This window comes from Bacillus sp. FSL P4-0290 (assembly GCF_037975435.1).
Classification (GTDB): Bacteria; Bacillota; Bacilli; order Bacillales; family Bacillaceae; genus Bacillus; species Bacillus subtilis.
In genome coordinates, this window is record NZ_CP150253.1 from 165,001 (window position 1) to 280,343 (window position 115,343).

98 protein-coding genes, 11 tRNA genes, 7 rRNA genes, 3 pseudogenes and 1 other annotated feature (1 of these 120 running past the window's edge) are annotated in these 115,343 nt (G+C 44.6%); of the genes and pseudogenes, 86 read left to right on the forward strand and 33 right to left on the reverse strand.

Features of this window, described 5'->3' with window-relative positions; genetic code table 11:
- Window positions 1-50: 50 nt before the first annotated feature.
- The 15 genes from rrf (MKY10_RS00950) to MKY10_RS01020 all read left to right on the forward strand — a co-directional run bounded on the left by rrf (MKY10_RS00950) (window position 51) and on the right by MKY10_RS01020 (window position 14,057).
- Window positions 51-166, forward strand: a 5S ribosomal RNA gene (gene rrf, locus MKY10_RS00950).
- A gap of 45 nt (window positions 167-211) precedes the next feature.
- Window positions 212-286: transfer RNA gene (locus MKY10_RS00955), tRNA-Asn, on the forward strand.
- 2 nt (window positions 287-288) lie between these two features.
- A tRNA-Thr gene (locus MKY10_RS00960) sits at window positions 289-361 on the forward strand.
- Between the two features lie 60 nt (window positions 362-421).
- Window positions 422-496: transfer RNA gene (locus MKY10_RS00965), tRNA-Gly, on the forward strand.
- Between the two features lie 31 nt (window positions 497-527).
- Window positions 528-604, forward strand: a tRNA-Arg gene (locus MKY10_RS00970).
- Between the two features lie 27 nt (window positions 605-631).
- Window positions 632-708, forward strand: a tRNA-Pro gene (locus MKY10_RS00975).
- A gap of 8 nt (window positions 709-716) precedes the next feature.
- Window positions 717-792 (forward strand) — tRNA-Ala (locus MKY10_RS00980).
- A gap of 171 nt (window positions 793-963) precedes the next feature.
- A 16S ribosomal RNA gene (locus tag MKY10_RS00985) occupies window positions 964-2,513 on the forward strand.
- A 170-nt stretch (window positions 2,514-2,683) separates the two neighbouring features.
- Window positions 2,684-5,611 (forward strand): 23S ribosomal RNA (locus tag MKY10_RS00990).
- A gap of 54 nt (window positions 5,612-5,665) precedes the next feature.
- Window positions 5,666-5,780, forward strand: a 5S ribosomal RNA gene (gene rrf / locus MKY10_RS00995).
- Between the two features lie 187 nt (window positions 5,781-5,967).
- Window positions 5,968-7,517 (forward strand): 16S ribosomal RNA (locus MKY10_RS01000).
- Window positions 7,518-7,687: 170 nt separating this feature from the next.
- Window positions 7,688-10,615, forward strand: a 23S ribosomal RNA gene (locus MKY10_RS01005).
- Window positions 10,616-10,669: 54 nt separating this feature from the next.
- Window positions 10,670-10,785, forward strand: a 5S ribosomal RNA gene (gene rrf / locus MKY10_RS01010).
- The 16S, 23S and 5S rRNA genes sit together here with 6 tRNA genes alongside, the layout of an rRNA operon.
- A gap of 769 nt (window positions 10,786-11,554) precedes the next feature.
- Window positions 11,555-12,991, forward strand: coding sequence for a SulP family inorganic anion transporter (locus MKY10_RS01015; protein WP_014478635.1), 1,437 nt, complete (start codon window positions 11,555-11,557; stop codon window positions 12,989-12,991).
- A gap of 145 nt (window positions 12,992-13,136) precedes the next feature.
- On the forward strand, window positions 13,137-14,057 hold the full coding sequence (locus MKY10_RS01020) for a bile acid:sodium symporter family protein (RefSeq protein ID WP_014478637.1): 921 nt from the start codon (window positions 13,137-13,139) through the stop codon (window positions 14,055-14,057).
- Window positions 14,058-14,066: 9 nt separating this feature from the next.
- Here MKY10_RS01020 and MKY10_RS01025 read toward each other — a convergent pair whose 3' ends face one another.
- From MKY10_RS01025 to MKY10_RS01085, 13 genes are all read right to left on the reverse strand, one after another.
- Window positions 14,067-14,819, reverse strand: a complete 753-nt coding sequence (locus MKY10_RS01025) for an alpha/beta hydrolase (RefSeq protein ID WP_087614210.1) — start codon at window positions 14,817-14,819, stop codon at window positions 14,067-14,069.
- Window positions 14,816-15,826, reverse strand: coding sequence for an iron ABC transporter permease FeuC (gene feuC, locus MKY10_RS01030; RefSeq protein ID WP_048654968.1), 1,011 nt, complete (start codon window positions 15,824-15,826; stop codon window positions 14,816-14,818). Before feuC ends, MKY10_RS01025 begins: the two co-directional genes overlap by 4 nt.
- Window positions 15,819-16,823, reverse strand: a complete 1,005-nt coding sequence (locus tag MKY10_RS01035) for an iron ABC transporter permease (protein ID WP_014478640.1) — start codon at window positions 16,821-16,823, stop codon at window positions 15,819-15,821. Before MKY10_RS01035 ends, feuC begins: the two co-directional genes overlap by 8 nt.
- An 18-nt stretch (window positions 16,824-16,841) precedes the next feature.
- Window positions 16,842-17,795 (reverse strand): iron ABC transporter substrate-binding protein FeuA, encoded by a 954-nt coding sequence (gene feuA / locus MKY10_RS01040; RefSeq protein ID WP_038827958.1) that lies wholly within the window; start codon window positions 17,793-17,795, stop codon window positions 16,842-16,844.
- A 90-nt stretch (window positions 17,796-17,885) separates the two neighbouring features.
- Window positions 17,886-19,475, reverse strand: coding sequence for a bacillibactin transport transcriptional regulator Btr (gene btr, locus MKY10_RS01045; protein ID WP_029726922.1), 1,590 nt, complete (start codon window positions 19,473-19,475; stop codon window positions 17,886-17,888).
- 190 nt (window positions 19,476-19,665) lie between these two features.
- Window positions 19,666-20,910 carry an exo-beta-N-acetylmuramidase NamZ domain-containing protein gene (locus MKY10_RS01050; protein WP_015252972.1) on the reverse strand — a complete coding sequence of 415 codons (1,245 nt, stop codon included), beginning with the start codon at window positions 20,908-20,910 and terminating at the stop codon, window positions 19,666-19,668.
- A 13-nt stretch (window positions 20,911-20,923) separates the two neighbouring features.
- On the reverse strand, window positions 20,924-22,852 hold the full coding sequence (nagZ, locus tag MKY10_RS01055; protein WP_015252971.1) for a beta-N-acetylhexosaminidase: 1,929 nt from the start codon (window positions 22,850-22,852) through the stop codon (window positions 20,924-20,926).
- A 27-nt stretch (window positions 22,853-22,879) separates the two neighbouring features.
- Complete coding sequence (gene amiE, locus MKY10_RS01060) at window positions 22,880-24,205, reverse strand: N-acetylmuramoyl-L-alanine amidase (RefSeq protein ID WP_048654969.1); 1,326 nt, start codon at window positions 24,203-24,205, stop codon at window positions 22,880-22,882.
- Between the two features lie 56 nt (window positions 24,206-24,261).
- Complete coding sequence (locus MKY10_RS01065) at window positions 24,262-25,629, reverse strand: PTS transporter subunit EIIC (RefSeq protein WP_015252969.1); 1,368 nt, start codon at window positions 25,627-25,629, stop codon at window positions 24,262-24,264.
- Between the two features lie 25 nt (window positions 25,630-25,654).
- A complete protein-coding gene (locus MKY10_RS01070) occupies window positions 25,655-26,506 on the reverse strand; it encodes a MurR/RpiR family transcriptional regulator (RefSeq protein WP_015252968.1) in 852 nt (283 codons plus the stop codon).
- A gap of 16 nt (window positions 26,507-26,522) precedes the next feature.
- The gene (gene murQ, locus MKY10_RS01075) at window positions 26,523-27,437 is read right to left on the reverse strand and encodes an N-acetylmuramic acid 6-phosphate etherase (RefSeq protein ID WP_015252967.1); all 915 of its coding nucleotides are present in this window, start codon (window positions 27,435-27,437) and stop codon (window positions 26,523-26,525) included.
- Window positions 27,438-27,546: 109 nt separating this feature from the next.
- The gene (locus MKY10_RS01080; RefSeq protein ID WP_048654971.1) at window positions 27,547-28,029 is read right to left on the reverse strand and encodes a GNAT family protein; all 483 of its coding nucleotides are present in this window, start codon (window positions 28,027-28,029) and stop codon (window positions 27,547-27,549) included.
- Window positions 28,030-28,041: 12 nt separating this feature from the next.
- On the reverse strand, window positions 28,042-28,497 hold the full coding sequence (locus MKY10_RS01085) for a DUF523 domain-containing protein (protein WP_021481932.1): 456 nt from the start codon (window positions 28,495-28,497) through the stop codon (window positions 28,042-28,044).
- Window positions 28,498-28,676: 179 nt separating this feature from the next.
- On the opposite strand from MKY10_RS01085, the gene MKY10_RS01090 reads away from it, so the two are divergent.
- The 12 genes from MKY10_RS01090 to MKY10_RS01145 all read left to right on the forward strand — a co-directional run bounded on the left by MKY10_RS01090 (window position 28,677) and on the right by MKY10_RS01145 (window position 36,741).
- Window positions 28,677-28,751 (forward strand) — tRNA-Glu (locus tag MKY10_RS01090).
- A 3-nt stretch (window positions 28,752-28,754) separates the two neighbouring features.
- Window positions 28,755-28,830: transfer RNA gene (locus tag MKY10_RS01095), tRNA-Val, on the forward strand.
- Window positions 28,831-28,834: 4 nt separating this feature from the next.
- A tRNA-Thr gene (locus MKY10_RS01100) sits at window positions 28,835-28,907 on the forward strand.
- Between the two features lie 22 nt (window positions 28,908-28,929).
- Window positions 28,930-29,014, forward strand: a tRNA-Tyr gene (locus MKY10_RS01105).
- 4 nt (window positions 29,015-29,018) lie between these two features.
- A tRNA-Gln gene (locus MKY10_RS01110) sits at window positions 29,019-29,090 on the forward strand.
- Window positions 29,091-29,320: 230 nt separating this feature from the next.
- Window positions 29,321-29,884: an RNA polymerase sigma factor SigW gene (gene sigW / locus MKY10_RS01115; protein ID WP_003223646.1), complete on the forward strand. Its 564-nt coding sequence runs from the start codon at window positions 29,321-29,323 to the stop codon at window positions 29,882-29,884.
- A 13-nt stretch (window positions 29,885-29,897) separates the two neighbouring features.
- Window positions 29,898-30,524 carry an anti-sigma-W factor RsiW gene (gene rsiW, locus MKY10_RS01120; protein WP_015252964.1) on the forward strand — a complete coding sequence of 209 codons (627 nt, stop codon included), beginning with the start codon at window positions 29,898-29,900 and terminating at the stop codon, window positions 30,522-30,524.
- Window positions 30,525-30,684: 160 nt separating this feature from the next.
- Entirely contained in the window at window positions 30,685-31,506 is an 822-nt protein-coding gene (gene cdaA, locus MKY10_RS01125; protein ID WP_003223651.1) for a diadenylate cyclase CdaA, read from the forward strand.
- On the forward strand, window positions 31,499-32,953 hold the full coding sequence (gene cdaR, locus MKY10_RS01130; RefSeq protein WP_015252963.1) for a CdaA regulatory protein CdaR: 1,455 nt from the start codon (window positions 31,499-31,501) through the stop codon (window positions 32,951-32,953). Before cdaA ends, cdaR begins: the two co-directional genes overlap by 8 nt.
- A gap of 18 nt (window positions 32,954-32,971) precedes the next feature.
- Entirely contained in the window at window positions 32,972-34,318 is a 1,347-nt protein-coding gene (gene glmM, locus MKY10_RS01135; protein WP_003234946.1) for a phosphoglucosamine mutase, read from the forward strand.
- A gap of 433 nt (window positions 34,319-34,751) precedes the next feature.
- Window positions 34,752-36,554, forward strand: a complete 1,803-nt coding sequence (glmS, locus tag MKY10_RS01140) for a glutamine--fructose-6-phosphate transaminase (isomerizing) (protein WP_015252962.1) — start codon at window positions 34,752-34,754, stop codon at window positions 36,552-36,554.
- Window positions 36,555-36,600: 46 nt separating this feature from the next.
- Window positions 36,601-36,741 (forward strand): hypothetical protein, encoded by a 141-nt coding sequence (locus tag MKY10_RS01145; RefSeq protein ID WP_015252961.1) that lies wholly within the window; start codon window positions 36,601-36,603, stop codon window positions 36,739-36,741.
- Window positions 36,742-37,021: 280 nt separating this feature from the next.
- Here MKY10_RS01145 and alkA read toward each other — a convergent pair whose 3' ends face one another.
- Window positions 37,022-37,933, reverse strand: coding sequence for a DNA-3-methyladenine glycosidase II (gene alkA, locus MKY10_RS01150; protein WP_015252960.1), 912 nt, complete (start codon window positions 37,931-37,933; stop codon window positions 37,022-37,024).
- Window positions 37,934-38,205: 272 nt separating this feature from the next.
- Between alkA and adaA the strand changes: the two genes are divergently transcribed.
- The 21 genes and pseudogenes from adaA to MKY10_RS01255 all read left to right on the forward strand — a co-directional run bounded on the left by adaA (window position 38,206) and on the right by MKY10_RS01255 (window position 57,732).
- Window positions 38,206-38,841: a bifunctional transcriptional activator/DNA repair enzyme AdaA gene (gene adaA, locus MKY10_RS01155; RefSeq protein ID WP_014478655.1), complete on the forward strand. Its 636-nt coding sequence runs from the start codon at window positions 38,206-38,208 to the stop codon at window positions 38,839-38,841.
- A complete protein-coding gene (gene adaB, locus MKY10_RS01160; protein WP_015252959.1) occupies window positions 38,828-39,367 on the forward strand; it encodes a methylated-DNA--[protein]-cysteine S-methyltransferase in 540 nt (179 codons plus the stop codon). The genes adaA and adaB overlap by 14 nt, the downstream gene beginning before the upstream one ends.
- A gap of 518 nt (window positions 39,368-39,885) precedes the next feature.
- The gene (locus tag MKY10_RS01165) at window positions 39,886-41,403 is read left to right on the forward strand and encodes an NADH dehydrogenase subunit 5 (RefSeq protein ID WP_015252958.1); all 1,518 of its coding nucleotides are present in this window, start codon (window positions 39,886-39,888) and stop codon (window positions 41,401-41,403) included.
- Window positions 41,404-41,417: 14 nt separating this feature from the next.
- The gene (locus MKY10_RS01170; protein WP_339226054.1) at window positions 41,418-44,030 is read left to right on the forward strand and encodes a YbcC family protein; all 2,613 of its coding nucleotides are present in this window, start codon (window positions 41,418-41,420) and stop codon (window positions 44,028-44,030) included.
- Window positions 44,031-44,106: 76 nt separating this feature from the next.
- A complete protein-coding gene (locus tag MKY10_RS01175; protein WP_015252955.1) occupies window positions 44,107-44,637 on the forward strand; it encodes a hypothetical protein in 531 nt (176 codons plus the stop codon).
- 60 nt (window positions 44,638-44,697) lie between these two features.
- Window positions 44,698-44,988, forward strand: coding sequence for a DUF6407 family protein (locus MKY10_RS01180; RefSeq protein ID WP_015252954.1), 291 nt, complete (start codon window positions 44,698-44,700; stop codon window positions 44,986-44,988).
- Between the two features lie 57 nt (window positions 44,989-45,045).
- On the forward strand, window positions 45,046-45,420 hold the full coding sequence (locus tag MKY10_RS01185) for a DUF2294 domain-containing protein (RefSeq protein ID WP_003246482.1): 375 nt from the start codon (window positions 45,046-45,048) through the stop codon (window positions 45,418-45,420).
- Between the two features lie 496 nt (window positions 45,421-45,916).
- Window positions 45,917-46,219, forward strand: coding sequence for a metalloregulator ArsR/SmtB family transcription factor (locus MKY10_RS01190; RefSeq protein WP_003234907.1), 303 nt, complete (start codon window positions 45,917-45,919; stop codon window positions 46,217-46,219).
- Between the two features lie 126 nt (window positions 46,220-46,345).
- Entirely contained in the window at window positions 46,346-47,518 is a 1,173-nt protein-coding gene (locus MKY10_RS01195) for an MFS transporter (protein ID WP_042977364.1), read from the forward strand.
- A gap of 100 nt (window positions 47,519-47,618) precedes the next feature.
- Window positions 47,619-47,969 (forward strand): annotated as a pseudogene (locus MKY10_RS01200) (glutamine--fructose-6-phosphate aminotransferase); the annotation flags it as partial.
- A 471-nt stretch (window positions 47,970-48,440) separates the two neighbouring features.
- On the forward strand, window positions 48,441-48,608 hold the full coding sequence (gene skfA / locus MKY10_RS01205) for a sporulation killing factor (protein ID WP_009966416.1): 168 nt from the start codon (window positions 48,441-48,443) through the stop codon (window positions 48,606-48,608).
- A gap of 66 nt (window positions 48,609-48,674) precedes the next feature.
- Window positions 48,675-49,907: a sporulation killing factor system radical SAM maturase gene (gene skfB, locus MKY10_RS01210; RefSeq protein WP_003234902.1), complete on the forward strand. Its 1,233-nt coding sequence runs from the start codon at window positions 48,675-48,677 to the stop codon at window positions 49,905-49,907.
- Window positions 49,904-51,394 carry a sporulation killing factor biosynthesis protein SkfC gene (gene skfC, locus MKY10_RS01215; RefSeq protein WP_003246417.1) on the forward strand — a complete coding sequence of 497 codons (1,491 nt, stop codon included), beginning with the start codon at window positions 49,904-49,906 and terminating at the stop codon, window positions 51,392-51,394. The genes skfB and skfC overlap by 4 nt, the downstream gene beginning before the upstream one ends.
- A gap of 18 nt (window positions 51,395-51,412) precedes the next feature.
- Window positions 51,413-52,132, forward strand: coding sequence for a sporulation killing factor ABC transporter ATP-binding protein SkfE (skfE, locus tag MKY10_RS01220; protein ID WP_003234899.1), 720 nt, complete (start codon window positions 51,413-51,415; stop codon window positions 52,130-52,132).
- On the forward strand, window positions 52,125-53,540 hold the full coding sequence (gene skfF, locus MKY10_RS01225) for a sporulation killing factor system integral membrane protein (protein ID WP_003234898.1): 1,416 nt from the start codon (window positions 52,125-52,127) through the stop codon (window positions 53,538-53,540). The genes skfE and skfF overlap by 8 nt, the downstream gene beginning before the upstream one ends.
- A 46-nt stretch (window positions 53,541-53,586) precedes the next feature.
- Window positions 53,587-54,102 (forward strand): sporulation killing factor biosynthesis/export protein SkfG, encoded by a 516-nt coding sequence (gene skfG, locus MKY10_RS01230; RefSeq protein ID WP_003234897.1) that lies wholly within the window; start codon window positions 53,587-53,589, stop codon window positions 54,100-54,102.
- Window positions 54,103-54,106: 4 nt separating this feature from the next.
- On the forward strand, window positions 54,107-54,532 hold the full coding sequence (gene skfH, locus MKY10_RS01235) for a sporulation killing factor biosynthesis/export protein SkfH (protein ID WP_048654975.1): 426 nt from the start codon (window positions 54,107-54,109) through the stop codon (window positions 54,530-54,532).
- Window positions 54,533-54,780: 248 nt separating this feature from the next.
- Entirely contained in the window at window positions 54,781-55,758 is a 978-nt protein-coding gene (locus tag MKY10_RS01240; RefSeq protein WP_015715154.1) for an alpha/beta hydrolase, read from the forward strand.
- A gap of 1 nt (window position 55,759) precedes the next feature.
- A complete protein-coding gene (ybdJ, locus tag MKY10_RS01245) occupies window positions 55,760-56,431 on the forward strand; it encodes a two-component system response regulator YbdJ (protein ID WP_015252948.1) in 672 nt (223 codons plus the stop codon).
- Entirely contained in the window at window positions 56,428-57,414 is a 987-nt protein-coding gene (gene ybdK, locus MKY10_RS01250) for a two-component system sensor histidine kinase YbdK (protein ID WP_017694961.1), read from the forward strand. Before ybdJ ends, ybdK begins: the two co-directional genes overlap by 4 nt.
- A 58-nt stretch (window positions 57,415-57,472) precedes the next feature.
- Window positions 57,473-57,732, forward strand: a pseudogene (locus tag MKY10_RS01255) (hypothetical protein).
- Here the strand turns inward: MKY10_RS01255 and MKY10_RS01260 are convergent.
- Together MKY10_RS01260 and MKY10_RS01265 are read right to left on the reverse strand one after the other, a co-directional pair.
- Window positions 57,717-58,487 (reverse strand): protein kinase, encoded by a 771-nt coding sequence (locus tag MKY10_RS01260; protein WP_017694962.1) that lies wholly within the window; start codon window positions 58,485-58,487, stop codon window positions 57,717-57,719. The pseudogene MKY10_RS01255 and the gene MKY10_RS01260 overlap by 16 nt on opposite strands.
- 85 nt (window positions 58,488-58,572) lie before the next feature.
- The gene (locus MKY10_RS01265) at window positions 58,573-59,430 is read right to left on the reverse strand and encodes a hypothetical protein (RefSeq protein ID WP_014478664.1); all 858 of its coding nucleotides are present in this window, start codon (window positions 59,428-59,430) and stop codon (window positions 58,573-58,575) included.
- 131 nt (window positions 59,431-59,561) lie between these two features.
- Here MKY10_RS01265 and MKY10_RS01270 point away from each other — a divergent pair, with 131 nt between their 5' ends.
- The 4 genes from MKY10_RS01270 to MKY10_RS01285 all read left to right on the forward strand — a co-directional run bounded on the left by MKY10_RS01270 (window position 59,562) and on the right by MKY10_RS01285 (window position 63,020).
- Window positions 59,562-60,746 (forward strand): DUF4885 domain-containing protein, encoded by a 1,185-nt coding sequence (locus MKY10_RS01270; RefSeq protein ID WP_014478665.1) that lies wholly within the window; start codon window positions 59,562-59,564, stop codon window positions 60,744-60,746.
- A gap of 317 nt (window positions 60,747-61,063) precedes the next feature.
- A complete protein-coding gene (locus tag MKY10_RS01275; RefSeq protein WP_048654978.1) occupies window positions 61,064-62,452 on the forward strand; it encodes an amino acid permease in 1,389 nt (462 codons plus the stop codon).
- A 111-nt stretch (window positions 62,453-62,563) separates the two neighbouring features.
- Window positions 62,564-62,812 carry a sigma-G-dependent sporulation-specific acid-soluble spore protein CsgA gene (gene csgA, locus MKY10_RS01280; protein ID WP_003234887.1) on the forward strand — a complete coding sequence of 83 codons (249 nt, stop codon included), beginning with the start codon at window positions 62,564-62,566 and terminating at the stop codon, window positions 62,810-62,812.
- 16 nt (window positions 62,813-62,828) lie between these two features.
- Window positions 62,829-63,020 carry a DUF5370 family protein gene (locus tag MKY10_RS01285; RefSeq protein WP_003234886.1) on the forward strand — a complete coding sequence of 64 codons (192 nt, stop codon included), beginning with the start codon at window positions 62,829-62,831 and terminating at the stop codon, window positions 63,018-63,020.
- Window positions 63,021-63,046: 26 nt separating this feature from the next.
- On the opposite strand, the gene blaOXA is transcribed toward MKY10_RS01285, so the two are convergent.
- Entirely contained in the window at window positions 63,047-63,850 is an 804-nt protein-coding gene (gene blaOXA, locus MKY10_RS01290; protein ID WP_048654979.1) for a class D beta-lactamase, read from the reverse strand.
- Between the two features lie 163 nt (window positions 63,851-64,013).
- Here blaOXA and cypC point away from each other — a divergent pair, with 163 nt between their 5' ends.
- Complete coding sequence (gene cypC, locus MKY10_RS01295) at window positions 64,014-65,267, forward strand: fatty-acid peroxygenase (protein WP_015252940.1); 1,254 nt, start codon at window positions 64,014-64,016, stop codon at window positions 65,265-65,267.
- A 40-nt stretch (window positions 65,268-65,307) separates the two neighbouring features.
- On the opposite strand, the gene MKY10_RS01300 is transcribed toward cypC, so the two are convergent.
- The gene (locus MKY10_RS01300) at window positions 65,308-65,568 is read right to left on the reverse strand and encodes a hypothetical protein (RefSeq protein WP_003234883.1); all 261 of its coding nucleotides are present in this window, start codon (window positions 65,566-65,568) and stop codon (window positions 65,308-65,310) included.
- A 267-nt stretch (window positions 65,569-65,835) separates the two neighbouring features.
- Between MKY10_RS01300 and MKY10_RS01305 the strand changes: the two genes are divergently transcribed.
- Window positions 65,836-67,455: an APC family permease gene (locus MKY10_RS01305; RefSeq protein ID WP_003246447.1), complete on the forward strand. Its 1,620-nt coding sequence runs from the start codon at window positions 65,836-65,838 to the stop codon at window positions 67,453-67,455.
- A 48-nt stretch (window positions 67,456-67,503) separates the two neighbouring features.
- Here the strand turns inward: MKY10_RS01305 and MKY10_RS01310 are convergent, their stop codons facing one another.
- A complete protein-coding gene (locus MKY10_RS01310) occupies window positions 67,504-68,385 on the reverse strand; it encodes a glycerophosphodiester phosphodiesterase (protein ID WP_015252939.1) in 882 nt (293 codons plus the stop codon).
- 98 nt (window positions 68,386-68,483) lie between these two features.
- Window positions 68,484-69,818, reverse strand: coding sequence for a glycerol-3-phosphate transporter (glpT, locus tag MKY10_RS01315; RefSeq protein WP_003246460.1), 1,335 nt, complete (start codon window positions 69,816-69,818; stop codon window positions 68,484-68,486).
- A 296-nt stretch (window positions 69,819-70,114) separates the two neighbouring features.
- Between glpT and MKY10_RS01320 the strand changes: the two genes are divergently transcribed.
- The 3 genes from MKY10_RS01320 (at window position 70,115) to MKY10_RS01330 (ending at window position 72,619) form a co-directional block, all read left to right on the forward strand.
- Window positions 70,115-70,363 carry a YbeF family protein gene (locus MKY10_RS01320; RefSeq protein WP_003234879.1) on the forward strand — a complete coding sequence of 83 codons (249 nt, stop codon included), beginning with the start codon at window positions 70,115-70,117 and terminating at the stop codon, window positions 70,361-70,363.
- 91 nt (window positions 70,364-70,454) lie between these two features.
- Window positions 70,455-71,372 carry a helix-turn-helix domain-containing GNAT family N-acetyltransferase gene (locus tag MKY10_RS01325; RefSeq protein WP_015252938.1) on the forward strand — a complete coding sequence of 306 codons (918 nt, stop codon included), beginning with the start codon at window positions 70,455-70,457 and terminating at the stop codon, window positions 71,370-71,372.
- A complete protein-coding gene (locus MKY10_RS01330) occupies window positions 71,369-72,619 on the forward strand; it encodes an MFS transporter (RefSeq protein WP_029726948.1) in 1,251 nt (416 codons plus the stop codon). The genes MKY10_RS01325 and MKY10_RS01330 overlap by 4 nt, the downstream gene beginning before the upstream one ends.
- Window positions 72,620-72,653: 34 nt before the next feature.
- Here MKY10_RS01330 and MKY10_RS01335 read toward each other — a convergent pair whose 3' ends face one another.
- The 4 genes from MKY10_RS01335 to MKY10_RS01350 form a co-directional block, all read right to left on the reverse strand.
- Entirely contained in the window at window positions 72,654-73,082 is a 429-nt protein-coding gene (locus MKY10_RS01335; protein WP_029726949.1) for a hypothetical protein, read from the reverse strand.
- 64 nt (window positions 73,083-73,146) lie between these two features.
- Complete coding sequence (locus MKY10_RS01340) at window positions 73,147-75,327, reverse strand: glycoside hydrolase domain-containing protein (protein WP_015252935.1); 2,181 nt, start codon at window positions 75,325-75,327, stop codon at window positions 73,147-73,149.
- 74 nt (window positions 75,328-75,401) lie between these two features.
- Window positions 75,402-76,322 (reverse strand): DMT family transporter, encoded by a 921-nt coding sequence (locus MKY10_RS01345; RefSeq protein ID WP_003234873.1) that lies wholly within the window; start codon window positions 76,320-76,322, stop codon window positions 75,402-75,404.
- Window positions 76,319-77,146 carry an AraC family transcriptional regulator gene (locus MKY10_RS01350; protein ID WP_048654980.1) on the reverse strand — a complete coding sequence of 276 codons (828 nt, stop codon included), beginning with the start codon at window positions 77,144-77,146 and terminating at the stop codon, window positions 76,319-76,321. Before MKY10_RS01350 ends, MKY10_RS01345 begins: the two co-directional genes overlap by 4 nt.
- 215 nt (window positions 77,147-77,361) lie before the next feature.
- On the opposite strand from MKY10_RS01350, the gene purT reads away from it, so the two are divergent.
- From purT to MKY10_RS01400, 10 genes are all read left to right on the forward strand, one after another.
- On the forward strand, window positions 77,362-78,531 hold the full coding sequence (gene purT, locus MKY10_RS01355) for a phosphoribosylglycinamide formyltransferase 2 (RefSeq protein WP_256683523.1): 1,170 nt from the start codon (window positions 77,362-77,364) through the stop codon (window positions 78,529-78,531).
- Between the two features lie 143 nt (window positions 78,532-78,674).
- The gene (gene mpr, locus MKY10_RS01360; protein ID WP_003246370.1) at window positions 78,675-79,616 is read left to right on the forward strand and encodes an extracellular metalloprotease Mpr; all 942 of its coding nucleotides are present in this window, start codon (window positions 78,675-78,677) and stop codon (window positions 79,614-79,616) included.
- Complete coding sequence (locus MKY10_RS01365; protein ID WP_015252929.1) at window positions 79,579-79,977, forward strand: YbfJ family protein; 399 nt, start codon at window positions 79,579-79,581, stop codon at window positions 79,975-79,977. The genes mpr and MKY10_RS01365 overlap by 38 nt, the downstream gene beginning before the upstream one ends.
- 165 nt (window positions 79,978-80,142) lie before the next feature.
- A complete protein-coding gene (gene cesB / locus MKY10_RS01370) occupies window positions 80,143-81,033 on the forward strand; it encodes an enantioselective carboxylesterase CesB (RefSeq protein WP_015252928.1) in 891 nt (296 codons plus the stop codon).
- A gap of 195 nt (window positions 81,034-81,228) precedes the next feature.
- On the forward strand, window positions 81,229-81,762 hold the full coding sequence (pssA, locus tag MKY10_RS01375; RefSeq protein WP_014475661.1) for a CDP-diacylglycerol--serine O-phosphatidyltransferase: 534 nt from the start codon (window positions 81,229-81,231) through the stop codon (window positions 81,760-81,762).
- Window positions 81,753-82,241: a DedA family protein gene (locus tag MKY10_RS01380; protein ID WP_003234861.1), complete on the forward strand. Its 489-nt coding sequence runs from the start codon at window positions 81,753-81,755 to the stop codon at window positions 82,239-82,241. The genes pssA and MKY10_RS01380 overlap by 10 nt, the downstream gene beginning before the upstream one ends.
- On the forward strand, window positions 82,234-83,025 hold the full coding sequence (locus MKY10_RS01385) for a phosphatidylserine decarboxylase (protein WP_003234858.1): 792 nt from the start codon (window positions 82,234-82,236) through the stop codon (window positions 83,023-83,025). The genes MKY10_RS01380 and MKY10_RS01385 overlap by 8 nt, the downstream gene beginning before the upstream one ends.
- A 54-nt stretch (window positions 83,026-83,079) precedes the next feature.
- On the forward strand, window positions 83,080-83,358 hold the full coding sequence (locus MKY10_RS01390) for a hypothetical protein (RefSeq protein WP_021481898.1): 279 nt from the start codon (window positions 83,080-83,082) through the stop codon (window positions 83,356-83,358).
- Between the two features lie 104 nt (window positions 83,359-83,462).
- Complete coding sequence (locus MKY10_RS01395) at window positions 83,463-84,803, forward strand: erythromycin esterase family protein (protein ID WP_015252926.1); 1,341 nt, start codon at window positions 83,463-83,465, stop codon at window positions 84,801-84,803.
- A gap of 249 nt (window positions 84,804-85,052) precedes the next feature.
- Window positions 85,053-86,021 (forward strand): rhodanese-related sulfurtransferase, encoded by a 969-nt coding sequence (locus MKY10_RS01400; protein ID WP_003246287.1) that lies wholly within the window; start codon window positions 85,053-85,055, stop codon window positions 86,019-86,021.
- Between the two features lie 35 nt (window positions 86,022-86,056).
- Here the strand turns inward: MKY10_RS01400 and gltP are convergent, their stop codons facing one another.
- From gltP to nagB, 3 genes are all read right to left on the reverse strand, one after another.
- Window positions 86,057-87,301, reverse strand: coding sequence for a glutamate-aspartate/proton symporter GltP (gene gltP, locus MKY10_RS01405; RefSeq protein ID WP_048654982.1), 1,245 nt, complete (start codon window positions 87,299-87,301; stop codon window positions 86,057-86,059).
- A 143-nt stretch (window positions 87,302-87,444) separates the two neighbouring features.
- Window positions 87,445-89,343, reverse strand: a complete 1,899-nt coding sequence (gene ptsG, locus MKY10_RS01410; RefSeq protein WP_033883167.1) for a glucose-specific PTS transporter subunit IIBC — start codon at window positions 89,341-89,343, stop codon at window positions 87,445-87,447.
- A gap of 20 nt (window positions 89,344-89,363) precedes the next feature.
- The gene (gene nagB, locus MKY10_RS01415; protein ID WP_044052651.1) at window positions 89,364-90,113 is read right to left on the reverse strand and encodes a glucosamine-6-phosphate deaminase; all 750 of its coding nucleotides are present in this window, start codon (window positions 90,111-90,113) and stop codon (window positions 89,364-89,366) included.
- Window positions 90,114-90,331: 218 nt separating this feature from the next.
- Here nagB and gamR point away from each other — a divergent pair, with 218 nt between their 5' ends.
- The 3 genes from gamR (at window position 90,332) to MKY10_RS01430 (ending at window position 92,627) form a co-directional block, all read left to right on the forward strand.
- On the forward strand, window positions 90,332-91,039 hold the full coding sequence (gene gamR, locus MKY10_RS01420; RefSeq protein WP_003234841.1) for a transcriptional regulator GamR: 708 nt from the start codon (window positions 90,332-90,334) through the stop codon (window positions 91,037-91,039).
- 33 nt (window positions 91,040-91,072) lie between these two features.
- Window positions 91,073-91,348, forward strand: a complete 276-nt coding sequence (locus MKY10_RS01425; RefSeq protein ID WP_015252923.1) for a DUF1648 domain-containing protein — start codon at window positions 91,073-91,075, stop codon at window positions 91,346-91,348.
- A 208-nt stretch (window positions 91,349-91,556) separates the two neighbouring features.
- Window positions 91,557-92,627 (forward strand): branched-chain amino acid aminotransferase, encoded by a 1,071-nt coding sequence (locus tag MKY10_RS01430; RefSeq protein ID WP_339226068.1) that lies wholly within the window; start codon window positions 91,557-91,559, stop codon window positions 92,625-92,627.
- Between the two features lie 36 nt (window positions 92,628-92,663).
- On the opposite strand, the gene mmuP is transcribed toward MKY10_RS01430, so the two are convergent.
- From mmuP to MKY10_RS01450, 4 genes are all read right to left on the reverse strand, one after another.
- Window positions 92,664-94,076, reverse strand: coding sequence for an S-methylmethionine permease (mmuP, locus tag MKY10_RS01435; protein ID WP_015252921.1), 1,413 nt, complete (start codon window positions 94,074-94,076; stop codon window positions 92,664-92,666).
- A gap of 119 nt (window positions 94,077-94,195) precedes the next feature.
- Window positions 94,196-95,143: a homocysteine S-methyltransferase gene (gene mmuM / locus MKY10_RS01440; protein WP_015252920.1), complete on the reverse strand. Its 948-nt coding sequence runs from the start codon at window positions 95,141-95,143 to the stop codon at window positions 94,196-94,198.
- A gap of 128 nt (window positions 95,144-95,271) precedes the next feature.
- Window positions 95,272-96,708 carry an alanine/glycine:cation symporter family protein gene (locus tag MKY10_RS01445; RefSeq protein ID WP_015252919.1) on the reverse strand — a complete coding sequence of 479 codons (1,437 nt, stop codon included), beginning with the start codon at window positions 96,706-96,708 and terminating at the stop codon, window positions 95,272-95,274.
- Window positions 96,709-96,730: 22 nt separating this feature from the next.
- Window positions 96,731-97,714: a glutaminase gene (locus tag MKY10_RS01450; protein WP_014475676.1), complete on the reverse strand. Its 984-nt coding sequence runs from the start codon at window positions 97,712-97,714 to the stop codon at window positions 96,731-96,733.
- Window positions 97,715-98,015: 301 nt separating this feature from the next.
- Between MKY10_RS01450 and glnK the strand changes: the two genes are divergently transcribed.
- The 15 genes and pseudogenes from glnK (at window position 98,016) to MKY10_RS01525 (ending at window position 114,258) form a co-directional block, all read left to right on the forward strand.
- On the forward strand, window positions 98,016-99,248 hold the full coding sequence (gene glnK, locus MKY10_RS01455; RefSeq protein ID WP_114523716.1) for a two-component system sensor histidine kinase GlnK: 1,233 nt from the start codon (window positions 98,016-98,018) through the stop codon (window positions 99,246-99,248).
- A gap of 10 nt (window positions 99,249-99,258) precedes the next feature.
- Window positions 99,259-100,203 (forward strand): glutamine utilization two-component system response regulator GlnL, encoded by a 945-nt coding sequence (gene glnL, locus MKY10_RS01460; protein WP_029317240.1) that lies wholly within the window; start codon window positions 99,259-99,261, stop codon window positions 100,201-100,203.
- Window positions 100,204-100,429: 226 nt separating this feature from the next.
- Window positions 100,430-101,356 carry a 5-dehydro-4-deoxyglucarate dehydratase gene (gene kdgD / locus MKY10_RS01465; protein WP_003246372.1) on the forward strand — a complete coding sequence of 309 codons (927 nt, stop codon included), beginning with the start codon at window positions 100,430-100,432 and terminating at the stop codon, window positions 101,354-101,356.
- A 29-nt stretch (window positions 101,357-101,385) separates the two neighbouring features.
- The gene (gucD, locus tag MKY10_RS01470) at window positions 101,386-102,852 is read left to right on the forward strand and encodes an alpha-ketoglutaric semialdehyde dehydrogenase GucD (RefSeq protein WP_048654985.1); all 1,467 of its coding nucleotides are present in this window, start codon (window positions 101,386-101,388) and stop codon (window positions 102,850-102,852) included.
- An 84-nt stretch (window positions 102,853-102,936) separates the two neighbouring features.
- Window positions 102,937-104,304: a glucarate transporter GudP gene (gene gudP / locus MKY10_RS01475; RefSeq protein WP_014475680.1), complete on the forward strand. Its 1,368-nt coding sequence runs from the start codon at window positions 102,937-102,939 to the stop codon at window positions 104,302-104,304.
- Window positions 104,305-104,340: 36 nt separating this feature from the next.
- Window positions 104,341-105,708: a glucarate dehydratase gene (gene gudD / locus MKY10_RS01480; RefSeq protein ID WP_048654986.1), complete on the forward strand. Its 1,368-nt coding sequence runs from the start codon at window positions 104,341-104,343 to the stop codon at window positions 105,706-105,708.
- Between the two features lie 69 nt (window positions 105,709-105,777).
- A complete protein-coding gene (locus MKY10_RS01485) occupies window positions 105,778-106,479 on the forward strand; it encodes a FadR/GntR family transcriptional regulator (protein ID WP_003234813.1) in 702 nt (233 codons plus the stop codon).
- A 91-nt stretch (window positions 106,480-106,570) separates the two neighbouring features.
- Window positions 106,571-108,103 (forward strand): galactarate dehydratase, encoded by a 1,533-nt coding sequence (garD, locus tag MKY10_RS01490; RefSeq protein WP_029726963.1) that lies wholly within the window; start codon window positions 106,571-106,573, stop codon window positions 108,101-108,103.
- 276 nt (window positions 108,104-108,379) lie between these two features.
- The gene (mphK, locus tag MKY10_RS01495) at window positions 108,380-109,300 is read left to right on the forward strand and encodes a macrolide 2'-phosphotransferase MphK (protein WP_048654987.1); all 921 of its coding nucleotides are present in this window, start codon (window positions 108,380-108,382) and stop codon (window positions 109,298-109,300) included.
- Between the two features lie 57 nt (window positions 109,301-109,357).
- Window positions 109,358-109,605 (forward strand) — a binding site (T-box leader).
- 97 nt (window positions 109,606-109,702) lie between these two features.
- Window positions 109,703-109,864 (forward strand): anti-TRAP regulator, encoded by a 162-nt coding sequence (gene rtpA / locus MKY10_RS01500; protein ID WP_003234807.1) that lies wholly within the window; start codon window positions 109,703-109,705, stop codon window positions 109,862-109,864.
- Between the two features lie 20 nt (window positions 109,865-109,884).
- Window positions 109,885-110,824, forward strand: a pseudogene (locus tag MKY10_RS01505) (DMT family transporter).
- A 96-nt stretch (window positions 110,825-110,920) separates the two neighbouring features.
- Window positions 110,921-111,601, forward strand: coding sequence for a two-component system response regulator YcbL (gene ycbL / locus MKY10_RS01510; protein ID WP_080348099.1), 681 nt, complete (start codon window positions 110,921-110,923; stop codon window positions 111,599-111,601).
- Window position 111,602: 1 nt separating this feature from the next.
- Window positions 111,603-112,538, forward strand: a complete 936-nt coding sequence (gene ycbM / locus MKY10_RS01515) for a two-component system sensor histidine kinase YcbM (protein ID WP_015252907.1) — start codon at window positions 111,603-111,605, stop codon at window positions 112,536-112,538.
- A 91-nt stretch (window positions 112,539-112,629) separates the two neighbouring features.
- On the forward strand, window positions 112,630-113,553 hold the full coding sequence (locus tag MKY10_RS01520; RefSeq protein ID WP_029726967.1) for an ABC transporter ATP-binding protein: 924 nt from the start codon (window positions 112,630-112,632) through the stop codon (window positions 113,551-113,553).
- A gap of 18 nt (window positions 113,554-113,571) precedes the next feature.
- On the forward strand, window positions 113,572-114,258 hold the full coding sequence (locus MKY10_RS01525; protein ID WP_080348100.1) for an ABC transporter permease: 687 nt from the start codon (window positions 113,572-113,574) through the stop codon (window positions 114,256-114,258).
- Here MKY10_RS01525 and MKY10_RS01530 read toward each other — a convergent pair.
- Window positions 114,219-114,353, reverse strand: coding sequence for a hypothetical protein (locus MKY10_RS01530; protein WP_119122840.1), 135 nt, complete (start codon window positions 114,351-114,353; stop codon window positions 114,219-114,221). The genes MKY10_RS01525 and MKY10_RS01530 overlap by 40 nt on opposite strands.
- Window positions 114,313-114,699, reverse strand: a complete 387-nt coding sequence (locus MKY10_RS01535) for a YndM family protein (protein ID WP_014478718.1) — start codon at window positions 114,697-114,699, stop codon at window positions 114,313-114,315. Before MKY10_RS01535 ends, MKY10_RS01530 begins: the two co-directional genes overlap by 41 nt.
- Before the next feature lie 313 nt (window positions 114,700-115,012).
- On the opposite strand from MKY10_RS01535, the gene cwlJ reads away from it, so the two are divergent.
- Window positions 115,013-115,343: the 5' portion of a cell wall hydrolase CwlJ gene (gene cwlJ, locus MKY10_RS01540; protein WP_003246500.1), read on the forward strand. Its footprint extends 98 nt past the window's final position; the window shows 331 of its 429 coding nt (coding positions 1-331); the start codon lies at window positions 115,013-115,015; the stop codon falls past the right edge of the window.

Genomic DNA, 115,343 nt, shown 5'->3' on the forward strand with positions numbered 1-115,343 from the left:
TGAATGATGTCACACCTGTTATCTAGTTTTGAGAGAACACTCTCAATTTGTTTGGTGGCGATAGCGAAGAGGTCACACCCGTTCCCATACCGAACACGGAAGTTAAGCTCTTCAGCGCCGATGGTAGTCGGGGGGTTCCCCCTGTGAGAGTAGGACGCCGCCAAGCAGATTTATTAATTCTACCATGTTTGTTTATGAAGCTTTATATTATTCCGCAGTAGCTCAGTGGTAGAGCTATCGGCTGTTAACCGATCGGTCGTAGGTTCGAATCCTACCTGCGGAGCCATTGCTTCCATAGCTCAGCAGGTAGAGCACTTCCATGGTAAGGAAGAGGTCAGCGGTTCGAGCCCGCTTGGAAGCTTTATTAAATGTATTATTACCAAGGTTTCTCATAAGGAGAAAGCTTTTTTTATTGCGATATGCGGAAGTAGTTCAGTGGTAGAACACCACCTTGCCAAGGTGGGGGTCGCGGGTTCGAATCCCGTCTTCCGCTCCATTTATCCCAACGGGATATTGTAAATTGAATTGCGCCCGTAGCTCAATTGGATAGAGCGTTTGACTACGGATCAAAAGGTTAGGGGTTCGACTCCTCTCGGGCGCGCCATATCTTTTAATAGAATAGATAGGGAATCGGGAAGTAGCTCAGCTTGGTAGAGCACATGGTTTGGGACCATGGGGTCGCAGGTTCGAATCCTGTCTTCCCGACCATTTTTTATGGGGCCTTAGCTCAGCTGGGAGAGCGCCTGCTTTGCACGCAGGAGGTCAGCGGTTCGAGCCCGCTAGGCTCCACCAAAAGTTTTTAAAAAGTTGTTGACTTTGAAGAATTGACGTTGTATACTAATAAAGTTGCTTTAACAAAGCAAACAAACAAAATGATCTTTGAAAACTAAACAAGACAAAACGTACCTGTTAATTCAGTTTTTAAAAAATCGCACAGCGATGTGCGTAGTCAGTCAAACTACTTTATCGGAGAGTTTGATCCTGGCTCAGGACGAACGCTGGCGGCGTGCCTAATACATGCAAGTCGAGCGGACAGATGGGAGCTTGCTCCCTGATGTTAGCGGCGGACGGGTGAGTAACACGTGGGTAACCTGCCTGTAAGACTGGGATAACTCCGGGAAACCGGGGCTAATACCGGATGGTTGTTTGAACCGCATGGTTCAAACATAAAAGGTGGCTTCGGCTACCACTTACAGATGGACCCGCGGCGCATTAGCTAGTTGGTGAGGTAACGGCTCACCAAGGCGACGATGCGTAGCCGACCTGAGAGGGTGATCGGCCACACTGGGACTGAGACACGGCCCAGACTCCTACGGGAGGCAGCAGTAGGGAATCTTCCGCAATGGACGAAAGTCTGACGGAGCAACGCCGCGTGAGTGATGAAGGTTTTCGGATCGTAAAGCTCTGTTGTTAGGGAAGAACAAGTACCGTTCGAATAGGGCGGTACCTTGACGGTACCTAACCAGAAAGCCACGGCTAACTACGTGCCAGCAGCCGCGGTAATACGTAGGTGGCAAGCGTTGTCCGGAATTATTGGGCGTAAAGGGCTCGCAGGCGGTTTCTTAAGTCTGATGTGAAAGCCCCCGGCTCAACCGGGGAGGGTCATTGGAAACTGGGGAACTTGAGTGCAGAAGAGGAGAGTGGAATTCCACGTGTAGCGGTGAAATGCGTAGAGATGTGGAGGAACACCAGTGGCGAAGGCGACTCTCTGGTCTGTAACTGACGCTGAGGAGCGAAAGCGTGGGGAGCGAACAGGATTAGATACCCTGGTAGTCCACGCCGTAAACGATGAGTGCTAAGTGTTAGGGGGTTTCCGCCCCTTAGTGCTGCAGCTAACGCATTAAGCACTCCGCCTGGGGAGTACGGTCGCAAGACTGAAACTCAAAGGAATTGACGGGGGCCCGCACAAGCGGTGGAGCATGTGGTTTAATTCGAAGCAACGCGAAGAACCTTACCAGGTCTTGACATCCTCTGACAATCCTAGAGATAGGACGTCCCCTTCGGGGGCAGAGTGACAGGTGGTGCATGGTTGTCGTCAGCTCGTGTCGTGAGATGTTGGGTTAAGTCCCGCAACGAGCGCAACCCTTGATCTTAGTTGCCAGCATTCAGTTGGGCACTCTAAGGTGACTGCCGGTGACAAACCGGAGGAAGGTGGGGATGACGTCAAATCATCATGCCCCTTATGACCTGGGCTACACACGTGCTACAATGGACAGAACAAAGGGCAGCGAAACCGCGAGGTTAAGCCAATCCCACAAATCTGTTCTCAGTTCGGATCGCAGTCTGCAACTCGACTGCGTGAAGCTGGAATCGCTAGTAATCGCGGATCAGCATGCCGCGGTGAATACGTTCCCGGGCCTTGTACACACCGCCCGTCACACCACGAGAGTTTGTAACACCCGAAGTCGGTGAGGTAACCTTTTAGGAGCCAGCCGCCGAAGGTGGGACAGATGATTGGGGTGAAGTCGTAACAAGGTAGCCGTATCGGAAGGTGCGGCTGGATCACCTCCTTTCTAAGGATATTATACGGAATATAAGACCTTGGGTCTTATAAACAGAACGTTCCCTGTCTTGTTTAGTTTTGAAGGATCATTCCTTCGAAACGTGTTCTTTGAAAACTAGATAACAGTAGACATCACATTCAATTAGTAACACAAGATATCACATAGTGATTCTTTTTAACGGTTAAGTTAGAAAGGGCGCACGGTGGATGCCTTGGCACTAGGAGCCGATGAAGGACGGGACGAACACCGATATGCTTCGGGGAGCTGTAAGCAAGCTTTGATCCGGAGATTTCCGAATGGGGAAACCCACCACTCGTAATGGAGTGGTATCCATATCTGAATTCATAGGATATGAGAAGGCAGACCCGGGGAACTGAAACATCTAAGTACCCGGAGGAAGAGAAAGCAAATGCGATTCCCTGAGTAGCGGCGAGCGAAACGGGATCAGCCCAAACCAAGAGGCTTGCCTCTTGGGGTTGTAGGACACTCTGTACGGAGTTACAAAAGAACGAGGTAGATGAAGAGGTCTGGAAAGGCCCGCCATAGGAGGTAACAGCCCTGTAGTCAAAACTTCGTTCTCTCCTGAGTGGATCCTGAGTACGGCGGAACACGTGAAATTCCGTCGGAATCCGGGAGGACCATCTCCCAAGGCTAAATACTCCCTAGTGACCGATAGTGAACCAGTACCGTGAGGGAAAGGTGAAAAGCACCCCGGAAGGGGAGTGAAAGAGATCCTGAAACCGTGTGCCTACAAGTAGTCAGAGCCCGTTAACGGGTGATGGCGTGCCTTTTGTAGAATGAACCGGCGAGTTACGATCCCGTGCAAGGTTAAGCAGAAGATGCGGAGCCGCAGCGAAAGCGAGTCTGAATAGGGCGCATGAGTACGTGGTCGTAGACCCGAAACCAGGTGATCTACCCATGTCCAGGGTGAAGTTCAGGTAACACTGAATGGAGGCCCGAACCCACGCACGTTGAAAAGTGCGGGGATGAGGTGTGGGTAGGGGTGAAATGCCAATCGAACCTGGAGATAGCTGGTTCTCTCCGAAATAGCTTTAGGGCTAGCCTCAAGGTAAGAGTCTTGGAGGTAGAGCACTGATTGGACTAGGGGCCCCTACCGGGTTACCGAATTCAGTCAAACTCCGAATGCCAATGACTTATCCTTGGGAGTCAGACTGCGAGTGATAAGATCCGTAGTCGAAAGGGAAACAGCCCAGACCGCCAGCTAAGGTCCCAAAGTATACGTTAAGTGGAAAAGGATGTGGAGTTGCTTAGACAACCAGGATGTTGGCTTAGAAGCAGCCACCATTTAAAGAGTGCGTAATAGCTCACTGGTCGAGTGACTCTGCGCCGAAAATGTACCGGGGCTAAACGTATCACCGAAGCTGCGGACTGTTCTTCGAACAGTGGTAGGAGAGCGTTCTAAGGGCTGTGAAGCCAGACCGGAAGGACTGGTGGAGCGCTTAGAAGTGAGAATGCCGGTATGAGTAGCGAAAGAGGGGTGAGAATCCCCTCCACCGAATGCCTAAGGTTTCCTGAGGAAGGCTCGTCCGCTCAGGGTTAGTCGGGACCTAAGCCGAGGCCGAAAGGCGTAGGCGATGGACAACAGGTTGATATTCCTGTACCACCTCCTCACCATTTGAGCAATGGGGGGACGCAGGAGGATAGGGTAAGCGCGGTATTGGATATCCGCGTCCAAGCAGTTAGGCTGGGAAATAGGCAAATCCGTTTCCCATAAGGCTGAGCTGTGATGGCGAGCGAAATATAGTAGCGAAGTTCCTGATTCCACACTGCCAAGAAAAGCCTCTAGCGAGGTGAGAGGTGCCCGTACCGCAAACCGACACAGGTAGGCGAGGAGAGAATCCTAAGGTGATCGAGAGAACTCTCGTTAAGGAACTCGGCAAAATGACCCCGTAACTTCGGGAGAAGGGGTGCTCTGTTAGGGTGCAAGCCCGAGAGAGCCGCAGTGAATAGGCCCAGGCGACTGTTTAGCAAAAACACAGGTCTCTGCGAAGCCGTAAGGCGAAGTATAGGGGCTGACGCCTGCCCGGTGCTGGAAGGTTAAGAGGAGCGCTTAGCGTAAGCGAAGGTGCGAATTGAAGCCCCAGTAAACGGCGGCCGTAACTATAACGGTCCTAAGGTAGCGAAATTCCTTGTCGGGTAAGTTCCGACCCGCACGAAAGGCGCAACGATCTGGGCACTGTCTCAACGAGAGACTCGGTGAAATTATAGTACCTGTGAAGATGCAGGTTACCCGCGACAGGACGGAAAGACCCCGTGGAGCTTTACTGCAGCCTGATATTGAATGTTGGTACAGCTTGTACAGGATAGGTAGGAGCCTTGGAAACCGGAGCGCCAGCTTCGGTGGAGGCATCGGTGGGATACTACCCTGGCTGTATTGACCTTCTAACCCGCCGCCCTTATCGGGCGGGGAGACAGTGTCAGGTGGGCAGTTTGACTGGGGCGGTCGCCTCCTAAAAGGTAACGGAGGCGCCCAAAGGTTCCCTCAGAATGGTTGGAAATCATTCGCAGAGTGTAAAGGCACAAGGGAGCTTGACTGCGAGACCTACAAGTCGAGCAGGGACGAAAGTCGGGCTTAGTGATCCGGTGGTTCCGCATGGAAGGGCCATCGCTCAACGGATAAAAGCTACCCCGGGGATAACAGGCTTATCTCCCCCAAGAGTCCACATCGACGGGGAGGTTTGGCACCTCGATGTCGGCTCATCGCATCCTGGGGCTGTAGTCGGTCCCAAGGGTTGGGCTGTTCGCCCATTAAAGCGGTACGCGAGCTGGGTTCAGAACGTCGTGAGACAGTTCGGTCCCTATCCGTCGCGGGCGCAGGAAATTTGAGAGGAGCTGTCCTTAGTACGAGAGGACCGGGATGGACGCACCGCTGGTGTACCAGTTGTTCTGCCAAGGGCATCGCTGGGTAGCTATGTGCGGACGGGATAAGTGCTGAAAGCATCTAAGCATGAAGCCCCCCTCAAGATGAGATTTCCCATTCCGCAAGGAAGTAAGATCCCTGAAAGATGATCAGGTTGATAGGTCTGAGGTGGAAGTGTGGCGACACATGGAGCTGACAGATACTAATCGATCGAGGACTTAACCACATTTTGAATGATGTCACACCTGTTATCTAGTTTTGAGAGAACACTCTCAATTTGTTTGGTGGCGATAGCGAAGAGGTCACACCCGTTCCCATACCGAACACGGAAGTTAAGCTCTTCAGCGCCGATGGTAGTCGGGGGTTCCCCCTGTGAGAGTAGGACGCCGCCAAGCAATTGCACGTTAGTGTAATTTTTTAAAAAAGTTGTTGACTTTGAAGAATTGACGTTGTATACTAATAAAGTTGCTTTAACAAAGCAAACAAACAAAATGATCTTTGAAAACTAAACAAGACAAAACGTACCTGTTAATTCAGTTTTTAAAAAATCGCACAGCGATGTGCGTAGTCAGTCAAACTACTTTATCGGAGAGTTTGATCCTGGCTCAGGACGAACGCTGGCGGCGTGCCTAATACATGCAAGTCGAGCGGACAGATGGGAGCTTGCTCCCTGATGTTAGCGGCGGACGGGTGAGTAACACGTGGGTAACCTGCCTGTAAGACTGGGATAACTCCGGGAAACCGGGGCTAATACCGGATGGTTGTTTGAACCGCATGGTTCAAACATAAAAGGTGGCTTCGGCTACCACTTACAGATGGACCCGCGGCGCATTAGCTAGTTGGTGAGGTAACGGCTCACCAAGGCGACGATGCGTAGCCGACCTGAGAGGGTGATCGGCCACACTGGGACTGAGACACGGCCCAGACTCCTACGGGAGGCAGCAGTAGGGAATCTTCCGCAATGGACGAAAGTCTGACGGAGCAACGCCGCGTGAGTGATGAAGGTTTTCGGATCGTAAAGCTCTGTTGTTAGGGAAGAACAAGTACCGTTCGAATAGGGCGGTACCTTGACGGTACCTAACCAGAAAGCCACGGCTAACTACGTGCCAGCAGCCGCGGTAATACGTAGGTGGCAAGCGTTGTCCGGAATTATTGGGCGTAAAGGGCTCGCAGGCGGTTTCTTAAGTCTGATGTGAAAGCCCCCGGCTCAACCGGGGAGGGTCATTGGAAACTGGGGAACTTGAGTGCAGAAGAGGAGAGTGGAATTCCACGTGTAGCGGTGAAATGCGTAGAGATGTGGAGGAACACCAGTGGCGAAGGCGACTCTCTGGTCTGTAACTGACGCTGAGGAGCGAAAGCGTGGGGAGCGAACAGGATTAGATACCCTGGTAGTCCACGCCGTAAACGATGAGTGCTAAGTGTTAGGGGGTTTCCGCCCCTTAGTGCTGCAGCTAACGCATTAAGCACTCCGCCTGGGGAGTACGGTCGCAAGACTGAAACTCAAAGGAATTGACGGGGGCCCGCACAAGCGGTGGAGCATGTGGTTTAATTCGAAGCAACGCGAAGAACCTTACCAGGTCTTGACATCCTCTGACAATCCTAGAGATAGGACGTCCCCTTCGGGGGCAGAGTGACAGGTGGTGCATGGTTGTCGTCAGCTCGTGTCGTGAGATGTTGGGTTAAGTCCCGCAACGAGCGCAACCCTTGATCTTAGTTGCCAGCATTCAGTTGGGCACTCTAAGGTGACTGCCGGTGACAAACCGGAGGAAGGTGGGGATGACGTCAAATCATCATGCCCCTTATGACCTGGGCTACACACGTGCTACAATGGACAGAACAAAGGGCAGCGAAACCGCGAGGTTAAGCCAATCCCACAAATCTGTTCTCAGTTCGGATCGCAGTCTGCAACTCGACTGCGTGAAGCTGGAATCGCTAGTAATCGCGGATCAGCATGCCGCGGTGAATACGTTCCCGGGCCTTGTACACACCGCCCGTCACACCACGAGAGTTTGTAACACCCGAAGTCGGTGAGGTAACCTTTTAGGAGCCAGCCGCCGAAGGTGGGACAGATGATTGGGGTGAAGTCGTAACAAGGTAGCCGTATCGGAAGGTGCGGCTGGATCACCTCCTTTCTAAGGATATTATACGGAATATAAGACCTTGGGTCTTATAAACAGAACGTTCCCTGTCTTGTTTAGTTTTGAAGGATCATTCCTTCGAAACGTGTTCTTTGAAAACTAGATAACAGTAGACATCACATTCAATTAGTAACACAAGATATCACATAGTGATTCTTTTTAACGGTTAAGTTAGAAAGGGCGCACGGTGGATGCCTTGGCACTAGGAGCCGATGAAGGACGGGACGAACACCGATATGCTTCGGGGAGCTGTAAGCAAGCTTTGATCCGGAGATTTCCGAATGGGGAAACCCACCACTCGTAATGGAGTGGTATCCATATCTGAATTCATAGGATATGAGAAGGCAGACCCGGGGAACTGAAACATCTAAGTACCCGGAGGAAGAGAAAGCAAATGCGATTCCCTGAGTAGCGGCGAGCGAAACGGGATCAGCCCAAACCAAGAGGCTTGCCTCTTGGGGTTGTAGGACACTCTGTACGGAGTTACAAAAGAACGAGGTAGATGAAGAGGTCTGGAAAGGCCCGCCATAGGAGGTAACAGCCCTGTAGTCAAAACTTCGTTCTCTCCTGAGTGGATCCTGAGTACGGCGGAACACGTGAAATTCCGTCGGAATCCGGGAGGACCATCTCCCAAGGCTAAATACTCCCTAGTGACCGATAGTGAACCAGTACCGTGAGGGAAAGGTGAAAAGCACCCCGGAAGGGGAGTGAAAGAGATCCTGAAACCGTGTGCCTACAAGTAGTCAGAGCCCGTTAACGGGTGATGGCGTGCCTTTTGTAGAATGAACCGGCGAGTTACGATCCCGTGCAAGGTTAAGCAGAAGATGCGGAGCCGCAGCGAAAGCGAGTCTGAATAGGGCGCATGAGTACGTGGTCGTAGACCCGAAACCAGGTGATCTACCCATGTCCAGGGTGAAGTTCAGGTAACACTGAATGGAGGCCCGAACCCACGCACGTTGAAAAGTGCGGGGATGAGGTGTGGGTAGGGGTGAAATGCCAATCGAACCTGGAGATAGCTGGTTCTCTCCGAAATAGCTTTAGGGCTAGCCTCAAGGTAAGAGTCTTGGAGGTAGAGCACTGATTGGACTAGGGGCCCCTACCGGGTTACCGAATTCAGTCAAACTCCGAATGCCAATGACTTATCCTTGGGAGTCAGACTGCGAGTGATAAGATCCGTAGTCGAAAGGGAAACAGCCCAGACCGCCAGCTAAGGTCCCAAAGTATACGTTAAGTGGAAAAGGATGTGGAGTTGCTTAGACAACCAGGATGTTGGCTTAGAAGCAGCCACCATTTAAAGAGTGCGTAATAGCTCACTGGTCGAGTGACTCTGCGCCGAAAATGTACCGGGGCTAAACGTATCACCGAAGCTGCGGACTGTTCTTCGAACAGTGGTAGGAGAGCGTTCTAAGGGCTGTGAAGCCAGACCGGAAGGACTGGTGGAGCGCTTAGAAGTGAGAATGCCGGTATGAGTAGCGAAAGAGGGGTGAGAATCCCCTCCACCGAATGCCTAAGGTTTCCTGAGGAAGGCTCGTCCGCTCAGGGTTAGTCGGGACCTAAGCCGAGGCCGAAAGGCGTAGGCGATGGACAACAGGTTGATATTCCTGTACCACCTCCTCACCATTTGAGCAATGGGGGGACGCAGGAGGATAGGGTAAGCGCGGTATTGGATATCCGCGTCCAAGCAGTTAGGCTGGGAAATAGGCAAATCCGTTTCCCATAAGGCTGAGCTGTGATGGCGAGCGAAATATAGTAGCGAAGTTCCTGATTCCACACTGCCAAGAAAAGCCTCTAGCGAGGTGAGAGGTGCCCGTACCGCAAACCGACACAGGTAGGCGAGGAGAGAATCCTAAGGTGATCGAGAGAACTCTCGTTAAGGAACTCGGCAAAATGACCCCGTAACTTCGGGAGAAGGGGTGCTCTGTTAGGGTGCAAGCCCGAGAGAGCCGCAGTGAATAGGCCCAGGCGACTGTTTAGCAAAAACACAGGTCTCTGCGAAGCCGTAAGGCGAAGTATAGGGGCTGACGCCTGCCCGGTGCTGGAAGGTTAAGAGGAGCGCTTAGCGTAAGCGAAGGTGCGAATTGAAGCCCCAGTAAACGGCGGCCGTAACTATAACGGTCCTAAGGTAGCGAAATTCCTTGTCGGGTAAGTTCCGACCCGCACGAAAGGCGCAACGATCTGGGCACTGTCTCAACGAGAGACTCGGTGAAATTATAGTACCTGTGAAGATGCAGGTTACCCGCGACAGGACGGAAAGACCCCGTGGAGCTTTACTGCAGCCTGATATTGAATGTTGGTACAGCTTGTACAGGATAGGTAGGAGCCTTGGAAACCGGAGCGCCAGCTTCGGTGGAGGCATCGGTGGGATACTACCCTGGCTGTATTGACCTTCTAACCCGCCGCCCTTATCGGGCGGGGAGACAGTGTCAGGTGGGCAGTTTGACTGGGGCGGTCGCCTCCTAAAAGGTAACGGAGGCGCCCAAAGGTTCCCTCAGAATGGTTGGAAATCATTCGCAGAGTGTAAAGGCACAAGGGAGCTTGACTGCGAGACCTACAAGTCGAGCAGGGACGAAAGTCGGGCTTAGTGATCCGGTGGTTCCGCATGGAAGGGCCATCGCTCAACGGATAAAAGCTACCCCGGGGATAACAGGCTTATCTCCCCCAAGAGTCCACATCGACGGGGAGGTTTGGCACCTCGATGTCGGCTCATCGCATCCTGGGGCTGTAGTCGGTCCCAAGGGTTGGGCTGTTCGCCCATTAAAGCGGTACGCGAGCTGGGTTCAGAACGTCGTGAGACAGTTCGGTCCCTATCCGTCGCGGGCGCAGGAAATTTGAGAGGAGCTGTCCTTAGTACGAGAGGACCGGGATGGACGCACCGCTGGTGTACCAGTTGTTCTGCCAAGGGCATCGCTGGGTAGCTATGTGCGGACGGGATAAGTGCTGAAAGCATCTAAGCATGAAGCCCCCCTCAAGATGAGATTTCCCATTCCGCAAGGAAGTAAGATCCCTGAAAGATGATCAGGTTGATAGGTCTGAGGTGGAAGTGTGGCGACACATGGAGCTGACAGATACTAATCGATCGAGGACTTAACCACATTTTGAATGATGTCACACCTGTTATCTAGTTTTGAGAGAACACTCTCAATTTGTTTGGTGGCGATAGCGAAGAGGTCACACCCGTTCCCATACCGAACACGGAAGTTAAGCTCTTCAGCGCCGATGGTAGTCGGGGGGTTCCCCCTGTGAGAGTAGGACGCCGCCAAGCAAGCTTAAACCCAGTTCATTGAGCTGGGTTTTTTATTTTATATCTGTGCCGATTTGCTTTCGTCAGTATCCATTTTATCAAGCTTCTGCTTTTTAAAGTTTTCTAATACTTTTGAATTCCAATACAATCCCTAGCATGATCAACATGAGAGTCATAAATAATCAAAATGCAGTTTGTACGGGAGACTCATCCAGACTCCATCCGACTGCGATTGGCAGGATAGAGCCGCCAATCCATTGGCAGCGAACAGCATGCTTGTCGTTTGTTCTGTTTTTCCATGATAAAATTGATTGGTGACAATAAAATAATGGCGAACATGCCGGCCATAAATAAGTCCTAAGAAAAAACTAAGAATAATCCCTGCAAAAGCTGTTTTATTGATTGCCAAAATACAGAGTTAAATGAGGCCGCTCATATTTATCAGCCTGAGATAATGATGATAGGTTATTTTTTCGGAAACCGGCTCGGATTGCCAAATGAGAGAAAAGATATTACTGTCATTAAAACGATTCTTGGTTTCATCCGGATATGATAAAATGTCTCAGACTATATTTGAGCCATTTTTTTCTTCAGCATTCATCTTGCGTAATTGATAAAAATTTATTATGATACTCTTTGTATGACAACTCCTTGCCTCAATACAATATACTCAACGTTTCCCCGTTTTCTCCGGTCGTTTTTCTTTTCATTTTCTCCCGTAAAATAAAAAAAGCTCCCAATACAATAGATATGGTGCGGATAAATTTTTACTAAAAAGGAGTCGTTATATTTGAATGATAGTTTTACATTAAAACAGCAATGGTTCGGCAATATCCGAAAAGACATTCTTGCTGGCATTTTAGTTGCGTTAGCATTAATTCCTGAAGCGATTGGCTTTTCTATTATAGCCGGTGTGGATCCGATGGTCGGTCTTTATGCGTCATTTTGTATAGCCATTATTATTTCTATTTTTGGCGGCAGACCTGGCATGATTTCAGCTGCGACAGGCTCAATGGCAGTCGTTATGGTGTCGCTGGTTGCTGATCATGGGCTTCAGTATTTATTTGCGGCTACGATTTTGACAGGTATTATTCAGGTGATTTTAGGTATCAGTAAAATTGCAAGATTAATGAAATTCATCCCGCGTTCTGTGATGATCGGGTTTGTGAATGCGCTGGCGATCCTTATCTTCTCAGCGCAGCTTCCCCAGTTTGAAGGTGCTTCTTGGAGCATGTATGCGATGCTTGCCGGGTCGTTGGTTATTATTTATGTGCTGCCGAGATTTACGACTGCTGTTCCGTCTCCGCTTGTGGCGATTATTGTGATGACAATAATTGCGGTCACTTTCCATGTGGATGTGCGGACGGTTGGTGATATGGGCAATATTTCTAGTTCATTGCCTCATTTCTTAATCCCTGATGTTCCGTTTACCTTTGAAACACTGCAAATTATTTTTCCTTATTCAATTGCTTTAGCGTTTGTCGGGTTGCTTGAATCTTTGCTGACAGCACAGATTATTGATGAGATGACGGATACGGACAGTGATAAAAATAAAGAGAGCCGCGGACAGGGAATTGCGAATATCGTGACTGGATTCTTTGGCGGAATGGCAGGCTGCGCTATGATCGGACAATCTGTCATTAATACAAAAGCGGGCGGTCGCGGACGTTTGTCAGCATTTGTTGCCGGTGCTTTTCTGATGTTTTTAATTGCGGTGTTAAGTCATGTCGTGGTGAAAATCCCAATGGCGGCGTTAGTAGCTGTAATGGTTATGGTGTCTGTCGGCACTTTTGATTGGTCTTCCTTAAAAGGTCTCAAAAAAGCGCCGCTCACGGACTCGATTGTCATGGTTGTGACTGTGGTTACGGTTGTTGTGACGGATGACTTATCTAAGGGTGTATTTGTCGGTGTTCTTTTAAGTGCCGTGTTCTTTGTGGCAAAAATCTCGAAGCTGAAAATCGTTTCTCATGCAGAGGATCAAAAGCTTAGAACGTATCAAGTGAAGGGGCAAATCTTTTTTGCGTCAGTGACTGATCTTACGAATGCGTTTATATATCAAGAGGATATTGAGCGGGTTGTGATTGACTTAACTGAAGCTCACGTATGGGACGATTCTGGTGCGGCCGCACTTGATAAGATTGTTGCGAAGTTCAAGGAACAAGGCATTGAAGCTGAGTTAAAAGGTTTGAATAAAGCGAGTAAATCTCTAATGAAACAGATGGCATAAAATAGAGAAGCCCAGATGAATGAGATCTGGGCTTTTTTATATAACATACACTTAAGCAGCATTGATATAATAGAGAGAAGAGAAATTTTAAATAGGGGACTTGCATATGATGCTTCAGAAGCTGAACCGTGTATTGGGGAGAGTGATGCCGCTGTTGACGCCGACTAGTGTGGTGCTGGGCGTGCTGCTGTCTCAGTTTTTAAATGGGTATGAATGGGCTGTGCCTTGGATCTTTGCTTTTATTACGTTTGCAGGCAGTTTGAGCGCGAACTTTCAATCTTTGAGACATGCATTGTCTCATCCTCTCCCTATGATTCTTGCACTATTCGTTCTTCATATTTTCATGCCGCTTTTTGCTTGGGGCAGCGGCCATCTTATATTTAAAGGTGATCCTTTGACGATTACCGGTTTAACATTGGCTGTTGTGATTCCTACGGGGATTACAAGCTTGATTTGGGCAGCGATGTACAAAGGGAATGTCGGTTTGACACTTTCGATTATTTTAATTGATACTGTGCTGTCACCGCTAATCGTACCGCTGAGTCTTTCATTGCTGGCCGGCGCTCAGGTTCACATGGATGTGTGGGGAATGATGAAAGGTCTGATTGTAATGGTCGTGATTCCTTCTTTTTTGGGCATGCTGTTTAATCAGATGTCATCTCCAGAAAGAACTGCGTCTGTGAGCAGTGCGCTGTCGCCTTTTTCAAAGCTTTGCTTGATGGCAGTGATTGCGATTAACAGTTCAGCGATTGCTCCTTATTTCAAATCCATTGATTTGAGATTTGCAGGAATAGCTGTAACGGTATTCTTTATCGCGTTAACAGGCTATGCCGCTGCTTGGCTGATCGGAAAAATGATGAAAAGGCGGCAAGAGGAAATAGTCTCTCTTATATTTACGGGAGGCATGAGGAATATTAGTGCCGGCGCAGTTCTTGCCGTTACGTTCTTCCCGTCTCAGGTTGCCGTTCCTGTTGTGATCGGCATGCTGTTTCAGCAGATATTGGCTGCTTTGTTTGGCTATATGCTGAATCGTTTTGAATTAAAACCAATGTTGCAGAAAGCATAAAAAAACCGCTCATAGGGTTGAGCGGTTTTTTCCGTATAGCCATTCGAGCGCGTTGATGAACTGTTTGCAGAAATACTTGCGGTGGTGCACCGCTCCTTTTTCAATTGAAAGATACAACTGGTCTTCAGTGAAGCCTTTTTCTTTTAGACTTTGATGAACTTGCTTTGTTTTTTTCAGCATATGTCGCTGAATGGATTGTTTTTCACAGCCTTCTTCACTCCCGATAGACATGAAAACACGTGCAGTGCCAGGCTTTAAAGAAGATATATGAATGGTTTCCGCTGCGTTCTCGTACCAGTATGAACCTGATATAGAGCCTATTTTCCCGAACATTGACGGATATTTTAATATGGCGAACATTGAGATGAGGCCGCCTAATGAGGCACCGATCATTCCTCTTGACTGCGGTTCCCTGGTGACGTTCCAGTTTTCTTCGATTAGCGGAATGAACTGGTTCGTTATATCAGACAGATAGTGATATCCCATTCCGCCGAAGTCCGTGAACCGATCACTGAGTGATGCAGCCGGCCATGGGGTGTATTCATCAAGCCGGTTTTCGGGTTCGATACCGATCAGCACGAGTTCAGGGAGCCTTTGCTGTTGAAAGGCGCTTTCTAGTAATTCGATTTGGTTTTGGAACAAAGAACTGCCATCCTGCACGTAAACAGCAGGAAATCCCCCGCTGTCTGTGCTGTAGGAAGGAGGGAGGTACAGCGTGAACCTCCTGTTGCCGGCTTTGTGTTCTGAAAGAGATCCTTTCAAGCATTCTCCCCCTTTTTTTGCTTGAAAAGCAGATATAAGAAATAAGGAACTCCGAGGATCGCCAAAATGATGCCTGCGGGCACTTCTGCCGGCTGAAAAAACAGTTTTCCAGCAAAGTCTGCGCTTATCACAAGAAGCATCCCGATTAAACCGCTCAGTGGCAGGATATAGCGATGTTCGACGCCAGCCAGTCTCCGTGAGATATGGGGAGCAATTAAGCCGACAAACGCCATGCTTCCCGCTACGGAGACACAGGCGCTGATGATTGCTACACAGGCAACGAGCAGGATGGTTTTTTCTTTATTTGATGAAATGCCGAGGCTTCTGACTGTGTCTTCATCAAAACGAATGGTGTCGAGCAGGCGGGATTTGCCGATAAGAATCGGTATAAACAGCAGCATCCATGGGAGTACGGCTGAGATATACGTCCAGTTGGCAGACCAGATGCTTCCGTTTTTCCACACCATGGCCATTTGATAGTCTTGCGGGTCCATTTTTAAAGATAAAAACAAAGACAGGGCGCTGAATCCTGAATTGATCGCAATCCCTACCAGAATAATTCTTCCTGAATCTAAATTGCCTCTGTGCCATGCAAATATGTAAATCAGGATCGCCGCGATGAGCCCGCCTATCAATCCAAAGAGCGGCATTCCCATCGCTGCAGCTATGGATGTCACTTCCTTCTGACCTTGGAATAAGAGCATAAACGCTACAATGCCGGCTCCTGCCCCTGCGTTGATTCCGAGAATTCCAGGATCAGCAAGCCCGTTTCTCGTGATGGCCTGGATAACAGCGCCTGCAATGCCAAGACCGAGTCCAATAATAGCAGCCATGACAACCCGCGGCAGCCTTAAATCGAACAGCAAAATTTCATACTGCGGATTCGGGTCGATTTGAAAAAGAGTGGAGAGCAGCTCAGCAGGACGAACAGAAAATGATCCGCTCGTTAAGCTGAAATAGCTGACAACAAGAATCAAAGCGATGAACAATGCATATTTTTTAGCCATTTTGCTCCCCTCCTTTTCGTTTAATTAAATAAAGGAAGAAAGGTACGCCGATAATGGATGTTACGACCTCAATCGGTGTTTCAAACGGATAGTTGATAAATCTGCTTGCGAGATCACACAGGGTTAAAAAGATTCCGCCCAAAAGACAGGAGCACGGAATCAGCCTGCTGTAATCAGAGCCGACGAGAAATCTCGTGATATGCGGAACAACCAACCCGACAAACGCAATTTTTCCGGCCAGCGCTACGGCACTGCCGGTTAAAATGATGACGGAAAGCATCGCCATGATTTTAATGGTTTTTTTCTTTTGCCCTAAGCTTTTAGAAATGTCGTCCCCTAATGATACAGCGGTCACCTTTTTGCTGAGAGAAATGGCCATTATAATGCCAATCAGGAAAAACGGAGCGGCAAGCTTCAGGAAATCCGGACTCATTTGATGAAGTCTGGCACTGTACCAGAAACTGAGATCCTGAGAAATTTGAAAATAAATCGACATGGCCGCTGATAAGCTGCTGAGCAGCATGCTTGTGACTGTGCCGATGATGGCGAGCTGCACGGGGGTAAATCCGTTTGGCATCATGGCGGCAAGGCCGAATACTAACACAGCTCCTAACGCTGAGCCGATAAAAGAGTATATCATCATTTCAATCGAAGATGATTGCGGGAGCAGAACCATGCAAAGCGTAATGATAAACGCTGAACCATCTGAAACACCCATAATGGATGGCGAAGCTAAATAATTGCGCGTAATGCCCTGCATAAGCGCTCCAGAAACAGCAAGGGCTGCCCCTATGAGCAGAGCGCCGGCAGCCCTTGGAATCCGGGAATGCCATATAATTTGATGGTCTGTGTTTCCCGGATCGAAATGAATAAGAGATGTAAAAACAATATCTGTGCTAAGATGCTTTGCCCCATAAAGGATTGAAAGCAAAAGTGACAGCGCTATAGCAAATGGAGAAGTAATCAATATGATACGTGTCCACTGTTTTGAATACATACAAAAACCTACTCTGAATTAGTTTTGTGTCAATTTTTCAGTAGCCGCTTTCAGGAAACGGACTTTGCTCCAAGCTGTGCCGCCTTGTGCGAGAGGGTCCACTGAGTTGACATACACATGATCTTCTTTGACTGCTTTAAGGCTTTTCCAGATTGGATTTTTCTCTAAATCTTTTAAGGCATCAGGTTTATCTGCATTTTCATCATCAGAAAATTGGACGAAAATATGGTCCGGGTTCATTTCACTTAATTTTTCTAATGAAATCAGCTCTTGCGCTTTTGCAGCTTTTACTTCGTTAGGCGCCTTAAGGCCTAAATCACCGTATAGTGTGGAGTTGAAATACACCTGTTCAGGGTAAATGTAAATGTTGCCTTGTCTAATTCTAATGACAAGCGCTTTTGAATCTTTCGCTTTATCGTTGATTTTTGTTTTTGTTTCTTTTAGATCTTGTTCATAGTCTGCAATAATTTTCTTTGCTTTTTTCTCTTTTCCGGTCAGCTGGGCAAGCAGCATCATGTTTTCCTTCCAGTTTGAAGAGATATGAGAAACTGGGATCGTCGTGCCTGCTGTGCTGATTTTTTGCAGCGTTTTTTCCGGAAACTTTGTTGAAGCAAGGATAACATCAGGCTTCATTTCAAGAATCTTTTCAATATTTGGCTCCATTTTTTCTCCGGTTGGTTCGGCTTTATCAGTGATGTCTTTGAACATATCAGGGAATTTGCCGGAGAATGAAATTGCGCCTTGCGGATGAACGTCAAGCAATTTCGCGTCTTCCATTGATTCAACGCTTCCCGTAATGGCGATTTTGTCTGTCGGTACAGTTACTTCATATGTTTTATCAAGATATTCAATTTTCTTCTTCTCAGATGCTGTGCCGCTTGCCTTGCTGGCAGTTGATTCATTTTTGCTGCCGCAAGCTGCCGCCGTCAGCGCGAGAAGCAAGATTAATAAGGTAAGAGATATCTTTTTCATCTATAGAGCCTCCTGTTCAATTGATAACTATTATCAATTGGAATTATAGAGAATGAACAGATATAACACCATGGACAAATTCCTGATTTATCATGGACAATCTCCGGATAGTAAAGAAACAGTTTGCTGAACGATGCGTTCGTGCCCGCAAGCTGAGTATTCATTCCACGGGTCAAGGGATAGAAGATAAACACGGTTATCTCGTACCGCGCTTAGGTTTTGCCATGCTTCTGTCTGCTGTAATTGCTGGTAGTAAGCTATGGTCTCCGGCTCTTTAAAAAGAAAAAGCATCATACAGTCAGCTTGGTAATTTGCGATATTTTCTAACGAAATCGCTTGTTCTGAAGGTGTGTCAGCCGTTGTTGCCGAGCTGAATCCTAAATCCCCAAAGAAAACTTCGCGGACACTTCGGTTATGTGCCAGATAGAAGTTTTGCTTATGCAGCCTCAAAAAGAGAAAACGCAGCCCTTGAACGTGCTGAAGTGTTTTTTTGGCGGCTGTTGTCTGCTGGTCATAATCCGCTAGCCACTTTTCTGCTTCGGACTCCTCCTTTAAAAATGAGGCAGTTTGCAGAAAGTGGGTTCTCCAGCTTTCTTCTGAAGGAAGGTACATGACTTCTGCGATGCGATTCAGGCGATCTTGTTCTTCTGGAGAAATAGAATCCATGCTGACAATCACATCTGGTTCTGCCTGCGATAACGTGTACAGGTTTTCTTCCCACTTTTCATTAAACCGGTATGCACTGAGCTGGACGGGTATATCTGTCGAATAATGCTGATAGTAGTAAGACGTCCATTTCGGATGCAGAGCGGCCGCAAAAGGTATGTGGTGAAGAGGGATGAGATGGCCCATTGTGCCCCTTCCGTATGCGGCGATTTTCTTTCGGCGTTTTTTCATATAGCTTGTAGGTGAACAGCCTGTATATTTTTTAAAGATTCTGCTGAAATAAAATTCATCTTGATAACCGGTTTGGTGTGCGATTTCTTTCAATTTGCAGTTTGATTTTGCCATGAGCCGTTTTGCCTTTGTGATTCGTGTTTTCGTAATAAATTCTGTTACGCTCTGTCCTGTCCATTTTTTAAAGCTTTCACTGTAGTGTTTGGCACTGATTCCTGCCATTTGCGACAGCTGGGCAAGCGTGATTTTTGTATCGGCATGTGTTTCGATATAGTGTTTTGTTTTTTCGATTGCTGAATGTGTATCCGTTTGATCAGATAAACTGGCAGTAAAAAGATCATAAATCAGGCTTTGTACTTCAATCACACATTTTAGCTGAGAAAGCTGAGACGATTCATTCCATAGTGCGGCAAGCTCTTGAAGCCGGACTGCAAGATTTTCGATATGTGAAACATTCATAAGCTTCAGTTTGGCTAATTCCGATTCTGTGCACGGTGTGTAAATATCTTGGCCGGCTTCCTTGATATAGCTTTGAAGCCTGATCAGACAGGCATCTATATGTCCATCGGCTGCTGGCATAAAGCCAAAGGTCTCGTTAGGCGGACAAACATAAAGTGTCTTTTTTTGCAGAGGATTGGTGTTTGTTCCGATCGAAATATAGCCGTTTCCTTTTAAATGAAAAATCAGCACGAATGAATCGGCTAATTGCTGTTCTGAGAAGAGATCACTTGTCTTTTTTAGATATTCAATTTGTATCGGTTGATAAATCACTGCATTTTGCACGAGTAGACCACCTTTTCAGAAGCTTTCAATTGATAATCATTTTCAATAAAAATTGTACCAAATAAATGAAAGTTTTCCTATATAAAGCGGGTGGGTTTTTAGCATGAAAAAAACCCTTACTTATGTGTAAAAGTAAGGGTCTTTCGTTCAGTAAGAATATGTTACACGTGTAACATACGATGCTTACGTTCTAATAAATGAGATATTTTTTTCTTGTTTTGCTGAATTGTTGGAGTGTTTTTTCATAGCTGTTTATGATGCCCTCAACCGAAGTTCCATTTTCAATTTTTGTCCTGATCCAGCCGTTGCCTGCCAGTTTATCGAATGAACCTGTTGACAGGAACTCAAAATCCTCAGGATAGAGATCGTGTATGGTTTTAATGACTGAAAGACCCGTTTTAACGGCTTCAAACTTATCTCTGTCTGTCACATAGAGCTGCACACCGTGGCAAAGCGTTCCTTGATGTTTAGAAAACGTCGGTGTGAAGGATGCTGCCCTAAATGTTACGCCCGGCAAATGGAGGCTGTTTAATGTTTCTTCAAGTTCTGTGCTTTTGATAAAGGGAGCTCCGATCAATTCGAATGGCTTTGTTGTCCCTCGCCCTTCGGATATATTTGTTCCTTCAATCAGCCCGGTTGCAGGATAAACAAATGTGCTTTCCACCGTCGGCATGTTAGGCGAAGGGAGGACGAAAGGCAATCGGGTATCGTCAAAATCCATTTTTCGTTTCCAGTGTTTCATTTTTACCACTGTAAGATCGGCATCAATATCAAATTCTTTGTTGAACAGTAAAGCCAATTCGCCTATCGTCATCCCATGCTTCAATGGAATGGGATACAATCCGACAAATGAGGCGTATTCAGGTTCTAAGATTGGCCCTTCAATATGATTCCCGCCTTGGGGATTCGGACGGTCTAGCACCATAAATGGAATGCCGTTTTCTTTAGCGGCTTCCATTGCGTATGCCATTGTATAAATGTACGTGTAGAAACGGGTCCCGACATCCTGAATGTCAAACATTAGAATATCGACATTTTTCAGCATTTCTGGAGTCGGTTTTTTCGTTTTTCCGTAGAGGCTGTATACGGGAACCCCGGTTTTTTCGTCAATGTAAGAGCCTACTTCGTCTCCAGCCTGGGCGTCACCTCGGACGCCGTGTTCAGGGCCGAATAAAGCTGTCAGTTTGATATCCGGGTTCTCGTAAAGGATATCGACACTGCTTTTCAGAGATGCGTTTACTCCGGTTGGATTGGTGATCAGTCCGATACGTTTTCCCTTGAGCTGTTTTTTATAGTCTGGCAAGAGCGTGTCTATCCCAGTCTGGACTTTAGGTTTTTTAGCCGTTTGATTCTTTGAATCGGGTGAAGCAGAGGCAGCGGTTATCGTTCCGAACATCATGAGCCCTGTCAGAAAAGCGAATATTGTTTTTCTCATGTGTCCCTCCTTATTAAAGCGGTCTTCCCGTTTTGATATTTAATCCGTAGCCAAATGGGTAAAGGGTGTTCCCTGGTTTCGTGACTGATGGGATGTTAACTGGAAGTGTGCCTTTAGGTTTTGCCTGGCCGAAAATCGCCATCACTCCGGCCGGAATATTAGGTTGAAGATAACGGCCATTTGCGTATCCTTTAAAGCCATAGACTGCAATCAGTGCCTTTGCTTCTTCGAAATTGGCGGCATCATATGGGTTGCGCAGGCTCATTAAGACAAATGGTTTGTTGTGCTGCAGTGCGGCTTTCATGACAGCTCTCGGAAACACGGTGGCCCATTTGCTTGAATCTGATATTGTGTCGTCGATGACACCGTCGTTGACGACAGGGTCATTTTTGACGACATAGGAGCCGGTTATGATATAATCAGCCTTTTTTACTTGTTTTGCATGCTCGGCCTTAAATACTTGGTTGGCAAAGTTCATTTTGCTGAGGGATACGGGTTTGATTTTCTTTCGCTTGATGAGATCGTGAATGGTTTGTTCGATTGAAGCAGTTTGTTCTTCGTAAGGTGCCACAATTAAGATTCGGCTGCCTTTTTTAGGCTTGAACGGCAAAGTGTGCTGTTCATTTTTTAATACAGTTACTGCTTTTTCAGCTATTTTTTTCTCTGCTTTCAGGTGCTGCTGGCTTCCTACGATTTTTTTGGCTTTGGCTATTTTTTCTTTTGTACTGTCGCTGTTTCGTGCTGGATACATGCCGCGTTTTATTTTCAGGGAAATGATTCTTTCAACTGATTTGTTGATTTGTTGTTCAGGAATATCCCCGTTTTTCACGGCTTCTTTCAAAGCTTGAATGACACGTGCGAATTTCTGTTCTTCTTTCATTGAAGTGACTGAGGCTGGCATTAATGCAATATCGACACCAGCTTTTACGGCCATGACCACAGCCTCCTCCTGTCCGAAATGATCTGCAATTGCCTTCATATTGAGCGCATCGGTAACGATGACCCCATTAAAGCCCATTTCCTGACGAAGAAGACCTGTCATCACTTTTTGCGAAAGTGTAGCAGGAACCAGAATGTCCGATCCATCGAGTTTGCTTTTGTATGTGGTGTCGTCGAAGGCAGGGAATTGAACATGGGCTGTCATCACCATATCAGCACCAGCATCAATTGCTTTTTGAAAAGGATAAAGCTCGACCTCACGAAGCCGTTCTTGGCCATGGGAAACGAGCGGCAGTCCATAATGGCTGTCAACGTCCGTGTCTCCATGTCCCGGGAAATGTTTGAGGGCAGACGCGATATCCTGCCGCTGCAACCCTTTCATCGTATATAGACCGAGGCGTGATGTCAGTTCTCGATTGGAGCTGAATGACCGTACGCCGATTACAGGATTATCAGGATTATTGTTAATGTCCACGACAGGGCTGAAATCTGTATTGATGCCTAAGGCAGAGAGCTCTTTCCCGATGATGCTGCCGGTCTGATACGCATTGATTCTGCTTCTGGCTGCGCCCAGTGCCATATTCCCTGGGAAATTAGTGCCCTCCCCTAACCGCGTTACAATGCCGCCTTCCTGATCAATACTCAGCATGAGCGGGATTTTTGGACTTGCCTTTTGGTAATCGTCTGTCAGTTGGACAGTTTGTTTTGTTGTTTTTACATTTTCTGCAAAAAGGATGATGCCTCCGAATTGATATTTCTTGACGAGGCTGGCGACTTCATCATTCATTTCTGTAAGGGCTTGCGGAGAGGACTCGCCTTCCTTTTGCCAATTTCTAAAATCAGGCATCAGCATCTGGCCGAGTTTTTCATCTAACGACATACGATTGACAATCTGATTGGCATCGATTGAACGTTTGGATGCAGAGGCTTCTGTCTGTCTGGCCCCGAAAAAGCATGAAAGAAAGAGAACGGCTGAAAGGATAAGCGGAAAGACAGGTCTCATAGAAACTTCCTCCTATCGTCTAATCATTCACTCCATCGCTTCATAAATCGCGGTTATGACACTTCCATAACTGCCTGTTGCAAATTGATCACCCTCAAAGACGTTTGGATTTTCTTCCGGATCAATAACTGGTGTATGCTTTTTATTTGTTAACAATGCGATGCCTAAATTGTATGCTGGATCAATAATTGTAACTGTCCCTGTCCAGCCGGTATGCCCGTAAGCATTTTCACTGGCATGAGGGCCAAACATCCATTCCATGCTTTTACTTCCGTTCCGCCTCCAGCCAAGAGCGAATGTCGGGTCTGTTGCTGAAGGTGCTGTAAACAGGTCGGCTGTTTTCTGATCAAATAAAGAAATGTTTCGGTATGAACCTTTGTTTAACATGACTTGCAGCAGTATGGCCATATCATCTGCATTTGAGAACAATCCGGCATGCCCAGACACGCCACCCATTGAGTAAAACGCTTTTTCGTCATGCACCTCTCCTTGCAGCGTGTTTGTGCGGATGTTAGGGAATTGAATAACGCCGTCACGTGTATTGCCCATGCGTTCAGTAGCTGCGAAATGTTTCGGTTTAAAGCCCTTTTCCAGCGGATTGTACAAGGTATGCTTCAGCCTGAGCGGTTTGTAGAGCTCTTGCTCCGTGTAGACATCAAGCGGTTGACCGGTGAGTTTTTCGACAATACATCCGAGTAGCATATATCCAATGTCACTGTATACGTGCTTTGTCCCGGTTTGATAATCGAGCGGAATTTTCGTCAAATATTCAATCGTTTTGTCCCGTTCTTGGGAATAGTACTTGCCGGCTTTTTCCGGCGTGTAAAAGTAAAAGCTTGATGGGAGCCCTGATTGGTGCTGGAGGACATCGATGACACGTATCTTGTCTTTTCCTTTTATGAGGTCACCCGGCTGATCCTTGAAACCCGGCAAATATGCAGAAACTTTTTCATAGACGTCAAGTTTTCCTTGGCTGACTAAGCGCTGCAATGCAAAATTTGTTGCGTACATTTTTGTATTTGAGGCTAAGTCAAACATCGTGCGGGTTTTCATTTTGGCCGGACGGCGCAGCAGTTCTGATCCTTCGTACTTTTTACTGTAGCCGTATGCTGCTTTTTTTATGATGCGTCCATCCTTCACCACCACAAGAACGGCGCCTGGAAATCCTGCTGCAATATCCCGTTCTATCATCTGATCTACCTTCCTTAGCTTCTTCGTCGAGAATTGTGCAGTTTCTGCATTTATGATTTTCGGCTCAATCAAGTTGCCTGCTGTTTGTGCGAAGGTTTCATTTGGCGCAAATATCGATAGGGTTAAAATGGCACTGAATATGAACAGTGTCTTTGTTTTCACAGGCTAGCCCCTTTCTGTGCTTCTATCCCGTTTACTATCCCTAAAACAGAAACAATTTAATCGAACTGAGAAGCCATTTCATCTTTATATCCGAATGCATAGGTCAATAAAAAGCCGGCCGCGTAGGAAATAAAGAGCCCAACGATATACAGGATGATTTGCGAAGGCAGGACTAGAAAGGAAAGCGGCAGTCCGGAGACACCAATCGCAATGGTGGCTACTTGAAAATACGCTTGAAAGGCACCACCGATTCCAGCTCCTAAACATGCTGTTAAAAACGGACGGCCAAGCGGCAGCGTGACTCCGAAAATAAGCGGTTCACCAATGCCGAGCAGTCCCGATGGAAGCCCGCCGGCGATTGCTTTCCTCAGTGTTGTTTTTTTCGTCTTCATGAAAACGGCAAAGGCCGCGCCTACCTGTCCTGCACCTCCCATAGCCAAAATAGGGAGCAGAGGATCATTGCCAATTGAATTGATCAGTTCCATGTGCACAGGCGTCAAGCCTTGATGCAGTCCGGTTACGACGAGAGGAAGGAAGGTTGCGCCCAGAATAAAGCCTGCAGCGATGCCGCCGATGTCCAGGATGGACAGAAGGCCGGATGTAATAGCATCAGAAATGAATCCGCCTAAAGGCATAAATACGACATACGTTACGATTCCGGTGATTAACAGTGAAACGGTGGGTGTGACAATGATATCGAGTGATTGAGGAATAAAACGGCGAATAAATTGTTCGGTGTAAGCAATGAATATGGCTGCGAAAAGGACGCCGATCAGACCTCCCCTGCCCGGGAGAAGCTCTTCTCCAAATAAACTGATTTTTGCGATCTCCGGATTGATAATCAAGATCCCGGCCAAAGCCCCAAGTGCGGGTGTCCCGCCAAATTCTTTCGAAGCGTTAATACCGACGAGAATGCCGAGATAAGTGAACAGCCCTGATCCGATGACTGTCAGGATAATCGCAATTTGTGAGTCTGCAGAGAGCCAGCCTGCTTGAATAATTGCTTTGGTAATCCCAGTAATTAAACCGGAAGCGACTAGAGCGGGAATAAGAGGGATAAAAATGCTGGCAATTTTACGTAAGAAAAGTTTAAAAGGAGTGGCGTTTTTTCGATTGATATCGGCTTTCTTTTTGGCCGCAGCTTCTTTGACATCGGCACCTTCTTCTGCTGACACGAGCTTTGAGAAAGCAGCTGTAACATGATTGACGACTCCTGTGCCGAGGATAATTTGTAAGGTTTCAGCTTCAACGACCCCCAATACGCCGTCAAGCTTTCTTAAACCCTGAGCATCTGCTTTGCTTTCATCGTAAGGCGTAATGCGCAGGCGTGTCATGCAATGCGTATATGAAGAAATATTGGATTTTCCTCCGCATAGCTCAAGGATTTTCTGTGCGAGATGATGGTAGTTATTTTCTTTGCTCATTAAAACCCCTCCCCTTCAAGATGCCTTATTTTATTCTCATAGATTGTATGGCTGCTCTCGTTTTATCTATATAACCGGTTGTCGTTTCATACTGCTCAGCCGCCATGCCTAAAAACAAAACATCAATTATAAAAAGCTGGGCGAGGCGGGAGGAAGTGGCTGCACTTCGAATCAAGGCTTCATTGGAATGGGCTGTATACAAAGGGACATCAGCCAGTGCGGAGACGGATGTCTGACTGAATTGTGTGAGGCTGATCGTTGTGATGCCTTTTTCCTTGGCCATGGCAAACAGTTCAATGATTTCCTGTGTCTCTCCTGAAAACGAAATGGCGAATACGATGTCGTCTTTATCTGCATTTGCGATTAAAGATGCCACAAGATGAGTGTCTGTAAACGCGGTTGCTTGTTTATGAATGCGAAGCCACTTTTGCTGGGCGTCCTTGGCGACAATGCCGGAAGCCCCGAGGCCGATAAAATGCACGGTATGAGCTTTGAGAAGCAGAGAAACTGCTCGTTCAAGCTCTTTGTAGTCCATCAGGTCTGAAGTATCCTGAATGGCTTGAATGGCATTGCCGGCCGTTTTTTCGGAAATGGAGGGCAGCGGCTCGTGGGGAACAATATCCCGGTAGCCCTGAAACGTAGGCTTTGCCAGATCGCCCGCTACTCTCATTTTTAAATCTTGAAATCCTTTTAAACCGAGTGATTTGCAGAGCCTGATGACGGCAGCGTCACTTGAATTGGCTAAGGCGCTGATTTCGTTGACCGTGCTTTCGATTGCTTTGTGGGGATGGGCTAGGATATAATCTGCAAGTTTGCGCTCGGATGGAGGGAGCTTATGCTTCATTGATTGGATGATCGCTAAACCGCCTGTGGCCATTCTAGTTCTCTCCTTATCATGGATGGTAATGTTCGATTGCTTTGTCAATGAAACCGTTTGCTTCATCGAGTAATGTCTTTGCTTGTTTCTGATCTGTGCTTGTTTTGAGCATGACGATTGCTGTTTTGACGTGATGATCGGCTTGTTCCAGAGTGTATCTGGCTGTGTCGTATGAAGCGTTTGTAAGGCTTTGGATAATGCTGATGGCGCGTTCTTTTAGTTTTTTGTTGCTAACGTTGACGTCTACCATCAAGTTTTCGTAAACCTTGCCGATTTTGACCATTACAGCGGTAGATATCATGTTTAGAATCATTTTATGTGCGGTTGCGGCTTTCATACGTGTTGATCCTGTAATGGCCTCAGGTCCGACGACAACCTCAATGCTGTGATCCGCATCCTTGCTGATGGCGGAATTTTCATTGCAAGTAAGGGCGATGGTGTGTGCTCCGACTTTGCGGGCGTATCTTAGGGCGCCTGCGGCGTACGGTGTGCGGCCGCTTGCTGCGATGGCAATGACGGTGTCATTTGAAGTGAGCTGTATGTTTCTTAAATCTTCAGCTCCTGCTTCTTCACTGTCTTCAATGCCCTCTGCTGCCTGTAAAAAGGCTTTGGGGCCTCCAGCCATGATTCCGATGACCTGATCTGGGCTTACGCTGTAGGTGGGAGGACATTCAACAGCATCCATGACGCCGAGTCTGCCGCTTGTGCCGGCGCCTGTATATATGAGCCGGCCTCCATTTTGGAACGATTCATATGCGCAGTCTACAGTTGTTTTGATGTCGGGGAGAACCTCCTGAACGGCTGCAGCAACTTTCATATCTTCGTTGTTGATCATTTTGAGGATGCCAAGAGTGTTTGCTTTGTGGATTTCAACTGTTTGGCTATTGCGTGATTCCGTTGTAAGACGGTGAAGGTTTAATGGTTCTGACATGAGGATGCCCCCTGTTTTAAAATGATATATCTCAATATTCAGTATATTCATTTCTGTTATGATATTTCAACTATGTTTTTAAATTTTTGAAATTTTATTTCACTCAAGACTATAAGAAATGATGAAGGATCAACTGTTCTCCAAGCGGGCCGATTCTTCGCCGTCCTTTATCAAGGAACCCGCTTTTCATATAAAGGTGTTTTGCGCGTATGTTCAGATGATTGACGGCCAAGATGATTTCGTCGCACCATGGAAAATATCCGCTCACAAAAGCGGGAAGCAAAAGCATGGCTTTTTTCGCATAGCCTTTTCCGTGGTGCACAGCGTTTAAAGACAGGGAGCTGAGCAGTAAAGCAAATGGATTGTTAGAATAAGAAGCAAGCGTTTCTTTTGATGCATGTAAAATGAAAAAACCGACTGGAAGGTCGTCTTTTAAGATGACAACCGGATATCGGTCCTGTATGCCCAGAGCCTGAGACAGCATCTCTTTCGGGAGGGAGGTAAAGCGTTTGTCATCGTTGGTGAGCGTGAATGATTGAAGCTCGGGCAAGTGTTCAGGCTTATAGAAGGATAAAGAAATGTCTTGAGTCATGGGGTGGCCTCCTTACAATATGTCGTCAAGCTCGTTTTCCGAAATGACGCGGTAGCCCGCTTGTTTTAACAGTGCGGCGGTTACTCCGCTGCCGGTGATTTTTTTGCCAGAGAATGTGCCGTTATAGATAAAACCGCTTCCGCAAGATGGACTGTTTTCTTTTAATATGACGGCAGAAGCGTTGATTTCTTTTGCGTAAGCCAATGTTTTCGCGGCGCCTTCCATATATAGTTCTGTGACGTCTTCTCCTGAAGCTGTCACGATTTTCGCTGTTCCATTGAGGACATCCTCGCCGGTGCCTCCTATGATTTCTGCGGGTTCGCGTGGGGTAGAAAAGCCGCCGAGAAGTTCAGGGCAAGCCATGACTGCTTTCTTTTCATCGACTAGTTTTCTGATTTTCTCCGACGCTGCGTGAGAGCCGTTATATCTGCATTCAATGCCTCCAAGGCAAGAACTGACTAGTATCATATTGGTTTCTCCTCTCTTGCTTTGCTTGTCTCTATCATAAAATAAATGGCTTTAGTTGGGAGGCTTTTTCAGTTAAAAAAGGAGTTAAAAAGTTTGAAAATAAAAAATTTAATTTTTCTCTTTACAAACAGGGGGTGACCTGTATATAATAACTTTTGTCAGCTCGACGAGAACACAACGGCCCGTTGGTCAAGCGGTTAAGACACCGCCCTTTCACGGCGGTAACACGGGTTCGAATCCCGTACGGGTCACCATTTGGAGGATTAGCTCAGCTGGGAGAGCATCTGCCTTACAAGCAGAGGGTCGGCGGTTCGAGCCCGTCATCCTCCACCATCTTGCCGGTGTAGCTCAATTGGTAGAGCAACTGACTTGTAATCAGTAGGTTGGGGGTTCAAGTCCTCTTGCCGGCACTGTTTTTTCAAAATTTTATGTGGAGGGGTAGCGAAGTGGCTAAACGCGGCGGACTGTAAATCCGCTCCCTCAGGGTTCGGCAGTTCGAATCTGCCCCCCTCCACCATTATTGGGCTATAGCCAAGCGGTAAGGCAACGGACTTTGACTCCGTCATGCGTTGGTTCGAATCCAGCTAGCCCAGTCACAGACACCTTTGATCAAAAGGTGTCTTTTTTCTTTTCGGAAAAATCATTCCAACTTCTAACTGTTCAGTCTGTATAATAATTTTAAAAATATGTTAAGGTAGTTTATTCACGAATTACCATCTACACCCTGCCAAAAATTTGTTAAACTTATTTTATAAAAAAATTGAAACCTTTTGAATCGAAGCTCGTATACATACAGACCGGTGAAGGCAGAGGTTAGATAAATATGGAAATGATGATTAAAAAAAGAATTAAACAAGTCAAAAAAGGCGACCAGGATGCATTTGCGGACATCGTAGATATTTACAAAGATAAAATTTATCAGCTTTGCTACCGTATGCTTGGCAATGTGCATGAGGCGGAGGATATTGCACAGGAAGCTTTCATCAGAGCGTACGTTAATATCGACAGTTTTGATATTAACCGGAAATTTTCAACTTGGCTTTATCGAATCGCGACCAATTTGACCATTGACCGCATTCGCAAAAAGAAGCCGGATTATTACCTCGATGCAGAGGTGGCTGGTACGGAAGGCTTGACCATGTATTCTCAAATCGCCGCAGATGGTGTTTTGCCTGAAGATGCAGTTGTATCGCTGGAGCTCTCAAACACGATACAGCAGAAAATTTTAAAGCTTCCTGACAAATACAGAACAGTCATCGTATTAAAGTATATTGACGAACTCTCATTAATTGAAATCGGGGAGATTCTAAACATCCCTGTGGGGACTGTGAAAACGCGGATTCACAGAGGCAGAGAGGCTCTTAGAAAACAATTAAGGGATCTTTAAGTGGGGTGATGAAATGAGCTGTCCTGAACAAATTGTGCAGCTTATGCATATGCATCTTGATGGAGATATCCTTCCAAAAGATGAACACGTATTAAATGAACATCTGGAGACATGCGAGAAATGCAGAAAGCATTTTTACGAGATGGAGAAATCCATAGCGCTCGTACGGAGCACATCGCATGTCGAAGCCCCCGCGGATTTTACCGCTAATGTCATGGCAAAATTGCCTAAGGAGAAGAAAAGAGCTTCTGTAAAAAGATGGTTCAGAACCCATCCCGTTATCGCAGCTGCTGCGGTATTCATCATTTTGATGGGCGGGGGTTTTTTTAACAGCTGGCATAATGACCACAATTTCAGCGTGTCCAAGCAGCCGAATCTTGTGGTTCATAACCATACTGTGACCGTGCCAGAAGGTGAGACGGTCAAAGGTGATGTCACTGTTAAAAACGGCAAGCTGATTATTAAAGGCAAAATAGACGGGGATGTAACCGTCGTAAACGGCGAAAAGTATATGGCCTCTGCTGGACAAGTCACCGGTCAGATTGAAGAAATCAATCAATTATTCGACTGGACATGGTACAAGATGAAGTCTGCGGGGAAAAGTGTACTCGATGCATTCAGTCCGAACGGAGAAGAGTAAAGCGCGTTAGCCGCTTTGCTCTTTTTTTGCGGGCTGAGAGGGCTGGCACATTTCACTTGCTAAATCGAAATGTGGTATAATGGGCTCGCTATGTAAAGTACATATGCGTAACACGTAAAACACAAAATACGAAATGACTGAAATCTTGGAGGACGAGGAAATGGCTTTTGAGGATATCCCTTTTTTGCAGTACCTCGGCAATGCCGTTGATATTCTCCTTGTTTGGTATGTGATATATAAATTGATTATGGTGATACGCGGCACGAAAGCGGTTCAGCTGTTAAAAGGAATTGTAGTCATCGTGCTTGTTCGTATGGCCAGCCAATATTTGGGCCTCAGCACACTTCAATGGCTGATGGACCAAGCGATAACATGGGGATTTTTAGCAATTATTATTATTTTTCAGCCTGAGCTGAGAAGAGCGCTTGAACAGCTAGGCCGCGGCCGCTTTTTTTCGAGGAGCGGCACGCCTGTTGAAGAAGCGCAGCAGAAAACGATTGAGGCCATTACAAAAGCGATCAATTATATGGCGAAACGCCGTATAGGCGCCCTGCTGACCATTGAGCGGGATACTGGAATGGGGGATTATATTGAGACCGGCATACCACTAAATGCCAAAGTCAGCTCTGAGCTGCTGATAAATATTTTTATTCCAAACACCCCGCTTCATGACGGTGCGGTGATTATGAAAAATAATGAAATTGCCGCGGCCGCCTGTTATCTGCCGCTTTCTGAGAGCCCGTTTATTTCAAAGGAACTGGGCACGCGGCACAGAGCAGCTGTCGGTATCAGTGAAGTAACAGACAGTTTGACGATTATTGTGTCTGAAGAGACCGGCGGCGTCAGTGTGGCAAAGAACGGCGACCTTCACAGAGAGCTGACAGAAGAAGCGCTGAAAGAAATGCTTGAAGCCGAGTTTAAGAAAAACACCAGAGACACTTCTTCTAACCGCTGGTATTGGAGGGGCAAGAAAAATGGATAAATTCTTAAACAACCGCTGGGCTGTGAAAATCATTGCTCTGCTTTTCGCGCTCTTGCTTTATGTGGCGGTTAACAGCAACCAAGCACCGACTCCGAAAAAACCGGGTGAATCTTTCTTTCCGACATCAACAACTGATGAAGCAACTCTGACTGATATTCCGGTTAAAGCGTATTATGATGATGAAAATTACGTCGTGACGGGTGTTCCGCAAACGGTTAATGTCACGATAAAAGGCTCGACAAGCGCCGTGAAAAAGGCTCGGCAGACCAAGAACTTTGAAATATATGCTGATATGGAACATTTGAAAACCGGCACACATAAGGTTGAGCTTAAGGCCAAAAACGTGTCGGATGGGCTGACAATCTCAATTAATCCGTCTGTTACGACAGTGACCATTCAGGAACGGACGACCAAAAGTTTTCCCGTAGAAGTGGAGTACTACAACAAAAGCAAGATGAAAAAAGGCTATTCTCCGGAGCAGCCGATTGTCAGTCCGAAAAATGTGCAGATTACCGGATCGAAAAATGTCATCGATAATATTTCTCTTGTAAAAGCTTCAGTGAATTTGGAAAACGCAGATGAAACGATTGAAAAGGAAGCGAAAGTGACTGTCTATGATAAAGACGGAAACGCGCTTCCTGTCGACGTGGAGCCCTCGGTCATCAAGATTACCGTTCCGGTGACAAGCCCGAGTAAAAAAGTGCCCTTTAAAATTGAACGGACAGGAAGCCTTCCTGACGGTGTCAGCATAGCGAATATTGAATCCAGCCCCAGTGAGGTAACGGTTTACGGCTCACAGGATGTGTTGGATTCTCTTGAATTTATTGACGGCGTCAGCTTAGATTTAAGTAAAATTAACAAGGATTCCGATATCGAGGCAGATATTCCGCTTCCTGACGGTGTCAAAAAAATCTCACCGTCAAAGGTGACTTTGCATATAGAAGTCGACAGTGAAGCGGATCAGAAGTTCGAGAATGTCCCTATCAAGACTGTAGGGCTGAGCAGCTCACAAAACATTGAATTTCTTGATCCTGAATCACAAGCGATAGATGTAACGGCTAAAGGCTCTCCCGCGAATATAAAAAAGCTGAAAAAATCAGATATTGAATTGTATGTGAATGTTTCAGATTTAGAGGACGGGGAGCATAGCGTGAAGCTTGAAGTGAACGGGCCACAGAATGTAACTTGGTCCTTGGGGCGGAAAAACGCCAAAATCAAGCTGACGTCTAAGAAAAGCAATACATCAACGAATGATAACAGCAGCAATACATCAGGGAACCAGGATGACACAGATAAACAAACAAATGATCAAAAGAACAATCAGCAAGAAGATACAAAGAACACTGATAAAAACAACAACGATCAAAACCAAGACGAAAATAAAGATCAAAACCAAGATCAGGATGAGGATGAATCCACTGCGAATTCACAATCCTCATCGGAATAAAAAAGGAGCGATTATAAAATGGGCAAGTATTTTGGAACAGACGGTGTAAGAGGTGTCGCCAATAGTGAGCTTACACCTGAGCTGGCCTTTAAAGTCGGACGTTTCGGCGGTTATGTGCTGACAAAAGACAAACAACGTCCAAAAGTGCTGATAGGCCGCGATACACGCATCTCCGGCCATATGCTGGAGGGAGCCCTTGTCGCCGGACTTTTATCCATTGGCGCAGAAGTCATGCGTCTGGGCGTCATTTCTACACCAGGTGTATCTTATTTGACAAAAGCGATGGATGCAGAGGCGGGCGTCATGATTTCCGCTTCTCATAACCCAGTGCAGGATAACGGCATCAAATTCTTTGGGGGAGATGGATTTAAGCTTTCTGATGAACAAGAGGCTGAAATTGAGCGCCTGATGGACGAACCTGAGGATAAGCTGCCAAGACCTGTCGGAGCAGACCTTGGACTTGTAAACGATTATTTTGAAGGCGGACAAAAATATCTGCAATTCTTAAAACAGACAGCTGATGAAGATTTCACAGGCATTCATGTGGCATTGGACTGTGCCAATGGCGCAACGTCATCCTTGGCGACACACCTGTTTGCTGATTTAGATGCAGATGTTTCTACAATGGGGACTTCCCCGAACGGATTAAACATTAATGACGGCGTCGGTTCGACTCATCCCGAAGCGCTCAGCGCGTTTGTCAAAGAGAAAAACGCGGATCTCGGTCTTGCGTTCGACGGTGACGGCGACCGCCTGATTGCTGTCGATGAAAAAGGAAATATTGTAGACGGCGACCAAATCATGTACATATGCTCAAAACATCTGAAATCAGAGGGCCGTTTAAAGGATGATACAGTGGTTTCAACCGTGATGAGCAACCTCGGCTTCTATAAGGCGCTCGAAAAAGAAGGCATCAAAAGCGTGCAGACAGCTGTCGGCGACCGCTACGTAGTAGAAGCAATGAAAAAAGACGGCTACAACGTCGGCGGAGAGCAGTCAGGACATCTTATTTTCCTTGATTACAACACGACAGGGGACGGTTTATTGTCTGCTATTATGCTGATGAACACTTTGAAAGCAACAGGCAAGCCGCTGTCAGAGCTTGCAGCTGAAATGCAGAAGTTCCCGCAGCTGTTAGTCAATGTGAGAGTGACTGATAAATATAAAGTTGAAGAAAATGAAAAAGTAAAAGCAGTTATTTCTGAAGTTGAAAAAGAAATGAACGGCGACGGCCGGATTTTGGTGCGCCCTTCAGGAACTGAACCGCTCGTCCGTGTCATGGCTGAAGCGAAGACGAAAGAGCTGTGCGATGAGTATGTCAATCGCATTGTTGAAGTCGTCCGGTCAGAAATGGGATTAGAGTAACGAAGTCTATTATCAGAGAGTGAACAAGACAAGCGAGGATTACATAAGATAATTGTGAGACATACGGCAAAGTTGTTTAAAAAACAATTGACCGTTTATGCCACATGTTGTAAAATCAAGCTTGTCTTGTTCTTATTTTCTCAATAGGAAAAGAAGACGGGATTATTGCTTTACCTATAATTATAGCGCCCGAACTAAGCGCCCGGAAAAAGGCTTAGTTGACGAGGATGGAGGTTATCGAATTTTCGGCGGATGCCTCCCGGCTGAGTGTGCAGATCACAGCCGTAAGGATTTCTTCAAACCAAGGGGGTGACTCCTTGAACAAAGAGAAATCACATGATCTTCCAAAAAACATGTAGGAGGGGACGATTGAAAGTCCCCTTGAAATTTGACTTTCTTCGTCTCCTTTTACAATCTTAGGAGGAAGAAAAATATGTGTGGAATCGTAGGTTATATCGGTCAGCTTGATGCGAAGGAAATTTTATTAAAAGGGTTAGAGAAGCTTGAGTATCGCGGTTATGACTCTGCTGGTATTGCTGTTGCCAACGAACAGGGAATCCATGTGTTCAAAGAAAAAGGACGCATTGCAGATCTTCGTGAAGTTGTGGATGCCAATGTAGAGGCGAAAGCCGGAATTGGGCATACTCGCTGGGCTACACACGGCGAACCAAGCTATCTGAACGCTCACCCGCATCAAAGCGCACTGGGCCGCTTTACACTTGTTCATAACGGCGTGATCGAGAACTATGTTCAGCTGAAGCAAGAGTATTTGCAAGATGTAGAGCTCAAAAGTGACACCGATACAGAAGTAGTCGTTCAAGTAATCGAGCAATTCGTCAATGGAGGACTTGAGACAGAAGAAGCGTTCCGTAAAACACTTACACTGTTAAAAGGCTCTTATGCAATTGCTTTATTCGATAACGACAACAGAGAAACGATTTTTGTAGCGAAAAACAAAAGCCCTCTATTAGTAGGTCTTGGAGATACATTCAACGTCGTAGCATCTGATGCAATGGCGATGCTTCAAGTAACCAACGAATATGTTGAGCTGATGGATAAAGAAATGGTTATCGTCACTGATGACCAAGTTGTCATCAAAAACCTTGATGGTGACGTGATTACACGTGCGTCTTATATTGCTGAGCTTGATGCCAGTGATATCGAAAAAGGCACGTACCCTCACTACATGTTGAAAGAAACGGATGAGCAGCCTGTTGTTATGCGCAAAATCATCCAAACGTATCAAGATGAAAACGGCAAGCTGTCTGTGCCTGGTGATATCGCTGCCGCTGTAGCGGAAGCGGACCGCATCTATATCATTGGCTGCGGAACAAGCTACCATGCAGGACTTGTCGGTAAACAATATATTGAAATGTGGGCAAACGTGCCGGTTGAAGTGCATGTAGCGAGTGAATTCTCCTACAACATGCCGCTTCTGTCTAAGAAACCGCTCTTCATTTTCCTTTCTCAAAGCGGAGAAACAGCAGACAGCCGCGCGGTTCTCGTTCAAGTCAAAGCACTCGGACACAAAGCCCTGACAATCACAAACGTACCTGGATCAACGCTTTCTCGTGAAGCTGACTATACATTGCTGCTTCATGCAGGCCCTGAGATCGCTGTTGCGTCAACGAAAGCATACACTGCACAAATTGCAGTTCTTGCGGTTCTTGCTTCTGTGGCTGCTGACAAAAACGGCATCGATATCGGATTTGACCTCGTCAAAGAACTCGGTATCGCTGCAAACGCAATGGAAGCTCTATGCGACCAGAAAGACGAAATGGAAATGATCGCCCGTGAATACCTGACTGTATCCAGAAACGCTTTCTTCATCGGACGCGGCCTTGACTACTTCGTATGTGTCGAAGGCGCACTGAAGCTGAAAGAGATTTCTTACATCCAGGCAGAAGGTTTTGCCGGCGGTGAGCTAAAGCACGGAACGATTGCCTTGATCGAACAAGGAACACCAGTATTCGCACTGGCAACTCAAGAGCACGTAAACCTAAGCATCCGCGGAAACGTCAAAGAAGTTGCCGCTCGCGGAGCAAACACATGCATCATCTCACTGAAAGGCCTAGACGATGCGGATGACAGATTCGTACTGCCGGAAGTAAACCCAGCACTTGCTCCGTTGGTATCTGTTGTTCCATTGCAGCTGATCGCTTACTATGCTGCACTGCATCGCGGCTGTGATGTTGATAAACCGCGTAACCTTGCGAAGAGTGTTACTGTGGAGTAATAAATGTTTAACCCCTTTGGATAAGATTGTCTAAAGGGGTGTTTTTATGTCCAAAAGAGAAAGAACGTCTACAGTGGAAAAATGGATTAAAGAAGGTGATGCTACAGGACTCGACTATCTATCGGCCATGGCTATAGATTTAAGATGTTTCCACATTAGGTCGGTTAACGAGGTTAAAAGTCATTAAGACTTGGAGAGAAACTGCTTTTGCCTAACTGAGTTTTCTGATGTTAATACAGATATAAGAGAGCAGTTCCTCATTAAGATACGCTTTTGATAGCAGTTGGAATTTAGCATGCTAGAAATCCGAAAATCGAAGAGCCTATTGGAATGATAACGTGTTTTTTTATTGTCAATTAATAAAGGCAAAAGAATTCTAGAAGTCGCACTTACAATGTACTTGTGAGATTAGGTTTTAAAGTTCATCCTTTTTTTATTGAGTACATTCCGGTTTAAGTTGAAATGATTCAGTAAAGGACACGCCATAAATAAAAGGTAGCGTATGACTCCCATTTTTTCCATGAAAACGATATTTCTAAGATTTCATCTTTCGTAGGCTTTCGATTCATATTACGTAATATTTTTATCGAACGAATTAGACACACATCATCGATTGGAAAAGCTGTCGGGAACCTAAGGCAGCGCATTAGAACATAATTGGCTGTCCAAGGACCGATTCCTCGTATTTTAATTAAGTTTTTTTCAGCATCTTTAAAGTTCATTTTCATTAATTTTTCCCTCGATAATTCTCCACTTGCCATTAATCTGGCTATTCCAATGATATATTCACTTTTTTTTACCGTCATTTTAATATCTGCCAGGTCGGTAGGGGTTAACCGTGCAATTCGTTCGTACGGTGGGAACACCCAATACTTTTTACCATTCCATTCAATAGAATCGCCAAATGCTTCTACAAATTGCTTCTTTAAGGAGTACGCGAAGGCTAAGTTAATTTGTTGCCCTAAAACTCCCCAACATAAAGCTTCAAATAAATCGGGAATGCCGATCACTCGCAACCCATAAAATTTTCGGGCAGGCATTTTAAGTAATGGATCTGCTTTTGCCATTTCATAAAATGGAGTTAAATCGTTATCAAGATCAAACCATTCATGAATATATTTTACAATCTCTTCCCGTTTCCACTGCTCAACAGGTCTAGAATCGTTTAGGAATTGAACAATCATTTGTTTATTATTGATTACGCTTACCTGCACTAAGGACCGAATTTCCCCAATGGCTATAACTTTTGTAATGATATTGTTTTCTATTTCATACATGCATTCATTTTTTTCCCTGGTTAGGTAGCCTAGGTTCGCATTCATGTCGAATGTTTCAGGTAATGTAATGACGATAACATCATTGACTTCATGCCATGTCACTTTTTCATTCTCCTTATCTTAAATAATTATAAGAAAACTCACGCTGGTTGAAATTAGTTTATCACATAATCATCTTTACTCATTTTGTTATCTTGCTATTACATTCTAACCACCTTATTTTTTTCTATTTATGAGGTTATAGTGTAGTTATCAAGAATGCTAAACGGGAGTAGATAAAAATGGCCCAAGATATAAAAAACGCGTGTCGAAAATTTAAATTGGGATTCAATTCAAACTGAATTAGATGAGCATTGTAAGGAGAGGTGAGATAAATGCCGGATAGTATCAATAACGGACATAAAGAGAGCCATGAGCATAGAATTTCGAATGATGCAGAAATGATAACAGATGAAAAGTGGCAAGCCATTATAAATAATGATGCAGCGTACAATAATCAATTTTTCTACGCTGTAAAATCGACAGGGATATTCTGTAAACCATCCTGTAAATCTCGCGTTCCGAAAAAAGAAAATGTATGCATTTTTCCAAACGCAGAACAAGCTCTCCGCGCAAATTTTCGCCCTTGTAAACGTTGCAAGCCCACTAATGAAAAAATGCCTGATAGCGAGTGGGTTGATTTAATTACTGAATACATTGATAAAAATTTCACAGAAAAATTAACGCTAGAATCGTTAGCAGATATTTGTCATGGGAGTCCGTATCATATGCATCGAACATTTAAAAAGATTAAAGGCATTACGCTGGTTGAGTATATACAACAAGTTAGAGTACACGCGGCTAAAAAGTATTTGATTCAGACAAATAAATCGATTGGAGATATCGCTATATGTGTGGGTATAGCTAACGCGCCTTATTTTATTACTTTATTTAAAAAGAAAACTGGACAGACACCAGCACAATTTCGTCAAATGAGTAAAATGGAGGAAACGTACAATGGAAACAAATAAACCAACCCTTTATTGGTCTTTACTAATGTTCAAGAATTGGAATTTTTATATTGCTTCAACTTTAAAGGGGCTTGTGTTTGTAGGTTCACAGAACAAACCAATCGAGGAATTGTTCGAATGGGCTAGGAAACGCTTTCCGGGAAGTCTTCTTGTTGAAGATGATGATAAGCTTGAACCCTATGCCGTTGAAATCACTCAATATCTAGAAGGAAAGCGGAAAAACTTTACTGTTCCAGTTGAGTACGCCGGTACGCAATTTCAGCTAGCCGTCTGGAATGCACTTTGTGAAATTCCTTATGGACAGACGAAATCCTATTCCGACATTGCAAATGATATAAATAAACCAGCAGCTGTTCGTGCTGTAGGTGCGGCTATTGGGGCTAATCCGGTATTAATTACTGTACCGTGCCATCGTGTAATAGGAAAGAATGGCTCATTAACTGGCTATCGGGGCGGATTTGAAATGAAGACACTGCTCCTCGATCTGGAAAAGCGAGCTTCATCTGAAATGGATGTTCCTCATTGAAAGTGAATCATCTATAATGGGTTGGATTCTTTTAGAGGAAAGTAAAGACCAGTTTACTGATAAACTTGACAACTTTTAAAATTTAGCATATCTTATACGTAACTTAATAATCGATGCAGATGTTTATTTTTCCTTTTAAAATATGTAGGCCTTTAGCATTCTTTTCATATTTAATTTTAAATATTGATAGGATGAAAAAGTATCCTAATAAAAAAGGAAGAGAACATGAGTCGATTTATTTGATAATCAGGACTATATTAAAGGAAATGAAAACATAGCATAAAGTAAAGACCAATAATAAGGTAGCACTTCAAAAAACTTCGCTGAAGTTAGTTGAAGTGAAGCCGACAATTTTCAGGATTCAATGATCTAACATAATCATTGAAATTTTGAAGTTGTCGGCTTTTTTGTTGGAAAAAAATAGAGATAAATAAAAATTGAAATAAATAATAGACAAATATGATCTGATTGAAAGGTCTTTTGACCAATAATGAGTTTTAAAAAAGGGAGAATTTAGAATGTTAGTTTCGCTGAGTTTGTCATCATTATTAACATTATTTTTTATTATGCTTATGGCTTCTGGGATTAGTGGACTATTGTTTTTACATCCGCGAGTACCCTTGAGTTTTGTTCGCATTCATATTGGGATCTTGGCTTTACCACTTTTGGTTTCCTTACTGATTCTTGCCAATAGTGGTGTGAGTGGAAATGTTGGCCCTTGGCACTTAGATTCCTTAGCTTGTTTAATGACTTTCTTTGTTCTTGCAATTGGATTCATCATTCAGCGTTTTTCTGTACGTTACTTAATGGGGGATCGATCTTATCGAAAATATTTTGCGCTTTTTACTTTCACAACAGGTGCTGCTTCTATGACATGGTTAAGTGGTGATCTCCGCTTGATGGTTCTATTTTGGGGAGCGACTCTTGTTGGATTAACCTTACTTATTAGGTTAAACAGTGCTTGGCAAGTGGCTAGTGAAGCAGCCAAAATTTCTGGCCGGTTATTTTTGTTAAGTTGGTTTTCTTTGTTTTTTGCGATGATGTGGCTTTTTCATGCCACAGGTCAATGGCAGTTATCATTGGTTGTAACAAATGAAAGTATAGCTGGGCTGGGAGAATGGGAGAGAACAGGGATTCAGCTATTGATTGTACTGGCGGTGATCATTCCTGCAGGTCAATGGCCGTTCCAAAGATGGTTGGTTGAGTCTATTGTTGCTCCAACCCCAGTTTCTGCAATTATGCATGCAGGTTTAGTAAATGCTGGAGGAATAATACTAACTCGATTTTCACCTCTATTTCATGGTGGTATCGCTTCGATTATCTTACTTCTGCTTGCTGGCATTTCTGTATTGATTGGAACTGGAATTAGTTTAGTCCAGGTTGATTATAAACGCCAGTTAGTAGGCTCCACGATTGGACAAATGGGGTTTATGCTCATTCAGTGTGCATTAGGCGCCTATATAGCAGCCATTATTCATCTTATTTTACATGGTTTATTCAAAGCTACGTTGTTTCTACAAGCTGGTTCAGCAGTAGGGCGTCATGAAGTATCGGCTCGCACTAATGAAAGAACATCCTATTTATGGGTCATGGCTGGTCGGATTTTATCCTTAGTTATAGGTGTTGCTTTTTGGCTCACTGCTCCTGGAGACGGGTATCACTTAATCAGTGCGCTGATCTTAGGGTGGTCATTGTCCGTTTCTTGGACTCAGCTTGTCGCTTTTGGAGAGGGCCGAATTGGCCGAATTGCCGGCTTAACTGTTTTAGGAGGAGCAGCCCTCGTATATTTTATCATTCATCACCTTTTCTATAAGTGGCTGCATACAACCATTTTTCAAAGTGTTCAACCTCCAATGTCAGCTGTCATGATTGTCGTATGTCTCTTACTATTTGGCAGTGCTTTAGGTACGTGGGTTGCTCGTCATCGTTCTTCCGTTTTTTTCGCGGTACTCTATCTTTGGTTAGTTCGATTAGGTGAAGCAAAACCAAAGTCAGTAGAGAGTCACCCAGACTACCTTAAACAATATATTTCATAAGGAGCTAATCTGAGATGGGCATTACATCCGTATTAACGAAAGATAATGTAAACAAGATAGATACAGATATTGATGTTCAAGAAAGGGATCTTAACGTTTTCATTACATCTGCCAGCCGAGTGATTGCGCCACTTTGGCCTATTTCTACATTTGCTGCACGTAATCCGTGGATGGGACTTGAAAACCAACCTTTTGATCAGGTTGCAAGTTGGTTGAAAAACACTCGTGATGTTGATATATACCCTAGTGCGTCTATGATCCGTTCAGCAAAGAATAAAGGTGAGATTGATGAAGATTTTGTGGAAATGGGGCTGCAGCGTTGGCTTGATTCACATTCCTATCACATCCCACGGGACGTGGCAGAGCGATTTTGTCATGCTGCATTAAAGTTAGATCCCCTGCCTTCCGACCTTTTATCATCACATGAGCTGGAGAAATTAGTAAGTGAATGTAGTGGATTGGATCATATCGAGAATGTGTTTATGCAGCCACTAAGTTCGTATATAGAGAATCAAGATGGTGAAAGGCTAGTCAATATACTAGATCATCATGTCATTAAGTGGAGTAAATTATATCTTGATGACTCTCAAGCAGGCTGGACAATGCCTAATCGTGAGGAAGGTTTCTATCGTGCTTGGCAGCATCTCATTCAATATGATCCAGCACTTAGCAAAAAGCAGCGAGAAAGGGTAAAGGATTGGCCGAAAGAGGCACATTTGGCTTTACAGGAAGCCTTATTCGCACTAGAAATCCCAGAGTCAGAAATCCAGACTTATCTTGAAGGTCATTTACTTTCATTACCTGGATGGGCAGGGATGATGCTTTGGCGCTCCCAGCAATCGAGCCACGAACATGCACTCCTAACAGAATACTTAGCGGTTCGAATATCCATGGAGTGGGCTCTTATAAAGCCATACTTACCTTTGAATGAACGATCTAAGAAAACAATTTCAATTGCTCCCCTTATAGCAGCTTGGATTCATTGGGGTGGGCATACATTAGAAGAATGGTCACAGATGACGGCCATTGAACAAAACGAATATTTATCATTTGCCTACAGCTTTGATGAGAAACTTCGCAAGAAACTTTGGTTAGAAGCTTGGGAACAAACGTACACTGATCGATTAAGCCAGAAGATCATCTCGAAACAACGTGAAACCGGCGGTGAAAAATCTGCATTAGCTCAATTAGCATTCTGCATCGATGTACGATCAGAACCTTTTCGTCGTCAACTAGAAAAAGAAGGTCCGTTTGAAACGATTGGTATTGCTGGTTTCTTCGGGGTGCCAATTGCAACTTGTGAACTTGGCAGTAAACACAGTCATGCTTCCTTGCCGATCATACAAAAACCGCAATATAAAATAAAAGAGTTCGCAGATGAGGATGTATTCAAAAAATACAATCAACGGAAGCAAGCAATTCATTCTTTAAGCCATACCTTTAAAACGATGAAGCAGAATGCGCTTTCGAGCTTACTACTGCCTGAGCTAAGCGGACCTTGGCTTACTCTGCAAATGGCAGCCCGTAGCTTTGTGCCAAGAAAGGCGGGTCGTTTCATTCGTAATCTCCGTGAGGCTTGGTTACGCAAACCTGATACAAAACTCTCGCTTCATCATGATGCTACAGAGGCAGAAATACCTGTGGGTTTTACTGATGAAGAAAAAGTGAACTATGCTCGCCAAGCATTAAAAATGATGGGGTTAACAGAGAACATCGCACCATTGGTCGTAATTTGCGGGCATGGCAGTCAAAGCACTAATAATCCTTATTCTGCAGCCCTTGATTGTGGTGCCTGCGGTGGAGCGGCCGGTGGATTCAATGCAAGAGTTTTAGCTGCTTTATGTAATCTATCAGAGGTACGAGAAGCTCTTTTAGCTGAAGGAATTAAAATTCCTGAGGATACGGTTTTTGCAGCAGCTGAACATAATACAACAGTAGATGAATTACATTGGCTTTATGTACCAGAGCTTTCCGAAGCTGCACAAGAAGCATTTGAACAAATTGAAGCCGTTATGCCGAAAGTGAGACATCATGTAAACGCAGAACGTCTAGCCCAATTACCGAATTTCCAATCGAAGCTAAAAAATCCGAAGGCTGAGGCAAACCGATTTGCGGAAGATTGGAGTGAGATACGTCCGGAATGGGGACTGGCTCGTAATGCCGCTTTTATTATCGGTAAACGTGAACTAACTCAGGATTGTGATTTGGAAGGCAGAGCCTTTCTCCATAATTATGATTGGAAGCAGGATGAAAGCGGTGAACTCCTAGCAAATATTATTGCAGGACCTGGAACTGTAGCCCAATGGATTAATTTACAATATTACGCATCAACGGTAGCACCTCATTATTATGGCAGCGGAAATAAAGCAACTCAAACCGTTACTGCAGGTCTCGGCGTTATGCAGGGGAATGCAAGCGATTTGTTAGCCGGACTGCCTTGGCAATCCGTCATGGAATCAGATCACGAGGCCTATCATTCTCCTCTTCGTTTATTGATACTCATCCAAGCACCTAGAGAATATGTAGAACGGTTATTAAATAATGATTCAGCATTTCTGCAAAAAGTTCAAAATGGATGGGTCCGACTGGCTAGTATTGATCCAGAAGGATGTTGGGAAAGCTGGTAATGATGAATCTAAGCATTTATCAAATGGATTTGTTACTCAATACAAAAATGATAAACATAAGGAAGAGGTGTGCTGTATGAATGTAAACCAAAATAAAAAAGTATTATTTTTGACGGATATTGAAAACGGTTTGGAGCCTATTTTACAAGAAGCGACTAACACTTCTGCAGAGGATATGTTGACTATACAAAGCTATGGTGCCAGTATTTCACATCCTTATGGAGAAATCATGAGGTCTGTTATTTTTGCGATTTACCAGGAAGATGTTGAGGAGATTTTTGTAGTAGGAACAAAAGATAAGAAGACTTCCGCAGGTAATGGACTAACTCAACTTGAAACAATGAAAGATAAAATACAAACATTGGATTATCTGTTTCAAAATTGCAAGCCTGAATTTTTAGGTGGTACGGTCGATGAATGGCTAAATGAAAATAGCAGTGACACCATTGAAAAAAGTGTTGATATGATTCGACATCATCCACTAGTGCCGTCACATGTTAAAGTTCGAGGTTTACTCGTTAATCATAAGGATGGAAAACCCTCAATTATGGAGGGTCCTGATGCTAAAACAGGTCAAGCCATACCTGATCATTGCTTGTCACGATGAAATACAGGTTCAACTTCTAAACGCACCTATATATGGAGAAAGCAGTTCTAAGGAGATTGTATGAGCGCTAATTTAACTGATTTTGTCACGAAAACAATAGAGGACATGAACTCGTTTGATCGTGAAAATATGGAATGTATGAAAAAACTAATTAGAAAAGCAATTGATTTTTATCATCTAAAGTCTTATGAAGAAGTTGAGGAAACCCATTCAGGAAATGTTCGATTTTTGCATGTCCACTCTATGATGGAAGAAAATATGTTATCCAAAATGATAGTGGTCACAAGAAACGGTAAAACTGATTTGGATATTGAAGGTGTATATGAAGGATATGTTGTAAGAGAATATTAATGAGACGAAATCACAAATAGAATTTGCCAATTTTTTTGCTCAGGAGATGTATTAGATATGAAAAAGTCTAAGGGTTCTATTGAATCAGAGATCAGTAAGTCCATCACTCAATGGGAGAAGGATTATCTTGGACGGGGGTCTGTATCTGTTAAGACTGATATACTGCGGGACATGATCATCGTCAATTTAAAAGGGATTTTAACACCAGCCGAATATGTAGTTTGTGGATCAAAAGAGGGTATGTTATCTATCAAACAAACTCGTTCGGAGTTAGTCGAATCAGGTATAGAAGGCCTTAAGGATATTATCTTAAAAATAACCGGAGAAAAAGTGAAAAGTTTTCATACTGATTTAAGCTCCCGGACAGGTGAACGAGTGATGGTATTTAAATTATGTAATGATCTAGAGAAAAATTTGGAAAAGATCTTATAATCTAAAGAAAATAAATGTTTTGACGGTATGGAATTTGTTGTGAATTGAACATAAAGAAATGCCGATTCTTTTGTTTTACAATTATGGCATCATTGATAACTTTTATTCATATCCTAAGCGGACATAAAGAGATGTCAATTCATAGTACACTGACTTGTTATTCCTGTCGAAAGATCTAACATCCGCTGTTGTTATGAGCGGATGTTTTTTTACATCTATTTTAAATACATGAATTTGATGCTGGTGATTAGTCACTTGAACAATATTAAATTCATTTTAATTGAAAACATCCTTGTCACCTGCCAGGTTCACCCAAGTGTTTTGTGAAATGATTATGAGACCAATTTCGTAAAGCTTGATGATAAATTTAAGCGGTGAACAAAATTGATATGCTGTCTTCAGTTTCATTTCACGGAATTAGTCAGAGATAAACCTTTAATTAAATATATCCAAAAAACGGATTGACATATCGAAATATAACGATATAATAATCGATATGGAACCAATTGAAGTATTCAAAGCCTTATCAAATGAATCAAGGCTGCAAATTTTACAATGGCTGAAGGAGCCCGATCGTCATTTTGCACCCCATGAAGGGATTGATATGAACACAATCGGGGTATGTGTCAGTCAAATAACAGACAAATTGAAAATGACGCAATCGACAGCTTCTCAATATCTTACCATCCTTTTAAGAGCCGGCCTAATTAAGGCGGAGCGAATCGGAAAGTACACGTATTACAAAAGAGATGAAGAAGCCATTGGGAAACTTGCTGACTTTCTTAAAACAGAGATATAAAAATAAACATCAAAAGATGTTTATTTTTATATCATACATATCGACATATTACGATGTGTTTATTTTTTATAATAACATATCGATAATTCGTGATATGTTTATTAATAATTAAGGAGTGAATGTTTTATGTCTAACACTTGGAAAATTTATATTTTAGCCATTGTCAGCTTTTTAGTTGGAACCTCAGAGTACATCATTTCCGGAATTTTGGATCAAATTGCTCATACTCTCGGGATCACTTTAGCTGCCGCGGGCCAGCTTATTACCATTTTCTCACTTGTATATGCTCTTTCTACACCCGTACTTATGGCGTTGACAGCAAGTATGGATAGACGCAAATTGATGATGTATGCCCTAGGTTTGTTTGTGTTCGGTAATGTCCTGGCTTTTGTACTGCCTGGTTATGGATGGTTTATTGCAGCGCGGATCATTATGGCGATGGGAGCAGGTGTGGTTGTTGTCACCGCATTAACGATTGCCGCTAAGATTGCATCGGAAGGGAAGCAGGGCAGTGCCATCGCTACGGTCGTGATGGGATTTACCGCTTCTTTAATCATTGGTGTTCCGCTTGGAAGAATGATAGCAGTAGCATTAGGCTGGAAGTCTGTATTTGGAGCCATTGCTTTGTTGGGATTGATCGCAATGGTCGTTATTTTCTTTACTCTTCCGCATACTGAAGGGGATAAGCCTGTGCCTTTGCTTCAACAGCTTGCTCTTTTCAAAAAACGGAAAGTGGCTATGGGATTATCAATCACTTTCTTCTGGCTCGGGGGATATTCTGTTGCTTACACTTATTTGTCACCGTATCTCTTGAACATCTCAGGTATAAATGGCAAGCTGCTCAGCGGTGTTTTGCTTATATTTGGAATTGCCAGTTTGGTTGGATCGAAGTTTGGGGGATATAGCACCGATAAATGGGGAGTGCCCTTTACACTCGTTGGCGGGATGACGTTGCATATCGTCACACTGATTCTGCTGTCACTTGTTACTCATTCCTATATCGGAGTGTTGGTGATTCTCATATTATGGTCGTTTGCCGCATGGTCCACCGGTCCGACACAGCAATTTCACCTGGCTACAATAGAACCGGAAATGTCAGGTGTTTTGCTTAGCATGAATCAGTCAATGATGCAATTCGCCATGGCGGTCGGCGCAGGTATAGGAGGAGTTTTTGTGGAAAACGTATCATTGACCTCGATTACCTGGGTTGGTGCGTTAGGGGTTATGATTGCAATTATTACATCATTGATGATTTTCAATTCGCAACCGAAACAAGCGCTAAAAGATATCAATCAATAATTTCGAAAAATCTAACATCCGCTCGTTATACAAGCGGGTGTTTTTTATAAGCATTCAAAGTCAGTCCATGCATGAGCCTTCCAAGGGCCGACATCGTTCTGTATGTGTCGAAGGCGCACTGAAGCTGAAAGGGATTTCTTAAGGCTTTTCCGCTGAAGTACGGTACGATTGCCTTGATCGAACACTGGAAACACAAGAGAACGTAAACCTGAACATTCGCGTAAACGTCAAGGAAGTTGCCACTTGGGGAGTAAACACTTGCATCATCTCGCTGAAAGGCCTAGACAATGCGGATGACATATTCGTATTGCCGGAAGTAAACACAGCGCTTGCTCTGTTTCCGTTGGTTTCTGTTGTCGGTTGCAGCTGATTGCTTACTAATGATGCCCTGCATCTCGGTTGTGATGTCGATAAGCAGCGTAACCTTGTGAAGAGTGTTACTGTGGAGTAAGATGTTTAACCCCTTTGGATATTTTAGCCGAAGGGGTTTTTAGTATAGATATTTGATTTAAATTACAGGAGACTTCATTCATTTAACTAAAGTCATTGCTTTCTTAATCACTAAAGTTTATTTGAAAATAATCTCTTGATTTATTTTCCTCGAAGAGATTGTTTGTCAATCTATTAGGCATCAGAATTTTTATAACAGAATGGATCGTCTTTTTGACGTTTTGTTTATAGAACAAGAAAATATTCAAAACATAAGTGAAAAATTAGGGGTGAGCTCCTGTTTTTCTCGAGAGGATAGCTTGTCAGCTTTTCTATTTTTAAAGGGTTAAAATATTCTATTTATACTAATTAATGTAATTTTTAGGATAATATACAAAATCCCCCTTACTTCGACAATTGCAATCTGGTATTATCGTATCGCATGGGAGCTATGTCAATAGACTCTATGCAAAAATTGAGAGGAGGTTTACTTATGAAAAGAAACCAAAAAGAATGGGAATCTGTGAGTAAAAAAGGACTTATGAAGCCGGGAGGTACTTCGATTGTGAAAGCTGCTGGCTGCATGGGCTGTTGGGCCTCGAAGAGTATTGCTATGACACGTGTTTGTGCACTTCCGCATCCTGCTATGAGAGCTATTTAACATTTGAGAATAGGGAGTTGAGCGTATTTGCTTATACTCCTTATTTTCTCTTAAGGGGGATTTTATATGTCATATGATCGTGTTAAAGATTTTGATTTGCCAGAGTTAGCGGTTCATTTACAGCCTCATGGTGCTGTAATGATTGATAGAAAAAGTATGTTTTATTTCAGACTCAGTGGACGTGGAGCACAGTTGGCGTTTCTGTTATCAAAAAACAAAAATCTTCATAAAACGGCACGTATTTGGGAGATTATGAAAAAAGAAGAGATGAGTGCTGACCAATTAAAAGAAGAGCTTAGTGCCCATCCATTTACGGAGGCTTGGACGGAAGGGCTGTTAGATCAGCCTTTACACGTTTCGGGTTCGCTAGATTCATATTTACCTATTAGTTGTACCTTACAGTTGACAAATGCTTGTAATTTAAGCTGTTCGTTTTGCTATGCCAGCTCAGGTAAACCATATCCTGAGGAATTATCTAGTGAACAATGGATATTGGTTATGCAAAAGCTAGCAGCCCATGGAGTTGCTGATATTACGCTGACCGGGGGTGAAGCAAAGCTGATCAAAGGGTTTAAAGAATTAGTCGTTGTTGCAAGTTCGTTGTTTACCAATGTGAATGTATTTAGTAATGGATTGAACTGGCGAGATGAAGAAGTTGAATTACTTAGTCACTTAGGCAATGTTTCTGTACAGATTAGTATTGATGGTATGGATAATACACATGACCAATTAAGAGGCAGAAAAGGCGGCTTTAAAGAAAGTATGAATACCATTAAAAAATTATCAGAAGCAAACATTCCAGTGATTGTCGCTATGACCATTAATGAGTCCAATGCTGATGAAGTATCAGATGTGGTGGAGCAATGTGCCAATGCGGGTGCTTTTATCTTTCGTGCAGGAAAAACGTTATCTGTTGGACGTGCGACAGAAGGCTTTAAGGCTTTGGATATTGATTTTGAAGAAATGGTTCAAATACAGCTTAGGGAAGCACGTCATAAATGGGGAGATCGCCTGAACATAATTGATTGGGAGCACGAAGAGAGTTCGTTCACAACAGATTTTTGTACACCAGGATATCTTGCTTGGTATATAAGAGCAGATGGATACGTAACTCCTTGCCAATTAGAAGATTTGCCGCTAGGGCATATTTTAGAAGATAGCATGGCTGACATTGGTTCACCTGCTCGTTTGCTTCAGTTAAAATGTGAAGCAAAAAATTGCAAATGTATAGGGAAAATTGAGCTATCTGAACCGGACTTACCTTTTCAAAAAGAAGTCAAGGCAGGGATTCAGGAATGAATAGTCTATCATTGGTGTTCTGGAGTATTTTAGCAGTTGTTGGATTACTGTTATTTATTAAATTCAAACCCCCAACAATTGCTTCACTACTCTTAAGCAAAGATGAGGCAAAAGAAATAAGCATTCAATTTATAAAAGAGTTTGTTGGGATAGATGTAGAGAACTGGGATTTTTATTCAGTATATTGGTATGACCACGATACAGTAAATAAACTTCATCACTTAGGCATACTTAAGAAAAATAGAAAGGTTTTATATGATGTTGGGTTGGTCGAATCATGGAGAGTCCGTTTCGTTCACCAGAATCAATCATTTGTAGTTGGTGTCAATGCCAATCGAGAAATCACTTTTTTTTATGCGGATGTTCCGAAAAAAACCCTTTCGGGGAAGTTTGAACAAGTTTCTCCAGAGACACTCAAGCAGAGGTTAATGGCTTCACCTGATGGACTTTGGTCTAGAGCAAATATGACTGGTACTGGTAAAAAAGAGGAGGATTTTCGCGAGGTCAGTACTTATTGGTACATAGCGGAAGCGGGAGATATTCGGCTCAAAGTGACTGTTGAATTACAGGGCGGCCGAATTTCTTATATTGGTACTGAACAAGAAATACTAACAGATCAAATGAGTAAAGTCATTCGAGATGAACAAGTGGAATCGACATTCGGAGTATCTGGTATGCTGGGTTCAGCTTTAGCGATGATCCTTGCGATTCTCATCCTTGTATTTATGGATGTGCAAACAAGCATAATCTTCAGTCTTGTTCTGGGTTTGTTGATTATAATATGCCAGTCATTGACGCTGAAAGAAGATATTCAATTAACAATTGTAAATGCTTATGATGCAAGAATGAGTGTCAAAACGGTCAGTTTATTAGGTATTTTGTCTACACTTCTTACAGGATTATTAACAGGATTTGTAGTATTTATATGTTCATTGGCAGGAAATGCGCTTGCTGGTGATTTTGGATGGAAAACGTTTGAACAACCAATAGTTCAGATTTTCTATGGAATAGGAGCAGGGCTCATTAGTTTAGGAGTGACTTCTCTGCTGTTTAACTTATTGGAGAAAAAGCAATATTTACGAATTTCACCTGAGCTTTCTAACCGAACTGTCTTTCTATCAGGTTTTACCTTTAGGCAAGGATTGAATATGAGCATACAAAGTTCAATTGGAGAAGAGGTCATCTATCGGCTATTAATGATTCCAGTCATTTGGTGGATGAGTGGAAATATCCTCATCTCCATTATTGTATCTTCCTTTTTATGGGCGGTGATGCACCAAGTAACTGGATATGACCCAAGGTGGATACGTTGGCTGCATCTATTTATATTCGGTTGCTTTCTGGGAGTTCTCTTCATCAAATTTGGTTTTATTTGTGTATTAGTAGCTCATTTCATTCATAATTTAGTACTCGTCTGTATGCCGCTGTGGCAGTTCAAGCTTCAGAAACATATGCATCATGATCAGCCAAAGCATACTTCACTCTAATGATTAGGAGAAGATTTGATGCAATTGATGCAAGTACAAAATTTAAGCAAATGCTATCGAAATGGTGATGGGGTTGAACATTTGTCTTTCTCAATTCAACGAGGAGAAATCGTGGCGCTATTGGGGCCAAATGGAGCTGGAAAAACAACGACAATTCGATGTTTGACAGGTCTCTATAAGCCGGATAAAGGAGATATCCTCATTGAGGGTTCTCCTCCAGGAGATATAAATGTTCAAAAAAAAGTCGCGCTTATTCCTGATCAGCCATATTTGTATCCCGCTTTAACTGCTGCTGAACATATTCAGTTTAGGGCAAGAGGATATCATCCAGGTAAAAAAGATGTAAAAGAAAGGGTTTATCATGCATTGAAGGAAGTGCACTTGGAGGAGAAAGCAAACCAATTGTGTGGTCAGCTGTCAAGAGGCCAAAAGCAGCGGGTTGTCCTGGCGGGGGCGATTGTTCAAGACGCTTTGCTGTATATATTAGACGAACCGACTGTGGGCCTTGATATCCCATCAAAACAGTGGCTCTCTAACTGGTTAAAAACTAAAACCGATCAAGGGTGTTCAGCATTTGTATCAACTCATAGTCTAGAGTTTGTTATAGAGACAGCAGACAGGGTGATATTAATTAGAGACGGCAAACTCATGCAGGATTTGTATGTTCCTCAATTCGAAGAACAAGCGGAATGGAGAAAAGAAGTGATTCGTCTTCTAGGGGAATGGTCAGATGAATAATATCATTTCTTTTTTATGGCTTCAGTCAAAAAGGCGTTTTGTAAGTCAAGGTCAGGAAAAAAAAATGCCTTTTTTGATCATGCTCCTTTTTGTTGGGGCCATCGGATTTCAAGTAAGTTTTGTTTCTAGATCTACGACATGGGATATGAGTATTGCTGGTTGGGTACTTACAGGTGTTTTTATCCTTTATACGGCATTTGGACTTTTTTCAAATCGATTACCAAGTCAAATGGCAGATATTATATGGCTTTATGGCACTGCCACATCTTTTTCAAAAGTTGTGTATAGTGTTTTATTTTTCAGCGTCACTTGGAAGGCGTTGCTTTGGATCATCTCAGCCATATTCGGTGATGTATTAATTGTGCTTCTGTCTGGTGATCATATCAATTTATTAGGCCGATCCATAATTTTTGTAGGGCTCTTTTTTATCGCTGAAGTGTGGTTGATGTCGGTCTCTTGTGCCAGAACAGTGAAGAAAATGAAAAGGGTATACGTTTTAGTCTTTCTTCTAATGTTAGGCATTTACTCCATATGTCTTTATCGCTTCTTCTTTCTCCAACATTCATCTGGGATATGGGAGAGCATTGCCCGTTTTATTAGTGGCGTTGGATTAGTGTTTGATACATTGTCACCGTTGTATGTGGTTGTATTTATTGGGATTATCACAGTCTCTTTTATGACAATTGCTTTTACGAGCCGTCAGGTAGAAATGAAGGAATCGTTGGTGAAAGAAGCTGAATTCTGGGAGGAATTTCAAGAACGTCAATTTGGTTCAGGTCAAATTATACAGAAACCAAAAACGACTTGGTGGGGCTTGCAAGGTCTAAATGGCATTTGGTCTTTTCTGTGGTTGGAACTGTTGCTTTTTAAAAAATATTTATTTTTTCATAGCATTCATACGGTCATGCTCAGTGGCGTCTTTTATGTCGTCATTTTCATGTATCCAGAATGGTTTTATCTTCTTTTCTTTCTTATCGTCTCGGCAGTCATGTTAAGTTCCTATTATTCAGGAATTGTCAGACATTCTCAATCAGGCACCCTTCATTTATTCCCCGGTGCCCTTTGGAAAAAAATCATTATTCTAGAGCTGACGAATACAGTCTGGTTGTATATTCTTTACTGTGTTTCTATTACTTTTATGGCAGTTGGGAATTTAGTTTATTGGTATATATATGGCTTAGGGATATATATATGGTTCATGACAATAAGGCTTTTTGCTTTTACCCATACAAACCGAAACGATATTAAGCTTTCATTGCCTCAATACTACAAGTCATTTTTTATGGCATTAGGCCTGAGCGGCATTTGTTTGTATGTCATTCATTTATTGACTGCTGACTGGTATACATTAGTGGTGGTCGTCTGCATAGGGAGCCTAAGTTGGTGCCTGTTTTATCGTTTCAGATAGTGGTTATGTAGAGTTATTGTTTTAAAACGAGGAGAGGGGCTCTTTTATGAATTCAAATGGTGATAAATTGTCGTTATCTGTTCAGAATTTAGCGAATACAAATGAGATCACAATTGTTCAAGCGATAGGTGAGCTAAAGAAATCGGGAAAAGATGCAATACCAGTTTTGGTTGAGGCCTTAAAAGAGGAAGGCTCTTTGTGTAATATTGCTGCAGCTGTTTTAGGTGAGTTTGGGGAAGACGCGAGTGAAGCAGCGGAGGAGCTATCATGTTTATTAAAAAGTCATGCCGAAGATACAAGAATGGCAGCGGCGATTTCATTAATGAGAATCGGGAAGCCCAGTCTGCCCTTTGTCATCAAAATCGCTCAAGAAAGTGAAGGGCAATCGTGCTTTTGGGCATCTTGGTGTATTGCATGGATTGATCCGTCTTGCATTGAACCTAAGATGTATAAATGTCTAAAATACGAGCATGAACATCCTTCAGGAATAGTTGCTCCGTTTGCGGCTGAAGAGGCGTTAGGAAAGCTGATTGCTTTTCAGCTGAAAGATAAGGAGGACTGAAAGGATGAAAGATGAACAAATGTTGACTGAATGGCCAAGTCATTTACCATGGTTGAATCAATCACAGAATGATTTTACATTTCCAAGTGACACATATCTTCTTCTTTATTTTTGGTCAATGAGCTGTCCAAACTGTCACCAATTAACAGACAAAGTCCTTCAAGATATAAAGGATATGAATGTGAAAGTAATCGGAGTACATGTCCCCTATATAGAAGAAGAGAAATCTATGGAGGTTGTCTTGACGTATGCTCTTGATAGGGGACTAGCTATTCAGATTGTATTAGACCAAAACTATGAGATCGTCACAACTTGTCACGTACAAGGCATCCCCAGCTTTTGTCTATTAAGTCAATACGGTCAGATCATTACTAAAACGATGGGAGATGTTGGTTGGGATAAGATGTTAAAAAAGATTGCAGGCTTGTGAAATTTTCCGTCTTGTATGTGCGACAAACGGTTGAATATTATGATGAAACGGTCCTTCCTATAAGCAGGAAGGTTTTTTAATGAAATATTTTTTTATTAGTAGGTAAATTCATCAAATGTTCTGCTATGCTCCAAATGTACACCTTTCCGTAAGGGCAAAGTTAAATGTGAAAATAAAACTGTTCCAAAGTTAATCAGAAATTTATTTTCATATTGTATCCTTTCAGTATCACGTGAAAGGAGCATCATATGAAAACATTATGGAAAGTCCTAAAAATTGTTTTTGTCAGCTTGGCTGCTTTGGTTTTGCTTGTATCCGTCTCGGTATTTATTTATCACCATTTCCAGCTAAATAAGGAGGCGGCACTGCTGAAAGGTAAAGGCACAGTAGTCGATGTTGACGGTAAAAAGATGAATGTGTATCAAGAGGGAAGCGGGAAGGATACGTTTGTGTTTATGTCCGGTTCGGGGATTGCTGCGCCTGCTTATGAAATGAAGGGGCTGTACAGCAAGTTTTCAAAAGAAAATAAGATTGCTGTTGTAGATCGGGCAGGTTATGGATACAGTGAAGTGTCTCACGATGACAGAGATATTGATACGGTATTGGAACAGACGAGGAAAGCGCTTATGAAAAGCGGAAATAAGCCTCCTTATATTTTAATGCCTCATTCGATATCCGGGATTGAAGCGATGTATTGGGCACAGAAATATCCTAAGGAAATCAAGGCCATTATTGCGATGGATATTGGATTGCCCCAGCAGTACGTCACGTATAAATTGAGCGGAGTTGACAGATTGAAAGTGAGAGGGTTCCACCTGTTAACCTCGATTGGTTTTCATCGGTTTATGCCTTCCGCTGTATATAATCCTGAGGTGATTCGGCAGTCGTTTTTAACTGATGAAGAAAAAGAAATCTATAAAGCCATTAACTTTAAGCAATTTTTTAATGCAGATATGGAGCATGAGCTTTTACAGTCTTACCAAAACGGCAGCAAATCTGTGAATCTGCCGGCACCAAAGGAAACTCCCGTCTTGATTTTAGATGCGGTCTCTGACCAAAATAGACATTCAAAGTATGCTATACAAAACCGAAAAGACTATGAAGCGTTTGCGGCTCAATTCAATACTGCCGATATAAAGGAACTGAGGGGAACACACAGTATTTATTTATATCAGCCTGATCAAATATATAAACTGTCCATGGAGTTTATGAGAAAGGTTCGCTAGGATGAAGGGATATCATATTTTAATCGTGGAAGACGATGTGATGATTGGTGAATTGCTGCAAAAGATTTTGCAGCGTGAGGGATATCGTGTGATATGGAAAACAGATGGAGCGGATGTGCTTTCGGTGATTCAGAAGGTGGATTTGGTCATTATGGATGTGATGCTGCCGGGTGAAGACGGGTATCAAATGTCTGCAAAAATCAAAGAGCTGGGGCTGGGCATTCCGGTAATTTTTCTTTCGGCCCGTAATGATATGGACAGCAAGCTTCAAGGTTTACAGATCGGCGAGGATTATATGGTAAAGCCCTTTGATCCGAGAGAGCTGCTATTAAGAATGCGGAATATGCTTGAGCATCATTATGGGACCTTTACGCAAATCAAACATTTGTATATTGATGCGGTAACGAAAAAAGTGTTCAATGAAAGCCTGCATGATGAGGTATTATTTACTGCGATTGAGCGGAAAATTTTCTTTTATTTATATGAAAATAGAGACAGTATCCTGACAAAGGAACATTTCTTTGAATATCTATGGCAACTCGAAGATAGAAACCCGAATATTGTCAATGTGCATATTAAAAAAATTAGAGCTAAAATCAATGATCAAGCGGGTGAGATGATTGAAAATATATATGGAGAAGGGTATCGGCTGAATACCGTTGTGAAGAAATGAAGCTTAAGACAAAATATCAGTTGTTATTGTTTACGGCCGTCATTAGTGTTCCAATGCTATTGCTGGCGGTAAGTGTTTTGATGTCGGTGATTTATGACAGCATGTTTAAACCGATGAATCATGGTATGCCCTTTCACAGGTCGTTTGCGTACCCGGCAATGATCGTTGTATTTTTGATATCACTCTTATTGTTAGCTTTTTTATTTTCAAAGTCGATTCATTCTCTGTTGCATAAAATCAATCTATTAAATCAAACCATTCGGCATTTGGCGAGTGATCAAAGGGTGCCCGATAAAATTGAAGTGAAGCGTGCTGATGAAATCGGGGAACTGATCAAGTCGGTCAATTTGTTAATTGAACGGACGACATATCGTGAACTGGAGCTGAGACAGCAAGAGGAAATCAAAAAGGAGCTTTTGCAAAAACTGCGGCATGACATTAATACACCTTTAACGGCTCTCAGGCTGCAGTTATTTTATTTGGAAGACCAATGTCATGGTCAGGCTGTATTCGAATCATTGTATCAGCAAATCGAATATATCTCGGAATTAACCAATGAATTCAATCTATATTCCGCTGAGACGCTGGAAAGCTCTTATATTGTAAATGAAGAAGTGCGTCTAAACGAGCTATTAGAAACAGCGGTGAAAAAGTGGGATTATTTATACAGTATGAGTGGGATTGAGCTGCACTATAAGGCGGCAGATCAAGATGTGATATGGATGAGCAACGCGTTATGGATGCAAAGGCTGTTTGATAATATTTTTCAAAATACGTTAAAGCATTCAAAAGCTGAAAAGATGGAAGTCACGATTGAACATGACAATGTTTTTATTCGTGATGACGGTATTGGATTTGATCGGAATGAGAGCAGTGAGGGACTTGGGTTAAAGATTATTGAGGATACATGCAGGCTGCTTGCGATTACTTATGAGCTGCATACAAATGATAGCGGAACGGGGTTCTTGTTTTCAAAAGAGTGACCCCGCTGATGTTTTTCTTTCTCCTATAAAATTTATATAATAGGGAGAAAGAAATGGGGTGAACAGCATATGTTTAAAAAAATCATCAAAACGATTAAGTACCTCTCAAGCAGTTCTAGTGACCGATATCGCAGACACCGGCATTACAGCAGCAGCCGGCGCAGACATTATCGCAGCTACAGCAGCTCGGGCAAAAGAAGACACTACGACCGTTATGGCGGCAGTCATCGTTACAAACGCCGGAGCTACAGCAGCAGTTAATCCAAAAAAGTTCTTGTTCCGCTTTTGGGACAAGGGTTTTTTTATGTGACCGATTGAATGGCCCGGTTTAGATCCTCGCGAATGGAAGCGGTGTGCTGATACTCTTCCTCAATGCCCAATAATCTTTTCAGCAGCAAGGTTACTTCCTTTGTCAGTGTTAATTCCTCCAGCCAAGTGCCGTTTTTCTTCTTTTTTCCTTTATATTGAGAGTACAGCAGGAATAACAGCGTTTCTCCGAGATCGAAGAAGTCATCCTGTTTTCGTACCTTTATTTCCTCCATTTCTTCAGGAGTCAATTGTTTGGCAAGGCCGAAATCGATGAGGCAGAGCCTGCCGTCATTGATGATGATATTAGGCGTTCTGATGTCGCTGTGGAAGATAAGGCGATCATGCAGGTATTCTATAATCTCAAGCAGCTGCGAAATCAGTTGTAATGCCATAAGCTCTGTGAACGGCTGTTTTCGAAAAAATAATAATTCTTCTATATTCTCTCCCTCAATGAACTGCATGACATAATAAGCCTGTCCGTCTATGATGAACTCATCTATGAAGCCCGGAATTTGCGGGTGGTGAATGCTATTGAGCAGTTTTATTTCCTGTTGGAATCGGACTTTCTCTTTTTCCTTTTTCGCTTTTGTCGGCCGAAGCTGTTTTAAGACATAAGGTGTTTGAGTTAGGATATCGGTGCACAAATAAACCAAACCGTAGCCTCCCATACCGAGGCACTCTTCGATTTTGTATTGATGATTTAAGATAACGCCGTTCTTTAGAGGGCGGTCAAATAGCAGTTTTTTTAGAAGTTTTAATGCCATGTCTGCACTTCCCTTGGTTGTACTGACTATAGTTTACCTTCTAGACAGAGAATAAAAAAGAGCCGGATCACCGGCTCGGTATAAGTTAAAACTGCTTTGTCACGTCGTATTCATAATCTATTTTTGCTTTTACGTTGCTCATCGTCGATCTGGCTGTCGCTAATGTATTATATTTAAAACTCCATACCTTTGCCACACTGAGTTGATCTGACAAAGAGATATCATAAGACCCTGAAGTCGAGCTGTTTACAAGAGCACGGCGCCATTCGTTGTTTTCGCTCGTCATGATCAGGTGGCGTGTATTTCCCTGGCTTGGTGTTTGAGTGGCGGTTGTCTGAACTCTGGTTACAATGGCATCACGCGGTATCCCGGATTGGTTTGTTAAATCAACCTTGATCACGCTGGAATCAGAACCTGAGGGGCTAAGGCTTGTATTTCCTTTATTTTCAGCAGCGCCGCTGAATTGGAATGTTCCGCTGCCTGATTTGATTCGGTCTTCAATTGAAAGTGTAAAATACATGTTTCCGGTATAGGTGCCTCGTGACACTTTCACATAAAAGGTATCCGTCGTGTTTTGGGCGTCTGCATTTGCATAAATAAAAGAAGAAAACGTATTAGGGTTAATGACTTCTGTCCCTTGAGAAACAGGTATTCTATTCTTATCATAAATTTCAATTTTCATCCCTGTATACGCGCTCTGGTATGTACTCCTCACGTATACTTTTTCTCCCTTATTAGCTGTAAAAGTGAAATAGGCTTCATCTTGACCAGCTTCCAGTATTGTTGTATCGATATTTTTATATTTCCAATAACCGATCGGCATTGCGGTATCAAATGAATTGTTTCCTGTGATAGCAGTGACTCCGGCAGCTGATGCCGAATACGTAAAGGTGAATAAGACAGACAGCATAACAGCGAATGGAATAAGCCATTTTTTCACCATGCAAACAACCTCCTTTTATTTCCATCATACATAATAACGATTTAGGTGTAAATAAATGTTTTTTGAGGTTAATATATACATTATCTTTGCCGATAAAAAAGAATAAGAGAGAATACTCGGGAGGGAATTCAATGCGTCTGAATCGGCAATTTATCCGCACTCAGCTGATGGCACAGAACATATTGAGCAAGAATGCGCCTGCCAAACGGGAGAATGCGACTGAAAATCCAGCGGCAGTTCTGGAAAAGGCATACAGCAGGCTTAAGTCACAATCTTCAACTGGGGGAATCAATCAGTTCAATTATTCTAAAACCAGCGTGTCGGGAAACAGCGGGGCGTTCAGCAAAGTGTATCAATCAGCGAATGATCGAACAGTGACAGACACAGGGGAAGAAACAGTGATTCAATCCCAAAACCACTATGAATCTGAGAGTGATATCAGAATCAAAATACTAGATGAAAAATACAGCAGGATGAATGCGATTAATAAAACAAAGTCTGATCCATTAGGCTATATTAAGGATAAGTACCAAAATTCAAAGTCTCCTTATTTCAGAAGTGATCTGTCAGCTGCAGAAAGACAGGCCGCTTACGATAATGAAACAGAATGGTTATTCAAAGGGAAGGCGCAAAACTATAACCTTCAGGATGCTGTGTTTCGGAATGTCACATTTCATGGGGAAGTGGAAGCTGAGAATGAAAAGGTGTATCAGCGGGGACAGGTTAACCAGCAGCTGCAAGTACTGTTGAATCGAAACCATATTCATATTCCAGAGGGGACAGAGCTGACGTTTACAATCACACCGATTGACTATCAGGTGCGGGTAAGCGGGTCAGACGATCAGGATCTGATCAAGCAAATTGAGCAAGTGCTGCAATCTGGAGACAACAGCAAAGAACTATTTTTGCACATCATGAAAAGCCAAAGCAGTGATTCAGCACAATTTTCCGAAGAGGCCTATCAAAAGTATCAGGCTGCTCGTGAGATGTATGAAGTTACAGGCTACCATTTGAAGGATTTAGAAGTGATTGATGGGCGGTACGTCACGCCTGAGGGACGTGACTTAATGGATGTATATAAGGAAGAGCTTGAAAAAGATCCAGTGCAGAAACAAACGGCTTCTTATGCTATATCTTACTATCGTTCAGAGCTCAGTAAAATCGCGGAAGCCGGGTATAATGCCATTCCGGATTTCATCCTTTCAATTGATTACAGCAATGGATCTCTGAGAGATGTGGGACAAAGCAAGAGCTATGGGACCGGAGATACCGGGTGGCTTGAAGCATTAAAGCGTCAAACGGGTGTGAATTATTAGGTAAGCTGTTCATGTAGGACAGCTTATTTTTTATGAGAATCTAAGGGGTGAATTAATCCCAATATTCAAATAATTTTATTATTTTTATATAAAAGATTTTAAAAGAAGTGAACGATTCAAAACTCTGAACAAAGGTGTTTGCCTGAAAAAAACAATTGTATTTTCCAGAGAAATTTATTATGATGAAATAAGTAATTTAGGAGATTATATAACAATTTTAAGTTTGAATTTTCTGATTGTTATCACTGATTCATGTGAAGGCAAGCAGGTCTGCTGTTTTCTCATTTATGAGTATTTTGTTAGGAGGAGGAAGAGGAGTGGCAAATAAAGAATTAAAGAGGGGCCTGGGCGCGCGCCATATTCAGATGATCGCCTTGGGCGGTACAATCGGTGTTGGCTTGTTTATGGGTTCTGCCAGCACGATTTCATGGACTGGCCCATCTGTCCTTCTGGCTTATGCAATATGCGGAATTTTTATCTTTTTTATTATGCGTGCGATGGGTGAAATGCTGTATGTCGAGCCGAGCACAGGTTCTTTTGCGACGTTCGGCCATCAATATATTCATCCGATGGCAGGTTATATAACAGCATGGAGCAACTGGTTCCAGTGGATTATCGTCGGCATGTCAGAAATTATCGCTGTCGGTTCTTATATGAAGTATTGGTTCCCGGATTTGCCTGCTTGGATACCTGGTATCGTGGCAATGGTGATTCTTGGTGCGGCGAATTTAATTTCTGTTAAGTCGTTTGGCGAATTTGAGTTTTGGTTTGCGATGATTAAAATCGTGACGATTATCTTGATGATTATTGCGGGAATCGGAATTATTTTCTTCGGTTTTGGCAATGGCGGAGATGCGATCGGTTTGACGAACCTGTGGTCTCACGGGGGCTTCTTTGCAGGAGGTTTCTCAGGTTTCTTCTTTGCACTGTCTCTTGTCATTGCAGCCTATCAAGGAGTTGAGCTGATCGGGATTACAGCGGGTGAAGCGAAGGACCCGCAAAACACGCTAAGAAATGCGATTCAAAGTATTATCTGGCGTATTTTGATTTTCTACATTGGCGCTATTTTTGTGATCGTGACGGTGTATCCTTGGGATGAGCTCAACTCACTCGGAAGTCCGTTTGTGTCTACGTTCTCGAAAATCGGGATTACGGCAGCGGCCGGCATTATTAACTTTGTCGTGATTACTGCGGCAATGTCCGGCTGTAACAGCGGTATTTTCAGCGCGGGCCGCATGCTGTATACACTGGGTGTCAATGGACAAGCACCGAAATTCTTTAAGAAGATTTCACGCAATGGTGTGCCGCTGTATGGCACAATTGCGGTGCTGATCGGTTTGGCTGTCGGTGTTGTACTGAACTATATCGCGCCGCCGAAGATCTTTGTCTATGTATACAGCGCAAGCGTGCTCCCAGGGATGATTCCTTGGTTTATCATTTTGATCAGCCATATCGGATTCAGAAAAGCGAAGGGTGCTGCATTAGATAAACATCCATTCAAAATGCCGTTTGCTCCTTTTACTAACTATTTGACGATTGCTTTCTTGCTGATGGTTCTGGTTGGCATGTGGTTTAACGATGATACTCGTATCTCCCTGATTGTAGGCGTGATTTTCTTAGCGCTTGTGGTCATTAGTTATTATGTGTTTGGGATTGGCAAACGCACGCAGGCCAATTTGACAAAAAGCGAACAAGCAGCTGAATAACGATAAAAAAGAGACATTCGCGGATGTCTCTTTTTTTATTTTTTGCGTATGGATTTTCCCTATTTTAGCAAGCTATAGGGTAAAGATAGCAGAAGGAAAGGTGTTCATAAAATGGATGTTACACTCGGTTATTTGCGCGAATCACTTTCGAATCATCTAGAAAATGAAGTCTGCCAGCGTATTTGCAAGAAGATGCTGGCGAAGCGTTATGCAAATGAAGAGGAATTTGTAAAAGACTTAGATGATAATGAAATGTCTTTTTTGAACCATGTATTAGAAAAAGAAATTAAGTATGCCCAGAATGAACAGGATCAAAAACGGGCCAAGGAATTAAACGAGGTGTATGAATTACTGCTTTGAGAAAGGCGGGTAAGAAATGGGAGCAATTGAACGAAGCGGATATACATTTCAGCCGGAGTTTAGCGTTGTCCGTCAAAACGGAGCCATCCATGTGTACCATCAAGGAGAATTTGTGGAAGAAATCGAATTTGAATTTAACGGGGAATATCCCGATCATGATTTGATTGAAGAGCTTGTGAATCATTATTGTTTTGAGCATGAGATTTAGAGCCCTGCCGTGCAGGGCTCTTTTATTTAGGATGTGATCAGGCCATACTTTTTCAGGATATCCACGGTGATGTTTTTGGCTTTTGTGCCGGAATCATCGACATTGGTGACAAAGACATAAGAGCCATGCTCTGTTTTGATGAATCCGACAAACCATCCTAATCCCATATCAGTCAGGCGGGTTCCGGTTTTCCCGTAGAGCGTGTAATGATTGCCTTCCTCTTGAATCATCATGCGCTTGACGGTTTTCATTACCGGCTTGTCAAATGGAAGCTCCTCTTTAGCCAGTTTCTCCAAAAAGGTTGCTTGTTCCAGCGGAGATATTGTAAGCGAGCTTTGCAGCCAAAACTGGTCGATTCCCCCGCTGATATCCTCGTTGCCGTAAGATAGTGTATGAAGCCATGTTTTCATTCTTTCCTCGCCGATATCTCTCGCTAATGCCTGATAATACCAGATTGCGGATTCGCGCATGGCCGAGCCAAGCGTATGGTCGCGGTTCCATGATTCGAATTCACGCTTGACCCCGTCCCATCGTTTAACATCGTATTCATCTCTTACAGCTTTGACCTGCAAACCGATTAAAGCGTTCACGACTTTAAAGGTGGATTGCGGAGTTTGTCTTTGATTTGCCCGTTTTCTGTTATAGACAAATGTCTGATCCTTTTGTAAATCGTGAAGAATGAAGGTTCCATCCGTATCCTTGAATTCATCATCGACATTCATTTTGCTGACATTCAAGTGTTTTTCATGAGCAGATGATGCTGCGTGGACGGAGAAGCCGCCGATCCCTGCAATACTCAGCACAAGCACAACATATATCCATTTTTTCATTTTGTTCTCCCCTTTAACTACCTTTTCTCTCTTTCGTTTGTTCTTCCTTTAAAAAATAATCAAAAAGCGCTTAAATTTAGTTTTGTAAACAAATACTGATACTGGGTTTATAGTCGGAAGATAACGTGAAAATAGAGGGTAAAAAGGAAGGCAGGGTAAGCGGATGAATGAGCAGATTCCACATGACAAAAGTCTCGATAACAGCCTGACACTGCTGAAGGAAGGGTATTTATTTATTAAAAACAGAACAGAGCGCTACAATTCAGATCTGTTTCAGGCCCGTTTGTTGGGAAAAAACTTTATTTGCATGACTGGCGCTGAGGCGGCGAAGGTGTTTTATGATACGGATCGATTCCAGCGGCAGAACGCTTTGCCTAAGCGGGTGCAGAAATCGCTGTTTGGTGTTAATGCGATTCAGGGAATGGATGGCAGCGCGCATATCCATCGGAAGATGCTTTTTCTGTCATTGATGACACCGCCGCATCAAAAACGTTTGGCTGAGTTGATGACAGAGGAGTGGAAAGCAGCAGTCACAAGATGGGAGAAGGCAGATGAGGTTGTGTTATTTGAAGAAGCAAAAGAAATCCTGTGCCGGGTAGCGTGCTATTGGGCAGGTGTTCCGTTGAAGGAAACGGAAGTCAAAGAGAGAGCGGATGACTTCATTGACATGGTCGACGCGTTCGGTGCTGTGGGACCGCGGCATTGGAAGGGAAGAAGAGCAAGGCCGCGTGCGGAAGAGTGGATTGAAGTCATGATTGAAGATGCTCGTGCCGGCTTGCTGAAAACGACTCCCGGAACAGCGCTGCATGAAATGGCTTTTCACACACAAGAAGATGGAAGCCAGCTGGATTCCCGCATGGCAGCCATTGAGCTGATTAATGTACTGCGGCCTATTGTCGCCATTTCTTACTTTCTGGTGTTTTCAGCTTTGGCGCTTCATGAGCATCCGAAGTATAAGGAATGGCTGCGGTCTGGAAACAGCCGGGAAAGAGAAATGTTTGTGCAGGAGGTCCGCAGATATTATCCGTTCGGCCCGTTTTTAGGGGCGCTTGTCAAAAAAGATTTTGTATGGAATAACTGTGAGTTTAAAAAGGGCACATCGGTGCTGCTTGATTTATATGGAACGAACCACGACCCTCGTCTATGGGATCATCCCAATGAATTCCGGCCGGAACGATTTGCGGAGCGGGAAGAAAATCTGTTTGATATGATTCCTCAAGGCGGGGGGCACGCCGAGAAAGGCCACCGCTGTCCAGGGGAAGGCATTACAATTGAAGTCATGAAAGCGAGCCTGGATTTACTAGTCCATCAGATTGAATACGATGTTCCGGAACAATCACTGCATTACAGTCTCGCCAGAATGCCGTCATTGCCTGAAAGCGGCTTCGTAATGAGCGGAATCAGACGAAAAAGGTAAATTAAAAAGCTCTCTTCCTTTATCGAAGAGAGCTTTTTGATTACTTCTTTTTTTCATCGTAGTATTGGACGGGATACATGGAGCCTTCTGATACCATTTTGTTGTCCTCGATATCTTGCGGGTCAGGGTGGCCGGCTTTATCAACTGGGAACGTTTCCATGTCTGGCTGTTTTGTTATTTTCATCTTCATGCTGTGAATGAATTCTCTTGCCTTTTGGCGATTTGACGGGTCTTTTAATAGATAAGAAGTGATGCCGACAGTTGAAACAGCGAGACCTGAAAGTAACAGCTTTTGTTTCATGGTGATACTCCTTTCTATTTTAAGAATAGTGTTTCCTGTATCATTCCCGTTTTGGAAATAGCTAAACCTATTGTGTTTTTATCACTGGGATTAACAGTAAATTCCATTTAAGAAGAAATTAGTGACTTCATTCCTGTATTGGAAGGTAATATACATTGACTTATTATCGTTTCAGTCAAAATTCGATAAATATTGACAAAGTAAAGTAATCAGAATAATAATATAATTAGCAAGAGAATGTCATCATACATGAAAGGTGTTTACGATATGAATCAATTGCATCGAAGAATGGGAACGTTTTCCCTCATGATGGTCGGGCTCGGGTCGATGATCGGTTCAGGCTGGCTGTTCGGGGCTTGGCGTGCTGCTCAAATAGCAGGACCAGCTGCTATTATTTCATGGGTTATTGGAATGGTCGTCATTTTATTTATTGCTCTTTCTTATAGTGAACTAGGTTCTATGTTCCCTGAAGCGGGGGGAATGGTAAAATATACGCAATATTCACACGGTTCGTTTATCGGTTTTATTGCGGGCTGGGCCAACTGGATTGCGATTGTGTCCGTCATTCCGGTTGAAGCGGTGGCCTCCGTTCAATATATGAGTTCTTGGCCATGGGAATGGGCGAAATGGACAAGCGGTTTGGTGAAGAATGGAACGCTGACTGGGGAAGGACTAGCATTTGCCTCTGTATTGCTTCTCATTTATTTTCTGCTGAACTACTGGACAGTCAATCTATTTTCGAAAGCGAATTCATTAATTACGATTTTTAAAATTATTATTCCGGGTCTTACGATTGGAGCTTTGCTGTTTGTCGGATTCCACGGAGAAAACTTTACTGGCGGTCAAAGCATTGCGCCGAATGGCTGGGCAAGTGTGCTGACGGCGGTTGCCACTTCAGGTATCGTTTTTGCGTTTAATGGTTTCCAAAGCCCGATTAATATGGCGGGTGAAGCAAAAAATCCGGGGAAATCAATTCCGATTGCGGTTGTCGGCTCCCTTTTCGTTGCGACAGTGATTTATGTCCTGCTGCAGATCGCCTTCATTGGAGCTGTGAATCCTTCTGATATTGCTCACGGCTGGAGCCATCTGAATTTTAATTCTCCTTTTGCTGATCTGGCGATTGCGCTGAATATTAACTGGCTTGTTATTGTGTTATATGCAGATGCATTTGTATCACCGTCTGGAACGGGGATTACGTATACGGCGACAACGTCCCGAATGATTTACGGAATGGAAAAAAACAAATACATGCCGAGTATATTCGGGAAGCTTCATCCGATTTACGGCGTTCCGCGACAAGCAATGTTCTTTAACTTGATTGTGTCGTTCATCTTTTTGTTCCTGTTCAGAGGGTGGGGCGTATTAGCGGAAATTATTTCCGTTGCTACGTTAATTTCTTATATCACCGGCCCGATCACAGTCATGACATTGAGACGGACGGGGAAAGACCTGTACAGGCCTCTTCGTTTAAAAGGCTTAAACGTGATTGCGCCGCTTGGATTTATCTTCGCGTCACTGGTGCTGTATTGGGCGCGCTGGCCGTTAACAGGGCAGGTTCTGTTTATTATCCTGATCGGTCTTCCGATTTATTTCTATTATCAGGCGAAGGCGAAATGGAAAGGGTTTGGCCGGAACTTTAAAGCCGGCGTCTGGATGGTGTTTTATCTGCTGGCCATGATGGTCATTTCTTATTTGGGCAGTGATAAATTCGGCGGCCTGAATGTCATTCATTATGGCTGGGATATGGTTCTGATTGCGATGGTATCACTTGTATTCTATGTGTGGGCGCTGAAGAGCGGCTACCAGACAGAATACTTAAAGGATGCGAAAGAGATAAATTCTCAGCTGCTTAATGGACAGTCAGAAGCTGCTGCCGGAAAAGAATAAAATGTAGAAGAAAACCTTGCGAACAGTTGTCGCAAGGTTTTTTTTCGTTTAATAACCCTGTTTTACTTTGTGGAAAAGATCAGGATAGTTGGTAAACACTCCTGTTACGCCCCAATCAAGCAGGCGATGCATATCTGCTTCATTATTGACAGTGTAAGGGTGAAGCAGGAGACCGTGGCTGCGGATCATACGGACGTTTTCTTGATTTAAAGCTTTATAATCCGGGCCCGCACCGACAGCGTATGTTTTGATTTCTTCCAGGGCAGCATCTGTCATTGACGCCATTTGTTTGGCTTCCAGCAATTGAACGGTCGACAGGTTTGGCTGTAATTGATGGACTTTTATCAGGCTTTCTTTGCTGAACGATTGAATGATCACCTGGCCTGGCTTAGAATGTTTCCCCAGTAATTTATGTTTCTGCAAAGAAGCGATCAGTTTTTCTTCCATACCTGGGTAGGTGTCAGGCGATTTTGTTTCAATGTAGTAGTTCGCGTGCTTTCCGAAACGGTCTAATACCTCTTCTAATGTAGGAACTTTAAGGCCGACGTACTGCGGCTTTGCTTTTTCCGGATAGGCTTCATTAAACCAAGAACCGGCGTCAAGCTTCTTAATGTCTGCGAGCGTATGGTCTTTCACCCAGCCCGTTCCGTTTGTGGTACGGTCCAGTTTTTCATCGTGCATGACAATCAATTTCCCGTCTTTTGTCATTTGCAGATCTAATTCAATATAATCTGCTTTCATTTTCTGAGCGGTTTCGTAAGACAGAATCGTGTGCTCAGGCACATATCCAGAAGCCCCTCTGTGCGCGACGGTCAGGATACGGTCAGGTGACAGCAGGTTTCCTTTTGACGCTGCCGACACTGGCGTTACCATAAATGAGAGTAAGCCCAGCGACAGAACAAACAAGGCCAGTATTCTATTTTTTCTCATGATTTTTCCTCCTTATAGATAAGCACTACCTGTCTTTCATATTAAAAAACGGATGTAAACGGCGTGTTGGAAAACTATTAATCTTTTATGTGTCTTTCTTAAACATGCTCTGCCCGTTTTCCTGTATTCCACGTCAAAGCCAAGAAGACGATGGCAAGAATGCAGGAAGAGATCAGCATGATAAAGCCGCCGTTCCAATTAAAGCGGTCAACGACAAAGCCCATAATGGCATTTGCGAAAGCGGATCCGCCGATGTATCCGAAAAATCCGGTCAAACCGGCTGCAGTTCCGGCTGCTTTTTTCGGTGCAAGATCAATTGCTTGAAGGCCGATCAGCATAACAGGTCCGTAGATTAAGAAGCCAATGCTGATCAGGGCGATATTGTCCACGAGCGGATTGCCGGCCGGATTCAGCCAGTACACCAATACGGCAATGAAAACACCCGCCATAAACAAAACGCCTGCCGGTGCCCGGCGGCTTTTGAAGAATCGGTCACTGATCCAGCCGCACAAGATCGTTCCCGGTATGCCTGCGTATTCGTAAAGAAAATACGACCAGCGTGAGTCTTCAGGAGAAAAGCCTTTGGCTTCTGTTAAGTAAGTAGGCGCCCAGTCAACCACGCCGTATCGCACGAAATAAACAAATACATTGGCAAAAGCGATGTACCAAAGAAATTTGTTGTTCAGCACATATTGAAAAAGAATTTCTTTTGTTGTTAATTCTTTTTCCTGATTTTTAAAAGCGTGTTTTGGATAGTCATTCCGATACTCTTCAATTGGCGGGAGTCCGCAGGATTGAGGCGTATCACGAACCAATAAAACAATTAAAAATGAAATGATAATGGCGATGATGGCAGGGAAGAAAAACACGCTTTTCCAAGTGACGAACATCGCGATCCCAAGAGTGACAAGCGGAGCAAGAATACCGCCGCCTATGTTATGGGCGACATTCCAGATCGACATTTTTGTGCCGCGTTCACTTATGGAGAACCAATGGGCCATCGTCCTGCCGCATGGCGGCCAGCCCATTCCTTGAAACCATCCGTTGATAAACATAAAAATAAACATGATGGTGACGCTCGAAGTCACCCAAGGCATTGAAACGAATAGAATATTAACGATTGCTGATAAAAATAGGCCTGTCGCCAGAAAATATCTCGGATTACAGCGGTCAGACACCATTCCCATGATGAATTTGCTGAAGCCGTACGCAATGGACACAGCGGCCAGCACCAAACCCAGTTCTGTTTTCGAAAATCCCTGTTCCTGCAGATAAGGAATGGCAAAGGCAAAGTTTTTCCGCAGCAGGTAGTAGCCTGCGTAGCCAATGAAAATACCAATGAATACTTGCAGTCTGAGCCGTTTGTATGCCGCATCCATCTTTGAATCATCCAGTCTCTCAATATGAGGAGCCGGTTTAAATATATTAAGCATTAATAATTATCCCCCTTTGCTGTTTGTGCTGGATGTGTGGCGTGCCTCCTTTCACGAAAAACAAAAAGAGCCAGAAAACACCCCTTGTCAAAAGGGGTTGGATTCCTGGCTCTCCTCATCTCCATCCAAGCTATTAACTTATCATGATAGCGCTTTCTTAAATTATCATAGTCCGGAGCGAATGTAAACGGGTAATTTTCAAATTGGGCCTTAGGGAAGTGAATATTATCCTTTTACTAAATGCAATTATATTTTTTTACTAGTAACATAAAAATCTGGAGGGAGGCTGTTTAAAGATGGATGAATTAGATATCGCATTCTTTATTTTACCGTTAGGAATTATGCTGCTATCGATTGTCGGGACCTGTATTTGTAAAAACCCGTATCTGATGCCAATGCTTAGTTTGGTGATTTCTCTTGTGCTCACCTTTACCATTTTTAATCAATCATTTTTGGGATGGGCTGTTGTCTATAGCTTGGTTTCTCTGGCTTTATCCTATATCACATTGATTGTGGTAAGGAAAAGGAAGGAATCAGGAAATTAAAAAGACCTCACTTTCTAACATATCGTTGACTAAAGCAACTATATGTGATTATAATTGCTTTAGTCAACGATATTAGAAAGTGGGGATTGATTTGAAAACAAGAGAATCATCTGTCGGGTTAAAATTCAGAAAGTTCAATCGATTTTATACAAACGTCCTTGGTTTCCTTAATGAGCACATTTACGACAGCCCGTTTTCCTTAACAGAAACACGGATTTTATTTGAGATTTATAATACGCCTAATTGTACGGCAAAAGCCCTTCAGGATAAGCTGGGGCTTGACCGGGGATATGTCAGCAGGATTGTGAAGCAGTTTGAAAAAGAAGATTTGATTTATAAACAGAGGAGCAAAGATGACGCCCGCCACCATTACATTTTTGTCACAGAAACAGGAAAAACGATTTATAAAAAGCTGGAGGAGAAAGCCAACGAACAAGTAGAACTGATGCTGAAGGAAATCAACCAAAAGGAGCAGCACAAGCTTGCCGAGGCGATGGCAGAGATTGAAGCGATCCTTTCACAGTCGCTTTCTGCCAGAGCATCAGAGATATCGATTAGAGATTATTTTCTTTCGGAGGATCTTCAACTCCTTATTGAGAAACAAAGACAATTTTACGCGGAGGCTCACGGTTGGGATGACACGTTTTTAGCTTATCTTCAGGAGACATTTGACGCTGACATCGAAAAAATATGGATTGCGGAAAGCGGCGGGAAATTTGCCGGCTCTGTCGGGTTGGTCAAGCACGATGAAAAGACAGTCCAGCTCAGATGGTTTCTGGTTGATGCGGATTTTCGGGGCAGGGGGCTTGGCACGCAATTGCTGGAGCATCTGGTTGCATACTGCCAAGACATGAAGTTTGACCGCATTTTCCTTTGGACGGTGAGCACGATGGCTGAGGCTCGTCCGCTCTATAAAAAATTTGGATTCAGGATAAGTGAAGTAAAACAAGAAGCGCCATTATGGGGACAGCAGCTGACAGAAGAACGGTGGGATTTGGAGCTGTCATGAAAAGACTGCATTATGCGTGGATCATCGTCTCCGTCACCTTTTTGATCTTATTGGCGGTTCAGGGGGTGCGGCTGTCGTTTGGTGCGTTTGTGGAGCCGTGGGAACGGCAGTTTTCAATCGATAGAAGCACCATCTCGCTGATTTCGACGGTGAGTTTTATTGTTTATGGCATATCACAGCCTGTGATCGGTCGGCTTGTGGACAAATGGGGTGCCCGGGCTGTTTTGGCATGGAGTGCGTTACTGACAGGAGTCAGCATTTTCTTAACATACCTTGTGACTTCGCCTTGGCAGCTGTTTTTGCTTTATGGGCTGGGTGTCTCGCTTGGAGTGGGAGGAGCGTCGAATGTGGCGGCAAGTGTATTGGTCGTCAATTGGTTCAGCAAAAAGCGGGGACTAGCCTTTGGGATCATGGAAGCAGGCTTTGGCGCGGGGCAAATGCTTCTCGTTCCCGGCTCACTCATGTTAATCCATTGGTTTAGCTGGAAGCTGACGGTTGTGGTGTTGGGACTGCTGTTAATCGTGATTGTCTTTCCGGCTGCGCTGCTGATGCTTCGGAACAATCCTTCAGAAAAGAATACAGAGCCGATAGGCGGACTGGCTGCATCAGAAAAAGAAACAGCACCCAAAACAACAGCTCTTTCAGTGGCCGGGATGTTTCGTATGAGGCAATTCTGGTTCTTGATTTTTCCGTTTTTGATCTGTGGTTTTACGACCGTGGGGCTGATGGATACCCATTTGATTCCGTTTTCTCATGATCATGGCTTTTCAACGACAGTCACGAGTGCTGCTGTCAGTCTGCTGGCAGGCTTTAATATTGCTGGCATCTTGCTGTCCGGAATTGTAGCGGATCGGTGGAGCAGCCGGAAAATCCTGTGCTTTTTATATGCGGTGCGGGCGCTGTCGATCGTGATTCTTATTTACAGCCACGAGCCCTACTTGCTTTTAACCTTTGCGATTCTGTTTGGATTAGTGGATTTTGCAACGGTAGCACCGACTCAAATGCTCGCCACCCAGTACTTTCAAAACTACTCGATCGGCCTCATGATTGGCTGGCTGTCACTCGCCCATCAGATCGGATCGGCACTAGGTGCGTATGTGCCCGGCGTCATCTATACGGTAACGGGTGAGTATACACTGGCTTTTTATTTGTCGATTGGAATGCTCGTGCTTGCGAGCGTAATGAATGTGATGCTGAGGGAGCCTGCGGCGGTCACGCGTGACAGTGCGTCTGTGGTAGACAAGTGATGAGGACAAAGGGAAAGCATCTCTGATTTCGAGATTATTCAAAGATGCTTTTTTTGTATTTTTGTTCTAATACGAAGTCGATCATACCGACTATGCGGGCGTTTTCGGATTTTTGTTTGAAGCGTTCTGAAATTTGAACTTTTCTTGAAAATGGGTAAACACCAAATACCCATATTAGGCCAATTAACACAAAAAACATTTGTACACCCATTTCTATTAAATCATTATAATGAGAACTGAAAAAATAAATATATAACGTTATTAATGTTACTGTAAATACGATTTTGACAGTGTGTTTGAATGTGAGCTGTGGTTCAATTAAACACAATTTCATTTGGTTAAGTGTGAAAGAGTCTTGTTTCATTAGGTACGAAAGTAAATCATTATCGTTTTGACTGATAGGGTACAAGTCAGTTTCTATTTTTTTTGTGATCTCCTGATATTTATGTATATTACTTTTCATACAGTATCCCCCCTTTTTTAAGAAGAACTCCATGAATCCCTACAGGACTCATGGAGAAACAATATTATTTAAAAAGTGCTAAAAATGTACGGAAGAGTACTGCAGCAGCTCCCATTTCAGGACCTACCGTTAATACTAATGCACCAATACCAGCAACAATTAAGATACCTGTACCTACCACAAGCATGTTGTTGACAATAGTATCCCAATCTGGTGAGTATACTTCCTCAGTATCTGGTAAAGTAAAGTGCTTCTGTTTTATTTTAAACGTAATCGTAGTCGTTAGTCCAGTTGTGATATTGTCACCGACTGGAATATCAGGTGTATAGATTTTAATTTGAATATTTAAAGATTCAGCTGTTGGATTTACATAAACCTCCAAATAACCGTTGCGTACTGATAAGCTCAGACTATTTAAAAGGTTTTGATAAGAGTCGATTTGTGACGCAGTGAGAGACGTTTGAGTGTCGCCCAATAAACCCGTGATATAGGCACCTGGTTTACCATTTGTAATGGTAATTGTGTTTGGTGAACCTTCACTTGGTATGGTTGCCAGAAGTGAAGTTGATAGAATAATATCCAACTCAGGTGATGTGAAAATGGTTTCTGTCGTATCAAATTCAAACATCGCGTTTGCCAAACTTGTTAGATTTTCTAAAGCCGGAATGGTAGATAAAATGTCTGTCAGTGTACGCAGCCTTGCATCATATACCGGATCAGACGGCGGATTTACATTGCTTGCACCTGAGTCTCTTCCTGAAAATCCGTCTTTATCAATCCCGATGCTTCCAGAACCGCTTCCGATGGTTCCTTCATAAAATTGATCAAAGGCCCAGTTGTTTGGCATCGGATAGCCGAGATTGCCGCTAAATCCTGTTGACATATTTGCCACAAAACTATACTTTGTCAGTCCTGCTTCAGATGTACGGATACAAATGTTTCTTGGTCCGTAAACCCCTATTTCATACTTAGGTGCGGTTGAAAATGTCTGCATTTTTGTAAATGCTGACTTAATCTCTTGGAAATAAGGAATGATTTTATCGGTCACTTCATAATCGTATGCATCAAAATCGACAGCGAAATAAATGGTCGTGCCTGACGGAAAACCTAATCTTCTAGCAGCAGAAGCGGCACTATATGCATCTCTTGTGCCTTGGTCTTTGACAAAATAAGAAGATTCATAGCCGCCGTCTTGATAAATTGGGAAAACCTTCAATCCGGCATCAAGAATAACTGCAAGCTCTTTAGATGTCAGGGCTTTAGATGTGAGGCCGCTGCTTGTCCGCACATTTCCGGTCAAATATCTGCCAACCGTTTTATAACCGTTATTCCGCAGTGTTTGAGCTTTTTCTGCGGTTATAATTGTAGCAGTGTCACAAGCAGAAGCGGCGCGAGTTGTGTCTCCTGAGCTTGATAATAAAGCTTTAATGGTTGGCATATCTGCATAACCTGTTTGCGGCAGGCACATGAACTCTTGAAATGCTTTAACAGCTGAAACAACACCCACACCATATTTGCCGTCAAACTCACCAGGATCGAACGATTTTCCGTTACAATAGAGGGCGTACTGAACAATTAAGACAAATCCTGTTCTTGAATCGCCGGGAGTTAAAGTAGGGCACAAACTTGTGGTGCCGTTTCCGAAAAATCCATTGGCAACACTTGTGCTCATGCCTTCTTCTTTTTGCAGGGCATAAATAAGAGCTTTATTTGTATCGCGGCCATACAGTCCGTCACAAGGCATTAACCCGATATAGTCATTGTAGTCTCGATTTAAGTTTTGTTGAATCTGGCGAATTCTTGAATCACCCCCAGACACCAGCTTAAAAGCGCTCATGTCTAATAAGGCTTTCATAATTAACGTGGTGACAATCCCATCCTGTGTTGTCAGTCCGGCAGCTTTTTGAAATTCTTTTACCGCATTTTCTGTTTTTTCGTAAAAGACGCCTGTAAAACCGCCGGGATTAAAGCCTTTACACCATAAAGCCCCTTGTAAAATAAAATTCATGTTGCTTGGTTTTGAATCTGGAGCTTGGCGTTTAAGAGGCTTAAATAAGCGCTGTGTTGTCGGCCCGAAGTTATCGGCTGGCTCTGAGATACCCAATTCAATTTGAAGCGCCCGAGTCAGACCGTAGATCGTATCCCACCCAGTTTTCCCGCTTTCTTCAACTGGGTTATACCCATGTTTGCCGCTGTACGTATCGTTCAGCCATTGCTGTGTGATTAAGACCATTTCATCAACCATTTCGATTCCTCCTTTGTTAGATTGCGTTCATTTATAGGTGGCAAACGTAGGACAAAATAAAAAAATGGATGCCGTTAAGCATCCATTTTACATCCGTTCTCCAACAGCTTCGCTTTCGGTTTCAGCTCTGAAATGTAGAGGCCTAAAAGTGTAAGCGCGCCTCCTAGAAGAGCGATCCATGTCATGTTTTCGTGCAGAATCAGGACAGAAGCGGCGATCGTGATAACCGGGACCATGTAAATATACGCACTGGATTTGACGGCTCCGAGCACTCCAACTGAATAATTCCAAGTGGCGAAGCACAGGGCAGAAGCGCCAATCCCTAAGAAAAGCATGTTGAGTATATTTGAAGCAGATGAAAATCGGCTTAGGTCAAAATGGAAGTCGAACAAAAATAAAGCGGGAACCATAAACAATAAACCATACAAAAATACTCTCTGTGTCAGCTCGATGATGTGGTATTCGTAGGCGCTTAATTTTTTCATGAATATCGAGTATCCGCCAAACACGAGAGCAGCCCCGGCTGCCATGATGTCTCCGAGCGGATTTAGACGCAGTACCACATTGCCGTTAAACGTAATCAATAAAAGCCCGATCAGTGCCGAGATAAATCCAATCAAAAAAGTCAGACGCAATTTTTCGCCTTCGAGCAGAAAATGGGCCAAAACCGCAGTGATCATCGGTATAATGGACACGATCATGCCGACATTGGAGGCGTATGTATAGGTGAGAGCTATATTTTCTAATAGAAAGTATAAGGTTACGCCAAATAAACCAGCTCCGGCAAACAACAGCTCCTGCCGCCAATTTCTGAACGGAATCATGTTGGGACGGACGAGGATAAGAGCGATAAAGCCCATCAAAAACCGATAAAATAATATTTCCATTGGAGAGAAGTCAGCCAGCAGAACTTTTGTCGAAATAAAGGTCGTCCCCCAAATCAGAATGGTCACAATGGCTGCGATATGCCCCGAAGTTTCTCTTTGTATGTTCATCTGTGAAGCTCCTTTTCAAAAATCTTCATGTATTGCTTCGGCGTCAGCCCCACCTGCCGTTTAAAAAACTTCGTCATATGACTCTGATCGCTGAATCCTGTCTGAAATGCCGCATCAATCGGCCTTACCCCTTGTTCAAGGAGTTTTTTGGCTTGATTAATCCGGATTGTTTCCATGTAGCTATTAGGGGTAATGCCTTTTTGTTTTGTAAATGAACGCAATAAATGATACTTGCTCCAGCCTGTTAATTCACTCAAATCATTGAGTGTAACATTTTCGGCATAATGCTCTTCTAAAAATTCACAAACCATTTTGACTTCGTCTGATGGTTCTGGAACGCTGCTAAGGAACGTGACATCTGAATAATGGCGGATCAGCTCCTCTAATAGATGAAGAAACAGCTCCTCCTTACGCAAAGCTTGTTTTTCCTCGGATATCAAAATATGCAATTCCTGCAGGCTGGCTGTCAGCTCATGGCGGAATAACACATGCTGGGAGAAATAAGGGAGATGCCCGGAGCCAGTAATCTCTTTCACCGCCTTCTCCATGATATCCGGCATGACATTGATACACCAATAATCAAGCGTCCGGCCGTCAATCTGTTCACAGCTATGCGTGTCACGGGGGTTAAAGAGGAGAAGATCACCTGGATTGATGATATATTCTTGATCCTGACAGGCCAGATACCGTTGCCCTTTTTCAATAAATCCAATCACATAATAATCGTGAAAGTGGTTCGGGAACTTCTGCATAATTCCCTTGAAGCGGTAGGCTTCTATATGAAGGTGTGGGTCAAGCTGCAGTGTGCGGGTTTCGTTTTGCATGGGATGCCTCCTGTCGGTGTGGTGGTCTTGGATTAAGTGTAGCATGATTTTGGGGGATTTCTTGTATGATGTTGCTGTTTAGGAATAGAGAAAGCAGACCGTTATTTGTCTGCTTTCGTTTAAGAATTTAAAAGATTTTAACCCTCAATAATAATTTTATCTTTTTTAATAAAAATTTATTTTTCAAATATTTCAGTTATAATGGTTTGGAACAGATAGGAGGGGCAAAGATGTATCAATCAAAGAAGGTTTTATTGTTAGGTTCAGGTGAATTAGGTAAAGAGGTAGTGATTGAAGCCCAGCGTCTTGGGGTACAGACGGTGGCAGTTGACAGTTACGAGCATGCTCCGGCGATGCAGGTCGCGCATAACAGTTATGTCGTTGATATGCTGGACCCAGAGCAGATCAGAACCATCATTGAGAAAGAAAATCCGGATTTGATTGTGCCTGAGGTTGAGGCGATTGCGACGGATGAATTGCTGAAGCTTGAAGAGGAAGGATTTCACGTTATCCCGAATGCCCGTGCGGCCAAGCTGACGATGGATCGGGAAGGCATCAGACGACTTGCGGCGGAAACGCTTGGACTTGCGACAGCTGGCTATGAATTTGCGAATACATATGATGAATTTATACAAGCGGCAGCTCAGATCGGTTTTCCTTGTGTCGTTAAACCATTGATGAGTTCTTCTGGAAAAGGCCAAAGTGTGTGCCGCTCTGAAGCGGATTTAGAGAGCTGCTGGGAGACGGCGATGGAAGGCGGACGGGTGAAAAACGGCCGCGTGATCGTTGAGGAGTTTATCCCTTTCGAATCAGAAATCACACTCTTAACCGTACGTGCGGTTAACGGTACGGCATTTTGTGAGCCGATCGGTCATGTGCAAAAGGACGGGGATTATATCGAATCGTGGCAGCCGCATGATATGACAGAGCAGCAAATAGAAGAAGCGAAGCATATTGCGAAAACGATCACGGATGAGCTTGGCGGATACGGCCTGTTTGGTGTTGAGCTGTTCCTTGCGAAAGATAGGGTATATTTCAGTGAGGTATCTCCTCGTCCGCATGATACGGGTCTTGTCACGCTGGTGACGCAAAATTTGTCAGAATTTGCGCTGCATGTCCGGGCGATTCTCGGCTTTCCGATTACAGAAATCACACAGCTTTCTCCTGGCGCCAGCAGGCCCCTCAAAGCGCCGGAAGAATTAGCGGATTACACTGTTGAAGGATTGGAAAACGCACTGGCAGTCCCAAAGACTCAAGTGCGCGTCTTTGGAAAGCCGATAACAAAAGCCGGACGTCGTATGGCAGTTGCGCTTTCTGCTGCTGATTCAGTTGAAACGGCAAGAGAGAATGCAAAGAAAGCGTTGGACCAGCTAATTTTAAAATAGAGTTTGAACAGGTCTTGTCATGGGACAAGGCCTGTTTTTTTCTTTCTCCGTAAAAGTTTTATCATAAGAATCAGAAACCTGATTATAATGTAAAAGTCTTCCATCGATACGGGTGGTTGACACTAAAGGAGGGAGATGACAAAATGAAATTAGTTCCAAGATTCAGAAAACAATGGTTCGCTTACTTAACGGTTTTGTGTTTGGCTTTGGCAGCAGCGGTTTCTTTTGGCGTACCGGCAAAAGCGGCAGAGAACCCGCAAACTTCTGTATCGAATACCGGTAAAGAAGCTGATGCTACGAAAAACCAAACGTCAAAAGCAGATCAGGTTTCCGCCCCTTATGAGGGAACCGGAAAAACAAGTAAATCGTTATACGGCGGCCAAACGGAACTGGAAAAAAACATTCAAACCTTACAGCCTTCGAGCATTATCGGAACTGATGAACGCACCAGAATCTCCAGCACGACATCTTTTCCATATAGAGCAACCGTTCAACTGTCAATCAAGTATCCCAACACTTCAAGCACTTATGGATGTACCGGATTTTTAGTCAATCCAAATACAGTCGTCACGGCTGGACATTGTGTGTACAGCCAGGATCATGGATGGGCTTCGACGATAACCGCCGCGCCGGGCCGCAATGGTTCGTCATATCCGTACGGTACTTATTCAGGCACGATGTTTTACTCCGTCAAAGGATGGACGGAAAGCAAAGACACCAACTATGATTACGGAGCTATTAAATTAAACGGTTCTCCTGGAAACACGGTTGGCTGGTACGGCTACCGGACCACAAACAGCAGCAGTCCCGTGGGCCTTTCCTCGTCAGTGACAGGATTCCCGTGTGACAAAACCTTTGGCACGATGTGGTCTGATACAAAGCCGATTCGCTCCGCTGAAACGTATAAGCTGACCTATACAACCGATACGTACGGCTGCCAAAGCGGCTCGCCTGTTTATCGAAACTACAGTGATACAGGGCAGACAGCGATTGCCATTCACACGAACGGAGGATCGTCATATAACTTGGGAACAAGGGTGACGAACGATGTATTCAACAATATTCAATATTGGGCAAATCAATAAATACAGCAAACTAGCCATATTCATGTCTATTTTGTTTTTATGCGGATGCAGTTCGCAGACGCATTCTTCTCAAAAAGAAATGACTATTCCTGTCACTCTTCATGTGGAGGATGCTAAGGGGCTGCCGGTCGCAGGGGTTCAAGTGACGATTGTCAAAGCGCCCTCTTCAGATGAGGAGCCGAGTACAGAGATTGGCGAGATACTTGGTAAAACAGACAAAAACGGAGATATCAAATGGGATACCGGCAGAAAAGGCGATTACTCAGTCGCGTTGACGAAGGGTGAAACATCAGTAACCCATCAGATCTCGTTAACAGAGGATAAAAAAGATCATGCCATTCCATTAGTCTTCAAAGAATAGCAGTTTCCTTGATTTTAAGGGAACTGCCTTTTTTATTTATTGCAGGAAACCAAACTATATACTGGAAATTTATTATGTGAGATAATAAGAAATAGGTATTTTTTCTTACGAGACAAAAGGGGCGTTATCCTTTATATCAATCAAACCCGGAGGAAAAAGAAGAAGATGATACAAGATTCAATGCAGTTTGCCGCGGTTGAAAGTGGTCTGCGCTTTTACCAGGCATATGATCAAAGCCTTTCTTTGTGGCCGATTGAGTCGGAAGCATTCTATGTTTCTACTCGTTTTGGAAAAACACATATCATTGCAAGTGGGCCAAAGGACGCACCTTCGCTCATTTTGCTTCACGGAGGCCTTTTCAGCTCTGCGATGTGGTATCCGAATATCGCAGCGTGGAGCAGTCAATTTCGTACATATGCGGTCGATATAATAGGAGACAAAAATAAAAGTATACCATCAGCAGCCATGGAAACGAGAGCTGATTTTGCAGAATGGATGAAAGATGTCTTTGATTCTCTTGGACTTGAGACGGCACACCTGGCCGGCCTTTCGCTTGGCGGGTCCCATATCGTGAATTTCTTACTCCGCGCGCCTGAAAGAGTAGAGCGGGCGGTTGTTATGAGTCCCGCTGAAGCGTTTATTTCATTTCATCCGGATGTCTATAAATACGCTGCAGAGCTTACAGGGGAAAAAGGAGCTGAATCATATATCAAGTGGATCACAGGCGACAGTTATGATCTGCATCCTTTACTGCAAAGACAAATTGTGGCGGGCGTGGAATGGCAGGATGAGCAAAGGAGCCTGAAGCCGACAGAAAACGGCTTTCCGTACGTGTTCACAGACCAGGAATTGAAATCGATACAAGTCCCGGTACTGCTGATGTTCGGTGAGCACGAGGTCATGTACCATCAGCAAATGGCCTTTGAGCGGGCTTCGGTATTGGTGCCGGGAATTCAGGCTGAAATCGTAAAGAACGCCGGACATCTGTTATCTCTGGAGCAGCCAGAGTACGTCAATCAACGCGTCTTGTCCTTTTTATGCGGGGGGATAAAATAGTAAGGAACATGAAAAGATTGGCATTCATTTTTCAAAAGGTAACAAATGTTGTATAATAATAGAATTTGAATGCTGCTTTTTTTGGGAGCATTCTATGTTATCATGCTTATTGGAGAAAAATTTTTCCTGTAACGCTATTCGATCACTATCGTCAAATAATATAGATGGTTTTACAATTGGAGGTTTGGTTACACTGTGAATTACATCCCCTGTATGATTACGATAGGAAACTTCATTTGCGGATTGCTGGCGATTCATTCCTTGCTATATCACAACATTCATTCAGCAGTGCTTTTTATTTTTACAGGCATGTTCCTTGATTTCTTTGACGGGATGGCTGCTCGTAAGCTGAATGCCGTTTCTGATATGGGGAAAGAACTGGATTCGTTTGCCGATCTGGTTACGTTTGGGGTGGCTCCTTCTATGCTTGCTTACAGTGTCGCGTTGTATACCCTGCCATTTATCGGGATCTTATGCGCATTGACGTACAGCATTTGCGGAATGCTTCGCCTCTCTAAATTTAACATTGAACAAAGCAAGCTCCCGACATTTATCGGTATGCCGATTCCGTTTGCGGGCATGTGTCTCGTTATTCTAAGCTTCACCTATAACCCGATCCTTCTGGCAATCGGCACTTGCGGACTTTCATATTTAATGGTGAGTAAAATAAAATTCCCTCATTTTAAAAAACATGCGGCAGAAAACCTGGAGTCCGGGAGATGGAATTAGTTCAGCAGCTCATAGCGGATTACGGTTATCTCGCTATTTTTTTGATGTTGGTATTAGGGATTGTAGGATTGCCGATTCCAGATGAAGTAATGATGACCGTTGTTGGCTATTTCACGCATACCGATGTGTTGAATTATGAGCTTTCGATATTGATCAGTTTTGTCGGGGCTTTGTTAGGTATGCTGATCAGCTACATGATTGGCAGAAAAGCCGGACGCCCGTTTATCGACAAGTACGGCAAGTGGGTCGGCTTAAAAGAAAAGAGAATGATGAAAGTGGAAAAATGGATGAAGAAATACGGTCCATATTCTCTTATTTTAGGTTATTTTATTCCCGGCGTCAGACATGTGACGTGCTACTTTTCGGGGATCGGCAAAATGGATCTGAAAACGTATGTTGCGTTTGCGGCAATCGGCGCCTTTTTATGGTGCTTTGTTTTTATTACAATCGGAAGGGTTATAGGGATTATTCATGTTTAATACGGCTGTAAAGATTCTGTATCGATCATTGATAGAGCTGACGAATCATCGTCTGTCATCCTATCTGATTAAAGGATTTTGCGAGTCAAAAATCAGCAAACCGGTCATTCCGCTTTTCTCAAAACATTTTCGGCTGAATTGGGATGATGTGGACGGTACGGCTGCTGATTACGGATCGCTGTCTGAATTGTTTATTCGACAAATAAATCTGGAGCGGCGCCCTGTGTCAAAAGAGGCGCATGCGGTGGTCAGCCCTGTTGACGGTGTGGTTCAGACGGTAGGAATCATCAACCCGAATCAAACCTTTACGGTGAAGGGAAAAGATTACTCATTCGCTGAACTGACCGGCTGTAAAAGCGCAGACCATCAATACAACGGCGGATACTTCGTCGTGCTGTATTTAAGCCCGAGGCATTATCACCGTTTCCATTCTCCGATCAGCTGCAGGTATCAAAAGCTGGCCGAGCTCGGAAATCGCTCATACCCGGTAAATCAATTAGGCTTAAAATACGGGAAAGATGTGCTGTCGAAAAATTACCGATTTGTGTACGAGCTGAATAGTGGCAGCCGAAATGTCCTGATGATTCCTGTCGGCGCGATGAATATTAATTCTATCGTGCAGACGAGCACGCGTGCTGAATTGGAGATCGGCGAAGAGCTGGGATACTTTTCATTTGGCTCAACCGTCATTTTGATTTTTGAAAAAGACGCGTTCCAGCCGTCCGCCCATTTAGCAGAAGGCCAAGAAGTCCAAGTCGGAGAACTGATAGGTTACGAAGAATAAAAAGAGGAGCTTGCATAAACGCAGCGCCTCTTTTTTTGAAGAAAGGTGAGATTCATGGAGAAACAAATCATCAGCTGGATTACAGATTATCAGAACACCGGAGATGAAGCCGTCCTGCGGCAAGTGCGAGAAGTGTGCTGGCCGATCGTTGAAGCGGTTTTGCAAGAGAAGGCAATAGATGATGAACAAGCGAACAATTTGCGCGAAAAAGGAATCGAGCGGTTTCCATTCATCATCAGCAAATACCAAGCGGATGTGCAGCTTCCGGTTGAGACATTTTTACGAAATACGTATCGGTTTTACTTTCATCAGGTGATGAGAGAATCCAGCTAAAGCTTCTTTCAACAGAGAAGCTTTTTTTGTTGGCAGGAAAAGGAAACTTTTTCTGTATCTATCTCGTAATGACTAGAGAACCTAGCAGAAAAGGAGAGATAGAATTGAAACGAATGATAGTGAGAATGACCCTGCCGCTGCTGATCGTTTGTCTGGCGTTTTCTTCTTTTTCAGCCTCTGCCCGTGCTGCTTCTGAAGAAAAATATTGGGGTTCATGGATTGAACGACATGCACAGCCACTGGATGCTTCCAATGCTTCAAACAAAGACCTTCGATTTCTAAAGAAGGTGCTGAAAGGGAAACGAATCGTTCAGTTAGGGGAAACGACACACGGCGCTGGTGAAATCAACGCCACAAAGGTCAGAATGATCAAATATCTCCACGAAGAGCTGGGATACGATGTATTGGCATTTGAGTCTGGCTTTCCTGATACAAATGCATCCTACCTTAATATGGACCAATTAACCCCTAAAAGCACGATGAAAAACTCCATTTACGCTGTATGGCACACAGAAGATGTCGTTGAATTGTTTGATTACATGAAAGAGCAAAAAGAGAAAGGCGATCCGCTGATCCTTACCGGTTTTGATATTCAAAGCATGAAGAATTCATTCAATGATGCTGCGACTCATTGGGTAAAAGCGGTGGACCCTGAGAAAGCAGAGTTGCTCTCCCAATCAGAAAATGATTTTTCAACATTAGTGACAGACAGCAATACGTTTGATGAATTTTCGCAAAAGAAGGAAAAGCTTGTGAAAAACTATCAGAAGCTGATCAAGTTCACTAAAACACATGCTTCAGAGCTAAAAGAAAACCTTCCAAAAGAGCCGAAAGCTTATGAGATGTTTATGCATTCTCTTCAGCTGAGAATTGACGTAATGGAAACGTATATGCTGGAAGAAATGAAAGAAAAACTAGAGGAGTATCCGGAGAATATTGAGAATTTTTCATTCTTTATGAGAGACCGCATGATGGCTGAACAATTTCAGTGGGTAGCTGACACCCTTTATCCGAAAAAGAAAATCATTGTCTGGGGCCACAATTACCATCTACGCAAACAGAATACGAAGATGATAAAGGACTGGGTACAGCTAAACGGCCCAAACATGGGTGATTATTTGCCGGAGCGGCTGAAAAAACAAACATATACGATTGGCATTTATGCTTACTCAGGTGCGAGTCTTGATAGCTCCGATAATAAGACTGTTAAGCCGGTTACAAGCCCGCCGCCGTCTGGGAGCCTTGAAGCTTTGCTGAAAGCTGCGGATCATCCAGTTGTTTTTGTTGATTTTCTCCATACAAAAAACAAGAAAGGCACTTCGTGGATGTATACCCCGCGGACTGCGCTCTATTGGGGGTACATGGAAGAGCGGATGATCCTTAAGGAACAATATGACGGTGTCATTTGGCTGGAGCATATCACGCCATCTGTCATTATCAAGTGAGCGGTGTCTTCCTGTGCTATAACAGGTAGAGTTCACCTTTTGTTTGATAGTTTTCAGATAACTATATTGATTAGTAAATGAATGGAAAATACTTGTTTGCCATGAGAAACCCTTGTGCTGCTTAGGTTTGTAAGAGCTTGGATATTTTTATCAGTCTGGGCGGATCTGTTCATCTTTGCGGCATTTTCCTGTATGATATAGTAAGAGTGTGCATAGCAACTAACTATAATTGAACAGGGTGTTTAAAACATGGAAAAACAATACAGAGTATTACTTTACTATAAATATGTTCCGATTGAAGATCCAGAGGCGTTTAGAGAGCAGCATCTGGCTTTTTGTAAGGAGCTTGGTTTGTTAGGCCGTATCCTTGTTTCTTCTGAAGGAATTAACGGTACGGTATCAGGTACGGTTGAACAGACTGAAAAATATATGGAAACAATGAAAGCTGATCCTCGTTTTGCGGACATGGTATTTAAAATTGATGAAGCAGAAGGCCATGCCTTCAAAAAAATCTTCGTCCGCCATAAAAAAGAGCTTGTAACGCTTCGTCTTGAAGATGATGTCGATCCGAACGAAACAACAGGCCAGCATTTGAAGCCTGCAGAATTTTATGAGAAGATGCAGGATCCAAACACAATTGTCATCGACGCGCGTAACGATTACGAGTATGACCTTGGCCATTTCAGAGGTGCGGTCCGTCCTGACATCGAAGCCTTCCGCGAATTACCTGAATGGATCGAAGAGCACAAAGATATGCTTGAAGGCAAAAAGATTTTAACGTACTGTACAGGCGGCGTACGCTGTGAAAAGTTCTCAGGATGGCTGGTGAAGCAAGGCTTTGAAGATGTAGCACAGCTTGACGGCGGAATCGTGACATACGGAAAAGATCCAGAGGTGCAAGGCAAGCTTTGGGACGGCCAGTGCTACGTATTTGATGAAAGAATCAGCGTGCCTGTCAACCGTGTCGAGCATGTGATTGTCGGCAAGGACTACTTTACAGGAGAACCGTGTGAGCGTTATGTGAACTGCGCAAATCCATCTTGCAATAAAAAAATGATATGCACACCGGAAAATGAGTATAAATATATGCGCAGCTGCAGCCACGAATGCCGCACGAACCCAAGAAACCTGTATGTGAAAGAGCATAATATGACAGAAGAAGAAGTAAACGCAAGACTGGCAGCGATTGAAACAGAAGATCACGCTGCTGCTGAATAAAAAAAGAACACCTCGTATTGAGGTGTTCTTTTTTTCTATATGCTTTCAGTTTGGCTGTTTGCGGAAACCCATTCTTTTTGGCGGAAGGCCTTTTCCCATTTTGATATCACGATACAGGCGATCGCATGTCCCGGTACGTTCACGCCTGTTCTCGCCATGTCCATGACGCGGTCAACACCCGCGATAATGGCAACGCCTTCAGCCGGCAGTCCTACAGCATTGGCAGTCGCCAGAAGAACTACAAGCGATCCTGAGGGTACAGCTGCAATGCCTTTACTCGTCATCACAAGCACAAGCATCATGAGCAGCTGCTGGGACAATGTCATGTCTACTTGAAAGGCCTGTGCGAGAAAGATACAAGAAACCGATAAATATAAGCTGGAGCCGTCACAGTTCAATGACAAGCCGGAGGGAACGACAAATGATACCACTCGTTTGGGACAGCCGTATTTCTCCATTCTATCCATCAGCTGAGGGAGAATGGTTTCAGTGCTGGTGGTGGAAAATGCAATTAAAAACAGATCCCATATCATTTTCAATACTTCGAAATACTTAATCTGAAAGATGAGACCGACAAGCGGAAAGAGGACAAAGAGGATCAGGAACAGGCCAAGGAATACGGTGCCAACCAGCTTAAACATAGGGAGGAGGAGTTCAATGCCATATTGGCCCACAGAAGCTGCCATCAGGGCTAACACGCCGATAGGAGCAGTGACCATGACGATTTGCGTGAGCTTGAACATAATCTGAGCGGTAGATTCAAAAAACTTCATTACTGGTTCAGAAGCTTTGCCGATACCAGCTGCGGCGACACCAAATAAAATGGCGAAGAAAATAACGGCAAGCAAATCATTTCTGGCCATGACATCAATAATGTTTGTAGGGATAATATCCAGGATCATTTGCTTGAAATCAACAACTTTGTCTGTGTAGCCGGAAAGTTCATGGATATCTTTTTTTGCCAAATGGGAGAGGTCAAGCCCGACACCTGGTTTTAAGACATTCGCTAATAAAAGTCCAAGCCCTAATACCAACGTTGTAATCACTTCGAACCAAATGATCGTCTTGATGCCGAGGCTGCTCATTTTTTTCATGCTTCCGCTTCCTGCGGCTCCAATGACAATGGTAGAAAATACAATCGGCACAACAATCATTTTAATCAGGCGGATAAATCCATCTCCGACAGGCCTCAGTGCCATCCCGAAATCAGGAAAAAAGTGGCCGATCACCGCGCCGACAGCCAAAGCGATTAAAATTTGAAACGCGATTAATTTTTTCAAATGAATCCCCCTTTAGAACGATAGAATGTAGGCATATTCATATCATTCGTGATTCAAATGCAAACACCTTTTTTCAAGTTATTTTATTTTGATAGCGCTTTCGATATGTTGGCGAAAAAGTCCCCGCAGCAGGGGGGACTTTTTTACTTCATTATTTGAATGTGCTTTAGATCTTCTTCAGTGGTATTTGTGAAAATAACCGGTGTTATGGCTGAAGCGGCATGCTGCTTGATGTAATTGAGATCAAAGGTGAGAAGCAGTTCGCCTTGTTTGACGGCTTGTCCGCTTGTGACATGTGCTTCAAAGCCTTCCCCATTCAGTTTGACGGTATCGATGCCGACATGAATCAGGATTTCAGTGCCGCCGGCGCTCATAAAGCCGATGGCGTGTTTTGTCGGAAAAATCGAGACGATCTCGCCGTCCGCAGGTGCAACGACTTTTCCTTCTGATGGTATAATCGCAAATCCCTCGCCCATCATTTTTTCTGAAAAGACTTGATCAGGCACATCCCCTAAAGAGACTGTTTCTCCTTTAATCGGATAGATAAAGGTCTCACCGGAATCGGGCTTCTGCTGTTTGTCAGTTACCGTGTCCAGCGCGGCGGCGGTGGCAGGGACGCCTCCGGCCATGATTGTTTTGATGTCGTCTTTTAAGGCATCGGACTTAGTTCCGAATATTGCCTGGAAGTTGTTGTTGACCTCCAGCACACCTACTGCACCAAGCCGTTTTAATTCATCCTTGCTGACTTGGCTTGGCTGATGGACGGTCACACGAAGCCTTGTGATACATGCATCCAGGTTAGCGATATTTTGCTGTCCGCCCAAGGCCTGCAGCACGTGAAAGGCAAGCTGGTCTTTTGCAACTGGAGCTTTCTCCTCATTCTGACCGTCTTCATCTGTCTCACGGCCGGGCGTTTTCAAATTCCATTTCAGAATCGCAAATCGGAACAAATAATAATAAATGAAAGCAAACACGATCCCGACAGGAATGACAACCCAGCCGTTTGTAGACAGTCCGTAGTTCAAGACGTAGTCAATTCCGCCGCCTGAGAACGTATAGCCGTGGCGGACATGGAATAAATCACAAACGACAAAGATGACGCCGGCAAGAATAGAGTTAATCAAATAGAGCACGGGCGCAACGAACAAGAAAGAAAACTCAACCGGTTCTGTAATTCCGGTCAGCATAGATGTGAGCGCCGCAGAAATCATCACGCCGGAGATCATTTTTTTCTTTTCCGGACGCGCGGTATGGATAATGGCAAGTGCAACTGCCGGCAGACAGAAAATCATGTAAGGGAAATCCCCCATCATAAAGCGCCCGGCTGTCGGGTCTCCCGCGAAAAACCTTGTCAGGTCGCCGGTTACGGTGTTGCCTGTTGATGGGTCTGTGTATTCTCCCATCATAAAATAGAAAGGCGTATAAAAAATATGATGCAGGCCAAAAGGAATCAGCAAACGATAGATCGTTGCATAAAAGAACAGGCCGACTGTTGAATCGGCAATTAAACTGCTGGCTGCGTTAATTCCGTTTTGGATCAGCGGCCAAACGAATGAGAAAATGACGCCGATCACCAATGAACTGACGGAAGTAATAATCGGGACAAATCGTTTTCCAGAGAAAAATCCAAGGACCGGATGCAGCTCGATTGATGAAAATCGCTTATATAAATAGGCGGCGAGAAGCCCGATGATGATTCCTCCGAAAACCCCCATATCAATCAGGTGCTCGGCTCCTTCATACGGAGGCTGAAGGCCGAGTAATTTTCCCATATTGTCGAGGGTGACGGTTAAAATTAAGTATCCGATGACAGCGGCAAGTCCGGCTACACCTTCTCCGCCGGCTAATCCGATCGCGACCCCTACGGCGAAAATCAGCGGGAGATTATCGAATACAACGCCGCCTGCATCCTTTATAATAGGGATGTTCAGTAAATCCTTGTCTCCGAAACGGAGCAAAAGACCTGCTGCCGGCAGGACGGCAACCGGAGTCATCAACGCGCGGCCAAGCTGCTGCAGAATTTGAAATGCCTTTTTAAACATGACAGTCTCCTTTTATTGTGTTATGAGAATGATGCACTCTTTAATTTTTGAGCTGCTTTATAATCGGCGATAACGGTTACATGATTGTGATTTTGAAGAATGGAGGCTGGTACTTCTGTCGTGACAGGACCTTCAGCCATCTTTTGAATGGCGTCTGCTTTTTCCTCGCCGCTTGCTAAAAGCACAATATGTTTGCTGAATTCCATGATGGTTTTAATGCCCATTGAAATCGCGAGTCTCGGCACCAGCACCGGATCACCGCCGAAGAATCTGGCATTTGCCTGTATCGTGCTTTCCGAGAGCTTCACAACACGTGTCCGGTCCTCAAAATCAGATCCCGGTTCATTGAAACCGATATGGCCATTGGCGCCGATGCCGAGAATTTGGACATCAATGCCTCCCGCCTGGCGGATGAGATCCTCGTATACTTTGCATGCCGCCTCAAGCTGCGGATTGTCTCCTTGCGGGATATGAATATGATCAGGCTGCATATTGATATGCTGAAAAAGATGCTCATGCATAAAATGGTTATAACTTTGCGGATGAGATGGAGAGAGACCAGCGTATTCATCCAAATTAAATGTAGTAACCTTTGAAAAATCAATTTTGCCTGCCTGATAGTCTGAAATCAACTGCTTATACAAGCCGACCGGTGTGCTTCCTGTTGCCAGGCCGAGAACGGCATCTCTCTTAGCTTGTATTTGTTCTTTAATAATGGCAGCGCTTAACTTACAGAGTTCTTCGTAGTGCTCGGCGATCAGAATCTTCATGTGACACCCCCTCAAAGAGATAGACAAGCACCATATTTGTTATGACCAATTTATGATACTTGTCATTACGAATTTAGCACCACCATTATTAAACTGTCAATATTAATTTCTGAAAATTTGTTATAAAAGAAGGATACAAATCTTTCATATTGGGATGGCAAATGGTATTATGGTCTCAATGAAAAAGAACGGATTGCATACAGAATGGGGAGAATGAAATGACAGCTTTATATTCTGTTATCAAGTTTAAGATCATTGAGTTAATTAAATCGGGCAAATATCAGGCGAATGATCAGCTGCCGACGGAGAGTGAGTTTTGCGAACAATATGATGTCAGCAGAACAACTGTGAGACTGGCTCTGCAGCAGCTAGAGCTTGAGGGATATATTAAAAGAATTCAAGGAAAAGGGACATTTGTATCGGCGGCAAAAATACAAACGCCGATTCCGCATAAGATTACGAGCTTTGCAGAACAAATGAGAGGACTTCGTTCCGAATCAAAAGTGCTTGAGCTTGTGGTGATTCCTGCCGATCACTCCATTGCCGAGCTTTTGAAAATGAAAGAGAATGAACCTGTCAACAAGCTTGTCAGAGTCAGATACGCCGAGGGGGAACCTTTGCAGTATCATACCTCATATATTCCCTGGAAGGCGGCACCGGGGCTGGCGCAGGAGGAATGCACCGGCTCGCTGTTTGAATTGTTAAGGACAAAATACAATATTGAAATCAGCAGGGGCACGGAATCGATCGAACCGATTTTAACGGATGAAACGATCAGCGGCCACTTATTAACCAATGTCGGAGCGCCTGCGTTTTTATCAGAATCCCTTACCTATGATAAAAATGAAGAAGTGGTGGAATATGCGCAAATTATTACCCGGGGAGACCGAACGAAATTCACCGTAGAACAGTCATATCATTCATAAAGCAATGTGTTTTAAGAAGGGAATGGTGGTTTTATGTTTTTATTGACGAATGGAAAAGTGCTGTGGGGAGCAGTGATTGCTGCATTCATCCTTTCAATTGTATTTTACCCTTTTCTGCCGACGCAGATGCCGATTCATTATGATGTTGCGAACAGTCCGGATCTGACGGTTAACAAGCTGGCGGGGACTGTGATGCTGCCTGTTTTGATGGTGGTGTTTGCATGGGCGCGGAAGATCAATTGGCAATTTGTATTCGCAGTGTATATTTTGCTGATTTGCCACATTGTCGTCCTTTGTTTAGCGGTCTAAATCAAACAGCCAGAATAAAACTGGCTGTTTTTCTTAATTTCAGCTTCATCTGACAATGAATGTGGTGTATAATAGCTGATGATCCTAAAGAATATTCTGAAATTTATCGGTGTGAAGCGGCGTATCATGAAAGGAAAGGCTGTATACTTTTTGTAGCTTTAAAAAGACTGAATATTTAAACAATTATGCGAAAGGTGTGCTGATTAGATTGAATAAGCTTATTGAACGAGAAAAAACTGTATATTATAAGGAAAAGCCCGACCCGTCTTCCTTGGGGTTTGGACAATATTTTACAGATTATATGTTTGTGATGGACTACGAAGAGGGAATTGGATGGCATCATCCAAGAATTGCACCGTACGCACCGCTTACGCTCGATCCGTCTTCATCTGTTTTTCATTACGGCCAGGCTGTTTTTGAAGGATTAAAAGCATACAGAACAGAGGATGGCAGGGTGCTCCTGTTCCGTCCGGGTCAAAATATCAAACGGCTGAACAGATCGTGTGAGCGCATGAGCATGCCCCCTTTAGACGAAGAGCTGGTCCTTGAGGCATTGACACAATTAGTTGAGCTGGAGAAAGATTGGGTTCCAAAGAAAAAAGGAACGTCACTGTATATTCGTCCTTTTGTCATTGCCACAGAACCGAGTCTCGGTGTGAAGGCATCCAGGAGCTATACATTTATGATCGTGCTTTCGCCTGTCGGCTCCTATTATGGCGACGATCAGCTGAAGCCGGTTAGAATCTATGTCGAAGATGAGTATGTGCGGGCGGTCAACAAAGGAGTCGGGTTTGCAAAAACGGCTGGAAACTATGCCGCCAGTCTTCAGGCACAGCGGAAAGCGAATGAACTGGGCTATGACCAGGTACTGTGGCTGGACGCCATCGAAAAGAAATATGTGGAAGAAGTAGGGAGCATGAACATCTTTTTCGTCATAAACGGGGAAGCTGTCACACCTGCTTTAAGCGGAAGCATTTTAAGCGGGGTTACACGTGCGTCTGCGATTGAATTGATTCGAAGCTGGGGCATTCCGGTTCGTGAAGAGAGAATATCGATTGATGAGGTGTATGCGGCCTCTGCACGCGGAGAATTGACAGAGGTCTTCGGCACAGGCACGGCAGCCGTCGTTACGCCTGTCGGTGAACTCAACATTCATGGAAAAACGGTGATTGTAGGAGACGGGCAAATCGGGGACCTCTCGAAAAAGCTGTATGAAACGATAACAGATATTCAGCTTGGCAAGGTGAAAGGCCCGTTTAACTGGACAGTGGAAGTGTGAAAATCGAAAAAGAACCTGCCCGGAGGCAGGTTCTTTTTATTTTGAATGAGTCATATCAGCAGTCGGCTGGCTTTTGCGGTTTTTCACATAATATATTGCATAGCAAATGGCCATAAACGGAACGCCGCAATACAGTGCGATTCTTTGATTCGGATCAAAGGCAATGCCAATGACGGAAGCCAGGCATAACAGAAACGCTGCAATCGGCACGAACGGATACAAAGGGGTTCTGTATTTCAAATCAGTAACCTTGTTTCCCGCTTCGATATAACGTTTTCTAAACATGAATTGAGAAGCAGCGATACCCATCCACACGACAACGACGGCAAAACCGGAAATCGACACGAGCACAACGTATACAGTGTCTGGCGCAAATACGCTGGACAGCAATGACAGAATGCCGCCGATCATGCTGAACACTAGCGCGTTAAAAGGGGTTCCTTTTGACGTCAGCTTTGCAAATGTGGGATGAAGCGTTTTTTCTTTTGATAAAGACCACAGCATCCGGGAAGAAGCGTAGAGTCCGGAATTAGCCGCTGACAGGATCGCTGTTAGGATAACAAAGTTCATGATATCGGCTGCGTATGGTACACCGACTCTGTCAAAGACAGCGACAAACGGGCTTTTGATGACACCTGCATCTTGAATCGGAATCAGCCCTGACAGCACAAAAATTGTTCCGACAAAGAAGAGTGAGAGACGCCAGACCGTTGTTTTAATCGCTTTTGGTATTGTCTTGTCAGGATCAACGCTTTCACCGGCTGCGATTCCGATTAGTTCCGTTCCCGAAAAGGCAAAATTAACGGACAGCATCGTCATCAAAATCGGGACAAATCCATTTGGAAAAAGCCCGCCTTCCGCCATGAAGTTGGACAGCATCGGTGCGGCTTCTCCGCCTTTGATCGGGATGATGCCGAACATGGCAGAGCCGCCTAAAAGAATAAATAATACAATGGCTAATACTTTGATGCTGGAAAACCAAAATTCTGATTCAGCGAAAAACTTGACCGAAAATGCGTTAAGCAAGAAAATGAACAGCGCAAAGACGGCACTCCACATCCAAACCGATGTATGGGGGAACCAGCGCTGCATTAACAGGCCGGCTGCTGTGAATTCTGATCCCAATGCCACGGTCCATGTCAGCCAGTACAGCCAAGCAACCGTAAATCCGGTGCCCGGCCCTATGTATTTGGCTGCATAGGTGTGAAAGGCGCCGGTCACAGGCATGGCGACTGACAGCTCACCGAGGCATAGCATGACCAGATAGACGATGCCGGCCCCGACTAAGTAGGCGAGTATCGTTCCGGCCGGGCCTGCTTGCTGAATGGTATAACCTGAGCTTAAAAACAGCCCGGTTCCGATGACACCTCCCAAGGAAAGCATAAAGAGGTGCCGGCTTTTCATACTTCTCTGAAAGGTTGTCTCATTCTTGTTGTGGGCAGAGTTCATCTTTTTCCAACTTTCTATCAGCGATTTATTTCCTCCTAATAAAAAATCTCATGTCAGAAAGTGACACGAGACTCCGGCGAACCGGCTTTAAGTTAGAATATACAAACTATTCCGATAAGTCAAGTTGTTTTTAAAGAGCGGGCCCAAGCCGCAATTTCTTGAATATTTTCGGGTTTTGTCCGGCAGCAGCCGCCAATCAGCCTCGCTCCTTTTTCATGCCAGGTGCGGGCGCTCGCCCCGTAAGATTCTGCGCATGCTGCGCCGTTCCACGTTTTTGTTTCCGGATCATATTGCTCACCTGAATTCGGGTAGACAATGATCGGTTTTGACGTGTTCTTTTTTAACTCCTCTATCAAGGAAGGGATATGCTGAAGCGGCGTGCAGTTGATGCCGAGTGCTGCAATTTGGCGGTGTTCATCAAGCCATGATGCGCAATCAGATGCAGGTGTTCCGTCACTGATATGCAGGCCGTCTTTAGCACTGAAGCTGATCCATGCATACGTTTCAGGAAATTCCTTCAACAGCCGAACAATCGCTTTGGCTTCAGTCAGACACGGAATCGTTTCGCATGCCAATACATCAGCTCCGGCTTCAATCAGCGCCTTCATCCGGGGGCGATGAAATTCAATCAGTTCATCTTCTGATATTGCGTAGTTGCCGCGATACTCAGACCCGTCTGCAAGATAAGCGCCATAAGGGCCTATAGAAGCCGCAATGATGGGTTTTGGCCGATTCAAACGGTTCTCTTTAAGCGACCAAAATTCATCACGTGCTTCAGCTGCGATGCTGACGGACAACTCGATGAGCCGGCGTGCTTCCGCTTCGCTCAGCCCGCGTGCGGCAAAGCCTTCAAATGTAGACTGATAGCTGGCGGTGATTGCACAATCGGCACCTGCCGCAAAATAATCAGTATGAACTTGTTTAATCAGCTCCGGCTCTTCCATCAGGATTTTTGCTGACCACAGACTGTCGTTCAAATCACAGCCCTTGCGTTCAAGCTCGGTCGCCATGGCGCCGTCTAGCACAATAAGCGGGTATGTATCTAGTATGTGTTGGATAGGATTCATAGAATGTACCGATGCCTTCTTTCAGATTTTTTTGAAAAAGATATGAAAATCGTAATGGAGGCTTACGTGTTTGTCAATAAACGCAAAAAGGGAAAGGTGTTCAGCCCATATGTCTGAACACCCTTTTCTTATGATATTTGTTTGTTGTGCGTGTCAGTCTTTGTGTCTGAAACCGGCCAGCACTCAATGCCATTGTGGTTTTTGAGCACATTTTTATAAAAGACCGGATCTTTGCCTGCTTTTTTCTGGCGTGTATAGTCTTTCAGCGCCGTAAAAACAACTTTTGATAGTAAGAAAATCGCGATTAAATTCACGACGACCATCAAACCCATGAACAAATCAGCAAGATCCCAGACGAGCTGGACTTTGGCAACACAGCCAAACACGATCATTGCCAGCACGCCGATACGGTAGACAAAAATCAGTTTTTTGCTTTTGTTCAAAAAGCCGATATTGGTTTCGCCATAATAATAGTTTCCGATTAAAGCACAGAATCCGAATAACAAAATCAGAATGGCGAGAAAGCCTGATGCCCATGATCCGACATGGGAGCTGAGAGAGGCTTGTGTCAAGGCGATTCCGCTCAGACCCGGAGTATGATAGGCATCCGAAAACAGGATGATAAAGGCGGTGCTTGTACAAATGACCAGTGTATCTGTCAGTACACCAAAAGCTTGGATCAGCCCCTGTTTGACGGGATGGCTTGTTGTGGCGGTGGCAGCGGCATTCGGTGCGCTTCCCATTCCCGCTTCGTTTGAAAAGATTCCCCGTCTGACGCCTTGCATGAGTGCCGCGCCCAAAGCCCCGCCGGCGGCCTGGTCAAAACCAAACGCATTTTTCACGATTAGCGCAAGCACACTTGGCAGCTGCGTAATGTTGGTGAAAATGACGAAAAACGCAACTCCGATATACAGGACAGCCAATACGACGACAATGGATTCAGCCAGCTTTGCAATGCGCTTGACTCCGCCAAAAATAATCGTGCCGAATACAGCAATTAAAATGAGTCCCAATGTCAGGCGGTTTGTGCCAAACGCGTTTTCAAAGGCAAGGCTGACTGTATTGGATTGAACCGAGTTGAAGACGATACCGAACGATAAGGTGATTAACACAGCGAACAGCGCGCCCATCCACCTTTTGTTCAGCCCTTTTTCCATGTAATACGCCGGCCCGCCGCGGAAGCCGTTTACATCTTTTACTTTATAAATCTGAGCCAGTGTGCTTTCCACAAAGCTGGATGCTGATCCGATAATGGCGATAATCCACATCCAGAAGATTGCACCGGGCCCGCCGAGTGCAATGGCGATGGCAATGCCCGTAATATTTCCCGTTCCGACACGGGCCGCCATGCTGATGCAAAAGGCTTGAAACGGAGAAATGCTGTTTTTTGACCGGGAAGCAGCACCTTCTCTTAATACCCTGACCATTTCTTTCAGCATGCGAACCTGTAAAAACTTAAGCCTGAACGTAAAATAGATTCCCAGAGAAAGGAGCAAAACAATTAATAGCTTTGACCACAAAAGATCATTTGCAATACCGACGATATGTTCCAGGATTTGCTGCATACAATCACCTCTTTTTTCATGTTTAAAAAATGCTGAGCTCCCACTCCTGCGCCATATGCTTCAGCAGCATACCGCCAGTGAGGCTGTTACCGTATTCATCAATGGCAGGCCCGTAAATGCCGATGCCGCATCCGGATTGAAAAGGCTGTTCTCTTCTGGCGCTTGGAGGCACCAGCGCCATGATGCCGCCGGAGACGCCGCTTTTGGCCGGCACGCCGACAAACGCCGCATATTTGCCTGAAGCGTTGTACATGCCGCACGTCAGCATTAATGCCTTGGCCAATTTTGCCACATCTTTTGGAATCACCTGCTCGCGTCGAATCGGATGATACCCGTCATGAGCAAGGATCAGGCCGATCAACGCAATATCTTCTGTGGTGCTCTCCATAGCGCATTGCTTCAAGTACACCTCAAGTGTTTCTTCTACTTCAGCTTCTAAAAAGTTTGTTTCTTTTAAATAGTAGGCCAGCGCTCTGTTGCGGTGGGCGGTTTCCCATTCAGAACGGAATACTTCCTCATGAATTCTCGGCCGTTTTCCTATCAAAGTTTCCATCACCGAGTAAAGAAACTCGAGCTTTTCGTATGCCGATTCTCCGGGAAGGATCGAAGCGATGGTGAGGGCACCCGCGTTGATCATGGGATTGAAGGGCTTTCCCGGCTTGTTGATTTCGAGCCGAATGATTGAATTAAAGGCGTCACCTGTCGGCTCGACATCTACGCGGTCAAGCACATAGGGAATGCCGCGGCTCATGCAGGCGGCAATAAAGCTAATCACTTTTGAAATGCTTTGCAGGGTAAAAGAGACGTTCCAGTCGCCGGCGTGTATCATCGTTCCATCAGGCTCCAATACACAGATGCCGAGCTGTGAATCATTGACTTTTCCTAATGCGGGGATATAGTTTGCGCTTTGTCCATTGGCGGCAAAAGGGCGATAGTATTCAACCCAATCATGAAGCTGTAACGCCGGGTTTATGTCTTTCTGGTGCTCTTTTATCAATTCTTTCATCGAATTCCTCCTCACTGATTTTTTTCTTAAAGGACTGAGGTGTATCAAAACGAAGGCTAAAGGGGCGTTAAACGCTTTCATAATAGCGGAAGGTATAATTACTGTATAATGGAGACTACAGAATCATACAAAATACGACAAAAACATTTTGAAAATAAGCAGTAAGATTTATAAAAACCTCATGTTCTGGGTCAAAAGCAATTTGCAGGTTTTCTCCCGATTCCCCAAAATAAAAAGCGAGGATGTGATCAACATAAAACTTGAACGGTTTATTGAAAAAGACGGATATATACTGGCTCTCATGCTGATTACGGTGCCGCTGGCCGGTGAACTGAAATTTTATCCCCTCAATGAAGAATTCCGGGTCAGCTTTGGGGCACCGGTTTTTTTCTTCTTTTTATCATTGTTGCGGCATGTGCCCGCTGTGCTGCCGGTTTTTCTGACTGGAGCGGCTGTTTTCATTTTCCGCGTCTTTCTGGAATTATGGGGCGGAGGACACAATGGACTGACTCCGATTCTGTATGATCAAGCGTCTGGCTTTTTCTTTTATATGACTTACGCCTGTCTGTTTTCCATATTAAAGGCCAATCGTTTCCGTGAACGGCCGATTATGCTCGGTTTCATTGGGTTTATGATTGAAGTTGTGTCAGATTGTGTCGAGCTGGCTGTGCAATTTCTCATTTTTCATACGGTTGTTACGCCTGAGAAAATCACTGACATTGCGGTGATTGCGATTTCTCACACATTTATTGTGATGAGCTTTTATAGTGTGCTGAAGCTGTATGAAACACAATCGAGAGAAAAACAGACAAGGCAGCAGCACGAGCACATGCTGATGATCGTTTCCAATTTATATGAAGAAACGGTGCACCTAAAAAAGACATTGAAAACGACAGAGAAAGTGACAAACGATTCGTATCAGCTCTATCGGGAAATGAAGGGCAAGGATGTTCAGCTGAGCGGCAGAATCCTGAGACTGGCCGGAGAAATTCATGAAGTGAAAAAGGACAACCAGCGGATATTCGCAGGGCTTTCAAAACTGATTTCGAATGAGAGTTTGAGAGATTATATGAGGGCTTCTGATTTGCTGCAGCTCGTGATTCGAATGAATGAAAAGTACGCTGAAGCACTAGGGAAGCAGATTGATTTTTACTGCTCGATCGAGGGAGAGCATGACGAATATCACGTATTTATCGTGCTTTCGATCATTAATAATCTAACAGCAAATGCGGTAGAGGCTATGGATGAAGAGGGAATGGTCAGCCTGAGGCTCCGTAAGCCAAATGAGAGTATGGTAGAATTCCAGGTGGAAGACAATGGCCCCGGGATTTCCGAGAAAATCGGAGACATTGTGTTTGACCCGGGCTTTACTTCAAAATATGACGAATTTGGCACGCCTTCTACGGGTATCGGACTTTCCTACGTAAAGGAAATCGTGACTGAGCTAGAAGGGGATATCACGTTTGATAATCAGCAGCGGGGAGTGGTGTTTGCCATCAGGCTGCCTGTCCGGCATTTGATTCAGAAAGGGTGAACCGAAAGCTATGCGTTTTTTTATTGCAGATGATGACCGTGCGGTGCGGTCAATTTTAAGGCAGATCATTGAGGACGAAGATCTCGGGGAAGCTGCTGGTGAAGCAGACGACGGAAGCCAAGTGGAAGGGCATATGCTGCAATTTAAGCAGATTGATATTTTATTAATCGATCTGTTAATGCCCGGAAGAGACGGCATTGAGACGATTCGTCAGATCCAGAATACGTACTCCGGCAAAATCGTAATGATCTCTCAAGTGGAGGCGAAGGAAATGGTCGGGGAAGCGTACTCGCTCGGCATCGAATATTTTATCCATAAGCCGATTAACCGCATTGAAATTGTCACGGTTCTCCAAAAGGTGAAGGAGCGGATCGAGCTTGAACACTCGATTGGAGCCATTCAGCATTCTCTAAGCCGGCTTGTCAATCGGACTGAACGGAAAGCGCGTCCCCAGCAGAAGAGTGACAGCGGTTTAAAAGAGGCAGGAACATTCCTGTTGTCCGAGCTGGGCATGATGGGAGAAGGCGGCGCACATGATCTCATGGCGGTCCTGCAGTATTTAGCAGAACACGAGCAATCCGAGCCGCACGAAAAACAAAGCCCTTCGCTAAAACAAATATTCACCCAAGTAGCGGTACGGAAGCTGGGGACAGGGGCCTCACAGACGGAAGTCAATCGCGAAATAAAAGCCTCGGAGCAGCGTATCCGCAGAGCGATTATCCATTCGCTGCACCATTTTGCTTCATTGGGCACAACTGATTTTTCGAATCCAAAATTTGAAACCTATGCATCGAAATTCTTTGATTTTCCGGTTGTCAGCCAGAAAATGAAAGAACTCCAATCCAAGGATGCAAAACCCCTTGCACCTGCTAGAATAAATATGAAAAAATTCATCCACGTGTTTTTTTTGGAAGCAAAGCTTTTGCATGAGACGATGAAACAAAGAAGGATATAAACCAAACAGCCGGCTGACCAGGCTGTTTTTTTGCTGCGCAGAATCCCGGCCGGACAGTGATTTACCGCTTTTTTATAAAATATCAGAAAATAAAGATATTGACTTATTGTTTATTTGTCTTACAATTAAACAAAAGGATATATGGGGAAGGAGCGGATGTGAAAGAAAAATTAATAAAAGCGCTTACAGATGAGGCTGTATACACAAATAACAGGAGGTTATGTTGATGAGCCGTATCAGAAAAGCACCCGCTGGAATTTTAGGTTTTCCGGTTGCTCCTTTTAACACACAAGGAAAACTGGAGGAAGAAGCTCTTTTTCAAAACATTGAGTTTTTGCTGAATGAGGGCTTGGAAGCGATATTTATCGCTTGCGGGTCTGGTGAATTCCAATCTCTCAGCCAGAAGGAATATGAGCAAATGGTGGAAGTCGCAGTCTCGGCAGCCGGAGGAAAGGTGCCGGTCTACACGGGGGTGGGCGGCAACCTCAGCACAGCGCTTGATTGGGCGCAGCTGTCGGAGAAAAAAGGCGCCGACGGCTACTTGATCCTGCCTCCGTATTTGGTGCATGGCGAACAGGAGGGGCTGTACCAGTATGCGAAAACGATTATTGAAAGCACTGACTTGAACGCGATTCTTTATCAGCGCGATAACGCAGTTCTCTCTGTTGAACAGATCAAACGTCTGACCGAATGTGAACAGCTTGTCGGTGTCAAAGACGGGGTAGGAAATATGGATTTGAATATCAACCTCGTCTATACGATCGGCGACCGCTTAGGATGGCTCAACGGAATGCCGATGGCTGAAGTGACGATGCCGGCTTATCTGCCGATCGGGTTCCACTCTTACTCTTCAGCGATTTCAAATTATATCCCGCATATTTCGCGAATGTTCTATGATGCATTGAAAAACGGAAATGACGAGCTTGTGAAGGAACTCTATCGGCATGTGATTCTGCCGATCAACGACATTCGCAAACAACGAAAAGGCTACGCCGTATCCTTGATTAAAGCCGGTATGGAAATCATGGGTTTGAATGTAAGGAATACAGCCAGACCGCCTGTCGGCCCGGTTGAAAAAGATCATTATCAGCAATTGGAAGCAATTTTGAAGCAGGCGGCTGACCGTTTTCCGAAAAAAGCCGCGACGGTTTGACCAGAAAAAACACGAAAGGGGCAATGGGCATGTCTGTGATCACGGAACAAAACACGTACCTCAACTTTATTAACGGAGAGTGGGTTAAGTCTCAATCAGGCGATTTGGTCAAGGTCGAAAACCCTGCCGATGTGAATGACATTGTCGGATATGTACAGAATTCAATGGCTGAAGATGTGGAACGTGCCGTCGCCGCCGCCAATGAAGCCAAAACGGCTTGGAGAAAGCTGACGGGTGCCGAGCGCGGCCAATACTTATACAAAACAGCGGATATCATGGAGCAGCGCTTGGAGGAAATCGCCGCCTGTGCAACGCGTGAAATGGGTAAAACATTGCCGGAAGCGAAGGGAGAAACAGCCCGTGGGATTGCCATTCTGCGCTATTACGCCGGAGAGGGCATGCGAAAAACGGGTGACGTCATTCCGTCTACTGACAAAGCCGCGCTCATGTTTACCACCCGTGTTCCGCTCGGTGTGGTCGGCGTGATTTCTCCGTGGAACTTCCCAGTGGCGATTCCGATTTGGAAAATGGCGCCGGCATTGGTATACGGCAATACCGTTGTCATCAAACCGGCGACAGAAACAGCTGTGACATGCGCGAAGATCATTGCCTGCTTTGAGGAAGCGGGGCTCCCGGCAGGGGTCATCAATTTGGTGACAGGCCCGGGTTCTGTTGTCGGTCAGGGGCTTGCTGAGCATGACGGTGTAAACGCCGTTACGTTTACCGGTTCAAATCAAGTCGGAAAAATCATCGGGCAAGCCGCTTTAGCGAGGGGAGCCAAGTACCAGCTTGAGATGGGCGGCAAAAACCCTGTCATCGTAGCTGATGACGCTGACCTTGAAGCTGCGGCCGAAGCTGTCATAACGGGGGCCTTCCGTTCAACCGGCCAGAAATGCACCGCGACAAGCCGTGTCATTGTACAAAGCGAAATTTATGAGCGCTTTAAAGAAAAACTGCTCCAGCGCACAAAAGATATTACAATCGGAGACAGCTTAAAAGAGGATGTCTGGATGGGACCGATTGCCAGCAAGAATCAGCTTGATAACTGCCTGTCATACATTGAGAAAGGCAAACAGGAGGGGGCTTCCCTTTTAATAGGAGGAGAAAAGCTGGAGAACGGAAAGTATCAAAACGGCTATTATGTTCAGCCTGCCATCTTTGACAATGTGACATCTGAGATGACAATTGCCCAGGAGGAAATTTTCGGTCCGGTGATCGCCTTGATCAAGGTGGACTCGATGGAAGAGGCGCTGAACATCGCCAATGATGTGAAGTTCGGATTAAGTGCATCCATCTTCACGGAAAACATCGGCCGAATGCTTTCTTTCATTGATGAAATCGATGCCGGGCTGGTTCGGATCAATGCAGAAAGCGCAGGTGTTGAGCTGCAGGCGCCTTTTGGCGGCATGAAGCAGTCGAGCTCCCACTCCCGAGAACAGGGTGAGGCAGCGAAGGACTTTTTCACAGCGATCAAAACCGTTTTTGTGAAGCCGTAATGGTGCTGGAAAGAGGCATGCGTCTCTTTCCCGGCTTTATCACAGCCAGCATATGATTCTCTACTTTGAAAAGGAGAAGATACTATGAAAAAAGACTTTGCGAATGTTACACCGGCGGGCAAAAAAACGTCCGTGCGCTGGTTCATCGTGTTTATGCTGTTTCTTGTGACCTCTATTAACTACGCGGATCGAGCGACGCTTTCCATCACCGGAGATTCCGTCCAGCACGATTTGGGATTGGACTCGGTCGCCATGGGATATGTCTTTTCTGCCTTTGGCTGGGCCTATGTCATCGGACAGCTTCCGGGCGGCTGGCTGCTGGACCGTTTTGGTTCAAAGACTATCATTGCGTTAAGCATCTTTTTCTGGTCGTTTTTTACGCTGCTGCAAGGGGCGATTGGCTTTTTCTCCGCCGGCACAGCGATTATCCTGCTGTTTGCACTGCGTTTTCTGGTTGGTTTATCAGAAGCGCCTTCATTTCCCGGAAACGGCAGAGTTGTTGCCTCATGGTTTCCAAGCTCCGAGCGCGGGACAGCTTCAGCCTTTTTTAATTCAGCACAATACTTCGCAATCGTCATTTTTTCTCCTTTAATGGGCTGGCTTACCCACTCTTTCGGCTGGCATTCCGTCTTCGTTGTCATGGGTATTGCAGGCATTCTTCTGGCTGTCATCTGGCTAAAAACGGTGTATGAACCGAAAAAACACCCAAAGGTTAATGAAGCTGAGCTTGCGTACATCGAACAGGGCGGCGGGCTGATTTCCATGGATGACAGTAAAAGCAAACAAGAAACAGAATCGAAATGGCCGTATATCAAACAGCTGTTAACGAACCGCATGCTGATTGGCGTGTACATCGCGCAATACTGTATTACGACTCTCACCTATTTCTTTCTCACATGGTTTCCGGTATATTTGGTTCAGGCCCGCGGCATGTCTATTCTTGAAGCTGGGTTTGTCGCTTCCCTGCCGGCGCTGTGCGGATTTGCCGGCGGCGTGCTTGGAGGTATTGTGTCAGACATCTTACTCAAAAAAGGCCGTTCACTGACCTTTGCAAGAAAAGTGCCAATCATTGCCGGCATGCTGCTGTCTTGCAGTATGATTGTCTGCAACTACACAGATTCAGCGTGGCTCGTCGTTGTCATTATGTCGCTCGCGTTTTTCGGAAAAGGCTTCGGCGCATTGGGCTGGGCTGTCGTGTCGGACACGTCTCCGAAAGAATGTGCAGGATTAAGCGGCGGTTTGTTCAACACTTTCGGGAATATTGCCTCAATTACAACACCGATTATTATCGGATACATTGTCAATGCCACTGGATCTTTCAATGGCGCGCTTGTGTTTGTCGGCGCTAACGCGATTGCGGCGATCCTCAGCTATTTGCTGCTGGTCGGGCCGATCAAACGGGTCGTGTTAAAGAAACAAGAACAAGACCCCGATCAATCGTTGCCTGTCTAATATTTATGAAAGCGCTTTATAAAGGGAGGAAAATGCATGAGTTCACCGATACAAGAGCAGGTTCAAAAAGAAAAAAGATCGAATATTCCCTCAATTTCTGAAATGAAGGTGATTCCTGTTGCGGGACATGACAGCATGCTGCTGAATCTAAGCGGAGCACACAGCCCGTTTTTTACCCGGAATATCGTAATCTTAACGGACAGCAGCGGAAATCAGGGAGTCGGCGAGGTGCCTGGCGGAGAGCATATTCGCCGCACACTGGAGCTTTCAGAGCCGCTTGTTGTCGGAAAATCTATCGGTGCGTACCAAGCGATATTGCAAACGGTCAGAAAGCAGTTTGGCGATCAGGACAGGGGAGGGCGAGGAAACCAGACGTTTGATTTGCGCACCACTGTGCACGCCGTCACCGCACTGGAAGCGGCATTGTTAGATTTGCTTGGAAAGTTTCTTCAGGAACCGGTCGCGGCTTTGCTGGGCGGAGGGAAGCAGCGTGATGAAGTAAAAATGCTCGGTTACCTCTTTTACATCGGCGACCGAAATCGGACGACCTTGCCGTATCAAAGCGATGAGCAGTCAGATTGTGCCTGGTTCCGTCTGCGCCATGAGGAAGCGCTGACGCCGGAGGCCATTGTGCGTCTTGCCGAATCCGCACAGGAGCGCTATGGCTTTCAGGATTTCAAGTTGAAAGGCGGGGTGCTGCGGGGAGAAGAGGAAATCGAAGCTGTTACCGCATTATCGAAACGTTTTCCAGAGGCAAGGATCACTCTTGATCCGAACGGGGCATGGTCATTAGAGGAAGCTATTGCATTATGCAAAGGAAAGCAAGATGTGCTCGCGTATGCGGAAGATCCATGCGGGGATGAGAATGGCTACTCCGCTCGTGAAGTAATGGCTGAATTCCGCCGCGCGACAGGGCTTCCGACTGCGACAAATATGATTGCGACTGACTGGCGGGAAATGGGTCACGCGATTCAGCTCCACGCGGTCGATATACCGCTGGCTGATCCGCATTTTTGGACGATGCAAGGGTCGGTGCGGGTTGCGCAAATGTGCCATGATTGGGGTTTGACATGGGGCTCGCACTCCAACAACCACTTTGATATTTCCCTAGCGATGTTTACCCATGTAGCAGCAGCGGCTCCGGGGCGCATCACGGCGATTGATACCCATTGGATCTGGCAGGACGGGCAGCGATTAACGAAACAGCCTTTTGAGATTTCTTCTGGCTGTGTCAAGGTGCCGGATAAGCCTGGACTAGGCGTCGATATTGATATGGAACAAGTGGAAAAAGCGCATGAGATCTATCGGAAAATGAATTTAGGCGCACGGAATGACGCGATCCCAATGCAGTTCCTGATCAGCAACTGGGAATTTGACCGGAAGCGCCCGTGTCTTGTGCGATAAGTTTGATTGTAAATATTGTCATATCCGCTATTTTGTCTTACAATTGAACAACTGAAGGGAGAGTTGTTCGTGTACGAAGGTTTAGAGGATTTGAAAGTCGATACAGTCAATCGGAAAACATTAGCCAAGCAGGTCATCGAACGGATTGTCCATTTATTATCGAGCGGACAGTTGAGGGCCGGAGACAAATTGCCGACAGAAATGGAACTGATGGACATTTTGCATGTCAGCAGGCCGGTGCTTCGGGAGGCACTCAGTTCACTTGAAACGCTGGGCGTCATTACGAGAAAAACACGAGGGGGCACATATTTCAACGATAAAATCGGCATGCAGCCGTTTTCCGTCATGCTTGCCTTGGCCACTGATAATCTTCCGGCTATCATTGAAGCGCGGATGGCGCTAGAACTCGGACTCGTGACAATTGCCGCGGAAAAAATCAATGAGGAAGAGCTTCAGCGTTTGCAGAAGACGATCGACGATATTGCCAACAGCACTGACAATCTTTATGGTGAAGCGGATAAAGAGTTCCATCGAATTATTGCGTTAAGCGCCAATAACCCCGTCGTTGAAGGGATGATTCAGTCCCTGCTGATCACCCATGCGAAAATTGACAGCCAAATTCCGTACAGGGAGAGAGATGTAACGGTCGAATATCACAAAAAAATCTACGACGCCCTTGCCAAAAGAGATCCGTACAAAGCACATTACCACATGTATGAACATCTGAAATTTGTCCGTGACAAAATTCTAAAAGGAATGGATGAAAAATAATGGTGAGCAACCGCAGTTGAAACGTAAGAGCTGCGGTTTTTTTAAAACCAATTTAGAAAACGCTTACTAAGATATGAGGAGTGATTTTCATATGGCGATGAACCTCAGGAAGAACCAAGCCCCCCTTTACATCAAAGTGCATGAAATAGATAACACTGCGATTATTGTAAATGATGGAGGACTGCCAAAGGGCACTGTTTTCTCATGCGGGCTCGTACTTGAAGAGGATGTTCCTCAAGGCCATAAGGTGGCCCTCACCGATCTCAATCAAGGGGACGAGATCGTGCGTTACGGAGAGGTGATCGGATTTGCTGATGAGACGATCAAACGCGGGAGCTGGATACAGGAAGCCCTCGTGAGAATGCCCGCTCCTCCGGCGTTAGACGATCTTCCTCTCGCAAACAGAGTGCCGCAGCCGCGGCCCCCTCTTGAAGGCTACACGTTTGAAGGGTACCGAAATGCGGATGGCAGTGCGGGGACAAAAAATATCCTCGGCATCACGACAAGTGTTCAATGTGTTGTTGGCGTTTTGGATTATGCAGTCAAACGAATAAAAGAAGAGCTGCTGCCGAAATACCCAAATGTCGATGACGTTGTGCCGCTGCATCATCAATACGGATGCGGCGTGGCGATCAATGCGCCCGACGCTGTCATTCCGATCCGCACGATTCAAAATCTCGCGAAGCATCCGAACTTCGGCGGAGAAGTAATGGTCATCGGATTGGGATGTGAAAAGCTCCTCCCGGAAAGAATTTCCTCCGAAAATGATGATGACATTCTATCGCTTCAGGATCACCGAGGTTTTGCGGCGATGATCCAATCCATTTTGGAAATGGCGGAGGAACGGTTAATCAGGCTGAACAGCAGAACCCGGGTGTCATGTCCTGTTTCGGATCTGGTTATCGGCCTGCAATGCGGCGGCAGTGATGCGTTTTCCGGCGTGACGGCGAACCCTGCCGTGGGGTATGCGGCTGATTTATTGGTTCGCGCAGGTGCAACGGTTTTGTTTTCTGAAGTGACAGAGGTGCGGGATGCCATTCATTTATTAACGCCGCGGGCTGTCAGTGAAGAGGTCGGACAATCACTGATCAAAGAGATGAAGTGGTATGACAGCTATCTCCGGCGGGGAGACGCAGACCGAAGCGCAAACCCGTCACCAGGCAATAAAAAAGGCGGATTATCCAATGTGGTGGAAAAAGCGTTAGGTTCGGTGGCGAAATCAGGCACAAGCCCCATCTCCGGCGTGCTCGGCCCTGGTGAAAGAGCAGAGCAAAAAGGCCTGCTGTTCGCGGCGACACCGGCAAGCGATTTTGTGTGCGGCACCCTGCAGCTGGCTGCGGGCATGAATCTGCAGGTGTTTACGACAGGGAGGGGAACACCATATGGCCTGGCTGCTGCACCGGTGCTGAAAGTATCAACTCGGCATTCCTTATCAGAGCATTGGGCTGATTTAATCGATATCAATGCCGGCCGAATCGCGACAGGAGAGGCCAGTATCGAAGACGTAGGCTGGGAAATCTTCAGGACGATTTTGGATGTGGCAAGCGGCCGCAAACAAACGTGGGCAGACCGTTGGGGTCTTCATAATGATTTGTGCTTGTTTAATCCTGCTCCAGTGACTTGATTCATGTTTTTATAGCGGAAAGATGGAATATGCTGTAAAATGAAAAACAGCGTATAGGAAACGGAGGGGTTACAGCATGGCATTCATTAGATTCCGAGTGACACGAATTCAATAGTGAACAACTCTCGCCTGAATGCGAGAGAATCGGGATGAATCCGCCTATGTATGAGCCCTTACATGATTATCAAAAAAGAGGGTGGCGTGCCTGCCCTTTTTTGTGCCTTCAAGCATCCCTTCTCTCTACTGCAGGCCGGAGCATGAGAAAGGGGAAATGGGATGACAAACCTTAACGAAAAACAGCTTATCACTGAGATTGTCGGGCTTGCACGCAGCCAAGGTTTGACGGTTCATTCTGAGAACGCGCAATTGAATGAAACAGGAATGGACTTTCAAGTTGTATTTGCCAAGGACGACACAGGTATGCCATGGGTGCTGCGAAAACCGCGGCGAAGTGATGTTGTGGAAAGAGCATCTGCAGAAGGCATAACGCTTGCCTTTCTCCGCGCGAATCTGACTGCTGATGTGCCGGATTGGAGAATTCATACACCGGAATTGATCGCTTACCCCATGTTAAAAGGAACGCCGGCTGCTGGAATTGACTTGGAACAAAAGCAATATGTATGGAATATGGATCATCAGCCGCCGTCAGACGACTTTGTCCGCACACTTGCCGACATACTGGCTGAATTACATGGCACGGATCAAATATCTGCTGGGCAATCCGGAATAGAAGTGATAAGGCCAGAAGATTTCAGGCAAATGACAGCAGACTCTATGGTTGATGTGAAGAATAAGCTTGGTGTATCTAGTCAGCTTTGGGAAAGATGGCAAAAGTGGATAAATGATGATGCATACTGGCCTGGTTTCTCTTCTTTGATACACGGCGATCTCCACCCGCCGCATATTCTTATCGACCAAAATGAACGTGTCACAGGACTTCTGGATTGGACAGAAGCGAAGGTTGCCGATCCAGCCAAGGATTTTGTTCTTTATCAAACCATTTTCGGGGAAAAAGAAACTGCCCGTTTACTTGAATACTATAATCAAGCAGGCGGCCGGATATGGGCAAAAATGCAGGAACACATTTCAGAGATGCAGGCGGCGTATCCGGTGGAAATCGCCAAGCTCGCTCTGCAAACACAGCAGGAGGAACACATCAATATGGCGCTGGAAGCACTTGGTGTAAAACCGGGTTAACCAATTGACTTCATTTCAAGAACCAAGTATTATAAACTTTACAAATAATAGAACGGAGCAACAATCGTGAGGAAGAGTAAGTACGTATCAGAATGGAGGTTCAGAGAGTCGGTGGCAGGTGTGAACCGATCCTCCCCTGATGCCGAATGGGCTTCTAAATTGCTTTGCTGAACGGATAGTAGGCGATGCCGGGTTTCTCTCCCCGTTACCAAGAGAGGAGTATCGAAACATAGGTTTTCTGTACTTAGAGTGAACGGCTGTATAGCTGTTAATAAAGGTGGTACCGCGAGACCCTCGTCCTTTGCATAGGACGGGGGTTTTTTGTGTTTCTTAAAGGAGGTGACGGCCAATGGACGATGGCTGGTGGTGGCATAGCAGATGAGTTAGAAAGGAGGATATCAAATGGTCATTGCAACTGATGATCTTGAGGTCGCATGTCCTAAATGTGAAAGAGCGGGAGAAATCGAAGGAACACCTTGCCCGGCCTGCAGCGGAAAAGGTGTTATTCTGACTGCTCAAGGATATACGCTTCTGGATTTTATCCAAAAGCATTTGAATAAGTAAAGGAGAAAAGCTGAGCTGAGATGAGAGCAGAAGAGCAGAGTAAGATTCGTGAGGCCGCAGCAGGTACGATTTTTTTGCTGATCGGAACAGTTTGTTTTGCGTCTAAATCGATTTGGATAAAATGGGCATACCAAATGGGTGCTGAGCCAGATGCCGTGCTGCTATACAGGCAGCTGCTGGCTGTTCCGCTGTTTTGGCTGATTTTTTTAATATACCGTCCTCCAATGCCAGACGGTAAGAAAAAAGGAGACCTATGGAAGGCTTGTGGCGCGGGAGTGTTTTGTTTTTTTCTGTCTCCCTTGCTTGATTTTATCGGGCTGAACCATGTATCCGCAATGGTTGAACGTATATTGCTGATGAGCTATCCGTTGTTTGTGTTTGGATTCACCGCGTGTCGTGACCGGAAAATGTCTTCAATTCAGGACCTTTTCGCAGTTCTGGCGGTCATGTTTGGGCTTTTCTTGGCGCTGGGCGGCTGGAATGCTGAGCTTTTCCAGGCGAATATGATTGGAGCTGTATTCATTTTGTTATCTTCGGCCGTCTATGCTGGTTATCTTGTCCTTTCCGGGCATCTCGTCCATCAAATCGGGGGGGATCCGTCTCAATGCATACGGGATGACAGCTGCTGGAGCTGCCATGATGCTTTACACAGGGATCAAATCGGCGGCTGGCATGAATACGCCAATGGCAGCATATCCGCTTTCTATGTATGGTTTGTTCGCGGTAATTGCAGTCGTTACCACAGTGATTCCATTTGTGCTAATGCTTGAGGGCATAAAACGAATCGGGGCACAGCGAGCCGCCGCCATTTCAATGGCAGGGCCTATCCTGACGATTTTCTATGGAGCTTTATTTCTCGGTGAACGGCTCGGGCTCATTCAAGTCATTGGATGCGGTGCCGTATTTTTTGTCATTACGGGCATGGAATACAGGAAGCTGAAAATAGGAAAAAAAGAATAATTTTTATAAAACACACACGTTTTTCAATTACAATAAGTGTAATTACGTGTGTGTTTTTTGATTTTGTAAAGGTTAGGTGAGAAGATGCAGCGCATATTGCTTGTAGAAGACGACCACTCAATCAGTGAAATGGTGGATCATTATTTAACAAAAGAAGGCTTTGGAATTGTGCATGCTTTGGACGGAGAAGAGGGCATCCGGCTGTTTCAGCAGGATTCATACGATTTGGTCCTCCTTGATATCATGCTCCCGAAGCTGAACGGCATGGATTTTCTGAAAATCATCCGGGAAAAAAGCAATATACCGGTCTTAATGATTTCGGCAAAAGACGGAGATGTGGATAAGGCATTGGGACTGGGTTTTGGGGCGGATGATTATATCGCCAAACCGTTTTCGATGATTGAGCTGACAGCCAGAGTAAAAGCCGCGATACGGCGGGCGACGCAATATTCGGCAGAGGAGCCGGCTGTGAATAAGGTGATCCGGATTCACCAGCTTGCGATAGATATAGACAATGTTTCCGTTTTGAAAAACGGAGAGCCGCTCCAGCTGACGTCAACAGAATGGCAGCTGCTGTGCTTATTTGCATCAAATCCTAAAAAAGTGTTTACGAAAGAACAAATCTACCGTTCCGTTTGGAATGAAGAGTACTTTGATGATCAGAACATCATTAACGTACATATGCGGCGGCTCAGAGAAAAGATTGAGGATGACCCCTCCTCCCCTCAATATATTAAAACGCTATGGGGCATCGGTTATAAATTAGGAGAGTTTTAGAATGACAGTGCTATGGGTGGCCGCTGTCATCGCTCTGGCGTGTCTGAATGTGATTCAATTCATAATGAAAAAGAAGCGGGACGGGAATCTGGCTTACACGGCTGACCAGCTTAGCTACATGCTCAGCCGGGATTCGGCAGGACAAATTTTGCTTCCTACAGACGATCATGCGCTCAAAGACTTGCTTGTTAACATTAATCTTTTCGTTGAGAATCGTCAGCAGATCAGCGCCCAATTTGCCAAAACAGAGCAATCCATGAAGCGGATGCTGACCAATATGTCGCACGACCTGAAAACGCCGTTAACGGTCATTCTCGGTTATATCGAAGCCATTCAAAGTGACCCGAACATGCCGGAAGAAGAGCGGGAAAGATTGTTGGGGAAGCTCCGCCAGAAAACAAATGAACTTATTCAGATGATCAATTCCTTTTTTGATTTAGCGAAATTAGAATCTGAAGATAAAGAGATCCCGATCACCAAAGTACATATGAACGACATATGCAAACGAAATATCCTGCACTATTATGACGTTGTTCAGTCAAAAGGCTTTCAAGCAGCCATCGATATACCGGATACGCCGGTGTATGCGCAGGCGAATGAAGAGGCTCTGGACAGAATCCTGCAAAACCTATTGTCCAATGCGATTCAATATGGCGCGGCCGGCAAGTTAATCGGACTGACGCTGTCTTATGATGAGAGGAACATCGCCATCACCGTATGGGATCGCGGAAAAGGGATTAGTGAAACCGATCAGCAGCGGGTGTTTGAGAGGCTGTACACACTTGAAGAATCCAGAAATAAAGCATTTCAAGGAAGCGGTCTCGGTTTAACCATCACGAAACGGCTTACAGAAAAAATGGGAGGCACCATATCCGTTCAAAGCAAGCCGTACGAAAGGACTGCATTTACGATTACATTGAAACGCATGACATATTAATCGTAAGAATTTCTTAAGGTTTGAGAAATAAAAATGACAGGGCTCGCCGCTACAATAGAAAACAGGAAAAGAGAGGGAAGGAGAAACAAAGTTGACTTATATCGTACAAACAAACGGGCTGACCAAAACGTATCAGGGCATAGAGGTCGTATCCAATGTCAGCATGCATATTAAAAAAGGTGAAATCTACGGCTTTCTCGGCCCGAACGGCGCGGGGAAAACAACCATCATGAAAATGCTGACGAGCCTTGTCAAACCGACAAGCGGTGAAATCATCATCCTTGGGAACAAGTTCACCCACACGTCATATGAGGTGCTGGGGAACATCGGCAGCATGATTGAATATCCGATTTTTTATGAAAACCTGACAGCTGAAGAAAATTTAGATCTGCATTGTGAATACATGGGGTACCATAATAAAAAAGCCATTCAAGAAGTGCTGGATATGGTGAATTTAAAACAAATCGACAAGAAGCCCGTCAAAACATTTTCGCTCGGGATGAAGCAGCGTCTTGGGATTGCGCGTGCCATCCTCACGAAGCCGGACCTGCTCATTTTGGATGAGCCGGTGAATGGTCTTGACCCTCTCGGCATTAAAAAGATCAGGCAATTGTTTCAAGTGCTGAGCAAAGAGTACGGGATGACGCTGCTGATCTCAAGCCACTTGCTGAGTGAAATCGAACAAATTGCGGACACGATCGGCGTCATTCGGGACGGCAGGCTGCTAGAAGAGGTGTCGATGGAAGATGTCAGAGGCCAGAACACTGAATACATCGAGCTTGTCACGCCGAATCAGACAAGGGCCTGCTTTGTGCTTGAGAAAGAGCTGAAATTAACCAACTTTAAAATTTTAAATGAGAAAACAATCCGAATTTACGAAGCCGAAGCCTCACAGGCTGCTATATCCAAAGCGCTGATTTTAAATGATGTAGACATTGAATCATTGAACAAAAAGTATACGTCGCTAGAGGATTATTTTATCAAATTGATCAACGGCAATAGCATTAGTGCGTAAAGGAGGAGAGACACGTTGATGAATTTGATCAGAATCGAATTAAGAAAAATGAAAATGGGCTGGTATATGAGAGGTGCCCTCATTGCCAACGTGATCATTATGGGTTTTATGTGGCTGATCAGTTATTCCGAAAAAGCCGATGGCGGGGTTTCGTTCCAAAGTACGGATGAAGCATTCCTCATCATCGGCACCTTCGTCAGAGCGGTATTTATCGTATTTGGCGCTGTGCTGATCGTAAAATTGGTGATTTCGGAATATAAAAACAAAACCATTCTTGTGATGTTCACGTACCCGATCAGCCGTAAAAAGCTGCTCACCGCTAAGCTCATGATCGCGGGCGGACTGACGTTTATCACGATTTTACTTTCAAATATACTCATAGCCGCCGGTTTCTTTTGGCTGAACTCGATCTGCCTTTTCATACCGGGAGAGCTTACTTCCGAGATCATTTCTCAACAGGCGGTCAAAATGGCGGTTTTCGCTTTTGGCGCCGCTGGAACCAGTTTAGTTCCCATCTTTTTTGGGATGCGTAGACACTCGGTTCCGGCGACCATCATTTCATCTGTAGTAATTGTGATGCTCATCAGCTCAACAAGTCCGGGCTTCTCGATTTCATCTGTTGTGTATATCCCGTTATCGTTAGCGGCATTCGGTTTGTTCTTTTCCTACATGGCGATCAGGAATGCGGACAAGCAGGATGCGTAAACAAAGGCGCCCAATATGTATAAAAGGCCGATGCTGTCAGCACCGGCCTTTCCATTATGAGTCTGTTCTTGTTTCAAGATAATGCTTCTTGCCAATCTCTTTGCTCATCATATAGAAATGGAAGCAATATTCACCGATTGCCATGACGATCGCGCCGAATAAAGCCGCCAATGCAACTTCACCGCCAGTCATCCCCAGGGAAAGCGGCATGCCCATCAGCCAGATCACAAGAAAGGCCAAGCCAAAATCAGCCAAAGTTGCAATCATATTATTCCATCTCGGCAATACATAAAGATCGCCCAGCAAATAAGAAATAACCCCTAACACAATCGTCATTAGCAGCGTATCACCAAACGTGAAACCAAAGCCCAGACCAAGCACCAGATACAACACAATAATCGTCATAATACCTTTAATAGCGAGCGCTTTCACATGTGTCATTACAATTCCTCCTTTTGTCATTTGATTTGTTATGTATAATTCCTCAAATGTAAAAAGTTAAACCTTATTTCTTTTCGGAGGCGGGTGCAAATCTGCTGGGGAGGGGTCAATGATGTGAATCCAGGAATTGAGGCTGCGGCGCTTCGACAGCGGAAACGTGAAGCTTGTACTGCACCGGACGCTGCTTTGATGCCCAACAGCCCATTATGTTTGCTGTTTTTAGATGAATAAATTTAAAAACTTCTCCTGTCCCTCCGTCATCACTTCTGAAGTAATGAAATATGATGAAAAGAGATCAAGGGGAGGTGACGTGATGGCGGTCGTGAGAGCAACGAGTGCGGATGTCGATTTGATGGCAAGGCTGCTCAGAGCGGAAGCGGAAGGCGAAGGCAAGCAGGGGATGCTGCTTGTCGGCAACGTTGGAATTAATCGGCTGCGGGCGAATTGCTCAGATTTTAAAGGCCTCCGCACCATCAGGCAGATGATTTATCAGCCACACGCGTTTGAGGCTGTGACTCATGGATATTTTTATCAAAGGGCGCGAGATAGCGAGCGTGCCCTTGCACGCCGGTCGATTAATGGTGAAAGGCGCTGGCCTGCAAAATTTAGTTTATGGTACTTCAGGCCGCAGGGGGACTGTCCAG

What these genes read in the sequence shown, in the direction of transcription:
- glmM (WP_003234946.1), top strand. Translation starts at nt 32,972, where the DNA reads ATGGGCAAGTATTTTGGAACAGACGGTGTAAGAGGTGTCGCCAATAGT.
- MKY10_RS01310 (WP_015252939.1), bottom strand. Translation starts at nt 68,385, where the DNA reads ATGAGAAAAAATAGAATACTGGCCTTGTTTGTTCTGTCGCTGGGCTTA.
- skfH (WP_048654975.1), top strand. Translation starts at nt 54,107, where the DNA reads ATGAAAGATGAACAAATGTTGACTGAATGGCCAAGTCATTTACCATGG.
- MKY10_RS01350 (WP_048654980.1), bottom strand. Translation starts at nt 77,146, where the DNA reads ATGCAAAACGAAACCCGCACACTGCAGCTTGACCCACACCTTCATATA.
- glnL (WP_029317240.1), top strand. Translation starts at nt 99,259, where the DNA reads ATGCGTTTTTTTATTGCAGATGATGACCGTGCGGTGCGGTCAATTTTA.
- MKY10_RS01380 (WP_003234861.1), top strand. Translation starts at nt 81,753, where the DNA reads ATGGAATTAGTTCAGCAGCTCATAGCGGATTACGGTTATCTCGCTATT.
- rsiW (WP_015252964.1), top strand. Translation starts at nt 29,898, where the DNA reads ATGAGCTGTCCTGAACAAATTGTGCAGCTTATGCATATGCATCTTGAT.
- ptsG (WP_033883167.1), bottom strand. Translation starts at nt 89,343, where the DNA reads ATGTTTAAAAAGGCATTTCAAATTCTGCAGCAGCTTGGCCGCGCGTTG.
- MKY10_RS01175 (WP_015252955.1), top strand. Translation starts at nt 44,107, where the DNA reads ATGAATGTAAACCAAAATAAAAAAGTATTATTTTTGACGGATATTGAA.
- MKY10_RS01450 (WP_014475676.1), bottom strand. Translation starts at nt 97,714, where the DNA reads ATGAAAGAATTGATAAAAGAGCACCAGAAAGACATAAACCCGGCGTTA.
- MKY10_RS01065 (WP_015252969.1), bottom strand. Translation starts at nt 25,629, where the DNA reads ATGAGCAAAGAAAATAACTACCATCATCTCGCACAGAAAATCCTTGAG.
- MKY10_RS01020 (WP_014478637.1), top strand. Translation starts at nt 13,137, where the DNA reads ATGCCGCTGTTGACGCCGACTAGTGTGGTGCTGGGCGTGCTGCTGTCT.
- skfA (WP_009966416.1), top strand. Translation starts at nt 48,441, where the DNA reads ATGAAAAGAAACCAAAAAGAATGGGAATCTGTGAGTAAAAAAGGACTT.
- MKY10_RS01345 (WP_003234873.1), bottom strand. Translation starts at nt 76,322, where the DNA reads ATGAACATACAAAGAGAAACTTCGGGGCATATCGCAGCCATTGTGACC.
- MKY10_RS01085 (WP_021481932.1), bottom strand. Translation starts at nt 28,497, where the DNA reads ATGATACTAGTCAGTTCTTGCCTTGGAGGCATTGAATGCAGATATAAC.
- glnK (WP_114523716.1), top strand. Translation starts at nt 98,016, where the DNA reads ATGCTGATTACGGTGCCGCTGGCCGGTGAACTGAAATTTTATCCCCTC.
- cypC (WP_015252940.1), top strand. Translation starts at nt 64,014, where the DNA reads ATGAATGAGCAGATTCCACATGACAAAAGTCTCGATAACAGCCTGACA.
- ybdJ (WP_015252948.1), top strand. Translation starts at nt 55,760, where the DNA reads ATGAAGGGATATCATATTTTAATCGTGGAAGACGATGTGATGATTGGT.
- MKY10_RS01050 (WP_015252972.1), bottom strand. Translation starts at nt 20,910, where the DNA reads ATGAGAAAAACAATATTCGCTTTTCTGACAGGGCTCATGATGTTCGGA.
- nagB (WP_044052651.1), bottom strand. Translation starts at nt 90,113, where the DNA reads ATGAAGATTCTGATCGCCGAGCACTACGAAGAACTCTGTAAGTTAAGC.
- MKY10_RS01305 (WP_003246447.1), top strand. Translation starts at nt 65,836, where the DNA reads ATGAATCAATTGCATCGAAGAATGGGAACGTTTTCCCTCATGATGGTC.
- sigW (WP_003223646.1), top strand. Translation starts at nt 29,321, where the DNA reads ATGGAAATGATGATTAAAAAAAGAATTAAACAAGTCAAAAAAGGCGAC.
- rtpA (WP_003234807.1), top strand. Translation starts at nt 109,703, where the DNA reads ATGGTCATTGCAACTGATGATCTTGAGGTCGCATGTCCTAAATGTGAA.
- MKY10_RS01265 (WP_014478664.1), bottom strand. Translation starts at nt 59,430, where the DNA reads ATGGTGAAAAAATGGCTTATTCCATTCGCTGTTATGCTGTCTGTCTTA.
- MKY10_RS01080 (WP_048654971.1), bottom strand. Translation starts at nt 28,029, where the DNA reads ATGACTCAAGACATTTCTTTATCCTTCTATAAGCCTGAACACTTGCCC.
- csgA (WP_003234887.1), top strand. Translation starts at nt 62,564, where the DNA reads ATGGATGTTACACTCGGTTATTTGCGCGAATCACTTTCGAATCATCTA.
- MKY10_RS01525 (WP_080348100.1), top strand. Translation starts at nt 113,572, where the DNA reads ATGAATTTGATCAGAATCGAATTAAGAAAAATGAAAATGGGCTGGTAT.
- MKY10_RS01335 (WP_029726949.1), bottom strand. Translation starts at nt 73,082, where the DNA reads ATGAAAAGTAATATACATAAATATCAGGAGATCACAAAAAAAATAGAA.
- cesB (WP_015252928.1), top strand. Translation starts at nt 80,143, where the DNA reads ATGATACAAGATTCAATGCAGTTTGCCGCGGTTGAAAGTGGTCTGCGC.
- MKY10_RS01365 (WP_015252929.1), top strand. Translation starts at nt 79,579, where the DNA reads ATGTATTCAACAATATTCAATATTGGGCAAATCAATAAATACAGCAAA.
- MKY10_RS01170 (WP_339226054.1), top strand. Translation starts at nt 41,418, where the DNA reads ATGGGCATTACATCCGTATTAACGAAAGATAATGTAAACAAGATAGAT.
- feuC (WP_048654968.1), bottom strand. Translation starts at nt 15,826, where the DNA reads ATGGCTAAAAAATATGCATTGTTCATCGCTTTGATTCTTGTTGTCAGC.
- mpr (WP_003246370.1), top strand. Translation starts at nt 78,675, where the DNA reads ATGAAATTAGTTCCAAGATTCAGAAAACAATGGTTCGCTTACTTAACG.
- feuA (WP_038827958.1), bottom strand. Translation starts at nt 17,795, where the DNA reads ATGAAAAAGATATCTCTTACCTTATTAATCTTGCTTCTCGCGCTGACG.
- mphK (WP_048654987.1), top strand. Translation starts at nt 108,380, where the DNA reads ATGACAAACCTTAACGAAAAACAGCTTATCACTGAGATTGTCGGGCTT.
- mmuP (WP_015252921.1), bottom strand. Translation starts at nt 94,076, where the DNA reads ATGAACTCTGCCCACAACAAGAATGAGACAACCTTTCAGAGAAGTATG.
- skfG (WP_003234897.1), top strand. Translation starts at nt 53,587, where the DNA reads ATGAATTCAAATGGTGATAAATTGTCGTTATCTGTTCAGAATTTAGCG.
- MKY10_RS01240 (WP_015715154.1), top strand. Translation starts at nt 54,781, where the DNA reads ATGAAAACATTATGGAAAGTCCTAAAAATTGTTTTTGTCAGCTTGGCT.
- MKY10_RS01185 (WP_003246482.1), top strand. Translation starts at nt 45,046, where the DNA reads ATGAAAAAGTCTAAGGGTTCTATTGAATCAGAGATCAGTAAGTCCATC.
- cdaR (WP_015252963.1), top strand. Translation starts at nt 31,499, where the DNA reads ATGGATAAATTCTTAAACAACCGCTGGGCTGTGAAAATCATTGCTCTG.
- MKY10_RS01425 (WP_015252923.1), top strand. Translation starts at nt 91,073, where the DNA reads ATGTTTTTATTGACGAATGGAAAAGTGCTGTGGGGAGCAGTGATTGCT.
- skfF (WP_003234898.1), top strand. Translation starts at nt 52,125, where the DNA reads ATGAATAATATCATTTCTTTTTTATGGCTTCAGTCAAAAAGGCGTTTT.
- MKY10_RS01400 (WP_003246287.1), top strand. Translation starts at nt 85,053, where the DNA reads ATGGAAAAACAATACAGAGTATTACTTTACTATAAATATGTTCCGATT.
- MKY10_RS01320 (WP_003234879.1), top strand. Translation starts at nt 70,115, where the DNA reads ATGGATGAATTAGATATCGCATTCTTTATTTTACCGTTAGGAATTATG.
- MKY10_RS01145 (WP_015252961.1), top strand. Translation starts at nt 36,601, where the DNA reads ATGTCCAAAAGAGAAAGAACGTCTACAGTGGAAAAATGGATTAAAGAA.
- cdaA (WP_003223651.1), top strand. Translation starts at nt 30,685, where the DNA reads ATGGCTTTTGAGGATATCCCTTTTTTGCAGTACCTCGGCAATGCCGTT.
- MKY10_RS01445 (WP_015252919.1), bottom strand. Translation starts at nt 96,708, where the DNA reads ATGCAGCAAATCCTGGAACATATCGTCGGTATTGCAAATGATCTTTTG.
- MKY10_RS01165 (WP_015252958.1), top strand. Translation starts at nt 39,886, where the DNA reads ATGTTAGTTTCGCTGAGTTTGTCATCATTATTAACATTATTTTTTATT.
- skfC (WP_003246417.1), top strand. Translation starts at nt 49,904, where the DNA reads ATGAATAGTCTATCATTGGTGTTCTGGAGTATTTTAGCAGTTGTTGGA.
- MKY10_RS01070 (WP_015252968.1), bottom strand. Translation starts at nt 26,506, where the DNA reads ATGGCCACAGGCGGTTTAGCGATCATCCAATCAATGAAGCATAAGCTC.
- skfB (WP_003234902.1), top strand. Translation starts at nt 48,675, where the DNA reads ATGTCATATGATCGTGTTAAAGATTTTGATTTGCCAGAGTTAGCGGTT.
- MKY10_RS01190 (WP_003234907.1), top strand. Translation starts at nt 45,917, where the DNA reads ATGGAACCAATTGAAGTATTCAAAGCCTTATCAAATGAATCAAGGCTG.
- MKY10_RS01180 (WP_015252954.1), top strand. Translation starts at nt 44,698, where the DNA reads ATGAGCGCTAATTTAACTGATTTTGTCACGAAAACAATAGAGGACATG.
- MKY10_RS01260 (WP_017694962.1), bottom strand. Translation starts at nt 58,487, where the DNA reads ATGGCATTAAAACTTCTAAAAAAACTGCTATTTGACCGCCCTCTAAAG.
- ybdK (WP_017694961.1), top strand. Translation starts at nt 56,428, where the DNA reads ATGAAGCTTAAGACAAAATATCAGTTGTTATTGTTTACGGCCGTCATT.
- blaOXA (WP_048654979.1), bottom strand. Translation starts at nt 63,850, where the DNA reads ATGAAAAAATGGATATATGTTGTGCTTGTGCTGAGTATTGCAGGGATC.
- gudP (WP_014475680.1), top strand. Translation starts at nt 102,937, where the DNA reads ATGAAAAAAGACTTTGCGAATGTTACACCGGCGGGCAAAAAAACGTCC.
- MKY10_RS01330 (WP_029726948.1), top strand. Translation starts at nt 71,369, where the DNA reads ATGAAAAGACTGCATTATGCGTGGATCATCGTCTCCGTCACCTTTTTG.
- murQ (WP_015252967.1), bottom strand. Translation starts at nt 27,437, where the DNA reads ATGTCAGAACCATTAAACCTTCACCGTCTTACAACGGAATCACGCAAT.
- MKY10_RS01390 (WP_021481898.1), top strand. Translation starts at nt 83,080, where the DNA reads ATGGAGAAACAAATCATCAGCTGGATTACAGATTATCAGAACACCGGA.
- kdgD (WP_003246372.1), top strand. Translation starts at nt 100,430, where the DNA reads ATGAGCCGTATCAGAAAAGCACCCGCTGGAATTTTAGGTTTTCCGGTT.
- ycbM (WP_015252907.1), top strand. Translation starts at nt 111,603, where the DNA reads ATGACAGTGCTATGGGTGGCCGCTGTCATCGCTCTGGCGTGTCTGAAT.
- MKY10_RS01195 (WP_042977364.1), top strand. Translation starts at nt 46,346, where the DNA reads ATGTCTAACACTTGGAAAATTTATATTTTAGCCATTGTCAGCTTTTTA.
- gamR (WP_003234841.1), top strand. Translation starts at nt 90,332, where the DNA reads ATGACAGCTTTATATTCTGTTATCAAGTTTAAGATCATTGAGTTAATT.
- mmuM (WP_015252920.1), bottom strand. Translation starts at nt 95,143, where the DNA reads ATGAATCCTATCCAACACATACTAGATACATACCCGCTTATTGTGCTA.
- garD (WP_029726963.1), top strand. Translation starts at nt 106,571, where the DNA reads ATGGCGATGAACCTCAGGAAGAACCAAGCCCCCCTTTACATCAAAGTG.
- MKY10_RS01535 (WP_014478718.1), bottom strand. Translation starts at nt 114,699, where the DNA reads ATGACACATGTGAAAGCGCTCGCTATTAAAGGTATTATGACGATTATT.
- skfE (WP_003234899.1), top strand. Translation starts at nt 51,413, where the DNA reads ATGCAATTGATGCAAGTACAAAATTTAAGCAAATGCTATCGAAATGGT.
- MKY10_RS01285 (WP_003234886.1), top strand. Translation starts at nt 62,829, where the DNA reads ATGGGAGCAATTGAACGAAGCGGATATACATTTCAGCCGGAGTTTAGC.
- MKY10_RS01340 (WP_015252935.1), bottom strand. Translation starts at nt 75,327, where the DNA reads ATGGTTGATGAAATGGTCTTAATCACACAGCAATGGCTGAACGATACG.
- MKY10_RS01385 (WP_003234858.1), top strand. Translation starts at nt 82,234, where the DNA reads ATGTTTAATACGGCTGTAAAGATTCTGTATCGATCATTGATAGAGCTG.
- adaA (WP_014478655.1), top strand. Translation starts at nt 38,206, where the DNA reads ATGCCGGATAGTATCAATAACGGACATAAAGAGAGCCATGAGCATAGA.
- MKY10_RS01270 (WP_014478665.1), top strand. Translation starts at nt 59,562, where the DNA reads ATGCGTCTGAATCGGCAATTTATCCGCACTCAGCTGATGGCACAGAAC.
- gudD (WP_048654986.1), top strand. Translation starts at nt 104,341, where the DNA reads ATGAGTTCACCGATACAAGAGCAGGTTCAAAAAGAAAAAAGATCGAAT.
- nagZ (WP_015252971.1), bottom strand. Translation starts at nt 22,852, where the DNA reads ATGAGACCTGTCTTTCCGCTTATCCTTTCAGCCGTTCTCTTTCTTTCA.
- glpT (WP_003246460.1), bottom strand. Translation starts at nt 69,818, where the DNA reads ATGCTTAATATATTTAAACCGGCTCCTCATATTGAGAGACTGGATGAT.
- MKY10_RS01300 (WP_003234883.1), bottom strand. Translation starts at nt 65,568, where the DNA reads ATGAAACAAAAGCTGTTACTTTCAGGTCTCGCTGTTTCAACTGTCGGC.
- MKY10_RS01035 (WP_014478640.1), bottom strand. Translation starts at nt 16,823, where the DNA reads ATGTATTCAAAACAGTGGACACGTATCATATTGATTACTTCTCCATTT.
- glmS (WP_015252962.1), top strand. Translation starts at nt 34,752, where the DNA reads ATGTGTGGAATCGTAGGTTATATCGGTCAGCTTGATGCGAAGGAAATT.
- gucD (WP_048654985.1), top strand. Translation starts at nt 101,386, where the DNA reads ATGTCTGTGATCACGGAACAAAACACGTACCTCAACTTTATTAACGGA.
- adaB (WP_015252959.1), top strand. Translation starts at nt 38,828, where the DNA reads ATGGAAACAAATAAACCAACCCTTTATTGGTCTTTACTAATGTTCAAG.